General features: G+C 44.4%; 61 protein-coding genes and 1 tRNA gene (1 of these 62 cut by a window edge). 33 read left to right on the forward strand and 29 right to left on the reverse strand.

The window, feature by feature from the left end:
- From AC1DU2_RS05590 to AC1DU2_RS05600, 3 genes are all read right to left on the reverse strand, one after another.
- On the reverse strand, nt 1-1,257 hold the 5' portion of the coding sequence (locus AC1DU2_RS05590) for an alpha/beta hydrolase-fold protein (RefSeq protein WP_477383236.1). Its footprint begins 717 nt before the window's first position; 1,257 of the gene's 1,974 nt are visible here — the first part of the coding sequence; it begins with the start codon at nt 1,255-1,257; the stop codon falls past the left edge of the window.
- A 30-nt stretch (nt 1,258-1,287) separates the two neighbouring features.
- On the reverse strand, nt 1,288-2,562 hold the full coding sequence (locus tag AC1DU2_RS05595) for a family 8 glycosyl hydrolase (RefSeq protein ID WP_477360297.1): 1,275 nt from the start codon (nt 2,560-2,562) through the stop codon (nt 1,288-1,290).
- 68 nt (nt 2,563-2,630) lie between these two features.
- Complete coding sequence (locus AC1DU2_RS05600) at nt 2,631-4,592, reverse strand: family 43 glycosylhydrolase (protein WP_477383238.1); 1,962 nt, start codon at nt 4,590-4,592, stop codon at nt 2,631-2,633.
- A 619-nt stretch (nt 4,593-5,211) separates the two neighbouring features.
- On the opposite strand from AC1DU2_RS05600, the gene AC1DU2_RS05605 reads away from it, so the two are divergent.
- Entirely contained in the window at nt 5,212-9,348 is a 4,137-nt protein-coding gene (locus AC1DU2_RS05605; RefSeq protein ID WP_477383239.1) for a hybrid sensor histidine kinase/response regulator transcription factor, read from the forward strand.
- 204 nt (nt 9,349-9,552) lie between these two features.
- Here AC1DU2_RS05605 and AC1DU2_RS05610 read toward each other — a convergent pair whose 3' ends face one another.
- The 6 genes from AC1DU2_RS05610 to AC1DU2_RS05635 form a co-directional block, all read right to left on the reverse strand.
- On the reverse strand, nt 9,553-10,893 hold the full coding sequence (locus AC1DU2_RS05610; protein WP_477383241.1) for a family 43 glycosylhydrolase: 1,341 nt from the start codon (nt 10,891-10,893) through the stop codon (nt 9,553-9,555).
- A 70-nt stretch (nt 10,894-10,963) separates the two neighbouring features.
- Complete coding sequence (locus AC1DU2_RS05615) at nt 10,964-12,109, reverse strand: alpha/beta hydrolase-fold protein (protein ID WP_477383242.1); 1,146 nt, start codon at nt 12,107-12,109, stop codon at nt 10,964-10,966.
- Between the two features lie 231 nt (nt 12,110-12,340).
- Complete coding sequence (locus AC1DU2_RS05620) at nt 12,341-13,903, reverse strand: glycoside hydrolase family 43 protein (RefSeq protein ID WP_477383243.1); 1,563 nt, start codon at nt 13,901-13,903, stop codon at nt 12,341-12,343.
- 99 nt (nt 13,904-14,002) lie between these two features.
- Nucleotides 14,003-14,173 (reverse strand): hypothetical protein, encoded by a 171-nt coding sequence (locus AC1DU2_RS05625; RefSeq protein WP_477360309.1) that lies wholly within the window; start codon nt 14,171-14,173, stop codon nt 14,003-14,005.
- Between the two features lie 154 nt (nt 14,174-14,327).
- A complete protein-coding gene (locus AC1DU2_RS05630; protein WP_477383244.1) occupies nt 14,328-15,776 on the reverse strand; it encodes a family 43 glycosylhydrolase in 1,449 nt (482 codons plus the stop codon).
- A 51-nt stretch (nt 15,777-15,827) separates the two neighbouring features.
- Nucleotides 15,828-16,559 (reverse strand): hypothetical protein, encoded by a 732-nt coding sequence (locus AC1DU2_RS05635; protein ID WP_477383246.1) that lies wholly within the window; start codon nt 16,557-16,559, stop codon nt 15,828-15,830.
- Nucleotides 16,560-17,356: 797 nt separating this feature from the next.
- Here AC1DU2_RS05635 and AC1DU2_RS05640 point away from each other — a divergent pair.
- Nucleotides 17,357-19,987 (forward strand): glycoside hydrolase family 3 C-terminal domain-containing protein, encoded by a 2,631-nt coding sequence (locus tag AC1DU2_RS05640; protein ID WP_477383247.1) that lies wholly within the window; start codon nt 17,357-17,359, stop codon nt 19,985-19,987.
- 54 nt (nt 19,988-20,041) lie between these two features.
- On the opposite strand, the gene AC1DU2_RS05645 is transcribed toward AC1DU2_RS05640, so the two are convergent.
- Complete coding sequence (locus AC1DU2_RS05645) at nt 20,042-21,568, reverse strand: gluconokinase (protein WP_477383248.1); 1,527 nt, start codon at nt 21,566-21,568, stop codon at nt 20,042-20,044.
- 8 nt (nt 21,569-21,576) lie between these two features.
- Nucleotides 21,577-22,458, reverse strand: coding sequence for a helix-turn-helix transcriptional regulator (locus AC1DU2_RS05650; RefSeq protein ID WP_477360319.1), 882 nt, complete (start codon nt 22,456-22,458; stop codon nt 21,577-21,579).
- 259 nt (nt 22,459-22,717) lie between these two features.
- Here AC1DU2_RS05650 and AC1DU2_RS05655 point away from each other — a divergent pair, with 259 nt between their 5' ends.
- From AC1DU2_RS05655 to AC1DU2_RS05695, 9 genes are all read left to right on the forward strand, one after another.
- On the forward strand, nt 22,718-23,671 hold the full coding sequence (locus AC1DU2_RS05655) for an RraA family protein (RefSeq protein WP_477383249.1): 954 nt from the start codon (nt 22,718-22,720) through the stop codon (nt 23,669-23,671).
- Nucleotides 23,672-23,699: 28 nt separating this feature from the next.
- Nucleotides 23,700-24,983 carry a mandelate racemase/muconate lactonizing enzyme family protein gene (locus tag AC1DU2_RS05660; RefSeq protein ID WP_477360323.1) on the forward strand — a complete coding sequence of 428 codons (1,284 nt, stop codon included), beginning with the start codon at nt 23,700-23,702 and terminating at the stop codon, nt 24,981-24,983.
- A gap of 11 nt (nt 24,984-24,994) precedes the next feature.
- Entirely contained in the window at nt 24,995-26,119 is a 1,125-nt protein-coding gene (locus AC1DU2_RS05665; RefSeq protein WP_477383250.1) for a bile acid:sodium symporter family protein, read from the forward strand.
- A gap of 177 nt (nt 26,120-26,296) precedes the next feature.
- A complete protein-coding gene (locus tag AC1DU2_RS05670) occupies nt 26,297-27,133 on the forward strand; it encodes a fumarylacetoacetate hydrolase family protein (protein ID WP_477383251.1) in 837 nt (278 codons plus the stop codon).
- Nucleotides 27,133-28,734 carry an aldehyde dehydrogenase (NADP(+)) gene (locus tag AC1DU2_RS05675; RefSeq protein WP_477383252.1) on the forward strand — a complete coding sequence of 534 codons (1,602 nt, stop codon included), beginning with the start codon at nt 27,133-27,135 and terminating at the stop codon, nt 28,732-28,734. The genes AC1DU2_RS05670 and AC1DU2_RS05675 overlap by 1 nt, the downstream gene beginning before the upstream one ends.
- A gap of 12 nt (nt 28,735-28,746) precedes the next feature.
- Nucleotides 28,747-30,462, forward strand: coding sequence for an IlvD/Edd family dehydratase (locus AC1DU2_RS05680; RefSeq protein ID WP_477383253.1), 1,716 nt, complete (start codon nt 28,747-28,749; stop codon nt 30,460-30,462).
- A gap of 21 nt (nt 30,463-30,483) precedes the next feature.
- The gene (locus tag AC1DU2_RS05685) at nt 30,484-31,800 is read left to right on the forward strand and encodes a gluconate:H+ symporter (protein ID WP_477383254.1); all 1,317 of its coding nucleotides are present in this window, start codon (nt 30,484-30,486) and stop codon (nt 31,798-31,800) included.
- Between the two features lie 188 nt (nt 31,801-31,988).
- Nucleotides 31,989-35,147, forward strand: coding sequence for a SusC/RagA family TonB-linked outer membrane protein (locus AC1DU2_RS05690; RefSeq protein WP_477383256.1), 3,159 nt, complete (start codon nt 31,989-31,991; stop codon nt 35,145-35,147).
- Between the two features lie 12 nt (nt 35,148-35,159).
- On the forward strand, nt 35,160-36,671 hold the full coding sequence (locus AC1DU2_RS05695; RefSeq protein WP_477383258.1) for a SusD/RagB family nutrient-binding outer membrane lipoprotein: 1,512 nt from the start codon (nt 35,160-35,162) through the stop codon (nt 36,669-36,671).
- A 451-nt stretch (nt 36,672-37,122) separates the two neighbouring features.
- Here the strand turns inward: AC1DU2_RS05695 and AC1DU2_RS05700 are convergent, their stop codons facing one another.
- The 6 genes from AC1DU2_RS05700 to cysC form a co-directional block, all read right to left on the reverse strand.
- Nucleotides 37,123-38,310, reverse strand: coding sequence for an alpha/beta hydrolase-fold protein (locus AC1DU2_RS05700; protein WP_477383260.1), 1,188 nt, complete (start codon nt 38,308-38,310; stop codon nt 37,123-37,125).
- Between the two features lie 62 nt (nt 38,311-38,372).
- Complete coding sequence (locus AC1DU2_RS05705; protein WP_477383262.1) at nt 38,373-39,491, reverse strand: alpha/beta hydrolase-fold protein; 1,119 nt, start codon at nt 39,489-39,491, stop codon at nt 38,373-38,375.
- Between the two features lie 968 nt (nt 39,492-40,459).
- Nucleotides 40,460-41,257, reverse strand: a complete 798-nt coding sequence (locus AC1DU2_RS05710; RefSeq protein WP_477383264.1) for a glycoside hydrolase family 97 C-terminal domain-containing protein — start codon at nt 41,255-41,257, stop codon at nt 40,460-40,462.
- Between the two features lie 51 nt (nt 41,258-41,308).
- Nucleotides 41,309-42,400 carry a glycoside hydrolase family 97 N-terminal domain-containing protein gene (locus tag AC1DU2_RS05715; RefSeq protein WP_477383266.1) on the reverse strand — a complete coding sequence of 364 codons (1,092 nt, stop codon included), beginning with the start codon at nt 42,398-42,400 and terminating at the stop codon, nt 41,309-41,311.
- 59 nt (nt 42,401-42,459) lie between these two features.
- Nucleotides 42,460-44,904, reverse strand: a complete 2,445-nt coding sequence (locus AC1DU2_RS05720) for a glycoside hydrolase family 95 protein (RefSeq protein WP_477383268.1) — start codon at nt 44,902-44,904, stop codon at nt 42,460-42,462.
- Nucleotides 44,905-45,608: 704 nt separating this feature from the next.
- Complete coding sequence (gene cysC, locus AC1DU2_RS05725; RefSeq protein WP_477360345.1) at nt 45,609-46,193, reverse strand: adenylyl-sulfate kinase; 585 nt, start codon at nt 46,191-46,193, stop codon at nt 45,609-45,611.
- Nucleotides 46,194-46,461: 268 nt separating this feature from the next.
- Between cysC and AC1DU2_RS05730 the strand changes: the two genes are divergently transcribed.
- Nucleotides 46,462-47,235: a glycoside hydrolase family 16 protein gene (locus AC1DU2_RS05730; RefSeq protein ID WP_477383270.1), complete on the forward strand. Its 774-nt coding sequence runs from the start codon at nt 46,462-46,464 to the stop codon at nt 47,233-47,235.
- Between the two features lie 51 nt (nt 47,236-47,286).
- On the opposite strand, the gene AC1DU2_RS05735 is transcribed toward AC1DU2_RS05730, so the two are convergent.
- Nucleotides 47,287-51,546, reverse strand: a complete 4,260-nt coding sequence (locus tag AC1DU2_RS05735; protein WP_477383272.1) for a hybrid sensor histidine kinase/response regulator transcription factor — start codon at nt 51,544-51,546, stop codon at nt 47,287-47,289.
- Between the two features lie 243 nt (nt 51,547-51,789).
- Between AC1DU2_RS05735 and AC1DU2_RS05740 the strand changes: the two genes are divergently transcribed.
- From AC1DU2_RS05740 to AC1DU2_RS05765, 6 genes are all read left to right on the forward strand, one after another.
- The gene (locus AC1DU2_RS05740; protein ID WP_477383274.1) at nt 51,790-52,587 is read left to right on the forward strand and encodes a glycoside hydrolase family 16 protein; all 798 of its coding nucleotides are present in this window, start codon (nt 51,790-51,792) and stop codon (nt 52,585-52,587) included.
- Between the two features lie 118 nt (nt 52,588-52,705).
- The gene (locus tag AC1DU2_RS05745; protein WP_477383276.1) at nt 52,706-55,801 is read left to right on the forward strand and encodes a SusC/RagA family TonB-linked outer membrane protein; all 3,096 of its coding nucleotides are present in this window, start codon (nt 52,706-52,708) and stop codon (nt 55,799-55,801) included.
- Nucleotides 55,802-55,821: 20 nt separating this feature from the next.
- A complete protein-coding gene (locus tag AC1DU2_RS05750) occupies nt 55,822-57,390 on the forward strand; it encodes a RagB/SusD family nutrient uptake outer membrane protein (protein ID WP_477360356.1) in 1,569 nt (522 codons plus the stop codon).
- A 54-nt stretch (nt 57,391-57,444) separates the two neighbouring features.
- Nucleotides 57,445-58,866 carry an aryl-sulfate sulfotransferase gene (locus AC1DU2_RS05755; RefSeq protein WP_477360359.1) on the forward strand — a complete coding sequence of 474 codons (1,422 nt, stop codon included), beginning with the start codon at nt 57,445-57,447 and terminating at the stop codon, nt 58,864-58,866.
- Complete coding sequence (gene chrA, locus AC1DU2_RS05760) at nt 58,863-60,095, forward strand: chromate efflux transporter (protein ID WP_477383278.1); 1,233 nt, start codon at nt 58,863-58,865, stop codon at nt 60,093-60,095. The genes AC1DU2_RS05755 and chrA overlap by 4 nt, the downstream gene beginning before the upstream one ends.
- A 2-nt stretch (nt 60,096-60,097) precedes the next feature.
- Nucleotides 60,098-61,117 (forward strand): sulfotransferase family protein, encoded by a 1,020-nt coding sequence (locus tag AC1DU2_RS05765; protein ID WP_477383280.1) that lies wholly within the window; start codon nt 60,098-60,100, stop codon nt 61,115-61,117.
- A gap of 611 nt (nt 61,118-61,728) precedes the next feature.
- Here the strand turns inward: AC1DU2_RS05765 and AC1DU2_RS05770 are convergent.
- Nucleotides 61,729-61,800: transfer RNA gene (locus AC1DU2_RS05770), tRNA-Glu, on the reverse strand.
- Nucleotides 61,801-61,995: 195 nt separating this feature from the next.
- Here AC1DU2_RS05770 and AC1DU2_RS05775 point away from each other — a divergent pair.
- The 6 genes from AC1DU2_RS05775 to AC1DU2_RS05800 are packed head-to-tail and all read left to right on the forward strand — an operon-like array spanning nt 61,996 to nt 68,375.
- Nucleotides 61,996-62,277: a DUF427 domain-containing protein gene (locus AC1DU2_RS05775; RefSeq protein ID WP_477360365.1), complete on the forward strand. Its 282-nt coding sequence runs from the start codon at nt 61,996-61,998 to the stop codon at nt 62,275-62,277.
- A 2-nt stretch (nt 62,278-62,279) separates the two neighbouring features.
- Complete coding sequence (locus AC1DU2_RS05780; protein WP_477383282.1) at nt 62,280-63,665, forward strand: mercuric reductase; 1,386 nt, start codon at nt 62,280-62,282, stop codon at nt 63,663-63,665.
- A 9-nt stretch (nt 63,666-63,674) separates the two neighbouring features.
- On the forward strand, nt 63,675-64,637 hold the full coding sequence (locus tag AC1DU2_RS05785) for an ABC transporter ATP-binding protein (protein ID WP_477383284.1): 963 nt from the start codon (nt 63,675-63,677) through the stop codon (nt 64,635-64,637).
- Nucleotides 64,630-66,201, forward strand: coding sequence for an ABC transporter permease/substrate-binding protein (locus tag AC1DU2_RS05790; RefSeq protein WP_477383286.1), 1,572 nt, complete (start codon nt 64,630-64,632; stop codon nt 66,199-66,201). The genes AC1DU2_RS05785 and AC1DU2_RS05790 overlap by 8 nt, the downstream gene beginning before the upstream one ends.
- A 4-nt stretch (nt 66,202-66,205) precedes the next feature.
- Entirely contained in the window at nt 66,206-67,357 is a 1,152-nt protein-coding gene (gene egtB, locus AC1DU2_RS05795) for an ergothioneine biosynthesis protein EgtB (protein ID WP_477383288.1), read from the forward strand.
- A gap of 19 nt (nt 67,358-67,376) precedes the next feature.
- Nucleotides 67,377-68,375: an L-histidine N(alpha)-methyltransferase gene (locus AC1DU2_RS05800; RefSeq protein WP_477383290.1), complete on the forward strand. Its 999-nt coding sequence runs from the start codon at nt 67,377-67,379 to the stop codon at nt 68,373-68,375.
- 151 nt (nt 68,376-68,526) lie between these two features.
- On the opposite strand, the gene AC1DU2_RS05805 is transcribed toward AC1DU2_RS05800, so the two are convergent.
- Nucleotides 68,527-69,348 carry a phytanoyl-CoA dioxygenase family protein gene (locus tag AC1DU2_RS05805; RefSeq protein WP_477383292.1) on the reverse strand — a complete coding sequence of 274 codons (822 nt, stop codon included), beginning with the start codon at nt 69,346-69,348 and terminating at the stop codon, nt 68,527-68,529.
- Nucleotides 69,349-69,473: 125 nt separating this feature from the next.
- Between AC1DU2_RS05805 and AC1DU2_RS05810 the strand changes: the two genes are divergently transcribed.
- Nucleotides 69,474-70,370 carry an AraC family transcriptional regulator gene (locus AC1DU2_RS05810; protein WP_477383294.1) on the forward strand — a complete coding sequence of 299 codons (897 nt, stop codon included), beginning with the start codon at nt 69,474-69,476 and terminating at the stop codon, nt 70,368-70,370.
- A gap of 2 nt (nt 70,371-70,372) precedes the next feature.
- On the opposite strand, the gene AC1DU2_RS05815 is transcribed toward AC1DU2_RS05810, so the two are convergent.
- The 4 genes from AC1DU2_RS05815 to AC1DU2_RS05830 all read right to left on the reverse strand — a co-directional run bounded on the left by AC1DU2_RS05815 (nt 70,373) and on the right by AC1DU2_RS05830 (nt 72,988).
- Nucleotides 70,373-71,029, reverse strand: a complete 657-nt coding sequence (locus AC1DU2_RS05815) for a response regulator transcription factor (RefSeq protein WP_477360381.1) — start codon at nt 71,027-71,029, stop codon at nt 70,373-70,375.
- Between the two features lie 43 nt (nt 71,030-71,072).
- Nucleotides 71,073-71,747 (reverse strand): sensor histidine kinase, encoded by a 675-nt coding sequence (locus AC1DU2_RS05820; protein ID WP_477360383.1) that lies wholly within the window; start codon nt 71,745-71,747, stop codon nt 71,073-71,075.
- Between the two features lie 83 nt (nt 71,748-71,830).
- A complete protein-coding gene (locus AC1DU2_RS05825; RefSeq protein ID WP_477383295.1) occupies nt 71,831-72,280 on the reverse strand; it encodes a hypothetical protein in 450 nt (149 codons plus the stop codon).
- 201 nt (nt 72,281-72,481) lie between these two features.
- Nucleotides 72,482-72,988, reverse strand: a complete 507-nt coding sequence (locus tag AC1DU2_RS05830; RefSeq protein WP_477383296.1) for a hypothetical protein — start codon at nt 72,986-72,988, stop codon at nt 72,482-72,484.
- 388 nt (nt 72,989-73,376) lie between these two features.
- On the opposite strand from AC1DU2_RS05830, the gene AC1DU2_RS05835 reads away from it, so the two are divergent.
- From AC1DU2_RS05835 to AC1DU2_RS05860, 6 genes are all read left to right on the forward strand, one after another.
- Nucleotides 73,377-74,312: a hypothetical protein gene (locus tag AC1DU2_RS05835; RefSeq protein ID WP_477383297.1), complete on the forward strand. Its 936-nt coding sequence runs from the start codon at nt 73,377-73,379 to the stop codon at nt 74,310-74,312.
- Between the two features lie 298 nt (nt 74,313-74,610).
- Nucleotides 74,611-76,467, forward strand: a complete 1,857-nt coding sequence (locus tag AC1DU2_RS05840) for a transthyretin-like family protein (RefSeq protein ID WP_477383298.1) — start codon at nt 74,611-74,613, stop codon at nt 76,465-76,467.
- A gap of 453 nt (nt 76,468-76,920) precedes the next feature.
- The gene (locus tag AC1DU2_RS05845) at nt 76,921-77,814 is read left to right on the forward strand and encodes an SDR family oxidoreductase (RefSeq protein WP_477383300.1); all 894 of its coding nucleotides are present in this window, start codon (nt 76,921-76,923) and stop codon (nt 77,812-77,814) included.
- Between the two features lie 12 nt (nt 77,815-77,826).
- Nucleotides 77,827-78,756: an NAD(P)H-binding protein gene (locus AC1DU2_RS05850; protein WP_477383301.1), complete on the forward strand. Its 930-nt coding sequence runs from the start codon at nt 77,827-77,829 to the stop codon at nt 78,754-78,756.
- Between the two features lie 12 nt (nt 78,757-78,768).
- Nucleotides 78,769-79,689, forward strand: coding sequence for a helix-turn-helix domain-containing protein (locus tag AC1DU2_RS05855; RefSeq protein ID WP_477383302.1), 921 nt, complete (start codon nt 78,769-78,771; stop codon nt 79,687-79,689).
- A gap of 273 nt (nt 79,690-79,962) precedes the next feature.
- Nucleotides 79,963-80,865, forward strand: coding sequence for an NmrA family NAD(P)-binding protein (locus tag AC1DU2_RS05860; RefSeq protein WP_477383303.1), 903 nt, complete (start codon nt 79,963-79,965; stop codon nt 80,863-80,865).
- Nucleotides 80,866-81,349: 484 nt separating this feature from the next.
- Here the strand turns inward: AC1DU2_RS05860 and AC1DU2_RS05865 are convergent, their stop codons facing one another.
- From AC1DU2_RS05865 to AC1DU2_RS05885, 5 genes are all read right to left on the reverse strand, one after another.
- Nucleotides 81,350-82,615: an FAD-dependent oxidoreductase gene (locus AC1DU2_RS05865; protein ID WP_477383304.1), complete on the reverse strand. Its 1,266-nt coding sequence runs from the start codon at nt 82,613-82,615 to the stop codon at nt 81,350-81,352.
- 10 nt (nt 82,616-82,625) lie between these two features.
- Nucleotides 82,626-83,384, reverse strand: a complete 759-nt coding sequence (locus tag AC1DU2_RS05870; RefSeq protein WP_477383305.1) for a helix-turn-helix domain-containing protein — start codon at nt 83,382-83,384, stop codon at nt 82,626-82,628.
- Nucleotides 83,385-83,907: 523 nt separating this feature from the next.
- Complete coding sequence (locus tag AC1DU2_RS05875) at nt 83,908-84,117, reverse strand: hypothetical protein (protein ID WP_477360406.1); 210 nt, start codon at nt 84,115-84,117, stop codon at nt 83,908-83,910.
- Nucleotides 84,118-84,376: 259 nt separating this feature from the next.
- Nucleotides 84,377-85,141 (reverse strand): LytR/AlgR family response regulator transcription factor, encoded by a 765-nt coding sequence (locus tag AC1DU2_RS05880; RefSeq protein WP_477383306.1) that lies wholly within the window; start codon nt 85,139-85,141, stop codon nt 84,377-84,379.
- On the reverse strand, nt 85,122-86,159 hold the full coding sequence (locus AC1DU2_RS05885) for a sensor histidine kinase (protein ID WP_477383307.1): 1,038 nt from the start codon (nt 86,157-86,159) through the stop codon (nt 85,122-85,124). The genes AC1DU2_RS05880 and AC1DU2_RS05885 overlap by 20 nt, the downstream gene beginning before the upstream one ends.
- A gap of 374 nt (nt 86,160-86,533) precedes the next feature.
- Between AC1DU2_RS05885 and AC1DU2_RS05890 the strand changes: the two genes are divergently transcribed.
- Entirely contained in the window at nt 86,534-86,977 is a 444-nt protein-coding gene (locus AC1DU2_RS05890; protein ID WP_477383308.1) for a DUF2141 domain-containing protein, read from the forward strand.
- A 66-nt stretch (nt 86,978-87,043) separates the two neighbouring features.
- Nucleotides 87,044-87,730: a DUF4397 domain-containing protein gene (locus AC1DU2_RS05895; RefSeq protein ID WP_477383309.1), complete on the forward strand. Its 687-nt coding sequence runs from the start codon at nt 87,044-87,046 to the stop codon at nt 87,728-87,730.
- Nucleotides 87,731-87,876: the final 146 nt, after the last annotated feature.

Below are 87,876 nucleotides of genomic sequence, written 5' to 3' on the forward strand. Positions count from 1 at the left end.
GTTTGAGTAGTAGTTTACCGAACGCACCTCACCATGAGGCACATCTTTGGTAGTATAAAAATCACCCTCCGGATCAGGAATATCAATCCCACTTGCCATTCTTCCCATACCGTAAAAAGTTTGACTTGATGGATCGACCACAGCAACATCGTCAATTATCAAAGAATAATAGTGAAATCCTAATACAATTGGGTCGGTAGTTACTGTCCAATAACCCCCGGTATCTTTAGTCATTGGATACTTTTTCAATAAGTCAATTTGAACACTTTGTGCCTTCGGGGCCTTTACACGAAAAAAAACGGTATTATCCGGAAATATCTGCGGATACTGCACGCCCGGAATATTAGTGGGCGCCGGTACACCTACTTCATTATAAGCATATTGGGGAAACGTTGAGGCATCTACCGGCTTAAAAAGCATTTGTGAAAACATATATAAGCCATTTTTCCAAACCTTAAAGTTATGCACACCCGGCTCGATATAGTAGACATGCGGCACGCTTTTCTCTGCCAGGTAATCGTGAGTTCGTTTGCTAAATGCAATTAGCCCGTCGCTTGATCCGCATGATATCCAAAGCAACTTCAGTTTTCTTTTTGCCTCGTCGGGGTTAGGGACCAGTTCTTCAGGCTTTTTAGTATTGGGGGCCGAGGAAAAGCCACCAACCCATGAAAATACATCAAGGTTTCCCAAGCCAAAATTTAATGATTGCCCGCCGCCCATAGAAAGGCCGGCCACTGCCCTATGGTCCTTATCTGTATATACACGGTATTTACTATCAATAAAGGGTATCAGATCGGTTAACAAATCTTTTTCAAAAACGGCAAAACCTTGTACTTTATCAGGTGCCATGATGTTTCCTGTCGCACGGTCGTCCTTTAAAGCCCTTCCGTTCGGTAACACAACTATCATGGGCACAATTTTGCCTTCGGCATATAGATTATCCAATATAACCTGGGGGCTTCCACCGTTATACCATTCTTTTTCATCGCCACCTATGCCATGTAAAAGATACAACACGGGGTATTTTTTACTTTTAGAATATCCGGGAGGTGTGTAAATAAGCGCGCGGCGGGTATTGCCCACAGTTTTTGATTGATAAGTAATGGTATCAATTTTACCATGCGGAATATCTGCACGAAATACATCGAAGCCCGCCCTTGCCTGGTGAACTATATTTTGTGAAAAAACCGGTATGGTAAATAGCAGAACAGCGTATGCCGCAAACAAAACTTGCCTAATATGTTGTAATATACTCATTGTTAATATTGTTGACAGGTAAATAATTTATCAATTGGTTTGTGGTTGTATAAGCTGGTATTTGCCGCTGAGATGCATCAGGCTGAATAAATACAACAAGCCGTCGTAATATGGATCGAAATATCCATCTGTATAAGGTTCGAGTTTAGCGCTCCAAAGAGGCCGCACGAAATCGAATTTTGTATTATCGGCTATCATGAGCGAGGCTGCGGCAGAGGTGGACACCAATCCCAAAGAATGCCGTAATTTTTTGACTCCTCCTGCCGGAAGAACAAAAGCGGGTGTAGATCCATCTGTGTTAAACTGATCCTCAAAATCATTTATCCCCTTCGATCTTAAAAAGTTTTGAAAGCGTTTTGCATAATCCTGCTGCCACTTTTTGTCTTTCCCAAACCACACATAATCCATCGCGATATTCATTGGTACGCGCCAGGAGTCGAAACGAAAAGCCGACGGCATTCGCCTTCCACCGAGTGACTTGCCATTAAAATCGGTATTATCGGGGTTAAGTGCTGTAACGGGGTCACAAGCCCTGTGTAAAAACACTCTCGCAGTATCTGCACAATCCCGGTAAAATTGTTCATGGCCGTCTTTTGCATAAAGCGCCCATACCTCGTAAAATGCAGGCAGATGATAGGACGGATCTGTCCATCCATACCCGGCGCCTTCGGGCACAAAGGAAATTTGCTTAGCCGCCATGTTTATTAAAGGATGAACATTCGCGGCGCCTTCTTTTTTCCACATGGCATCAAGTATCCGCCTGGCCTCCGCATAATAATTAATGCCTGTACTGTTTCCCCACTTATTGGAGGCAAAAAGCAGGTCGGTTACATAGTATAGTTCTCCATCAGATGCAGAACCCTCTGAGTTATGCTTCATGGTTTGCGGATTAATGCTCCAGGCAAAATATCCCTCGCTTGGCCCGTCCTGGTGTTGAAGATACTTTTTTGACCATCTCCATATGCGGTCGAAGACATCTTTTTTATTAAGCTGCACAGCGATCATCATACCATATGAAAGACCCTCTGTCCTGGCATCGTGGTTTTTCACATCAGACACGTAGGCCATTGAATCGCCTACCTCGAAATAAACCTTGTTGGGGCCTTCAAACACATCATGATAAGCCTTGGCCACCTTTATGTTGATATCACCCTTGCTGTATCCTGCTTCATGAAAAAGATCAGGATAAAAACCAGAAGCAACAGCCCCTTTACCTGGCATTTTTTTGGAAGCTTTGTGGTTTTGGCTATTTGCCAAAGCGGGTAGCAAAGCAATCATTACATACAGTAACACTAATTTTTGCATACTTAAGTCGTAGTTAAATAAAGATTTTGTCTTACTAATTTTCATATTGGTCAATAACTAAAGTCATCCTACTTGCCGGGAAACCTTATGCTTTTAATAAAGATGCTTTGCGGAACGCCTGCTGGATACTGCACAAAAATGTCATGTTGCCCGGTAACATTTTTAAGTTGTTTGCTGAATGTTTTATAACCACCGTTGCCTGTAGCACTTAGCGGTATTGTAGCTATCAATTTACCGGTCCGAAGATCATCAAGCCATATTTGAAGCGTGCCTTTGCGATTTGACGAAGCAAGTACCTGGACTGAAGACGGCGACTGATTTCCAAGTTCCACACCAGATATCATAAACCATCCGCCATACAAGGATGTATTGGTTACTGTTTTCTCCATCCCTTTATTAACAGTTGCTATTCCATAGTAATTACGATAGCCTGCTGCCGGTAAGGATGAGGCCCCGTCCTTGCAAATAAAACAGTCGAAGTCCGCCGGCTTTCCTTCTGCAAATAACCCTACGCTTGTACCTACCCATGAATTATAATTTGGCTGGGTTCCATCAAGTTTAACTGCATTAATTGCCCCGCCTAAAGAAACCCAGGTTTTTCCGTCGCCGCTATAATATCCGGTTAGTTCATGGCCGTTTCTTTCCAGTTTCAGCCAAACTGTGTTTCCGAAGATGTTCGGCGCGCTCCTACTGGCGGTATCCATAGTAAAAACAATTTTCCTTCCGTTATTGTAACCACTGTAAAGCCTCACCACTACTGCCTGGTTTCCGTTAGTAAGGTAAATGCCAGCCTTGGTAGCGTCATTGGTTGCCCGCAGGTCAACTTTGGTAACAGCGGAATAATAGTGGTCTGTTTCTTTTTGAACAAGATGGGTACGGGCAGAATCGGGCGTAAGCCTTATCCAGCCCCTCCGGGCGGTAAGTGAATAAGATGCTGAAGCTTTTTTGGTGAGGAAATGCCAGTTAAGACTCAATACGCTGCCGTCAAAATAATCTGTCTTTACACTTGTCCATGAAATACCTGATGCTGGCAGGTTCGGTTTCGGAACAGGCAAGGTGGTTGGCGCCATGCCCCATGGCCTGTCGCCCTCCCAGGTTACGGGATAAAGAGAGGTTTGGCGCCCGGTACCAGACCAGTCGTCGCCATCGTACTTTTCATAGCTTTGCCCGATGGTCCACCACGTTCCATCGGCTAATTGAACGGGAGCCGAAATGTGGTTAGGGCGGCGAAAACCTGCCTTATCATCGGTAGCCGGCTTAAAAAAGTTACCCAGCCTCTCCCATTTTGTCGAATCGCCTGTCAATGCTCTTCCTCTTAAAACATATTGTCCGCCGGTAACATCGCCAGCCGGGAAGTAGTAATAATAGCCATTACGTTTACACATTACCGGGCCCTCTGCCCAGCTATATTGTAGCCTGGCGTTTACCCAATCGAGATTTATCACATGATCTGTTAATTGGCCATCCCTGTCCAAGGCTTGTAAACGATTAACTTTTTGACCGTTTTTTATGACCATGTAAGGTTTTCCGTCATCATCCACAAAAATGGAGTTGTCATAACCAAGGTTACCTGTTTCGGGGTTAGACTTTACCTGTACAGGAGCAGACCATGGCCCTTTAGGGGAACTTGCCTTACAAAACCACTGCCCGCCGGCCGAAAAGTAGATCCAGTAGGAGCCGTAAAAGTAGGTTATAGCACCCTGCCAGATACCCACTGAAGGCCTATCGGTAACCCAGGCTGCTTTGGGTGATGGCAGCACCCTGCTTATTACCTCCCAATGAACAAGGTCTTTTGAGTGATAAATGGGCAGGTAGGGGTTAAAATGAAAGGAAGAGCCGCAATGATAAAAATCATCTCCTATCTTAAGTAAGGTGGGGTCCGGGTGATCGCCAGGTAATATAGGGTTCACATAGGTGTTAACTGTTTGATAAAACCGAGAGGAATCTGGTATTTTTTCCTGGCCGTTTACCAACAAAACGGAGCGCGTGAAGATGAAGATAAGGCCCGTAAGCCGGATTAATTGGTGCATAATATTTGATAATTCCGATTGTGCCCGGCGCGTTTTAAATTGAAGTGTTGGTTTACAGAATGGTTGTTCATCTGGCGATTTAAGCATTCAACGTTGTGAAACCAACATTTGTTAAATCAACTCTGACCAAAAGTATTTTTAAAACAGAACTTGATGTGCCACAAATGTTGAATTAATCAACACTTTGGTTGAAATAACTACCCTTTTACGACACCTATGCCTTAATCAGGCAAGGCAACAGCAAAACTCTAAATCATTTGACTGCCTAATATTTCATTTCTGCATTGGAAAGTAAATTGTGATACCGAAGGTTTATCAGCAATAAACGGCCGCCTCAAGTTACTACAAATTAAGAGGCTTTACCTCGATGTTTTACGTTACAAATTCAAATATGCAAGTAAATATTGCACCGGGCATTCAGGTTAAAATCGCTATTTTTTTATTTATGCAATCGATTGCTTTTTATTAATTTATAGTTTATATTTACGTTGTGTGATTTTCACCAAACACTTGTTTGAAGTTGCACCGTTATAAACCTCCTATTTTTGAAAATGAAATTATTAGTACATCATCTGCGGATAAAGCGGGATGCTGTACAAATTTTTTAAACAGTACCGGAATGTTAAATTGCCTATTACAACTTAAGCGAGCTGCGGTTACACGATTATTCTTAATTGTATTCACAGTATCAATCCTTATCACTAATCAATGCCAGGGGCAGTCTTTACGATTTACTGTACTTACATCTCACGATGGTTTGCTGTCAAACACGATTAATGCAATCATTAAGGATCGTTATGGTTTTTTGTGGTTTGCAACAGCGGATGGCCTGGACAGATTTGACGGATTAGAACATAAGCCGTATCGTTTTGACCCTGCGGACAAATCGGGCTTTCGCTCCAGGGAGGTTACAAGTATGTACGAGGATGAGGCTGGGCAGTTTTGGGTAGCAACCATGGGAGGCGGGCTATATTACCTTGACCGTTCTCAAGATCAGTTCCGAAATTACAAGGAGAGTTCTGCATCCGGACATCTTGCAAACAGCTACATCAAATCTATCTACGGTGATACGCACGGCCGGCTTTGGATTGGTATGTTAGGAGGCCTGTGCGTGCTTGACCCTAAAACAAACAAAGAGGTATTTTACAAAACCGATGAGCAAAAACCCGGACAGCTACATTCGGGTGTTATATTATCCATCTTTCAGGACAGTCAGCGCCGGATGTGGATAGGGACAGGTAAAGGCCTTTATCTTTATAATGAACCATCAAACAGCTTCATTGCCTTTATGCACAAAAAAGACGACCCCGCAAGTATACCGGGTGAGGCGATAAATACCATAGCCGAATTTCAGCATAAATTATGGATAGGGACTGACAATGGCTTAAGCACCCTATCGGCAGATTTAAAAACCTTTACAAGTTTCAAATACAGCCCTGATGATGATAGTACCCTTAGCGGTAACCTTATATATAGCATTGCTGCGGATGGCCATAAAATTTGGGTAGGTACCGAAGGCGGTTTGGATATCTTAGATCCAATAACCGGAAAGGTAAAACGTTACAATCATGACGATAGGGATAAATACAGCGTAAGCAGTAAATCCATCCGTTGTATTTATAAGGACCCCGATGGAATTTACTGGCTTGGCACTTACCAGGGTGGTGTGGATAAGTATGACAAAAACCTTACTTTATTTAATTCAAAGCAAAACAATGCTTATGATCCTGCCGGGTTAAGCGCGCCATTTGTTTCGTCATTTGCCGAGAATAAGGACGGGGACCTGTTTGTTGGCACAGATGGCGGAGGCTTGAATCTTTTTCATGTCAAGAGCGGCTTGTTCAGTCATATTCCTATTAAATCAAAAACAAGCAGCAACTCGGCCGGGCTTCCTATACTAACCATGATGCTTGACCGCAATCAACAACTCTGGATAGGCACGTTCCAGGATGGTTTGTTCATTTACAATACAAAAACAGGCGCGTACCAACAGTTAAATGCAGGAAATGATAATGCACACATAAACCACAACGAAATTTTTTGCTTAAAGGAAGACAGTAAAGGCCGGGTATGGATAGGGACCAATGGTGGCGGCGTTAATGTATTTGACCCTGGCACAAAAACCTTTTTTAAATATACGTCAACTCCTGCAACTGCCGGCGAACGTAATTTGCCTGTAAATGGTTATATCAGAGCTATTGAAGAGGACCGCGACGGAAACATTTGGATTGGCACCTATGGCAGCGGAATAGCAGTCTTAAATCCCACTACTCAAAAGTTCCGGGTGTATAATAACAAGATTACCGGAATGGCTATTGATCGCACTTTTTCGCTGTTGCAGGACCATAAGGGCAACATGTGGATTGGCACTGCCGGAGATGGGCTATTTTGCTTTAACCTCGACCATAAAAAATTTGTCAATTACTCGGCCCCAAACGAATTGCCAGATGGCGTTGTACATAAACTACTGGAGGACTACAGCGGCAACATATGGTTAAGCACTGATAAGGGAATATGCAGGTTTAACGCAGTATCTAAAAAGTTCACTCATTATTCCACCTACAATGGCCTACAAAACGATGCGTTCATCGACGGATCGGGCCTCCGGACAACCAAGGGCCTGCTTTTCTTTGGCGGGGCCAAGGGCTTTAATTATATTGACCCGCAGCAGGATGTAAAACTTAACAACAATACTCCCCCGGTATTTTTAACCAGCCTTAAAATTAACAATAACGTTGTGTTATCCGGCAGCCACTCACCGCTTAAACAGGATATTTCGGTAGCAACCCAAATTGACCTGGATTATAAAGAAAACTTTTCAATCAGTTATTCTGCCATTAATTACACGCTTCCCCAGCAGAGCAGGTATGCCTATATGCTTAAATCGTTCAATAAAAACTGGAATTATGTAGGTTCGGCTACAACGGCGTATTACACCAATTTAGATCCTGGCGAATACCTCTTTGTAGTGCGGGCTTGCAATAACGATGGGATATGGAATAATTCAGGCGCCCAAATTCGTATTATAATTCATCCACCAATATGGATGACTTGGTACGCCTATTTGTTATACGCCCTGATGGCCTCGGGCTCGTTATTGTTCATCCGTCACAGAGGGATAAAGAAATTAAAAGGAAAACTGGCGCTGGAACAGGAAAGAAGGGAAGCAGAGCGATTGCATGAACTTGATGAGCTTAAAATTAAATTTCTTACTAACCTCAGCCATGAGTTCCGCACACCAATCTCGCTTATCATGGCACCTGCAGATAAGCTGTTGGCAGAACATAAGGATGAACAAACCACAGGCCAATTGGCCGTGATACGGCGCAATGCGCGGCGCTTGTTGAATTTGGTTAACCAGCTTTTAGATTTCCGCAAGTTAGAAGAACAAGAATTAAAGCTTAACCTCACCGAAGGCGAAATATTTTCATTTGTAAGCGATGTTGTAGATTCTTTTCATGACCTGTCAGAATCGCGAAGCATCACCTTTAATTTTAAGACATCCGCCGAAAAGTTGTTCGTTCGATTTGACCACGATAAGGTAGAGCGCATTTTATTTAACCTGCTCTCCAACGCATTTAAATTTACACCACCCGGTGGGGCGGTTTCTGTTGACGTTATTCAGCACCCTACGCCGCACATTGATAAAACTACTTTGGAATTTAAAATAAGTGACACCGGTATCGGCATCAACCCGGACAGGAAACACCTGATATTTAAACGGTTTTACCAGGCAGGAGAAACTAACGCAGCAAACGTAAATCCGGGAAGCGGAATCGGTTTGTCAATTACTAAAGAGTTTGTTGAAATGCACGGCGGCACCATTACTGTTGAAAGCGAATTAGGAAGAGGTTCTGACTTCAGCGTGAGGATCCCTCTTGAAGTTTTTGCTGAGCGGTCAATACAAGTTCAACTTGCTGGTAAAACAGATATTAAGGAAAAAGAGCTCCGTACAAAAAGAAATATTGCGCAGGCAATTACAGACATGCCGTTACTGCTTATCGTGGAAGATAATGATGAGTTTCGCTTTTACATTAAAGACCATTTAATGGCGCAATATAAAATTGTTGAAGCTTCAAATGGTGCAGAGGGCTGGGATAAGGCACTATCATGCCATCCTGATTTGATCATTAGCGATATAACCATGCCATTTATGAATGGCATTACGCTGAGCAGGAAGATAAAAGCCGATAAACGTACCAGTCACATTCCGTTTATAATGCTTACTGCCTGCACGCGCGAAGACGAGCAGTTAAGAGGGCTTGAATCGGGGGCGAATGATTACCTGACCAAACCCTTTAATTTTGAAATTTTGAATGTCAAAATTAAAAATCTGTTACAGCTTAATACCATGCTTAAAAACACCTACAAAAAGCAATTGACGGTCATTCACCCCGATATAGCGGTTGAATCGGGCAGGGAGAAATTTTTAAACAAGGTGATCAATTACATAGATAACAACTTAAAMAACCCGAAATTTTCTGTTGTGGACCTTAGCGAGCATTTGGCAATGAGCCGGGGAGCACTTTACACAAAAATATTTGAGCTTACCGGGCTTCCTCCCGTTGAATTTATCCGCTCATATAAGCTTGACCGTGCTGCAATACTGCTTCTAAAAAGCGATCTGACAGTTACTCAAATAGCCTATGAAGCAGGTTTTGCGACACCGCATTATTTCTCCCGGTCATTTAAAGAAAAGTTTAACATGTTGCCATCCGATTACAGAAAGGCAGAAAATAACAGCGTATTGGTGTAGAACAGAATCCCGTTTATTATTGAAAACATCAACCTATGCCCGTAAAATTCACGCGGCTCTTTTTTGAACGAAAATGCATAAAAAGAGAGCGCAGCTTGGAGATTTTTCGGACATAGGTTGATTTCTAACACAGCGTGTAAACATATTTATCTCAATATGTTTACACGCTGGTAGGTTTATCACGAAACATTCGGTAAGTAGCGTTTAATTGAAGCTTATCCAGTCAACTTCTACATGGCCGCTGCCTTCTGTTTGCACAATAATGTTTTTTACGCCGGCAGGCATCGATATTAAAGCTTTTTTAACAACGCTCCAACTGTTACCCTTTGGTATAATAATTCTTGCTATAACCTTATCCGGATTATCTTCTGTACTTATTGCTAACGTTCCGCCGGTTGCCGAACAGGCGTTTACACTAATGTGTCTTGCTGTTTGTTTACCAAAAAACACACTGTTGTATTTTATCCAAGAGTTGGTTTTATTGAAAATCGCTTTCCAGCCCTTGAATTTGTTTAGCGTATCTATAAATTCCACCTCTACTCCATCCGCGCTTTTAGCACTATACCTATCTACCTGTATTTTTTTTGATGAGGCAGTTACGCCAACGCCACGTAATGTAGGGATGACCTTGCGGATAGTGCCATCTTCATTAAAAAATAAACTATCGGCCTGTACAGCCCGGTTTTTATCAAAGGCCGGCGATAAGTCGTCATTATGATAAAACAAGTACCATTGGTTTTTAAATTCTATGACAGATTGATGATTTGTCCAGCAACCCGAAGCTGATTCGTCCATAAGTACGCCGGCATATTTAAAGGGCCCGAGGGGACTATCTGACATGGCATATTCAAGCCGTTCTGTTTTATCGGCCACATGCGGATAAGTCATGTAGTAAATACCTTTTCGTTCAAATAAATAAGGCCCCTCCTTTAATCCCTTATCAGGGAAACCATCAAGTTTTATCGGCTCTGATGCCAGTTCAAGCATATTAGCTTTGAGTTTTGCGCCGTACAGATTTCCTTGGGCCCAATAAATATATGCCTGTCCGTCCTTATCAATTTGCACATTCGGGTCTATACCATGAACCCCGGCTATGGGCATCGGTTGAGGAACGAAGGGACCGTAAGGTTTATCGGCTATTGCAACACCAATTGAAAAGCCTTTGGCGCCGCCAGGTTTTGCAGGTGCCGGGAAATAAAAATAATATTTACCGGCCCGCTCAATACAATCAGGAGCCCACATGCTATAAGCTGCCGGGTCGGCCCAGGGTACTTTATTTTGGCTCACAATTACGCCGTGATCCGCCCAATCGGTTAGGTTGACTGACGAGAACACATGATAATCCTGCATACAAAACCAGCCAGCCCGGCCATGCCCGGGTGTAGCGGGAATGTCATGCGACGGGTAAAGGTATATCTTGTCATTAAAAACACGTACCGAGGGATCGGCGGTAAACTGGTTTTGTATAAGGGGGTTTTGTGCCATTAAACAATTGAACCATAAGATAGATACCATTAGCGCCGCGCATTTCTTAAAATCCGTCATTATTTATAGTTTGTTATCTTGTTTGTTAAATCGATTTCATTTATTGCCCATTAACTATTTAGCTGTATTATTATTTAAATAAAAGCGGGGCAAAGTTGTAAAGGTTATTCCTCCACACCGGCCATGTATGGCCTCCGGGATATTCATAATATATATGGCGTATGTTGAGTTCATCCAGTTTGGCCAGCATTATTTGACCGTTTTTATAGGCTATATCCTCTGTCCCGCCTTCTGATACCCAAAACAACTTCAAATTACTGTTGATCTTTGCACTGTTTTGTTTCAAATATTCATATTGTGGGTTGGCAATATTATTTTGCATGGGCAAAATCCAACCGGAACTAAACACGCCCAGGTATGAAAATGAATTGGTATTATATATGCCCGTATAAAGTGTATTAATACCCCCCATTGACAAGCCTGCCAATGCACGGTATTCGCTGGAGTTTTTAATCCGATAGTTTTTTTCGATAAAGGGGATAATGCATTGTTTTATTTCTGCCTCGAATGCCTTCAAGCCATCCTCGCCAAATGCGCCAGCCCCCAAATTAGCATCAGGCATTACAACCAACATAGGCCTGGCTCTCCGCTCTGCAATAAGATTATCCATAATCATATTCGTTTTTCCCTGGGTAGCCCAGCCGCGTTCGTCTTCGCCGCCGCCGTGTAAAATGTAAAGAACCGGGTATTTTTCGCTTATGTTGGCGTCATAAGCAGGCGGGGTATAGATATAAACCTGCCGCCAGGATTTGGTAACTGTTGAATAATATCTTTTTATCCTGATATCGCCGTGCGGCACATCTTTCTCTGCATAATAGTCGCCTTTGGCAAAAGGAATTTCTATACCGCTGGCCATCCTGCCCATGCCATAAAAACTTTCGCTTGCAGGATCGGCGGTGGCGATGCCATCTATCAAAAGCGAATAATAATGAAAACCTTCACCTATTGAATCGGTAGTAATACTCCAAAAGCCATCATCCCCCTTCACGAGATCGTATTTTTTTCCCAGCTCTATCTGCACCTTTTGAGCATCAGGGGCCTTTAACCGGAACATTACATGATGGTTGGGCAAAATAAGCGGGTACTGTGCCCCCCTGATATTTGTAGCAGCAGGCACACCTCCTGGAAAGCCTATACCCGGCGCTTTGTTGTCCTGGGATTTGGCCTGCAAGCACGAAAGTAACAAAAGGCAAAAAAGAGGTATTAAGTTTCTCATAGTTTTATATTCAGGATACTACTATCCCGATTAAAGCCTGAGGATAGTGCCACAAGGTAAAGTGATTATCAACTTGAGCGTAACACTGATTATTGCAATTGTAACACTGTTGTTTAAATCGGGCAAATAAAGGGCCTTTCCCCTCTTAAAAATGGATGCGGGTTTTATGTGGTGGCTTTCAAACAGCAAAAATCATCTATTCTGATAAATAACCGGATTAATGCTGGGTACCTATTTATTGCCTAATCGAAAATAATCGAAGTCCGCATATCCGCCGGTAACTTTTGTTGCGTAGTTAAAAAGACCAAACCGGTAACCCATAAAATGCGGAATAGTATATGCCATTTGAAGCGTGGTACCAATGGAAATCCAATTATTTCCGTCGGTACTGTAATAAAAATACGCTTTGTCTGTCCTATCTTTAAAATCACACGCGACCTTTAAATACACCCGGTTTTGGACTAACGGAATAATTGCCAACTCTGCCGGCGAACCGCCCTGCGCATTTACCATAACGATAAACTTTTTTCCGTTTTCGGCTTTTACGCCCACCCATCCAAATTTTTGCTGTAACAATGCAAGGCCGGCACAATCACCATCTTTAAGTCCGGATACATCAATAGCTGTAATGGCCGAACATTCAGGGCCAAACGTGCGCTGCGTAAGCGTATTTCTAGCCGTAATTAAAGTAGTATCAAGCCTCCCTGTAGTTAACCTAAGGTATCCCTTACGCTGACTTAGCGACCATAATTGATTAACGGGATTATGGTTCCATTGCCAAACCAGGGGCAAATCGTGCTCGCCGCGCCTACGGTTAAACTCATCCGATGAGATGATGCCCGGCATGAGCGGTTTATTTGCCGGTAGCGCGACAGTATCGGGTGCCTGATGATTTATACCTAATACAGGCCATCCATCTTCCCATTTTACAGGCACCAGGTAAGGCACCCGGCCTACTGAACCAAAATCGCGGAAAAGATAGGCAAACCACCGGCCGTTTGGTGTATTTACCAAACCACCCTGGGCTACGCCTTTGTCCTGTAATGCCAGGCGGCCCTCATAGGGGCCGGTAATATTATCTGCCCGGTGAATAAGAACACTTCGCATTCCACCACGCGGCCATGAAATGTTGAACAGGTAATATTTCCCCTTGATTTTAAACATCTGCGAGCCTTCTGCCGGCAAACCCAAATTCGGCCCGGCAGCCAGGCTGGCGTTCTCTATCAACACCTGTGGCTTTGTGCCGGGTTTTAGGCCGGAAAGATCATCGTTCAATTGCGCTAACATGATACGCCCACTTCCATAAATCATATAAACTTTACCATCATCATCAAAAAACAAGGAATGATCATGCAGGCTCGGCTTAAATGACAAGGCCTTCCAAGGGCCTTTTTCAATATCATGCGTGGTATAAATATACGTTTTGCCGGTATTGCCCGCAAAGGTAGATACATAGTAAATGCCATTGTGATAGCGCAGGCTGCTTGCCCACGAACCTCGCCCATAGCTACTTTTACCATTGTTTAAGTTTAGGTCATCGGTATCATCCAAAATATCATACGCATAGCTTACAAGTTTCCAGTTAACTAAATCTTTAGATTTCATGATTGGCACCCCGGGGCTCATATGCATAGTAGTACTGCTCATGTAATAAGCATTACCGACCCTGATTATTGAAATATCAGGCACATCCGCGTAAATAATTGGATTATGAGCCGTTTGGGCAAAAGCCGCGCAGGTGGTCAACAAAAAAAAAGCGAACCCCAGAAAATAGTTATTGAAAATTTTGCTCATGGTTGGTTTATGGTGTTATATGCATAAATAGCAAAAAACACGCTTAATTGCTTTACTCACAATTAAGCGCACTTAAATATATTAACACAGCAAGGCAGCTTAGTCTTTAAACAGCAGCGGCGCAAGTTCTTTCAGGCTGCGGCGCCCGGTTAGAAACTCATGGGCAGTATTCTCTGAAATAAAAGGCACGGCGTTGTAGCCTGCTTCTTTTAATGCAGTCGCAGCTTTATTTACTATAAGTAAACACTTTGAATTCATATCTTTCGTCATTTACATTTCAAGATAGTTGTATTTCCAGATTGCCATTCAACAAAATAGTATTAAGCCAACAGCACTAAGTCGTAAGTCTAAAGTTGAATTTTCCTTTTTTGGCTTAGAACTTAAGACTTTGGGCTAAAGACTATCCGGCAATTTATCATTGACATTAGTGAGTCCTGAAATTCCACTTGGAATTATCACTATCCATATCAAATTTGGCGAGTGTAGGCGTGCTGTCTCCAGATGAAACTAAAGCCAATTGCTCTTTCGAATTTGGAACCACTTTTGGCATAATCCGATAAGTTCCATCAGTCAGCTGATCAATTCGCCATAATTGTTCCGGCGCACCGGTAAACGTTGGTACTGTCACAAGCTCAGCTTCGGCTGTTGCTGCTAATGCGCGATCTGTTCCGGCAATTACTATCTGATAATATGGTCCGCCCAGGTATCCCCCTGCACCAGGGACTGGCGAGATTGTCCATTTTTGATGCGGGCGAAACATATAATCACTTATCCGCACACCAATGTTTCCGGCTGGCCAGCCTTTAACTACATCTGCTAACTCCTGCGATGGTACCGGTTTCACGGGTTCATCATTATTCCGGTTAAAACGCATCCCACCCGGCATTCTTATAAAATCAACGCCCAATTCTAAGGCATATCCCCTTCGCTCAGACTCAATCTCATAAGTTCCTTCTTTAAAGTTATCACCTCCCACAGGCCATCCATTTTTCCATAGTAACGGGCGGATACCTAATACGCTACGGCCACTTTGATCCAGATCTGCCTCGTAATGGCAAGACATTTTTTCTACCCCATCGCCAACTACAATGCGTCCAAAATGTCCTGGCCCAATCAGCCTGTCGCCAGCTGCAACTACCATTTTGCCGCCTCCTTTCAACATATCCCTTCCCATATTATCAAGATATGGCCCGGTTACTTTCCTGGAGCGGCCAACAACAATGTTATAAGTTGAGTTTGGGCCATCGCAACACGTACCATGTGTTCCAAGCAAATAGTACCATCCATCACGGTATAACAAATCTGTGGCCTCACAATCAATAGCTATGTTTAATGCTTTATTACCTTCAACACGCTTACCCGTTTTAGGGTCAAGCTCCACCAGGCGTATATACCCAAAATAGGTGCCGTACGATAACCATAACCTTCCATCGGTTGGGTCAAGCAGAAGCCCCGGATCTATCGCGTCATTATCCTCGATACCATCAGACGAAGCAACTTTTACAGGTTCTGAATATTTAAAGTCCGGAGATTTTGGATCAAGCGACTTATTCCACATGGTCAGTATTGTTCCGTTATGACCGCCTGCCAGGCCACCGCCGGTGGCGCCATAAACAATAAGGTAGCGGTCACCAATTTTTAATACATCAGGAGCGGCCCCGCCGCCTGGTCTTACTCCGCCTCCATTCCATGTCCAGCCATCTTCGGATATTAACCCGCCTCCAAATGTTCCGAATGTGTAATACTTTCCATCGCATTCTGCAATGGTAGAGGGGTCATGTATAAATGGTTTGCCAACTTGTGCATTGGCCTGTCCGGTTAATAACAATGAAAACAGGGCTATAGTACTTAATACCTTTACTATTAATTTCATAATAACTCAATTGCTTTACAAATTCGATGTTAGATGGGATGATCAGTTAATTTATTGCAGCGTGATAGTTACATCTTTTATCGGCGCTCCTTTTTCATCCAGCAGCCGAACACAAAAATCACTGAGCCCGGGCCCATTGATCACTGCTCCGCGTATGATATTTTTCCCTTTATTTAGTGTCAGCCGGGCCGAAACACAATCATCCATTACCATGCGCCTGTCCCCATCAAGTATCACTGCTTCTTTTCCATTTATCCACCACATTGATCCTCCGTTTGACCCTGCCGCCAATCTTACATTTTTTATCTCCCGCGGGCTGTTTACTATAGTTACTGCCCAAAATAATACGGCATAGGTCTGTTTCTTTAACCCATAGGCAAGACGAAATAATTTGACGTTGAAATTGGGGCTTTCCAATGCATGCCATAACAATTCCTGTTCGCCGACTTTTACTTTTTCATCATTCTTTGGAATAACCGTAAACTGGTTTGGGAAATAATCGGTTTCAAATTGCGTTTTCAGGTAGTTAACGGTAAAAACAAGATTACTTCGTATGGATTTGCTAATGGGTTCTAATAGTGACCAACGCTGAATAAACCCTTCACTATTCGGGGCTTTTTTTGATACGGTAGCCGGGGTAAAGAATGGCGCGATACTTCGTACGGTATCATTTTCGGTTATAACATCTATCTTGCCTGGAGTTGCAGACTGTCCTTGTGATCTTAATCCTGACAGAATTACAAAGCCCGCCGCCAACAATAGTGCACTGCGTTTTATATTCATGGTAGATACTTTAACTTAAATCAATTTTAGTAAATAATAAATTGTCGAAATACAAATGAGCTTTCGGCCTATTGATGCGTTGCATAGAAATCGTTTGCATATAACATCAATAGCCTGATACCCTCACGCCTCATTGATGATACTTGGGGTTAGCATTAAAATGTTTCTTCAATTTTTAAAAATGGCTTATAAATTATTGCCCCAAAACTATACCTTCAGAAAAGGACATCATCACACTATTCAGCAATAAAAGTCAACTTTTGTCAATAACCGGGCATGAAATATAGGTTATGATCGGTTTTTTATCATTTATTCGGGCATGGCCGTGGTGCCTTTACCTTCTTTGAGTAAAAAAACAGGTGGAAATTGTTAGCCTTCATTAACCGGTTCAAATCCGTTTCCGATTAGTCCTTTTTTTCCTGGGCATTATGTTCGGCAAACAGTTGCATCAAATAATAATGGAGATGATCAAAATGATAACGACTTAGAGTCTGGAGTTTAAAGAGCATTCAAAACAAACTGCCTGGTACTGAAATAGGGTTACAGCAATATCGGGTACCCTTTACAATTCTGTTTGACGAAACACTAAAGCCTCAATACCCGAAACTGCGGCTATGTGAGGCCTGACATCATATACAGGCAAATCAACCAATTGTGTAAAAATCAACGGGGGGCTTTATTAGAAGTTACCCACCGGCAAAACCTATAACTTGCCGCCACCAATTATTAAAAGTGTGTAGTCTGCCATGCATCTTGGCAGGATGGCGTCGCCCTTTTATTAAACCTGATAATTACCCATGGGATATTTAAACAAGAAATGGAGCAAGCCGTTTTTATTGATACTGATTTGCAGCATCTGCGGCAGCGCATCCTATGACTCAAAAGCGCAAAGCAATTCGCTACCGTTTCAAAATCCAAAGCTTGGCGCTGAAGCAAGGGCGTTTGACCTGGTAAAAAGGCTCACCCTCGAAGAAAAGGTTTTGCAGATGCTCAATAAAGCGCCCGCTATTACCAGGTTAAAAATACCGGCATATGACTGGTGGAACGAGAGCCTGCATGGCGTTGCGCGCACAGAGTATAATGTTACCGTTTACCCACAGGCAATTGGCATGGCTGCCGGCTGGGACCCAGCTGCTTTTAAGCTGATGGGTACTTACATTGCCCGGGAAGGGCGCGCTATTTACAATCTATCCATTGCAAATGGCAGTACGGGCATTTACCACGGTCTTACGTATTGGACACCCAACATCAATATTTTCCGCGACCCGCGATGGGGGCGGGGGCAGGAAACTTACGGCGAGGACCCCTTCCTGACCGGCCGGCTTGGAAAAAGCTTTGTAACCGGCCTGCAGGGCACCAACCTGCATTACCTCACGGCTGCGGCATGTGCCAAACATTTTGCGGTACACAGCGGCCCCGAATCATCCAGGCATACGTTTAATACTACAGTTAGCAATTACGACCTTTGGGACACCTACCTGCCCGCTTTTAAAGAACTCATCGTAAATGCAAAAGTTGCAGGCGTAATGTGTGCCTACAACGCGCTTGGAGGACAGCCTTGCTGCGGAAACGATTTACTGATGACGGACATCCTCCGCAACCAATGGAAATTTAAAGGCTATGTTACCTCAGATTGCTGGGCCATTGACGATTTCTTTAAAAACCATAAAACTCATACAGGCCCTGCAAGCGCAGCCGCGGATGCCGTATTCCATGGTACCGACCTGGAATGCGGCACGGATGCTTATAAGGCCCTGGTGCAGGGAGTTAAAGATAAACTGATAGATGAAGAGCAGATAAATGTTTCGGTAAGGCGGTTATTTACTATTCGTTTCCGTTTGGGCCTGTTTGATAAGGATTGCAAATACAACCTGATAGGCAAAGAAGTATTGGAGGCAAAACCACACCAGCAGCTGGCCCTTAAAATGGCCCGGCAGTCCGTCGTATTGTTGAAAAATGAGGGGCAATTGCTTCCCCTAAAAAAAATGTATAAAAAAATTGCGGTGATTGGGCCCAATGCCGATAATGAAATTTCGGTGCTGGGTAATTACAATGGATTCCCTTCGGTAATATCCACTCCGCTTAAGGCAATAAAAGCCAAAGTTGGGGCGGGGACTAAAGTTTACTACGAAAAAGCCACCGGTTATACCGATAACCGTGTAGCTTATCCTATTAACAATGCAGCAGTGCTTACCATTGACGGACATACGGGTTTCAAGGCCGAATATTTCAAAAGCACCAATCTAAGCGGCAAGCCGGTGTACACCAGTTATGAGGAAAGCATAGCGCACAGATGGCCTGAAGGCGGCGATGTGGCTGACGGCGTTAAAGCTAATGGCTTTTCGGCCCGGTGGTCTACGGTTTTCGTTCCGGATAGCACGGGGCTATACAGTTTTAAAATCACCGGGAGAGATGGTTATCGCTTGTTGGTTGATGGCGTACAAAAGGCTGGCGACTGGGGGCAGCACGGATCTACAACTATAGATTTTGTGCAGCAGTACACTGGCGGCAAGCAATATCAAATCGTGCTTGAATTTTACCAGAGCAGTGCCCCCGGCAGGATTGCTGCCATAAAAATGATACCCGGAAGAGTAAAAGAAAATAAGCCCGAAGATATTGCTGCGAGAGTAAGCGATGCTGATATTATTGTGTTTGTAGGCGGCATATCACCGGAACTGGAAGGAGAAGAAATGCCTGTTAGCCAACCCGGTTTCTCGGGTGGAGATCGTACATCAATTGTGCTCCCGGCTATCCAAACCGAAACATTAAAGGCCTTGTATGCTACAGGAAAACCGGTGGTGCTTGTGCTGATGACCGGAAGTGCAATTGCCATGGATTGGGAAAATAAACACGTACCGGCAATTGTGAACGGCTGGTATGGCGGACAGGCCGCAGGTACCGCAATTGCAGATGTGCTTTTTGGTGATTACAATCCATCCGGCAGGCTGCCGGTAACCTTTTATAAAAGCGACAGCGACTTGCCGCCATTTGAAAATTACGCCATGGCCGGCCGCACCTACCGGTATTTTAAAGGCGAGGTAGCTTACCCCTTTGGGTTCGGGCTTAGCTACAGCAAATTTGGCTATAGGTTTGGAAAGCAAAAAATGAAAGTTAGCGCAGGAAAAATAACAGGCATTGTTAATGTTGAAAACCAGGGGGTGAAGGCCGGTGACGAAGTTGTGCAGGTTTATATACAATATCCGGATGGGTTTAATGAAATGTTGCCACTAAAAGAATTAAGGCAATTTAACAGGATCAGCCTCGGCCCGGGTACTTCCAAAAACATCGCAGTGTCTGTACCGATTAACAGCCTCAAAAAATGGAACGAACAGGCCGGGAAATTAACCCTACGCCCCGGGAGATATAGAATATTGATTGGCCCAAATTCAAAAGACAGCTGGCTGCAGGCACAAGTTTACCTGAACTAAGTTAGTTTAACAGCTGGCCGCGCTTTACACCGCAGATGGAGGCCCCCAATCCCATTACTGGCTGTACCGCTGTTGCAGATCGGAGATAATGTCAAATTCATCTGCCACTTTTGTTATCAGGCTTTCAAACACCTTGAAGTATTGCGCGTACACCTGGTGGTTTTCTGCTTTCGGATAGTAGGTTCGATGCATGGTAACCGTTTTAGAGGCTTCTTCCAGCGAAGGATAAATACCCATCTCGGTAGCACTTAACAGGAAGGCTCCTCTGCCTATGCTGTCGCCATGGCTTAGCGTGCTTACGGGCTTGTTAAATATATCTGCAATAATTTGTGTACAAAGTGGTATCGAAGCGAAGTTGCCGTTAATGGAGAGGCCTTCAATATGACGGTGCTTTTCCAGCGTGCGGCCAATACTATACATTTCGAACAAAATCCCCTCAATCGTAGCCCTGATGAAGTGCTTGCGCTCGTGCCGTATATTTACGCCAAAATAGCAGCCCCGTGCGTTGGGGTTCCAAATAGGGGCCCGTTCGCCATGCAAAAAGGGGAGAAAAATCAATCCGCCGGAGCCAACTTCAACCGTTGCCGCTTCCTCTATCAGCGTTTCCATCGATTGGTCAATGTCAAATGCTTTCTGAAAATCGCCGAATTGTTTGGTAAACCAATTGAATATCACGCCGCCGTTGCTGGTTGGTCCACCGGTAATGATGTGCTTTTCGGTGAGCAGGTAGTTGAATATTTGTTGTTTGGGGTCTTCAATTATCCGGTCGCCAATGATGCGGAACGCCCCGCTATCTTCGATGGTTATTGTAGCCATGCCATTGCCCCAAACGCCTGCACCCAGGGTGGCAAGGCAGCCATCGCTTGATCCGATGAGGATTTTCACCGTAGGCAGCAGCTTTAAAACCCTTTGATATTCTTTTTTTAGCGCTACGCCCGAGTAGAAAACAGGGTGCAAAGCGGGTAACTCCTCCGGCGTTATGCCCGCAAAATCCAATGCCGCCACGTCCCAGACCAAATTGTGGATATTCATCAGCCCTGTGGCAGAAGCGATGCTGTAGTCAATTACGCATGCGCCGGTAAGTTGCTGTATAATATAGCTTTTTATCGGCATGAATTTTTTCGCCTGACCAAATTTCACAGGATCATTGTTTTTCATCCAGGCAATTTTTATCAAAGACGACATAGGGTGTATGGGAGTCCCGGTGGCTTTATAAATCTCTTCGCCAAGCGGGCTGGCTTTTAATTCCGCGGCTTCTTTTTTGCCCCTGTTATCTGCCCATGTAATAGCGTTGCCTAAGGGTATGCCATCTTTATCTACCGCCAGCAGGCTATGCATCGATGAGCCGAAGCAGATACAGCTTACGGTGTATTTTTTGGGGTATATTTTCTCTATAAGCAGGTTTTTTAAAATATATAACATCGTAATGAACATCTGCTCCGGGTCTTGTTCGCTATGGTCATTTTGTTCATGAAAAGTGGGGTAATGCCCCTTCGAAGAACTTATTAGATTTCCCGAAAGGTCGAAGGCAAAAACCTTAACTGCGGCTGTGCCCATTTCTATGATGATGATACAGTTCATGATGTATATTATTGATCTGTTGTTTTGTTTTTCCTGAATTCCGTTGGCGTATAGCCGGTTAGTTTCTTAAATGTTGTAGAAAAATGCTGCGACGAATAAAAACCTGTGTTGAGCGCTATATCGGTAACATTTACTTGGTTCCGCTTCAGCAGTTTGGTGGCTTCGGCTATCCTGATGTTGATCAAATAGTTCAGCGGCGAAAACCCGGAATAATTTTTTACTTTCTCGGTAAAAGCGGTGGTTCCCATACCAATCAGTGCGGCCATTTCTTCAACTGTCCATTGGTGGGCAAGGTTCTGCCTTAAAGTTTGTTCAAGTTTCAGGAAGTTTTGCGGGAAGTCGCGCCTGGAATTATTTTGCCTGATGAACTGCCTGCTTATTAAAACAAAAAGCTCGTCAAGCAGCTGGTTTGCACGGGTATAAAAACCCACCTCTTCGTTTTGCAGCTCGGCCTGCAGGTTTTGCATTAACGCATGTGCCTCTTTCAATTTTAAAACATGCTGCTCTTTATTGATCAGCAAGATCTGGTTGACGGATATTTTTTCTTTTTTCGTTAAGCCGCTCCATTTACCCAGCAACAACCTGCCGTTATCTTCGGTAGATATTTTTATCCAGAACAGCGCTCCAATGTTCATTATGCTGCTTTGGCCACCAATGCGCTGGCCAGGCAATACCATGGCAAAATCTCCTGGATACAAAATGTGTTCCAGCGAATCAATTATCCAGGTGAACTTTCCTTCCAGTATATAATACAGGCAAATACAATCGGCAACATTGCTGCTAAACGAGTTGAGTTGGATGGTATTGTTCTTTTTGTGGACAAATTCAAGTATATGCGGAAAGTTCGCAAGCACCTTGGATAAGCCCTGCTGAAGTATCAGTTGATTCATTCAGGATAAATATTTGGTATGCTACTGCGGTTATCATAAACCCCGGCAAATATTGGGGTGCCGTAAACCGGCATCCGTATAAAGCAAGTTTACGCATTATCAAACCAACATTTGTATAAAAACCATCGCTGTTTTTTAATGGTATTTTACGTGTTTTATATTGCCATTCTTTGTATGTAATTATAACCAATCCCCAATTAAACCAGGCTGCTGATATGCGGGTTTGCCCCGCATATCAGTGTGCGCATCAAATTATATTATGAAAAAATGGCGTTTCCTTCTCGGCATTTTAGGCGGTGCGTTATTGCATTGCTGCGCCTGCCTCCAAACAGCATTTGCCCAAAAGATTACCAGGGACGAGTTGATATTCCTTACTCCGGAATGGAAAGGCGAGCGTTTTGCTGATGGCCGCCCCAAAGTGCCTGACGCTATTTTGGCTAGGATAAAAACAGTGAGCATCGAAGAAGCCTGGGCCGTATTGAAGAATGCCGGTTATGCCTACCAGATAGCCGAGAATTGGTTAGTGATAAACCCCGACAGCGTTTTGGTAGGGCGCGCCGTAACGGCAACACTTATGCCCGCGCGGCCCGATGTGTGGAAAGCAATTGATGACCGCGGTAAAGCGCAGGGCAAAAAAGGCCAGAATACATGGCCGGTAGACCTTTTGATTAAAGGCGACGTATATGTGGCCGACCAGTTTGGTGCGCATAAAAACGGGCCAACCATTGGCGATAACGTGGGCAACGCCATATATGCCAAAACAGGGAATGGCATTGTTTACAATGGAGCTGTAAGAGATATCCGCGGATTAAAAGAGATTGGCAGCTTTACGTCATTTGTAGAAAGCTATGACCCATCTTACCATAACCCGCCGGGCGACCTCAATACCATGATTATTGGGATAAACCAGCCCACCCGCATCAAACAGGTTACTGTAATGCCCGGGGATGTGGTACTTGGCGAAAACGGTGTGGTGATATTTATACCGCCCCACCTGGCCGGGAAAGTGGCGACGACATCTGAGATAGTGAGGCTGAGGGACATGTTTGGCCACCTGCGCTTAAAAGAAGGAAAATACACCGCCGGGCAAATAGATGCCCGCTGGAGCGATGATATCGAAAAAGATTTTTCGGCCTGGCTTAACGCCCATATCAACGAACTGCCTGTGCCAAAGGAGCAAATACAGAACATCTTAAAAAACCGTACCTGGTAAAACAACCTATCGTTAGCAATAAAAATTTATGTCAAAAAACCAAAACAGGCGTAGCTTTCTTACCAAGGCTTCGTTATTCGGTGCGGCTGCGCTGGCAGCACCGCTGAGTAAAACATTCGGGCAGGGATTAATAGATGCCCGGGAGCGTACCCCGCAAGCATCGTCTCCCTCAGACCTGAAGATAACCGAAATGAAATGCGCCTATGCCGGAGGCGGGCTATTTGTAAAGATATACACCAACCAGGGCATATGGGGCTCGGGCGAAGGGGTTGATGCCATTGCAGGCACCTATTACCTGGTTAAACGCCTGGAGTTTTTCCTGAAAGGGCGCAGCCCCTTAAACCCCAACAGGATAGCCGAAGAAATACGCAAGGCAAATTTTTTTGGCGGGGCACAGTCGGGGATGTTCGTAGCGGTATTAACGGCTATTGAAGCCGCGCTTTGGGATCTTACAGGCAAGGCTTTGGGTGTACCGGTTTACCAGCTGCTGGGCGGTAAATACCGGGATAAATGCAGGGTTTATTGCGATACCGAATTATACACAGCCACACATCCGGTGCCCCAGGATTATGCCAAAGCTGCCAGTGGTGCAATAAACCGTGGTTACACCGCCGTAAAATTTGACATTGACGACGCACGCGACCCCAATAAGTTCGACCGCTATAACTGGACGGCCAGCAACGCCGAACTGGACAGGATGTTCAATGCCATTGCTGCGGTACGGACAGAAGTTGGCCCGAATATCGATATCTGCGTAGACATGCATGGCCGCTATGACGCCACTACGGGCCGAAGGGTTGCCAAGATGATGGAACCCCTTAATTTGATGTGGCTGGAGGAGCCGGTACCCGCAGATAATATTGATGTGTATAAAACAGTAACCCAGGAAACAACCACGCCTATTTGTGCAGGAGAGAACTTTTACCTGGCGTATGGCTACACCAGGCTGCTCTCAGAAGGAGGAATAGATATCGTAATGCCCGATCTACAGAAGTGCGGCGGCCTTGGCGAGGGGCAGCGCATAGCCAACCTGGCCAATTTGTACTACGTGCCCTTTTCGCCGCATATGGTTGGCTCGTTCCTGGGGGCTATGGCCACCGCGCATGTTTGCGCATCGGTGCCCAATTTTCATATCATGGAGTGGCAAACACTTAGCGATACTGAACCTAAATGGAAGGAGATAGTAACATACGATAAGCCCTTTATTGAAAAAGGCTTCCTGGTTTTATCTGATAAACCTGGCGTAGGGGTAGAGATAAATGAAGAAGGCCTTAAAAAATACGCCGTGCCCGGTGTGCCTTTCTTTGCCTGATGGTTTGGGGTATGAGTACTTTCTACAAAGCAATCCTGGCATTAACTGTAGCCATATTTGCCACGGTTGTACTAACAGTAGTTTGCAGAGGGCCGGCCTATGCCGGCCCATATGTGCTTACATTCTTTTTACTGCTGGCCATTGGTTGCAGGGCCTTTACAAAAACCAAAAGTTTTACTTACACCATTGTAATTTTTGGCGCCGCAACCATGGCCCTTTATTACCCTGGGCCATTTATAAGCTATGGCAGCTTTAAGTATGCCAGGTTAATTATCCCGCTAATCCAGCTCATCATGTTTGGTATGGGCACCTCTATGCACTACAAAGACTTCATAGGCGTATTAAGTGCCCCAAGAGGTATATTGATAGGCGTGGCAAGCCATTTTATAATCATGCCGTTACTGGGCTTTAGCATAGCTACCCTTAGCATAAAGTTTGCTGCTATGCCCCCCGAGGTAGCTGCGGGCATCATACTCATTGGTTGCTGCCCCAACGGTATGGCATCAAACGTAGTATCGTACCTGGCAAAGGCAAACCTGGCGCTTTCTGTTACAATTACCAGCATCTCCACGCTGCTTTCGCCAATCGTAACCCCTTTTTTGATGGATATGCTGGCAGGGCCACTCATCAAAATAAATCCCTTGCTAATGGTTGCGGACATCTTTAAAATGGTAATGATACCTATTGCCCTGGGTTTGCTTTTTTCGGCAATAGCCAAAGGGCGGGTAAACTGGCTTAAAAAACTGATGCCTTTGGTATCAATGGGCGGTATCATCGGCATTATTATAATAATAACGGCCGCCGGCCGCGATAGCTTGCTTAAAGTTGGCCTGCTGCTTGCCGTGCTGGTATTGGTGCACAATATCAGCGGCTACTTGCTTGGCTTCTGGTCGGCAAAATTATTGGGGATGGAAGAACGCGACTGTCGCACCATTGCCATTGAAGTAGGCATGCAGAACGGCGGCATGGCGGCGGGCCTGGCAAAAGGTTTAGGCAAAATAGGCACGCTTGGCCTGGCACCTGTTATTTTCTCTACCCTAATGAATATTACAGGCTCATTATTGGCCTCTTACTGGCATAAAAAACCAACTAAAAGACATGTTGAAGATGTTGATTTAATGAAAGTTAATAATTAGCGTGAAGCTTGCCACCCAAAAGGTTTTTTGTGTAAAATTCATCGCTGTGGTTTTTTAGAAGACAGAACCATTTCAATTAGCATTCTTTGTAACGTAACCAACTGTAACCAAAACGAACGCATTTTTTATTGACCGTAATAATTAATACCGCAGGCAAAGCGGCATAATATAACAGCTATGCATATTTTTAAATCGAACGATAAAGTAATTGTTAAATATCTCGACCAGCTTTACAGTTCGACAGCGTGGACCTGGGACGGTTTTATAAACCGGGAGGGATTGCACGGGAAAGTATTACAGGACATCCTGAATCTGCCCATCCGGCCGGAGCTCTCCACCGATGTTGAACACCCCGGTGCTCCCATTGGCGGCCAGGAGATATGGGCATCGGGCGTAACTTACCTGCGTAGCATGGATGCCCGTATGGAAGAAGCCAAAAACGCAGGTGGCGGCGATTTTTACTCAAGGGTTTACAGTGCCGAGCGCCCCGAGATATTTTTTAAATCTCCCTCCTACCGTGCAGTTGGCACGCAAGGTACCGTGCGCATCCGCAAAGACTCCAAATGGAACGTTCCCGAGCCGGAACTGGTGCTCTTTATTTGCAGTATCGGTACTATTGAGGGATATATGATTGGTAACGATATGTCGTCGAGGGATATTGAGGGCGAAAACCCGCTATACCTGCCACAGGCAAAATCATACAACGGCGCGGCAGCTGTTGGGCCGTGCCTATATGTACCGGCCGAACCTATTCCCGCCGAGACCAAAATCCAAATAGAAATTTTGAGAGGCGGCGCGCAAATTTTTGCTGATGAAGTGCTCATCAGCCGGATGAAACGCACACACCAGGAACTTGCCAAGTACCTTTTTATGGAAATCTCGTTCCCTGTAGGTGCGTACCTCATGACCGGTACCGGCATTGTACCTCCCGATTCTTTTACGCTTAAATACCGCGATGTGGTTAATATCAGCATCAGCAATATTGGCAGGCTCTCAAATATTGTGGGGGAGTAATGATGATGAACATTGAAGGCAGGCAGCTGATTGACGGGCAAAACGTTACCACGGGGACTGATTTTTTTTATGCAGTGGACCGGGCTACAGGTAACAACCTGAGTTTCCGTTTTTTTAATGCCACCGAGGGCGATATTGAAATGGCAGTGGCGGCAGCACAGCGGGCGTTTGTAATAACGCGCAAAAAAACAGGCATTGAAAAAGCGCTTTTTTTAGAGGCCGTTGCGCTGGAGCTGGAGAAAGCCGGCCCGCAAATAGTTGAAATGGCTTGCCTGGAAACGGCACTCACCACCACACGCATAGCGGGCGAATTGCTTCGTACTATCAACCAGGCGCGGCTTTTCGCTAAACTATTAAGGGAAGGCAACTGGGCAGATGCTAAAATAAATACCGGCGATTTGCGGCGCAAGCCTACCCCAAGGCCCGATATGCGGTCGATGCAGCGGCCGATTGGCCCTGTCGCGGTATTTGGTGCAAGTAATTTCCCACTTGCTTTTTCGGCAGCTGGTGGCGACACCGTGAGCGCTATAGCTGCAGGCTGCCCTGTTATATTCAAAGCACACCCCGGCCACCCCGCCACCTGCGAAATAGTGGCCAAGGCTATACTTGCGGCAAGTTTTGCAAACGGCATGCCCACAGGATATTTTTCGCTGCTACAAGGCGATAAGCCGGAGGTAGGCGTAGCGTTAACAAACAGCGCAGGCATTAAAGCAATAGCTTTCACCGGCTCCAGCCGTGTGGGCAGGCTAATATGCGATGCAGCAGCAACCCGCCCCGAGCCCATACCCGTTTTTGCCGAAATGGGGAGCAGTAACCCGGTGTTTATATTGCCGCAAGCTTTGGCAGAGCGACATGAGGCTATTGCCGCCGGTTATATAAATGCGCTAACCCTTGGCGTGGGGCAGTTTTGTACCAACCCAGGTTTGTTAATACATGCATCGACCGCCGGCGAAGATATTTTCTATCAAAGTTTAATAAATAATATAAACGCCACGCCTGATGGCGTAATGTTGACGCCTGCAATAACCGAAGCCTATCAAAAGGGCGTAGCTGGCAGGCGGGCAAATAAAGCGTTGGAGTTGCTGGCCGAAGGCCATTTGCCAAACGATGCACGGCGCCAGGTGCCTGCCATTTTTAAAACAAGCCTGAAAGTATTTCAGGAGCAGCCCCAACTGGAAGAGGAACTATTCGGCCCTTCTGCTATCATCATCACCGCAACCTCTCAGGCCGAAATGGTAAGCCTTGCAGAAGATTTATCCGGTCACCTGACAGCTACTGTGCATGGCACCGAAGATGAATTACCGGTATATAAAACTCTGCTTGACGTGCTGGAAACTAAAGTTGGCCGGCTTATTATAAACGGCTACCCAACCGGCGTAGAAGTTGTAGAGGCTATGGTGCATGGTGGCCCATACCCCGCCACGTCAGATGCCCGCAGCACCTCTGTTGGTACGGGGGCAATTTACCGTTTTACCCGGCCGGTGTGTTATCAGGGAATGCCGCAGGCCTTACTGCCCGATGAATTAAAGGACAGCAATCCGCTGGCCATTTGGCGCTCTGTAAATGGTCATTTTAGCAATGCTTCAATCATAAATATATAAAACAATTAAATAATGTCACAATTCAGAAGTTCGGATTGGTTTGGTAAGTCGGGTAAAATGGGTTTCTTATACCGTAGCTGGATGAAAAACCAGGGGATGCCTTCCGACCTTTTCGACGGGAGGCCGGTAATTGGCATATGCAACACCTGGTCTGAACTTACCCCTTGCAACGCCCACCTGCGCGATTTGGCCGAGTCTGTTAAGCGTGGGGTTTACGAAGCGGGCGGTTTTCCGGTAGAATTCCCCATTATGTCATTAGGCGAAACTTTGTTGAAACCAACTGCTATGCTGTTCAGGAACCTGGCCAGTATGGATGCCGAGGAATCGATACGTGGTAACCCTATCGATGGTGTTGTACTGCTTACCGGTTGCGACAAAACCACCCCATCAACCATGATGGGCGCTGCCAGCGTAGGCTTGCCTACTATCGTGGTGCCCGGCGGGCCGATGCTTAACGGAAAGTTCCGCGGTACCGACATAGGATCGGGCACGGCAGTTTGGAAACTGACCGACGACCTTAAAACCGGCAAAATCACCAACGACGATTACCTGGCGGCAGAAAGTTGCATGTCGCGCAGCGCGGGGCACTGCATGACTATGGGGACGGCTTCTACCATGGCCTGCATGGTGGAAGCTTTGGGTATGTGCTTATCAGAGTCGGCTGCCACCCCCGCTGTCGATTCGCGCAAGAAGGTGCTGGCGCAATTATCTGGCAGGCGCATTGTAGAAATGGTTAAGGAAGGGCTTACGATATCAAAAATCCTCACCCGATCAGCTTTCGAAAACGCTATAAAGGTAAATGCAGCCATAGGCGGTTCAACTAATTTCATTATACACCTTACCGCGATAGCAGGGCGTATCGGCGTAGACTTATGCCTTGATGATTTTGACAGGCTGGGCAGTAAAATTCCGTTGCTCCTTAATTTGATGCCATCGGGCAAATTCCTGATGGAGGATTTTTATTACGCGGGTGGCCTGCCTGTGATTTTGAAAGAGTTGAGCAATGAGTTGGATATGAGCACGCTCACAGTAACCGGTAAATCGCATGCCGAAAATATAATTGATGGCGGCATTTGCTACAACAAAGAGGTTATCGCAAACTACAGCAATCCCATCATACCAGAGGCAGGGATAGCCGTTTTAAAAGGAAACCTGGCCATTAATGGCGCAGTGATAAAACCCTCCGCAGCTACGCCGGCACTGATGCAGCACACCGGCAGGGCGGTGGTTTTTGAAACCATAGAAGATTACCACGCCAGGGTTGATGATCCTGAATTGGATATAGATGAAACCTGTGTAATGGTATTGAAAAGCGTTGGGCCGGTAGGCTATCCAGGTATGCCCGAAGTAGGCAATATGGTGCTGCCAAAAAAGCTTTTAGATAAGGGTGTGACCGATATGGTGAGAGTTTCTGACGGGCGCATGAGCGGTACAGCTTATGGTACTGTTGTGCTGCATGTATCGCCTGAATCGGCCATTGGCGGCACCCTGGCACTTGTGGAAAACGGGGATATGATAAGCCTGGATGTACCGGCACGAAGGATTGACCTGCTGGTAGATGAGGCAGAGCTCGAAAAGCGGAGGCTACTGTGGCATAAGCCTGCCTACCATACCGATCGGGGGTATGTATCAATGTACCAACGTCACGTGCAGCAGGCCGATAAAGGGGCCGACCTCGATTTCCTGGTAGGGAATTCCGGCCCGGTCGTAACGCGCGATTCTCATTAACAACCATTGAGCCGATTAGCAATGATGATATTTGTACCCGTCTTCTGTATACTACTCCTTGCAACGCTCATAACCTGGGCAAAGATTAATGCGTTCCTCGCCTTCCTCATGGTTGCGGTATTGGCAGGCTGCCTGTTCGGTATGCCGTTCGCGGCAGTAATCGCCTCCATAAATAAAGGGCTGGGCGATACTTTAGGATCCGTTGCTATCATCATCGTATTAGGCGCCATGCTGGGCAAACTGGTTGCCGAAAGCGGCGCCGCCCAGCGCATAGCCAATTTTATGCATGCCCTGTTTGGCGCTAAGTATGTTACCTATGCCATGGCACTAACTGGCTTTGTTGTGGGGATCCCTTTATATTACAACGTTGGCTTCATACTACTGTTGCCTATTATTTTCTCGGTTGCATATAGCTATCGCCTGCCCTTGCTATACGTAGGCATGCCTATGCTTACAGCCTTATCGGTAATGCATGGCTTTTTGCCCCCGCATCCGTCGCCCATGACCCTTATCAGCGTTTTTCATGCCGATATCATTAAAACGTTCGGCTACGGGTTGATAATTGCTCTACCTGCTATACTTATAGCCGGGCCAATATTTGCAAACACGCTTAAAAATATCGGGCCTGGTGGGTTGAGTTTTGCTAACGCCCCTGCCATGTTGCCTGATGAAGAATTACCCGGAATTGTTAACAGTATCCTGTCGTCGCTTTTGCCGGTAATGCTTATTTGCCTGGCCTATTTGCTGCGAGTGCTTTTGGGGCAGGCGCCGTTTATTAAAACAATATCGCAATGGCTGGGCGAACCAGTGTTTGCCATGTTATTAACCATCATCATTGCCACTTATACGCTTGGGCTAAGTAAAGGGAAACCCATTGCGCAAATTATGGGGGCCTACGGCAGCGCAGTAAAAGAAATAGCCATGGTACTGCTCATTATAGGCAGTGCCGGGGCACTAAAGCAAGTTTTTGTTGATAGCCGGTTAAACGATGCGCTTGCCCTTATGCTGGTGCACACGGCCATGCCGCCTTTATTGCTTGCCTGGCTGGCAACCGCCTGTTTACGGCTTTGCCTTGGTTCGGCCACCGTGGCGGGCGTAACGGCAGCAGGGGTTTTATTCCCCATTACCCAGCATGCTGGTATCAATACCAATTTGCTGGTGTTGTCCATCGGCGCCGGCAGCCTGTTCGGTTCGCATGTAAACGATACTGCCTTCTGGCTCTGCAAAGAATACTTTGGGTTATCGGTAAAAGAAACCTTGCGTTCATGGACAGTTATGGAAAGCCTGGTATCGGTAATTGGCCTTGCCGGCGTGTTATTGTTGAATCGATTTTCGTAAAATTAAATGGCTAACAAATGAATAGAATTAATTAAAAACCATAAACCCCTGCTTAAATTATGAAGAGAGAAATACTATAAATCAGAAAAAGGGCAGCAATCCGCCGCCCAAAAGCCAGCCGTTTCACGATCGCCAATTTTGTGAAGCGATTTAAATACAGGATATACCAATTAAACCAACCTAAAATTATGAAAAAAAAGATTCAGGCATCCGGTATGATGCTGTCCGTTTTGATAAGTGTTGTTTCGACACTCATTTTTACGATGGACGTAAAAGCGGGGGGAACCGGTAATCCCCGCTTGTTTAAAGAGATAAGCGTCCAAACCGTAACGGGTAAAGTGCTCGACGAAAAAGGAGCACCGCTTGTGGGCGTTAGCGTAAGCGAAAAAGGCACCACTACAGGCGTAATGACGGATGCCAATGGTAATTACCGCATACAAGCATCTGGCGACAATGCGGTATTGTTTTTCAGCTATATCGGCTATATCTCCAAAACCGAGCCATTGAACGGCCGAAGCGTTATCAACATTTCACTGGAACCGAAGCCGAATGCCCTTAACGAGATTATCGTAACAGCCCTGGGTATCAAGCGCGAATCGAAGAAACTGGGTTACGCCGCAGAAAATGTGCGCGTGGGCGAGATAACCACCAACCGTAGTACAAACTTTGTAAATTCGCTTGAAGGCAAGGTGGCCGGCCTTGATATTTCACCGCCGGCAAGCGGCCCGGGCGGAAGTACAAAAATCAGGCTGCGCGGGCAATCGGCTTTCCAGGGCGATAATGCACCACTGATTGTACTAAATGGCTTGCCTTTATCGCAAAGCCCATCAAGCACCAACGGTTACACGCAATCAGTAGATTTGGGCGATAATATGCAACAGATCAACCCTGACGATATCGAATCGATGACGGTATTAAAGGGAGCCACCGCTGCGGCGCTTTATGGTTCGCGGGCCAGCAATGGCGCAATCATCATTACCACCAAAAGCGGCAATAAAAATGCAGGTATCGGTATCGAGTTTACCTCCAACTTTACCCAGAACCAGGCGCTCGATTTTACCGACTTTCAGTACGAATACGGGCAAGGCGAAAATAACGTACGTCCTAAAACACAAGGCCAGGCCCAAAGCTCGGGAGCATGGAGCTTTGGGGAGAAATTCGATGACGCACTTACCTACCAGTTTGATGGCGTGCAACGCCCCTATGCGCCGGAAAAAGACCGCATAAGTAAATTCTTCAGGCTCGCCAATGCATGGACCAACACCATCGCATTTTCGGGCGGTAACGACAAAGGGAGCTTCAGGTTCGCATATTCTAACCAGGACGCGCAAGGTATCGTACCTAACAACGATTACCACAAAAAGATATTCAACCTTGGGCTGAATTATAATTTCACCCCAAAATTATCGGCGCAGGTTTACGTGAATTACGACCACGAGAATAACAACAACCCACCCATAATCGGAATCCAGGGTTCATCGGTCACTAACTATATGTACCGTTATTCTAACTCGGTTGGTTTGGATGTTTTGAAAGCAGCTGCGGTTGATGCCAATGGTAACGAAACGCCCACATCGCGTTTCACTACGCTTACCAACCCATACTGGATAATGGCCAAACAGTTTACCAAACAAACCCGGGACCACCTTTTGGGCACGGCAACGCTGCGCTACCAGTTTTTTGATTGGCTTTACCTTCAGGGTCGTGTAAACATGGAGTACAGCACGTCGTTCTTCGAACAAAATGCCCCTACCGGTACGTTGGCAAATGCTGCGGCACCATCCGGCCTTTACAATGGCAGTTATAACTCAAACGACAATTCTTACCGCGCACTAAACGCCGACTTCCTGCTGGGAGGCGGCCACAAATGGGGCGACTTTTCTTTTGACGCCACCGTGGGCGGGAATACTTTCCCTTCTTCTTCCAAGGGCTATAACGTAACTGCAACAAACTTTTACGTAAGAGATTTTTATACCTTGGGTAATGGAGTAACCAACACATCAACCTACGGTATTTCTAAATCAACCGTAAACTCGCTTTATGGTACTGCCGAGTTTGGCTATAAGTCTTATCTCTTTGTGAACGTAACCGGCCGAAACGACTGGTTTTCGGTATTAAGCCCAGACCATAACCACTATTTCTATCCTTCTGTAAGCGGTAGCTTCGTTTTTTCTGAAATGTTTAAAACGCTGCCTTCATGGTTGTCGTTCGGTAAGTTAAGGGCTACTTATGCCAATGTGGGCAGCGCCAATGGTATCGGTCCGTACAGCAACTCGCTTACATATGCACTTTCCCAAAATGCTTTCAACGGCATTCCGCTTGGCAGTATCAATAATACCACTACGCCAAATCAGGATATCAAGCCTTACAGCGTAAAGGAAAAAGAAATAGGCCTTGAATTGCGCATGTTCAACAGCCGCGTTAACCTTGATGTAGCCGCTTATGATAAACACACCACAAATCAAATTTTAAGCGTGGCTATTTCCAACGCATCGGGCTATACAGGCACCATAGTAAACCTTGGCGAATTGCAAAATCGGGGTTTAGAGTTCCAACTAGAGTTAATTCCTATCAAACAGAACAACTTTACCTGGCGTTCGGCCTTTAATACGGCCTTTAATACCTCTAAAGTATTGGCGCTGGCAAACGGTCAAAATCAACTAACGTTGGGTACCGGGGAGTTCTTCGGCTCTATTGTGGATCAGGTTGGCCTTCCGCTGAACCAGATACAAGGCGCAACTTACCGCCGGGACGCCAACGGTAACATTATCCTTTCTGGCGGGAAGCCAATAGCGAGTACTTCTCAAAAGCTTTTTGGCAGTGCGTTGCCCAAAACCACCGGCGGTTGGGTAAATACTTTTACTTATAAGAAGTTTACACTGATGGCCCACATCGATTATAAATTCGGCGGGAAAATCCTGTCAAGTTCTAACCTGAATTTCCTGCGGGAAGGCTTATCGAAGGAATCGTTGATAGGCAGGGAAGGCGGTGTGAAGTTTGATGGGGTGAACGCGGATGGTTCGCCAAATACTACCGCAGTAAACGCCGAAGATTTTTATGCCAACTATCGTTCGCAGGGTATCCTGGACCCGTTTATTTATAAATCAGATTTCATCAAATTGAGGAACGTGTCGTTAAGCTACGATTTTTCTAAGATGGTGAAAACCAAATTTATCAAAGGCCTCGTAGTTTCTGCTGTATGCCATAACGTGCTTATCATCAAAAAGTACCTGGCAAACCTTGATCCGGAAGCGATATCATCAAGTGGCGATATCCTTACCGGTTACGAGCAAAGCTCAACACCTACCACAAGGACCTACGGATTCAACCTTAACGTCAAATTTTAAAAGCGTACCATCATGAAGAAGTATATAAAAATCATATTATCCGCCGCTTGCCTGTGTACTGCAGTAAGTTGCGATAAGGGGTTCAAAGAGTTGAACGTTAACCCCAACAACCCAACCAGCCTCGACCCTACGTTTTTGTTTTCCAACGCAGAGGTATTAACCTATTCCTCACTTATGGAAACGGAAGCAACCGTGGTTCAGCAATTTATCGACCCTTTCGGAGGCGTTACATCGGCGTTCAACTTTAACGTATTGAACCAAACCTATACCGTGCTACGCTGGAATAATGCTTACCCAAACAGCATAAAACTGCTTGAGCAGGTATTGTTTGCTACAAAAGGCGATGCATCGAAAGCTAATTTGTATAACCAGGCCAGGATATGGCGTGCTTACAATTATATGATGCTGGTAGATACCTATGGCGATGTGCCATATGGGCAGGCAGGGCAAGCGTACCTAAATACTGTATTTTTACCTAAATACGATAAGCAGCAAGATATTTATGCCGACCTGGTTAACGAAATAACTACAGCCACCGCAGCCCTGGATCCTGCAAAGGACGTAGTAAAGGGTGACGTGTTTTATGGCGGGAACATTCCACAATGGAAACGCCTGGGTTATTCCTTGTTGTTGCGTATCGGCATGCGCTATTCTAAGACCGACGCCGCGAAAGCAAAAACCATCGTACAGGCGGCCTTTACCGGCGGTGTTATGCAATCGAACGCCGATAACTGTTACCTTAAGTATAACAACACTTACCCAAACCCGGTTACTCAGCAAATTCAGCAGTTAACCAATACCTATTATCTTGCCGAGCCTTTCGTTACGCAGATGAAATCAACCGGCGATCCAAGGCTGAAATATATATCGGCTGTTTACGCAGATCCTGGAAAAGCCTTATCGCTGGCACCCGATACAGCATCAGCTAACCAATTTGGCATGCCAATAGGGTATGATAGCGGCACGCTGCCATCAGCACCCGGTTTTCGCGGCGGTAGTGGGTCTGGTTTTAAATATTCGCAGGTTAATTACAGCGTATTCGGCAAAATAACCGCGCCGCAGTTTTTTATTACTTATGCGCAAACGCAATTACTATTGGCCGAGGCAGCCTTTAAAGGCTACATTTCGGGCACCACAAGCACGTTTTATAACAATGGAGTTAAAGCTGCTATGGATCAGTTTGCCGCTTATGATGCTGCTGCAGTAATACCCGGCAGCACCGAAGATGCTTACCTGAATAACCCACTGAATGCATATTCTGATGCAAACGCTCTACGGCTCATCAATACCCAATATTGGATAAACTCGTTCGGTAATGGTGCAGAAGCATGGGCCAATTTCAGGCGGAGCGGATTCCCGGCACTGGCTCCAAATAGTTACCCCGGCAAGCAAATAAAAGGCAGTTTTGTGCGCAGGTACACTTATCCGCAAACGGAGTCGGCCATAAATGCCAATAACTATAGGGCTGCTGTAGCCAGCATAGGTGCAGATGACTTGGATACTCCTGTGTTTTGGGATAAATAGATACTTGTACCCCTTGATTATTGTTCTTTCTACGCCCTGGAGCCTGCTGGCTCCGGGGCTTTTTTATTCTCAACTAAATTGCCGGCAAAACAAGATAATAAAACGCGGCCGCCTGTATAGTCTGGTGCAGCAGTATCCCCGCAGAAAAGAGAGAAGCATAAGGCTATATTTTACGCGTTATATGAGGGGCGGTTTCGCAGGCCTACATGGATAGGCGAACATACTCGGAAGAGTTAATGTAAGAATGCAACCAATGTGTGGCGATATTACACAAAAGAGGCTGTCTCATAAGTATTAGAACAGCCTCTTTTTGTTTAATTTATTAGGGTAGGTGACGGAGAACGTTTTCATATAGGCTATTTTCGCGGCTTCCGTTTTATTTATGATACAGCCTCTTGGCGGCTGCAAAGCAAATTAACCTTTGAGCAGCAATCCCAAAAGATGCCACCCCTTAGTTTTTAAAAAGCAGTGATGCATAGCCCTTAAGGCTACGGCGCCAGGTTTGCCATTCATGCGCTGTTCCAGGCGATTCATATTGCAAATACTTGATACCCTGTTTATCCAACATAGTTCGGAACGCGCCAATAGACCCCGGGAAAGGGTTGGGCTCCTTTGAACCCCAGCTCAGCCACAACACTTTAAGCTGCTTATTTATTGCCGAGCCGTCTTTAAACTTCCCATCCAGGAAAGTGTTGGGGTCAAGAACTTCTGCGCTTGGATAGTTTGGCGTACCGCTAAACCCTCCTATGGCCGAGAACTTATCCAGGTTGTTCATGATAATACGCATGGTTTGGTTTGCGCCCATAGATAGGCCGGCTATCGCCCTGTGCTCGCGGTTGGCAATCGTTCGGAATTTTGTGTCGATCATCGGGATAATTTCATTGATCATTACCTCTTCAAATATCGAAACAGGGCGGCCATTATTATCAACCGTGCCTTTTACAGGTTTATTTGCATATCCATTATCCATCACAACAATCATCGGTACTGCCTTTTTATCGGCAATCAGATTATCCAGTATCAGGTTTGCTTTTCCCTGAGTGGCCCAGCCGGTTTCATCTTCAAAACTTCCATGCTGCAGGTACAAGACCGGGTAACGGGTTTTAGTATTTTGGTTATAACCGGCTGGTGTATATACAAAACAGCGTCTCCATGTATTGGTTAGTTTGGAGAAGTAAATGTTTTCACTAACAAGCCCGTGCGGTAGGTATTTTAATGCATAAAAATCGCCGTCGCTTGCGGGAATTTCAATGCCGCTTCCCAGCCGGCCGGAACCGTAAAAGTAAAGGCTCCCCGGATCCGGAACCGAAGCACCGTCGATATTAAGCTGGTAATAATGAAAACCCTCATCCTGAGGGAGCGATTCGCCCGACCAAACGCCTTTATCATCCTTAACCAAATCGTACTTTTTACCGCCTAAATCTAACTGTACTTTTGTTGCCTGCGGGGCAGAAATGCTTGCCCGTACCCTGGCCTGGCTATTTACCTGCGGGTATTGCTTGCCCGGTTGGTTGCAGGTTGCTGGTTTAAAATCTTCAACAAGCACAGCTTTGCCTGCTTGCGCCCTACCGATGCTGCCGCGAAAGGCGGCAGCTATTAGTAGGATGGCTATTTTATAGTATAAAGGAACTTTTTTCACGTTTTTGATTTTTGTGACATTGCTGCCTTAATTTAAGTACCTTATAATAAGGCCATAGTTAATTAGTTAAATAGCATCGGTGCTAGTTCGTGCAAGCTTCGGCGCCAGGTCAAAAACTCATGTGCGGTATTTTCAGAAATAAAAGAAACTGCGTTATAGCCGGCATCTTTTAGCGCATCAGCTGCTTTTTTTACGCCGGTTGCGTTTTCCTTGCTGCCACAGCTAATGAAAATAAGTTTAGGCTTAGTTTTGCCGGCCATTTCGGTGGGCGAATAAACGCCACCGCTAAGCAACGCGTAGTAATCAAAAAAATCGGGTTTGTTTAGCGTAATGGTATGCGTTTCCATGCCTCCCATTGATAAGCCCGCCATGGCCCTGTGTGCCTTATCGGCAACTGTGCGAAAATTCGCATCTACAAACGGTATCAGCTCATCAGTCAGCACCGTTTGAAATGGATCTATCTTAAAGTTTCTCATCCCGCCGAATTTTATCTCGTTGGTCATGCCGTAGGTCATTACAATAATGAAGGGTTTTGTCTTTCCTTCAGCAATCAGGTTGTCCATAATTAAGTTAGCGTGCCCCTGATTGCTCCAGGCGGTTTCGTCTTCTCCCCAGCCATGCTGCAGGTATAGCACGGGGTAGCGCTTAGATTTATCTTTTCCGTAATCGGGAGGGGTGTAAACAAAAGCCCTGCGCGAGGTGCCGGTGCTTTTAGATGGGAAAAGTATTTGCTGCACATTGCCGTGAGGTACATCCTTAAGCGCGTAAAAATCCTTGTCGTGTGCAGGAATCTCTATACCGCTTTCCCAACGTGTAGAGCCATAAAAATTTAATGCGCCCGGATCATTGAAAACGCCGCCATCAACGGTAAGGTGATAATAGTGAAAGCCCTCGTCCATCGGCCCTTCGGTGGTACCGGTGAAAAAGCCATCCGCCCCTTTGGTAAGCCTGGTTCCACCGCGGCCGCCAAGGCCAAGGCTAACCTTTACGCTATCGGCTTGTGGAGCCGTTATGCGGAATCGGGCATAACCTTGCGAATTTACCTGCGGGTATTCTTGCCCTGGTTGATTAACGGCAGATGGTTTAAAGTCGTCCAGTACTACAGGTTGATTAGTTTGGGCATTGCAAATGCCCGTTGCCAATGTGGCGACTAAAATGATAGCTAAACATTTCAAGTTCATGGTTTGATAATTAAGTTTATAAATTGGTGCCTGGGTGGTTTTTACCGTAAGATTACAGTAATCAATTTTACCAATTAATTGTATAAATAACAATCAATTATTGATTTTTTTCAGGACGGTAAGCATATTGTTACGTACGCAGGAAATTTGCCCCGGATCTTCCATTCTTAGTACTTAAATCGTTTCATTTTATTGTACAATGCATTCGGCTATGTCAAATACATTGTACAATATTTAATTATGAAAATGATTTTAATGGCTATAATTGATTAAAATACCTCTTTTATTGTCATGAGTGTAAGCAATGTGTGTATCGACTTCTTGTTCATCTTCATTTTTGTAGAGCAATATTTTATAATATCTCCAACAATCGATTGTTAATTTAAAAATCCATTTAAATTTTAAGTGTATAAAAAACATTTAATAAATCAAAAAAGGCCAATTATAATAAAGCTATGCACCACTTTAATCTTATGTATATTTTATTTGCGCCCCAATTAAGTAGCGCAAAATCTTAAATCAACGCTTAATTTAACCAGCCCCCTACGTAGCTGTTAGCAAGCGGCCGTATGGGCTGATGACCGAAGAAATCAACCATTCTCACGACGGCGGCTTATAGGGGAGTTGATCAGGAACCAGGTATTAAGGATAATCCAAATACCCTGAGGCCTGGAGCCTTGTGCAGGAAGGCGAGACCAAGGCATCAGTGCAATTGGTTGCAGCAGGCCCTCTTTATTGTTCGACCAGCATCTCCAGTGCCAAAAAACCTATAACGCAGTCGTATATTTCTAAAATGGATATTATATCAGGTACCGGGCGAAGCTGATTGAACCTGTAATTCTTAAGTAAAAAGGAGGTGCCGGCCGGCTTAAGTTCACCGGCACCTCTTTTTTATATCGTTTTTTAACTTTCTCTTAAGTTTTAGCGTGCAGTGATGCAACGCGCGGCTAAGCTATTAATTTCAAGCCTTACAATGCAGGTTTCATAACCGCTGCAAAACCACCTCTGCGTAACATTTTTACATCAATGGAAGTTGTTTTATCTACCAATAAATGCTGGGTATAAAACTCTTTATCGTGTACGCCGTCGGTAATTAATGTTAACCTATATTTTACGTTATCGGCTAAAAAGTCGAGCTTTACGCTTTTCTTTTTTTCTCGCAATTCGGCGTTTATGCCGGCTATGTACCATTCATTGCCTTTGCGGCGGGCCAGCATTACGTCTTTACCCGGATACCCGTCTAATAACTTAGTGTCGTCCCAGGAAGTAGGCAGCTCGCGCAAAAATGTCTTTGGAGCATCGGGCAAGGCATAGTAACCTTCCGGCCGGTCGGCAAGGTGTTGCAATGCCGATTCAAACAATACACTTAGCGCCAGTTCATGCCCGTAAGAGGTTACGTGGGGATATTGGGAGTTTGTAAATGTAACGGGGGTATAATCCATCGAACCCACTACATTACGGGTAAAGGGTAGTATAGCGTTGTGTTCGGGTGCAGCCATAGTAAAATCAGGGGTATTGTTGTACCATTCTGCTCCGCGTACAGCTTCATAGGTCATCAGGTTGGGATAAGTTCGTGCCCATCCGCGCGGAACCAGGCAGCCATGAAAATAAACCATCATCTGGAATTGGGCGGCATCATTCAAAATATCCAGATAATACGCTATCATATTTTGCTTTTCGCTTTCAAAGAAATCTATTTTAACGCCGACTACACCTAGTTTTTTAAGTTTTGTGAATTCTACAACTCGGCTTTCATGCGTCAGCATGCGATCTTTTGGGGTAGAGGGTACATAAGTATGGTTACCCCCCGAATTATACTACATGAGCGGTTTTATACCTTTTGCATGTATATAATTTAGCGCGTCTTCCAAATTTCCGCCATTGCCCATTCCGTCCCATTCCCAATCTAATAAAGTGTATGGCCAGTTCATATCTGCGGCCAGGTCTGCAAAACGCGTTACTATTTTGTAATCCTTTGTACCATGGTTGCTTGACCAATAATTCCATGATACCGGCCCGGGTTTTATCCAATCGGTGTTCTTTATTACCGACGGGGCAGATAGATCATCTATTAGCGTTGATGCAACTATATCCTGCAATGTCCCCATGATTACTACACGCCAGGGCGATTTCCAGGGGGAATTAATGGTTGGTTCTGACGTGCCTGTCCCGCGGCCATCACGTGGGTCGGGAAATGTAAGTTTGTATTTTGTTGCATCAAGGGTGTTGCTCAATTTGGTTCCGCAATAGTTACGGTCGAGGTCGGCTTCGTGCAGTAAAAACCAACACGCCTTATTTTTTGTATTAAACAAGGCGGGGTAACTCCATTCCTGCTGTTGCACCTTATCATCACTCATAGGAGTGTAATACCCTTCGTTAGCGGCATTCCATTTTTCCATCCAGCGGCTGGTTTCCTTTGAGATTGTGAAGGCGGTTAATTCATCCTTTATGGTAACAGTATCTTGCCCATCCGGAAATTCATAGCGGAAGGCAACACCGTCATTATAGGCCCGTATAATGAGGTTTATTTTTGCCTTATTAGGATTTCGGAACGATGCAATTATTTCGTTGGCGGTATTGTTCCTTACTGACCGTTTTCCGTGCACCGACGTGTAATGTTCGTTTATTAATAATGGCCTGCTTGATTTAAGAAAAGTTAACTCTTTAGAAAACGCCTGGTCGGCCCGAACTAGCCCTAAGTCTATTCTCGATATGGATTCTGTAGTTACTGCATCTTCGGTATATAATACTTTCAAATACCATTCGCCGGCATTGCCGTTTTGCTGATTGAACAGTTCAATGGTTGTTTTTTTATTTGGTGATTGAAGCGTAAGCTTCTGGGCGTATAAGGCCTCTTTGAAAAAAGCCATGATAAGAACCCCAATGATAATGGTTTTAAGGAATTTCATTTTATATATGGATGTAAAAGGAGATTGTAAGCAGAAAAAACTTGTTGCATTTTACCCGATTATTTTACTATGAGCGTATAGGTTTTCCCTTTTTCTGTGTTAACGTCGTAAAGCGAGCTTTGGGCCAAAATAATGCTGAGATCTTTGTCCGAACGTTTGATTATAGGCTCGGGTATGGTTGTTATACAGTAAAATGGATTTGGATTTTTGCCACTCGCTTTTTTAAGCAAACTGCCTGTTGTCGTTTGATTCAGCCGCAGGCGCAAGTTTCCGCCAACCTTTGAATGAACAACCAGGCGCGTTATTTTACTTTGGGCCCAGTCCATATCCACCACGAAACCGCCCCTGGCAACCAAACCTTTTACGCTGCCTTTTTTCCATGCATCAGGCAATGCGGGCAACAGGTAAATAAAGCCATCATGGCTCTGAAGCAACATTTCGGCGATGCCCGACGTGCATCCGAAGTTACCGTCTATCTGGAAGGGAGGGTGTGCGTCAAACAGGTTGGGGTAGGTACCTCCCCCCCTGCCTGTAACCGGCGCAATTTGGTCTGTTATTAATTTGTAGGCGTGATTTCCGTCAAACAACCGCGCCCACAAATTTATTTTCCACGCCATGGACCAGCCTGTAGATACATCGCCACGATACAGCATGGAGTTTTTTGACGCAGCGAATAGCTGCGGATTACGGAACGGTGAAATCTGGTTTCCCGGAAACAGGCCGTACAGATGCGATACATGGCGATGATTATCGGTAGGCGAATCTAAATCTTCCAGCCACTCCTGTAGTTGCCCATGTTGGCCAACTTGCATGGGCGGCAGCCTCTTTTTGTAATTTAATATGCTATCGCGAAAAGCATTATCAACTTTTAGATCAGCTGCGGCGTTTGCAACTAATGTAAATAAGCCATAAACCAGTTGGTTATCCATAGTGGCACCAGCGGTTACCGATACTTGCGTTTTGCCGTTGATATATTCGTGCTCCGGTGAAACGGATGGCGACACCACCAGCCAGTTATGCTCTTTATCTTCCTGCAAAACGTCAAAAAAATACCTGGCAGCGTCCTTCATTACCGGGTAGTATTTTTTCAGGAATTCTTTGTCGCCGGTATACAGGTAATGCTCCCAAAGGTGCTGGCAAAGCCAGGCGTTACTGGTTGGCCACAGTCCCCAGAACGCTCCGTCGACCACGCCTGTTATTCGCCATATATCCGTATTATGATGCAGGGCCCAGCCACGCGCACCGTACATAATCCGTGCAGTTTCTTTGCCCGTAACAGCCAAATCCTTAACCATATTAAACAGCGGCGTGCTTAACTCTGGTAATTGGGTAACCTCGCTTGGCCAATAGTTCATCTCGGTGTTTATATTAACAGTGTACTTACTGTCCCAGGCACCTTTCAAATCCCCGTTCCAGATACCCTGCAGGTTGGCAGGTTGTGAGCCCGGTTGAGACGATGATATAAGCAGGTACCGGCCGAATTGAAAGTAAAGTTCAGCTAATTGGGGGTCGTTTCCTTGTGCAAAATTCTTTATACGGATATCAGTTGTAGCGTTCGCCGCAGGAGTAGTGCCAATGTTCAATTTTACGCGGGTATAATATTTTCGGTAAAATGCGGTATGCTTTACCAGCAACGCTGTATAATTGTTTTTGTAAGCTTTATTTAAGATTGCCCGCGCCCGCGCTAACGGGTCGGCGCTAATATCATGGTAGTTGACGAAGTTAGTGGCTATCGATAAGTAGATGACAGCAGTATCGGCATTGGTTACCTTAATGCCCGAAGTATCGGCAGTAATGGAGCCGGCGACAGATTTCACTCTTGTAATTACATTGAACTTAACCCTGCCCGTTTGATTTTCGTGATCGCTGCCCATGCCGGTAAGCGTAAGGTCGCCGTTAACAACTTCTTTGCTTTTGCCTAACGGACTTTGAAAGGCGATGTTGCAGGTAATCATTTTAGGTTTGTCGGCAGTTAGCCTAACCACTAAAACGTTATCGGTAAACGAAGTGAAATATTCGCGCTTGTACTTTACGCCGTTGTAGGTGTATGCTACCGAAGCAGTGGCGTTTTCGATGTTCAGTTCGCGTTTATACTCAGCTGGATTTTGATGCCCGGGAAAATTGATATACAAATTGCCTGCCAATTGGTAAGGCATTCCGCTGTTGCCTTTTGGCCCCAGTTGATTATTCGCAGCCAATTGCGCGTCCACGTATTTTTTTTGTGCCAGCAATGTGCGCACTTCATCAATGTGAGGTCTCGCTGCCGAATCGACATTATTGTTAGGGCCTCCGGCCCAAATTGTCGATTCGTTTAGCTGCAGGCGTTCAAGCTGCGCATCGCCAAACACCATGGCTCCTATATACCCATTACCAATTGGCAATGCCTCGTTCCAGTTGGCGGCAGGTTTGTTATACCATAAAATGTTTTTGCGTTGTGCAAAAACTGTAGCGCTGCAGCATAGCAATATATACACTGTAGCAAGTTTTAGATAGTTGCTTATCATTTAGGTATTGGTTAAAATATCAGGTATGGCTTGTCATTTCCGGTTCCAATAGTTTGCAGTTGAATTTTAAACTTACCCGCATAGCAAGCCGGTTAGTGGATTGAATAATTTTAAGCAGTAAATAATTTCGCAATTAAAACTGACTTTAGGTTGTTTAATCTCACTAAGTTAACCGTTCCGGAGTAAAGCTGGTTGCCCAATTTGCATGCCTTGACATTTATGTTAAAAACATGTCAAATACTGTTATCGGGACGCTGGTGTATTATGGAATTTTATCATTGTAAACAATTACCTAATAAACAAGGTGGGCCATTGCCAATAAGAAACGCACCGGATCATATGCCTGCTTTAAGCTAAAGGCTTGCTCGGCAAAATTTGTTTGCTTGCTAATCGCCATAACGCCCATTAAGGTGGCAGTTCAAATTTTAATGGCAATATACCCCTATACAATCCCCAATACACAAAATGGACATATGGTATTGCCGCAGAAATTAAATCCGATCTTATTTACAGCGTTACAAAACCCGAGATTGAAATATTTTCGCCGGCAGAAGGAAAATTGAACGGGGCTGCCGTTATTATTTGCCCTGGGGCAGCTACAAAGTATTGGCTTATCAGGCGGAGGGCTTTAGGCCCTTTGTTTTGAAGCCCGAAGGGGGATAATTATTAGAATCGCAGGACTTAAGGTTCAGAACTTAAGGATTTTACAGGTCATGTTTAACAATCGTGCCGATAACTTCATCATAAAGTTGTAGCATACTTTGTTGCGGATTTGCCTGCGATGTTTTTAAAATAAGGTTTGGATTTGTTGGCGGGCAGAAGGCCGCCGATATACCCGTAAACCGTTTGATCTTATTTTGTCGCGCCAGCTTATAAAGTCCCTTTACATCCCTGTCTTCGCAAACGGTAATAGGACAATCTACAAAAACTTCAAAATAGTTGGTTTTAACTATATCACGCACGGTTTGCTGGTGATTGTGCAACGGTGTTATCAGCGAGCATATGGTAACCACATTGTTTTGCGCCAGTAGTTGGGCAATACCGGCAACGCGGCGCACATTTTCCAGCCTATCTTCGGGGGTAAAGCCAAGATCTTTGCAAATGGTTTCGCGCATGGTATCACCGTCAAGTACAATAGAAAAAATGCCGTTATCGGCCAGTTCGTTTTTTAGCAATTGGGCTATGGTACTTTTGCCAGCGCCCGATAAACCCATCAACCAGATCACCATCCCGTTTTGGTATGTTAATGGTGATGCCGATAAAACTGATTCCAGTTTGCTGAATAACATATCTGTGGTATTTAAATTTCAAATCTTTTTTGCTCTTAAACAAATATAACCCATGCCAGGAACGCTTTATAGCGTCAGAATTAATTACGGACGCTATTACTCAAAATGCGGACTATAGGAAATTAATGGTTTATCCTGCCCTATACTTTTGGATTGTAATCAACTGGTTAACTGCGATTTATTTTTTATGTACTATAGTGGACCGCCAGGTTGATGTTTATAACGGGAATTTTTTATCAAAATCATATCAACTAAAACACCAAAAATCATGAAAAAAATCATTCACCTGCTGGCCATTGGCCTGATGCTGGCCTCCTGCAGAAAAGACTTCAGCAAGCCGCAATCTACGGTAGCCACAACTACCGACGACAAGCTTAAAACAACCAGCACTTTATCCTTTAGCGGCTATACCTGGACAATTAAAGATTCCGGCACCGGCACGGCCGGTCCTGGCCCTAACCGCTGGAAAGGCGCCAACGCTTTTGTAGATGCCAATGGCTACCTTCACTTAAAGCTAACTAAAAACGCCACATCCGGCGTATGGGAATGTGCCGAGGTAACCAGTACTGCTAACTTTGGTTATGGCACCTATCAGTGGCAGGTAGAAGGGCCGGTAAGTTCGCTTGATAAATACATCGTGCTTGGCTTTTTCAACTACTCGGGTATTGACGGGTACGATGAAATGGATATTGAGTATGCCAAATGGGGTGTCGCTAACAACCCCTTTGTAGGGTATACTGTTTATCCGGCGCAAGGCGCTAGCGGTAACTTCCATAATGCTACATCATTCACCACATCGGGTACTTACACCACCAACAGATTCAAGCGCACAGCTACATCGGTGGTATTTAAGGCCATTAATGGGTTTTATGACGATGATACCAACCTGGCTTACACCACTACCTGCACATCGCCAGCCTATTCCATCAGTACTTTAAGTATGCCAATACATATGAATTTATGGCTGTTCCAGGGCCACGCTCCGGCAAGCAATAACACGGTCGAAATTATTGTACATAGCTTTAAGTTCACAGCGTTATAAGTAAGTATTTGCCTAAATAACAAAGGCCTGGTTGTAAAATCCGGGCCTTTGTTATTCGGTAATATTGTGAAACTGATTAGCCTGTACTGGCCGTTTCATTTTGTTGATGTACTCTTTAGGCGGGATGCCAAATTGCTTAATGAATGATTTGGAAAAGTAGGAGGGCGTATTAAACCCAACCTCGTACGATATCTGGTTGATATTGTACTGGCCCTCTAACAATAGCTGCAATCCCTTTTTTACCCTGATACTCCTGATAAAATCATGCACACCCTGGCCGGTAAGCATTTTAAATTTGGCATAAAGCACCGTACGACTCATATTTGTTATTTCGCCAATGCGGCGGTTGTCCAACTCGGTATCGGCAAGGTTGGTTTCAATGTAGGCTATCACCTTATCTAAAAACTCCTTATCCGTTTTGTTGTAAGTAGCCTCGTCCGGGTAAACTTCATCAGAACTGGCGAATTTTGACCGCATACGGATCTGTGTCATGATGAGGTTATAAATCACCTGGAACAAAATAGGCTGGCTCAGCGGCTTCATCAAATAAGCATCAGCCCCCGCCTCGTAGCCCGACAGCTGGCTTTCAACGTTGGTTTGGCTGGTAAGTAGTATAATGGGAATATGGCTGGTGAGTTCGTTCTTTTTTAAAGCCTTGCACAGGTCGAGCCCGCTCATAACGGGCATGATCATGTCTGATATGATGAGGTCGGGTTGCGAACGGATGGCTGTTTTAATACCTTCCTCGCCATTTTCCTCCTCCAAAATATCAAAAGCAGGATCGAGCATCAACCTTAAATAAGCTCTTATTTCCTTGTTATCATCAACAAATAAAATGCGTTTACCTTTAATTTTGGCCACCTTGCTATCGGCAAACACATCCTGGAAGTAGTTTTCGGGCGTACCCGATGCTGCTCCATCCTTTACCGGCAGCGCGGGCGAAAGAGCCGGGTTACCCTTTGGCAGCCGGATAATAAATGTTGATCCCTCGTTTACCAAACTGTTTATAGTGATCGATCCGCCATTCGCCTCCACAAATTCCTTGGTGATCATGAGCCCCAAACCTGTTCCTTTTTCTCCTGCCGAGCCGACGGAGAGGATCTGTTTTTCAATACTGAAAATGTTTTCTATCTGCTCCTCCGTCATCCCCACGCCGGTATCATGAAAAATCATCTTGATCTCGTTGTCCAGTTCTTCGGCCTCTATCCATATTTGGCCGTAAGCCGGGGTAAACTTAATACAGTTGCTCAATATGTTACGGATAACCGTATCTATCATGTCCTTATCGGCATAAATAATGTGCGCGGTATCAATATCCATCTTAAAATAGATGTTTTTGTTGCGCATTTGCTGGTCCATTAGCTGCTCATTTTTTATCACCAGGTCATAAAGGCTTAAATGAGCCGGGAAACTGGTAAGGGTTTGATTTTGGGTACGGGCCCATTCCAGCAGGTTCACCAGCAGATCCAGCACCGAACTGGCGCTGGTGTTAATGTGGGTAATGTACTTGGATAACGCCGTTTTATTTAACGTTGGCAGTTGCTTTTTCAGGTTTTCGGATATGCCGGATATGGCCGCGATAGGGTTGCGCAGGTCATGCGCCAGGATGGAGAAGAACCTGTCTTTGGTTTTATTGGATACTTCCAGTTCGTTAATCGTTTTTTCCAGTTCCTGGTTTTGGTCAACAATTTGTTGTTGCTGGTTAAGGATCTGGTCGCTTTTATGCAGCACCTCTTTGGTGTATTCTTCCAGTTTTACGTTTTGCCGTTTTAACTCCAGCGTGCGTTTCTCCACCTCAGCAGCCAGGATCTTGTTACGCATGCGGATGGATGCTACCCGCCGGTAAAATATAAATACGATAGTGCCGGCCGCGGCTATAACAACAGCGGCATAAAACCACCAGGTTTTCCAAAATGGTGGGGTAACAATAATGGTAAGGGCGGCTATTTTGTTGGAATATACCCCCCCGTTATTCAGCCCTTTTATTTTAAGGGTATACGTTGCCGGATCGAGGTTGGTATAAGTAACGTTGTTTTTAAGGCCAAGGCTATGCCATTGTTTGTCAAAACCCTCTAAAATATAGCTGTATTGCTTTTTCTCCTTGTTTACATAGTTAAGCGATGCAAAATCGATGGTGATAACCGATTGCTTGTAGCTAAGCGTGATCTCGTTTTCGTAAGCAATGCTAACTTTTAAAGGCGAGTCGTTGTTTTTATCCTGTGCAACGGGTACCTCTTTGTTAAAGATCTGAAAATCTGTAAACAGCAAGGGAGGGTCGAATGCTATGCTGCTGATATGGTCGGGATAAAATTCGTTAAACCCGTTTACGCCACCGAGATAGATCTGCCCGGTTTTACTTAAAAAATGGGCCTGTTTAAACTCGTTAGATTGCAGGCCATCGGCAATGGTGTAGTTTTTAAATAAACCGGTTTTCAGGTTTAACCTGCTTAACCCACGGGTAGTGGCTATCCAAAGGTTATGGTTATGGTCGCCGGTAATGCTGGTTATTAAATTACTTGGCAGGCCGTTGGTGGTATAATATTTTTGGATGCTGTTGTTTTTCCTGTTCAGTTTGTTAAGTCCGTCGTTGGTGCCTATCCACAGGTTGTGATCTTCATCCTCAAAAACAGATGATGCACTGTTATTGCTCAGGCTATTATTAATACCCTGATTTTTATAAATGGCGAACTTGCCTGTTACAGGATCCAAAATATCGAAGCCGCCACCATCGGTACAAACCAGAATGTGCCCTTCCTGATCCTGATTGATAGACAGTATATTATTATTGCTGATGCTTTGCGCATCGGCATCGTTGTGTACATAATGTTTAAATGTATCGGATTGATAGTTGTATATATCCAGACCGCCGCCATAGTTACCAACCCAAATGCGTTTTTGGCTGTCGGTAAAAACATAAAAAGCATAATTGGTATTTAAGCTGGCTGGGGTTGAAGCTTCGTGCTTGTAGGTTTTAAACTGTTTTGATGCGGGGTTGTAAACACTTACACCGCCGCCCCAGGTGCCCGCCCAAATAAAACCGCGGGCATCTTCGGTTACCGATATCACATAATCGTTAGAAAGGCCGCTATTGCCTGCGGTCCAATTCGTAAAACTTCCGTTTTTACGGTCGAACAGGTTAAGGCCGCCGCCATCGGTCCCTATCCAAAGGTTGCCCTTGCTGTCTTCATAAAAACTGTTCACCGTGTTATGGCTTAAGCTATTTTTGCTTGGCTCGTGTTTATAATAGGCAAAATTATCGGCATCGCGTTTTATCAGGTTAATGCCCCCGTTTGATGTGCCTATCCAAATATTGCCTTTTAAATCCTTTAATATGGCGTTGATGGTATTGCTGCTTATACTGGTGGCATTGTTATCGGTATGGGTGTACTGGATAAATTTTTCAGTTGCAGGGTCAAAAATATTAAGGCCACCATTTTCGGTACCTATCCATAAATTATTACGGCTATCCTGCCCCATGGCAAGCAGGGCGTTGCTGCTTATGGTACTGCTGCCCCCGGTGTTGTAAACCTTAAATTTGCCCGTTGCCCTGTCAAGCTTATTAAGGCCGCCGTTGTATGTGCCCACCCAAATAATATGCTTATCATCCTCAAAAATAAATTTAATGTTATCGTCAGATACAGAAGTGGCATCGCCTGCCTGGTGAATGAGCCGCCTAAAGGTGCCCGATTTTTTATCAAGCATATTGAGGCCGCTGGTGGTGCCTACCCATATGTTTTTGCGGCTATCTTCAAAAATGGCCGATATGCTGTTGCCCGTAAGCGTTTTGCTATCGCCTGGCCTGTTGCTGTAGTGTTTAAATATATTGGTTTTGCGGTTTAACACGTCAAGGCCCTGATCGGCGGTGCCTATCCATATCTCATCATTGCTGTCGCGGCAAATGGCCTCTATAAAATTGCTGCTGATGCTGTTGCCCTGGTTAGCCTTTTGCTGGTAGCGGGTAAATTTGTCAAGCCGGGGATCGTACAAATTAAGGCCGCCTTCCCAGGTGGCTATCCAAAGGTTGCCGTCCTTATCGTCGGTAATGGCTTTGATATCATTTGAGCCGAGGCTGTTTTGATTGCCGGGATTTTTTTTGAAAACGATGAACTTATAACCATCATACCGGTTAAGCCCATCCTTGGTGCCAAACCACATAAAACCCTTATCGTCCTGGAAAATGCAACGTACCGTGCTTTGCGACAGGCCCTCATTAATGCCTATCTGTTCCGACTTTAAATCCTGCTTTTGGGCCGATGCAGCCGTGGCGCAACAAATGAATATCAGCAGTAAATTAAAGTACCGGGTTATCATATTACAAGTTAGGATTTTAGCGCAACATGTGTATGCTATTTTCAATTTAATATAAATGGCTAAACATTTAATTATAAATTATATTTAAATTTAGTGTTAATGTTGCATTTTTCTAAAAATTTAAATTGTTTTTTTGAAATACAGTCAATTTGGGACTACAGTGTATAAATTCAGGACTATAGGAATGAACCGGGTTGCCGCGGAAACTAATTTTATGGAATCAATAAATAATGTTTCCGTTATATGAATTTAAAACTACTTTTTTTTACAACAATTGCTTGTTTACTGCTTTATATCCCCGCGCAATGCCAGGTGTTTTTTGACGATTTTAAGTCGTCGTACATTGATAGCGCTGTATGGTATAAGCACGATACCAAATGGGGCGAAAATCCTAAAAAGGGCACGCACGGCGGCGTAGTGCCGGCAAACTTATACGCACGTAAAGGCAACCTTATAGTGCGCGCCCTTGGCGATAATTACAAAGGCTATATACAAGGCCATGGCCAAAATACCAAAGTGGGCGGTGCTATGCGTACCGTTAAAATGTACGCTTCCGGATCGTACGAGGTGAGGGCGAAGATTTGCCCGCAGGTGGGGGCGTTATCTGCCTTCTGGAGTTTTTATTACGAGAACGACAACTACAACCACGAAATTGATTTTGAGTTTCCAGGCCATAATCAGCCTCCCAATAATCCCGATAGCACCAATTTAAACTGGGGATTAATGACCAACTGGACGGGTGTTGCCGAAACGCAATACAAAACCACCGATGCTTATTTTGGCAATCAAACCGATGGGCAGTACCATTTATATCGTTACGAATGGCATACCGGCGGCAACGGCCAAACCCCCAGGGTTGAGTATTACTACGATAATAAACTGTTGCACACCGCCTATGAGCACGTACCCTTTCACGCGGCCAACTTTACGGTAGGCATCTGGTTTCCTAACTGGATAGGGAAGGCCAATTTTGATACCGACTATATGTATATAGACTGGGTTAAAATAACCCCCTTTAATGAACCTAATGATGTTAAATAAATTTAATACCCCCGCAATTTGATAACAAAACCCTGTACCAAACAAAGCGGCGGATAAGCCGCGCCAATAAATGCCCAAACAATTTCTCTCTGATAAATGAACTATTAAACTATTACACATGCAAAAATTTACCCAACAAATTAAACTGGCATACAAGGTGCTTATGTGCGTTTTGCTTATAACTGCCGGTATCACATCCCATGCTTTGGCATCGGGCCTTACTGCTGAAAATACAATTCAGAAAGTTTTGGTATCCGGTGTGGTTAAAGCCCAAAACGGCGACCTGATGCCCGGCGTATACGTACAGGAAAAAGGCACCACTAACGGTACCATAACCGATGTGAACGGCAAATACCAGATAACCGTTGACGATAAAGCTACCCTAACCTTTAAAATGCTTGGTTTTGTAACTGCCGAGGTACCGGTAGCCGGCAAAACCAGTATCAACGTTGATTTGGTTACCGACCAAAAAGCGCTGAACGAAGTAATGGTGGTTGGTTATGGCAGCAAAAACAAAAGCACCTTTGCAGGTTCGGCTGTAACGCTTAGTGCCGAGGATTTAAACAAAGCATCATTATCTGTTGCCAACCTTTTACAGGGTAGAGCGGCAGGTGTGCAGGTGCAGCAAAACAACGGTACGCCGGGTGCATCATTATCTGTACGGATACGGGGTACAAACTCCATTAATGCCGATAGCGAGCCGCTTTATGTTATTGATGGCTTCCCTACCAATAACGGGGTAGGTTTTAGTATCAACCCCGAGGACATCGCTTCTATATCAATCTTAAAAGATGCGGCTTCAACATCAATATATGGTGCACGTGGTGCCAATGGCGTTGTGTTAATAAGCACCAAAAGCGGCCGAAACAAAAAGAGCAACGTTAGCTTGGTAAGTACTTTAGGTTACCAAAAAGTGGTAGATAGGTTTGACCTGGCCGGGCCGTATGATTTTGCCGTGCGCCTGAACGCTTTATACGTAGCGCAAGGTACAACAGCGCCGTATAAACAAACCAGGCTTGATTCATTAAAGGCAGGCTTAATTGGTACCGATTGGCAAAGTCAGTTGTTCCGCACTGCGCGGGTTCAAAACCATACCATCGCGTTTTCTGGCGGTACCGATAAAACATCGGTTTACTCCAGCTTTGATTACCTCGATCAGCAAGGCGTGGTTATCGATTCGCGCTACCGCAGGGTAGGCGGCAGGGTGAATATCGATCATGCCGTAACCGATAAGTTTAAAATGACCGCCAGGGTATTTGGCAACTATGGCGTTCAAAACGATTTGCCATTGGCGCCATCATCTATCAACGGTTTTATTAAGCAGGTTATCAGGGCAAACCCGGCATCAACGTTCGATTCGGGCGTGAGCGCTGTGTTGGATGCGCAAAACCCGCTTCACTTTATAGCAGCTACCGATAGGCAAAACTCGGTGTTCCGTACAAACGGATACTTCTCTTTAAAATATGAGCCGATTAAAAACCTAATATTTCAGTCGGATCTGGGTGCCGATATTAACCAGAGCAAGGTGCTTTATTTTGCTCCTTCAACCGTTCCTGCCGGTGTGGCATCAAAAGGATTGGCAACCATTACCGACATAACCGAAAGTGACCTGATCTTTAACCCAACTGTTAACTACAGCATCCGCAAAAGCGGCAACAACATAAAATTGTTATTAGGTTATAACCAGCAGCAATACATATACAAAGAAAACGGCACCACAGCAACCAACTTTAGCAGCGACGATTTAGGGTACAATAATTTAGGTATCGCCCAAACTTTTTCGGCCTACTCTGGCAAAAGCCAGATAAAACGCCGCAGCTGGTTTGGTCGTATTGATTATGATTATCAAAACAAATACATTTTTACCGGTACCTACCGTATTGACGGTTCGTCGGTATTTGGCGATAACAATAAATTAGGCTACTTCCCATCGGCAGCATTGGCCTGGAGGTATAACGAAGAAACCCTTATTAAAGACCTTAACATCTTTTCATCAGGTAAGGCACGTGTAAGCTACGGTATTACCGGTAACGACAGGATCTCGTCCGGTTTATCGCTGGCTACCTTTGCCGGTAACAACACTACCAAATATACTTTTGATGGTGTATCAACAGTGAGCGGTATTGCCGTTACCAAACTATCAAACCCCGATTTAAAATGGGAGCAAACAGGCGCGCTTGACGTAGGCGTGGACTTTGGCTTTTTTGGCGACAGGATTATCCTGGAGGCCGATTACTACAACAAGCAAACCCGCGATTTGCTGCTTGACAGGAGCATAGCCCCATCCACCGGTTTTACAAGCCAATACGGCAACGCCGGTAAGGTAGAGAACAAAGGTTTGGAGTTTTCATTACAAACGGTAAACGTAACCTCAAAAAGCTTTAAATGGAGTAGCACGCTAACGTTTGCCTATAACAAAAACAAGGTAAAATCATTAGGTTCAAACAACTCCGATATTTATGTGGGCAGCATTAAGCCCGATGGAGCGGCTGATTTCGAGACACCATTCATCATTAGGGTAGGGCAGCCAATAGGCGCTATTTACGGCTATGTTTACCAGGGTATTATCCAGGCCGGCGACCCGATTTTAAAAACCACGCAACCCAACTCGGTTGCAGGCGAACCTAAATATGCCGATTTAAATGGCGACGGGATTGTAAACGCGCTTGACCGTAAGGTATTAGGCACAGGCGTTCCAAAAATGTTCTTCGGTTTCACCAACAACATCACTTTTAAAAGCTTCCAACTTGATATTGTTACGCAGGGGCAAGCAGGGGGCAAATTGCTTAACGTGCAAAAAGAGGATATGCTGAACCCGCTGGGCCAGGGCAATACCTTGCAAGAGGTAATCACCAATACATGGTCGCCAACCAATACAAGCGGTACCGTGCCGGTAAACGGTTTTTATGGTACGCCGCATGGTGGCTGGGTTAACTCCAGGTTTGTGGAGAGTTCAAATTATATCCGCATTAAAAACATTACGCTGGGCTACAACTTTCCGCCTGCTTTGCTAAAAAGTATCGGTATAGCGCAGTTGAATATTTATTTGAACGCGCAAAACCTGTTCACTTTTACCAAATACACCGGGCTTGACCCCGAAGTTGGTAACCTGATTGATAACGCGCAGCAAAACCAAAATGCCGGCCGCGGTATAGATTTTAATGCCTACCCGGTTAATAAAATGTATCTGGTTGGTTTACGTGTCACTTTATAACTAATTTTAAAAGATAAGAGATGAAAAATATATTCAAAATATTTACCGTGACCTGCATTTTGGGTGCATTGGTAATTATATCATGTAAAAAAGGACTGAAGGACGAAACCTTTTCGGTATACGATGCCAGCAAGTTAACCAACCCCGAAAACGGTAACCAGGCTGTTGTTGGCGCTTACGCGGCGCTTAAGGATAATGGCGGTTACGGTTACTACGCCGGCTTTTTATATTGGTTGTATGAATACCCGGTTGATGTGGTAACCACCACCATTACCTCAAGACAAGGCGTGCAGCTGGATCAGCTTACTTACGATGCTTCAAACTCGGTTATCAACGATGTTTGGGTAAGTATATTTAAAATGATATCGCGCACTAATGAAGCCGAAGAATTGATAAACGGTATCGATTACGCTTCAAAGGGGTCGACAGATAAAATAAAGCTGCAAAATTTAGGCGAAGTACGTTTTTTACGTGCCCTGGCTTATTATGATGCTACTTCGCTATGGGGCGATGTGCCGTTGATCCTGAAATCATCATCGCACTTTACCGCCGAAGATCAAAACCCTAAACTGGCCAAACAAGCCGATGTGGAAGCAGCCATGATAACCGATTTGGAATACGCCGCTGCAAACCTGCCCGACTCCTATGCAGGCAATGAAGTCGCCCGCGCTACCAACGGTGCTGCCAAAGCTTTGCTTACCCGCTTATACATGCGCCAGGGACAATGGCAAAAAGCGGCCGATATGGCCACTCAGGTAATGGGCAAAGGTTATGACCTGCGCACCAAGGCCGAAGGTGGTTTGGCATCGATGTTTAATACCGATAACCGCAGCGATAACGAATTTATATTTGTGTTGAAATCATCGAACGAGGCAGGTGCCTATGGTATTAATTCAAACAGCTTTGGTATCAACTCAACCCCATGGGATTTAAACAGGGGATACGGTAATTTCCCGTTGCATTTGGAGTTTTACGCGCAATTTGACAAAACCGACGACCGCCGTAACACCCTGCTAACTGGCAGCTACAAAACGCTGTACGGCCAGATTGTAGATGTACCTAAAGAATACGGTGGTCTTGGTGGCTCGGCACCCGATACTATTTTGGCCAAATATGTTTACAATTTAAAATATCCGGCAGTAAACAACTATAACTACGCGGGCTTTAACAACGTTACCATTTTACGTTATGCCGATGTGTTGATGATGCGTGCTGAAGCATTGAATGAGCTTAACGGCCCGAATGCTGAAAGCATCAATTTAATTAACCAGGTACGTAACCGCAGCAGCCTGGGTAGTCTGTATGTAGCCAGCTACACCAAAGAAACCCTGCGTAATGCCATATTTGACGAGCGCAACAAGGAGTTTTTTATGGAAGGCCGTCGTAGGGAAGATTTGATCCGTTGGGGTAAAAGCGCTTCAAATGGTGCTACGCCGCTGTTGAAATTTAAACAAAAGGTAGTTCCTTTGTTAAGGGACCAAACTACTTATTCGGATGCGGTTAACTACCAGTTTTATCCTTATCCGCAAAACGAGATCCAGAGCAACACCTCGTTAACGCCGGCTATTAACGCGGGGCGTGTAAAATAATATCATCATGCAGTGGCCCGTACCCTGGGGGTCACTGCATTTTTAAACTAATAAATGCATAAAATTTACAAAATTGTACTTGGTTGTGTAGCGGCACTTATTTTGCTGACGTTTTTTTTGTTAAAGAACGATACTATCAGCAGCTACATATACCCCGTAAAAATTAAAGATATTCAGCTGATAAACCTGCCCGATAACAGGCTTAGGCTAAAAGTAAGGGTAACGGCCAACAAAAAATGTTCGATGTATTTAAAGTACTGGACACGCGGCAGCAAGGATACCCTGTACTCCGATTTAAGCACCGATAGCGTAACTCATACGCTTAACGTAATGTGCACCATTGCCAAAACCGATTATACTTTTGTGGTAATGGCCGGCAATGGCGTTGATACCACCAGTAGCCGCCCACATAATTTTTCGACCAAATCTATTTACCAGGCTACGCCATATTTTGATATGCAAAGCGTTGATACCGCTATTGAAAAAGATATGAAGCGAAAATACTTTTTAACGCAGATATTGACGCAGCCCGGTTCAATGGTGATCATTAACTACAAAGGCGATATTGTTTGGTACCAGCCCTTTAAAAAGGGCGTAAAAGTTACCAACTGGACACCTCACCATACCATTTTAGCTATTGTAGGCGCCGAAAAGATCCCCTCATCGGGCGGTGATGAATTGGTGGAGACCAACCTGGCCGGTAAAGAAGTTTTACACTGGAAGGTAGGCAAGGGGGAAATGGACAAAATGATCCACCACGAGGTGCGATATGACGACAGTAGCAATATTTACGCGCTTACTTTTGATAAACGTGTTTGGGATTTAACCAAAGCAGGCGGTGCCCTTAAGGATACGGTGCATGCGGATGGTATTGTGGTTTATAGCAAAAGAGGGCATAAGCTATGGGAATGGTCGGTACTTGACCATCTCGATCCTCTGAAAGATCCCTTGATACTGAAGCATAAAAAGGATTGGGTGCACGCCAATTCTTTGTTTAAGGATGAAGATGGTAATTTTATCATATCATACCGCGACCTGAACCAGGTTTGGAAGGTTGAATACAAAACAGGTAAAGTGCTCTGGAAATTTGGCGAAGGCGGAGATTTCCCTTTGCAAAAAAATGAATACTTTGCATCGCAGCATGCCGTACACCGCAAGGCCGATGGCGAACTCATGTTGCTGGATAACGGGACCAAAACAGGTATTACCCGGGCCATGTCATTTATAATGGACGAGGCCAAAAAGACAGTTAAATCAACTTTGATAGTACCCTTGCCGCATGATTATTATTCGACCGCAAAAGGCGACACGCACATGATGCTGGGTGATAAAATCCTGTTTTGCTTAACAGATCCCCGTGCATTCCTGGTAACAGATAAAGCCGGCAAAATACTTTGGGAGATAAAAGTAGGTGGCGACCCTTACCGGCTGGAAGAAGCCCCTGGGTTTTTAATGCCCAAACCCCTGATGAAATGAAAAACTTGGCGGAAATAAATATAGAAAAGAAAAACACCATAGTAGTTAATCTGCGTTACCTGTTTTTAACTTTTTTTAAAATAGGCATGGTCTCTTTTGGTGGCCACATGGCTTTGATATCCGTTATTCAGCGCGAAATGGTGGATAAGGATAAAACCGTTGATGCCGATGTAATAATTGATGGCATCAGCATAGCCAGCCTACTGCCCGGGCCTGTGGCTGTAAATGTGGTTGCTTATGTTGGGCATCACCTGCAAGGCAAAAAGGGTGCGGCTATAAGTATGCTGGGCATTTTGTTTCCTGCCTGCACCTTAATGTTTGTAATATCCTGGTGTTATTTCAATTTCGCGTATAAAATTCACCTGGCCTATATTATGCTGTACGCTGCCGGCGCGGTGAGTGCCATTATATTATCAACAGGGGCAAACATCTACAAAAAAGAGATCCACGGTAAGGTCATTAAAACAGCCATCTGTTTGGTGGCAGCGATAATAACAGTATTTGCCAAAGGTTATTTTGTGACATTGGGTTTAATGACCACCGGGGGGATATTAGGCTATTTTTTAAATCCGGATAACAAAAGTAAATTAATCGTTGTTGATGGCGCATCGCCAGCGGGCGGTTTTAACCTAAGCTGGTTAAACAGGGGCTTGCTTGCCGTTTTAGGGATAATTGAGATAGGCTTTTTTACCAACGTGGCGACCTTACTCAATAACATTTATTTAAAGCTTGTGGTCGTTTTCGCCGGCATTAGCTTATCGTTGTTTGGTGGTGGGTATGTGATTGTACCGATAATGCAATCGTTAATTGTAGGCGATTTAAAATGGCTCAGCAACCAGCAGTTTGTTGATAGCATCACCTTTAGCCAGGTAACGCCGGGGCCTATTTTAATAAGCGCTTTGTTTGTGGGCTACAAACTTGCCGGTTTTTTGGGCGGACTTATAGCCATAGCCGCCATATTTGTACCATCGGCAACTTTGATGCTTATTGTATCTAATATATTTAAGCGCAATAAGCAGCACCACACCATGCAGTGTATCCTGGCGGGTATTAAGCCTGTTGTTGTAGGGATGATCATTGCATCGGCAATAATTTTATTGCGGTCGCTGGCGTTGGATAAGGCAATTATAGCGGTCACTATAGTGGCATTTGTTTTAAGTTTCAGGTTTAAGGTAAGCCCGGTTTATTTAATATTGGGCACCATATTTTTAGGTTTTATATTTAGTTGAGCATGAAGGCAGCAGGAATACAAATTATAGGCACACAAAGGTCTGGATCGAATTTATTGAGGGTGATATTGGACCAGTCGCCCGAGATGGCGTCGCCGCATCCGCCGCATATATTGGTGACCTTTGTGCCCTTGTTGAATATCTACGGGCCGCTTGATATCGATAGCAACTACAGAAAACTGGTTGATGACGTTGTGGAATATGTAAATGTAAACCCCGTGCCCTGGGAAGGCGTAGTGCTTAATGCCGATGAAATTTACGGGCAATTGGAAACTAACTCCCTGTTTGAACTGAATAGGCTCATTTATGAAAAGGCCGCCGAAAGTAAACAAGCCAAATATTGGTGCTGTAAAAGCATGAACAACGTATACTTTGCCGATGACCTGGAAGCCCAAAAAGATAAACTGAAATATATTTACCTGTACCGAGATGGAAGGGATGTGGCCCTGTCGTTCCAGAAGGCGGTTGTTGGTGATAAGCATATTTACCACATAGCCAAACAATGGAAAAAGGACCAGGACGCCTGCCTTGCCCTTGCTAAACAGGTACCTGCCGACAGGTTTTTCTCCCTCAATTACGAAAACCTGATCAGTAAACCCGAGGAAACAGTACGCAAGCTATGCGCCTTTTTAGATATTGCTTACACCGATAGCATGCTGCAATATTATACCTCCAACGCCTCTAAAATAACCGCAGAATCCGGCGAAATGTGGAGCAACCTGAACAAACCAATCATGACCAATAACTCCAACAAGTTTTTAAAAGAATTTAAGCCCGATGAACTGGAAATATTTGAATTGGTGGCCGGCGATACTTTGACAGCGCTTGGTTATAAACTATATGCGCCGGAATTGAAGGCCGAACTCCTTTCGCGTCGATTATTGGAGGAATACACTATAGCAAACGGCGAAAAGAAAAAAGAAGTGGTAAAGAACACACGCCCGTCTGATCTTGATAAAAGATCGGCACAGGAAACTATGATAAAACGAATCAAAGAAAATAGCGGGCTTAAGTCTCTTTGAGAAATGTACCCAATCCATAAATTGCATTGAGGGCCTCAATAAAAAGGGGATTATAAAATAAACTGTCATAAGAGGAGAGGCGTTCCTCGCTCTTAAGCAATTCAAATATAACACCAGGTTTCACGACATCAGTTATCGCTTGCCTGTCATGATGTTTGAAATTGCAACGTCACTCATTATAATTTTAGCTCACAAGCTAATTGAAATTGGCATAACTTTCAAAGCTTTCAATTTTATCGGAATGTTGTTTTATTCAAGCTTTAAGGCTTACTTGCGTAAAATATATCGTTATATCCTTCTCCAGGCTTCTCTATAACGACTTCGCCTCAACTCGCTTTTTTGTGAGTTGTTAACTGTCTATGAAATAAACTAAGAATTTTACCCTTTTTGATCATGGGTAAGTTGATTGATCAAATCGCATTTGTCAACATTAAAATCAATCTTTTTAAGTGTTCGGTTGTTCGATGGCTTATTTTGATGATGATATTATTAACGTAAAATATCATCGTTTCGGCGTCATTTAGTGTCATTCAGCTTCAAATAAATTTTACCTATTGCGCGCCCCATTAAGCAAAAAACGCCGATCTCTTATATGAAATCAGCGTTTTTAGTAGCCCGTAGGGGAATCGAACCCCTGTTTCTAGAATGAAAATCTAACGTCCTAACCCCTAGACGAACGGGCCTTTTTTTATTTTTATTTCCCTTATTTTGGGAATGCAAAGATATAGCTTAATTGATAAATTAAAAATAAATTTTAAACTTTTTTTATTTGGTGCTGATTATGAATGCTATATATTTAATTAACAAACAAAATAAGTCAATTGCATTGTAAATCTGCACGGGTTAAGGCTATCTTTATCGTAAAATCTATTCATATTATGAAAGCCACCTGGAACGACCAGGTCATTGCCGAAAGCAATGACACTATTGTTGTCGAAAATAATCATTATTTCCCTATTGAAAGTGTAAAAGGCGAATACCTGGAAACTACCGATACACATACAACCTGCCCTTGGAAAGGCCTTGCATCTTATTACACACTCAACGTTGATGGGAAAAAAAATCAGGACGCCGCATGGTATTATCCGCAGCCAAAAGATGCCGCGGCAAACATTACCAACTATGTAGCGTTTTGGAAAGGTGTTAAAGTAACTCCATAAGGATGAAAAAGTTTGATGCCATTGTTATAGGTGCCGGCCAGGCGGGGGCTCCGCTTGCCAAAAAGCTGGCACTGGCCGGATTAAAAACGGTGATTATTGAAAAACGTTTTTATGGTGGCACCTGTGTTAACGATGGCTGTACCCCAACCAAAACCTGGGTGGCATCGGCTAAGGCAGCTTATATGGCCGGCAAAAGCGCCGATTTGGGTGTACCGGTAAAGAAATTTGCCGTAAACATGCCCCGCATAAAAAAGCGCAAAGACGATATTGTAATGCAATCGCGCATTGGAGGGCAGCATGCGGCCGAGAAGACAAAAGGGCTTGATGTTGTTTTTGGCGAGGCAACATTTACCGGCGATAAAACCATTTCGGTGAAACTTAAAAATGGCAAAAAGCAAAACATCCAGGCCGATCAGATATTTTTAAATGTAGGCGCCAGACCGTTTATTCCCGAAATTGAAGGGTTGGCCGAAATCAAATATCTTACGTCAACAACCATCCTTGACCTGGATTATGTGCCGGAGCATTTATTGGTGCTTGGTGGTAATTATATCGGCCTGGAGTTTGGCCAGATGTTTCGCCGGTTTGGCAGCATGGTTACCATTTTAGAGAAATCAGGCAGAATAGTTTCGCGCGAGGACGAAGACGTATCTGCCGAAATGCAAAAGATACTGGAGGCCGAAAAGATTAATGTAATCACCAATGCGCATGCTACAAAATTTAAGCAGAAAACCGGCGGTAAAATAACCGTTACTGTAACCAGCAATGGAGAAGAAAAAAAGATAAGATGCAGCCACGTATTGGTAGCAGTTGGCCGTACACCGCAAACTGAAACGCTTGGATTGGATAAGGCTGGGGTAGAAACGGATGAAAAAGGCAACATCAAAGTAAACAGCAAACTGGAAACAAATGTACAAGGCATTTACGCCCTTGGCGATGTAAAAGGCGGGCCTGCTTTTACGCACATTTCGTATAACGATTATACCATAGTTTATCGCAACCTTATCGAAAAGCAAAACCTGAGCATTACCGACAGGTTGGTGCCTTATTGTATGTTTACCGATCCGCAACTTGGGCGGGTAGGGATTGACGAGGCTGAAGCCAGGAAACAAGGATTGACCTATAAAGTAGCCAAACTGCCTATGGCACATGTGGCCCGCGCCATTGAAACCGGCGATACCCGTGGTTTTATGAAGGCTATAGTTGATGTTGAAACCAGGAAGATATTAGGGGCAACGGTTTTAGGGCCCGAAGGCGGCGAAATTATGACCGTGCTGCAAATGGCTATGGAGGGTGGAATTACCTACGACACGATTCGCTATTTTATTTTTGCCCACCCCTTATATGCAGAATCATTAAATAACTTATTCCTGGGACTTGAAGATTAGTTTTACCGCATGATTAAAGTTGACGGCATAAGCAAACAGTTTGGGAAGGTTAAAGCCGTTGATGACATCTCGTTTGAGGTGCAGCCCGGGGAAAATTTGATTTTGCTGGGTACCAGCGGCTGCGGGAAAACTACAACGCTTAAAATGATTAACCGGTTAATTGATCCTACCGGCGGCAGCATATACATTAACAATCAAAATATATTTGAGCAGCAGCCCGAAGTTTTAAGGCGCGGCATTGGCTACGTGCTGCAAAACAACGGCTTGTTTCCGCACTATACCGTGGCCGAAAATATTGCCATAGTGCCGCAGCTACTAAAATGGGATAAGAAGAAAACGGAAAACAGGACTGTAGAATTGATGGAGAAATTACACCTGGACAAACGTTATCTGCATGTTTATCCCAACGAGTTAAGTGGTGGCCAGCAACAGCGTGTGGGGCTGGCCAGGGCCCTGGTGTCAGACCCTCCGGTTTTGCTGATGGATGAGCCCTTTGGCGCGTTGGATAATGTTACCCGGTCAACCATTCATAAAGAATTTAAAGCCCTAGATGAATTGAAGCGTAAAACCATCATTATGGTTACCCACGATGTGCAGGAGGCTTTTGAACTTGGCGACACGATTTGCCTGATGGATAAAGGCAAAATTGTTCAATCGGGCACACCTGCCGAGTTACTATTTAGCCCGGCAAATGAATTTGTAGAGAGTTTTCTGAAAGATCAACGCCTGCAGCTGGAGTTCAGGGCCGTGCGTTTAAGTAATATTTGGGATTTGCTACCCAGTTCGCACAAAAAGGCAGATGGTTTGTCATTAGCCGCTAATATTGATGTGTGGTCGGCGCTCGAGGGGTTTAAGTTTAATGATCACGAAACCATCAGCATAATTAACGATACCGGCGAGCGTAAACATGTAGGCTTCGACCAGTTGATGGCAGGCTTCTATCAGTATAAAAACAACCAGGGTCATGAATGAGCATCAGCAAACCTTATTTGAGTTTATGAGCCAGCAGGCCGATAAGCTTACTGCGCAAACGCTGCAGCACATTGGGCTAACTTTCATCTCGCTTTTTATTGCCGTAATTATTGGTTTGCCGTTGGGTATTTTCATTACCCGTAAAATAAAATTATCCGGCCCTGTGCTGGGCATAGCGGGGATTTTGCAAACCATTCCCAGCATCGCCCTGTTGGGGTTCATGATTCCTGTGCTGGGTATTGGCGCCAAACCTGCTATTGTAGCCTTGTTGCTTTACGCGCTGCTGCCAATCATTCGTAATACCTATACGGGTATTACCGGGGTTGATGCCTCTGTAAAGGAGGCCGCTGTAGCCATGGGAATGAATAAGTGGCAGATTTTGTTTAAAGTGGAGTTACCTCTTGCCATGCCCGTTATTTTGGCCGGAATCCGCACCGCTACGGTGATAAATGTAGGCGTGGCAACATTGGCTTCATATATTGCCGCGGGTGGCTTAGGCGAGTTTATTTTCGGCGGCATTTCGCTCAACAATACCAATATGATATTAGCGGGCGCTATACCGGCAGCCTTGCTGGCCATCGTATTTGATTTCCTGCTGTCGCGGCTGCAGAAACTCAATTTTAAAAAAATAAAGAAAAGCACTTACGCATTGCCGGTTTTGCTGGCGGTGCTATCATCGTTGTATTTTATTCCATCGGCTTACGGCGGTAGGCTTACAGCGGGTTTTACGCCCGAGTTTATGGGCAGGCAGGATGGCAACCTGGGGCTTCAAAGTAAATACGGCTTAAAAATCCACACCGTGGTTATCAGCGATGCGGTGATGTACAAGGCGGCGTTTGAAAAACAATTGGATGTAATTAGCGGCTACTCTACCGATGGCCGGTTAAAGGCTTATGACCTGGTAGTTTTAGATGATGATAAAAATATTTTTCCTCCGTATTATGCTGCCCCCATTGTGCGCGATGAATCCCTGAAAAAATATCCTGACCTGGAAAAGACATTAAACCTGCTTTCGGGCAAAATAAATGATTCCATTATGACGGAATTAAACTACCGTACCGACTATCTTCACCAAAGCCCAGAAAGGGTTGCGAAGGATTTTCTGGAAGCGAATAAACTATATAAAACATCCCGCGAGGGAGCCGCCGGCATCATTCGTATAGGTTCAAAAATATTTGGCGAGCAATATATCCTGGCCAACATGTACAGCATGCTGATAAAGGGTTATACCAATTATGATGTGGCTACCAAAACCGGCCTGGGGGGTACAAAAATTTGTTTTGATGCCTTAACTAATGACCAGATAGACTTTTACCCGGAATACACAGGTACGGGCTTACTGGCCATTTTGCAGGCATCACCAAAAACGGTTGCCGAAGTATCAAAAAGTAAGGATAGCACTTATGATTATGTGCAGCAGGAGTTTGAAAAACGATACCAGGTAAAATGGCTCAAGCCTATTGGCTTTAATAATGCCTACGCATTAATGATGCGCAGGCAGCAAGCAAAAGGGTTAAATATTAAAACAATTTCAAACCTTAAACGATATTTGAATAGGAAGTAATTAGATGGATTTAGCTGATTGTTATAAAAAAGTCAGGCTGCGAACGGAGCAAATTTGCAGCCCGCTGCAAACTGAAGATTACGTGGTGCAGCCTGTGGTTGATGTTAGTCCGCCTAAATGGCATATCGGGCACGTTACCTGGTTTTTTGAAACCTTTATCCTGAAGCCGTATTTCATGGGCTACCAGGAATTTAACCCAAACTACAATTACGTTTTCAATAGCTACTATGAAACGGTAGGCAACCGCGTTATTCGTACCGACAGGGGTAATTTAAGCCGCCCTACAGTTGCCGATATTTACCGGTACCGGGCATACGTAGATGAAGCCATGGCCAAATTTCTGTGCCAGGAACCATCCGCAGAAGTGAAGGAATTGCTCATTCTGGGCTTTAATCACGAGGAACAGCACCAGGAACTTTTATTAACAGATATTAAATACATTTTAGGGCATAACCCGCTATTTCCGGCTTATGACGATGGCTATATATCACCAAAAATCGCCGCGGCTGAAAACACAGATTTCATTAAGATAGATGAAGGGGTTTATGAGATAGGCTACAATAGTGAAGGCTTTTGTTTTGACAATGAGCTAAACCGGCATAAGGTTTATTTAAATGCATACGAAATTAGCCCCAATTTGGTAACTAATGCCGAATACCTGGATTTTATTGGCAGCGGCGGATATCACGATTTTCGCCACTGGCATGCCGAGGGTTGGGATTGGGTGAATACCCATAAGGTTGAAGCTCCGCTTTACTGGCACCTGATTGACGACGAATGGCACAATTATACTTACCATGGCTTACAACCGCTTAGCTTAACGGGCCCGGTTTGTCATATCAGCTATTTTGAAGCGTATGCTTACGCCTCGTGGAAAGGACTAAGGCTGCCTACTGAATTTGAGTGGGAGGCCGCTGCAACAAATTTCAGCTGGGGCAAAAGTTGGGAATGGACAGAAAGCGCATACCTCCCCTATCCAGGATTTGCAAAGGCGCCGGGGGCAATCGGCGAGTATAACGGCAAGTTTATGGTAAACCAAAAAGTATTGCGTGGCGCATCAGAAGCAACATCGCCGGGCCACAGCAGGATAACTTACCGCAATTTTTTTCAAACACATTTACGTTGGCAGTTTACCGGCATCAGGCTTGCAAGGTAACCGCACAAAACAGGAAGATATGGACTCAACCTTTGCACAAACAAATTTAACGGCGGCATCAAACCCAAAAACAAATTCGTTTTATAATGATGTTATAACCGGCTTGCGCGGAACACCCAAGCGTTTAAATTCAAAGTATTTTTATGATGCCAATGGCGATAAGCTTTTTCAGGAACTGATGAACTGCGAAGAGTATTATCCAACCAATTGCGAGATGGAAATATTTTCGGAAAAGACAGACGAGATTACCAGCGCCCTTATTGCCGATGGTGATGCTTTTGACCTGATTGAACTGGGCGCCGGCGACGCCACGAAATCAACCTACCTGCTGAAAGATTTGCTGGATAAAAAGGCAGAGTTTACTTACCTGCCTATTGATATATCGGATAATGTAATCTCGTACCTCAATATTACTTTGCCTGTTACTTTACCCGGCTTGAATATTACCGGTCTTAATGGGGAGTATTTTGATATGCTTAAAAAAGCAGCTTCCATATCGTCAAGACGAAAAGTGGTGCTTTTTTTAGGGTCGAACATTGGCAATATGCCCGTGCCCGAAGCTATTGAGTTTTGCAGGGAATTACGCAATCACCTTTCTGAAGGGGATATGGTACTGATTGGGATGGACCTTAAAAAAGATCCTAAAGTGGTACTGGCCGCTTATAATGATAAAGATGGCATCACCAAAAGATTTAACCTTAACCTGCTGGAACGTATTAACCGCGAATTAGAGGGCAATTTTGATGTTGCCAAATTCGATCATTATCCAACCTACGATCCGGATTCAGGCGCCTGCAAAAGCTACCTTATAAGCCTGGAAGATCAACTGGTAACCATCGGCGGTAAAGAAACAATCTCTTTTCAAAAAGATGAATACATCTATATGGAGATTTCTCAGAAATTCACCATCATGCAAACAGATCAGATTGCTATTAACGCAGGCTTTGTGCCCTTGACCCAATTTTTTGACGGTAAAAAGTGGTTTGTGGATGCTATTTGGGTGGCAAATACCATATAAACACGATTTACAGGATTAGGCAGGATTCTGATTGTTCAATTGGTCTGAATCAAGATTCGTCGGATTTATCAGATTATAAATGATTCTTTCTGCAAATCAAATCTGATAAATCTGCTTAATCCGAGTTCAGAAAAAAATCCTGTAAATCGTGTCAAAGTAATTTTGGGTTCAGTTCAGAATCTATCAGTTCGCCAATGGGTTTGCCCATAAGCCATTTGTGATGATCGTTTTTTTGCCACTCGTTTTTATAAGGTGTAATACGGGCACCATCGGCAATGTAAATTACGGTCATTACCTCGCGCATTTTACCGGAGTTGTTGCCTGGCGCATTGTGGATGGTAAAACCGCGGTGCCAGGTGGCATCGCCGGCTTTCATGGTTTGAGCCCTGCTAATCGGGAAGCCTTTCTCCTTTACATAATCATCAAATGCCGATTCCGACTCGTCAGATATTTCATGGTTAAATACTGCACCGTTAGTATAAGAGTTTGATGCAAAGGTAAGCATGCCCATATCTACATCAATATCAACCAGTGGCATCCACATGGTTACCGTGTTGTTGGTATCTATAGGCCAGTAATATTGGTCCTGGTGCCATGGGGTGGGCCCTCCGCCGGCTTCTTTAAACAGGGCCTGATCATGGTATAACCGTACATTTTCAACCCCCATCAGCTCGGCGGCAATTTTGGCCATCCGTTTGGCAAAAACAAAGCGTTTTACGTTGGCATCTACCTGCCATAGGTTCATAATCTGTAAAAATGCTTTGCCGTAGGTATCCCGGTCTTCCAGTTTGCGTTTTTCGGTATTGTATCGCTCAACAGCGTCAACAATAACCGGTTGGTAAGCTGCTGTTTCTTCTTTTGAGAGTATATTTTGAATTAAGGTATGCCCCTTTTCACGGAACTCCAGAATGCTCTCTTCCGGTAATTTTATAAAATCATCCAGCGCTAACAGATCAGAAACCTTTGTATTCATATTTTTTTTAGTTTATATTCAAAGTAAGTTTAACTTTAGCTGACAAAAAATGAAATGAATGGTGTAATTATGGATTATTTTATCCATAAGCTAACTTTTTAATAAATTCTACGTTAAAATATGCAATGATAAAAGCCTCGTTCGAAGTTCTTCAGCCCTCCATTAGTCAATCGTTCCTTGTCAAAAAATTTGATAAGCTGGCATTTGACGCGCCGTACCATTTTCATCCTGAATATGAGTTAACTTGTATTTTAAAAGGAAGCGGCAAACGGTATGTGGGCAGTCATATGGAAGATTTTGTAACCGGCGATCTGGTGTTGCTTGGCCCCAATTTGCCCCACTGCTGGAAACTGGATATAACCACTGTGTTGCCCGAGGATGCAAGCGCCATTGTGATTCAGTTTAATGACGCGTTTTTGGGCGACGACTTTTTTAACAAATTTGAATTACTGCACATTAAAAAGCTTTTTCAGAAAAGCGGTTGCGGGATATCATTCCATTCAGAAACGCAGCAGGATGTAAAGCAAATGCTGCAAAGCCTGGTTGAAGAAAAAAGCAATTTCAGGGTATTGATAGGCTTGCTAGAGATATTGCAGCGCCTGGCATCATCTGACGAATATATTTTGCTTGATCAGCACCGCATTATAGCCGAGCGCTCAACAGCCGAGCAGGAACGCATTAATCCCGTATTTGCTTACCTGGTAGAAAATTTCAGGAAACAGGTATCATTAGATGCCGCAGCAAGTATTGCGAACATGACCACCAATGCTTTTTGCAAGTACTTTAAAAAAGTAACCCGCAAAACGTTTATGGAAACTATAATTGAGTACCGGCTTAATTACGCCATACAGCAATTGGTACAAACCGATAAGCCGATATCAGAAATATCCTACGAGAGCGGTTTTGGCGATGTATCCCATTTTTATAAAATGTTTAAGGCCAAAATGAATTTAAGCCCGCTTAATTATCGTAAAAGGTTTATGCGTAACCTTGCCAGCAGCGCCAAAAAACTATCGGCCTAAAATCAGGTTACATTAATTATACCGCGTTTTATTGCGTATATAACCAGGCCCACCAGGTTTTTTGATCCCGTTTTTTCAAATAAACGCGCCCGGTAACCTTCAACAGTACGTACACTCAGAAAAATTTTATCGGCTATCTCCTGGTTTGAGTATTCCTGGCAAACCAATTTCAGTACTTCAACCTCGCGTTCGTTTAAGTCGGCTTTGTTTGCGGCAATACTTTCGGAGTGATCGTTGCCTACCAGCTGCTTAATAAGGGTGATGGACAGGTGTTCGTTAAAATAGAAACCTTTGTTATGCACCGTTGATACAGCCTCGATAATTTCTTCCGGTTCGGCATTTTTTAGCAGGTAGCCAGATGCCCCGGCTTTCATCATATCAACAATATACTTGTCTTCGTTAAACATCGATAGCGCAAGTATTTTGATGGTTTTATGATGCTGATGTACCAAAGCCGCCGTTTGGATACCGTCCATTTCGGGCATTTTAATATCCATTAAAAGCACATCGGGAGTTTGGGTTGTTAATAAACCCATCAATTCTTTACCGTTTGAAGCTTCAAGTATTAAGTCAAAATCTTCACAATCTTCAAGGGTGGCTTTTAAACCGTTCCTGAAAATTTTATGATCATCTACTATACCTAATTTAATTGTACCCATTGATTAACAAATAGTTGGCTAAAGATAGATTAAAGATACAAAACTAAACTATTTTTAATTTAATAGTGGTAAGGCTGCCACTTAATGGCTTGCTATAAATGTTAATTTCGCCGTTGATGAGCTGTACCCGGCTCTCGAGGTTTTTAATACCAAAGCCTCTTTTTACTTCGGGAAGGTTAAAACCAACGCCATTGTCTTTAAATTCCATCACCATAAAATTGCCTTCGCGGTTAATGGAAAGGTGGATAACCGATGCATCGGAGTGTTTAATAGCGTTGCCAAAAAGCTCCTGTGCTATGCGGTAAAGCGTAAGCTCAATCTCTTGCGGAAACCGCTGATCGGGCATGTTTTTGCTAAACTTTACCTTGATGTGGGTAGTTTGCTCCACCTTGCTTGCCAGGGCTTCAACAGCCACCAGCAGGCCATAATCGGTAAGTACAGGTGGCAAAACGTTGTGAATAATATTGCGTATCTCCTGTATGCATTCGTCGGTAAGCCTGCGGGTATCAGCCAGTAATGGCTGGGTGGTATCGGTGGTACAGTTTTTATCCAGCCGGTGCAGGTTAAGCTTTATAGCCGATAACACCTGGCCTACGCTATCGTGTAAATCTTCGGCCAGGCGTTTTCGTTCGCTTTCCTGTGTTTCAAAAACTGCAGCCATCAGGTCGCTTTGGCGCGCGTCATGCAAGGCCCGCAATTCAACCTGGTTTTTGATCATTTTACGCTGGTAAATAATCACGAAAAAAAATAAGCAGGTGATTAATACAACCACCACTAATGTACCGATAATTAATACCGGGATCAGGTTGTTTTCCGGGGCTGGCAAAGTAATCCTACTGTAAATAATATGTTTGCAATTATGTTGGTTAAACTGTTTATCATATAATAATTGTGCTGATCTTCGGCAGGTATGTGGGTAAGTAGCATAAACAAAAATATGTTTACAGATGAATAAAACAGCACGCCTGCATTTATCCAAAAGAGGCTTTGCTTCTCAATGTCGATATATTTTAATGGATTCAATAATTTATAAAAATAAATTATTGAAAAGATAATCAACATTAAACTCAATGATGTTATAGATAGCGACGGATAAATAAATAGGTTTTGTGCATCATATAATGTAATAAGTATTGAAACGGTACTCAATATTACAACGGTTTTCTTTAAGGCGCGTTCTACATAGATATTGTAATACATCAGCCCCAAAAGCACAACACTAACTACTACAAATCCATATAATACTGGCATTGTATTTCTTACCTTCCATTGATATAATGAAATCCACATACCCGCATCAACCAAAAAATTGATCAAAAGATATAAAGACGCTATTTTTAGGGTCTTATTCAATTGCCGATAGGAATACAACGCGACTAACACAGGTGCAAAACCTGATATCACTGAAATATTGGCGAACCATGTATCTAAAGGCATATCAAAATAAGCTATTTACGACTTTGAAGATCCACTAAGTGCACTGCCTTGAGGGCAGCCAGAAGAACCGGGGCACGGCACAGACATATCGCCAACTGTATATGTCGACGCTGTTGCTGCAAGTTTCAATGTTTTCAACTCGGCGTGTCCATTTGGTGTTGATATCTTACCGGTTTTTGCATCTGGTAACTGATCTTCACCATCGGCAGATACTCCTACTATTACAAAATGTTTTTGACCTTTAACATTAGCAAAAACGGATAAAATAAAATTACTTACTGATACCCAGAACTTTTGCCATCCGCTAAGTTTTTCATCATTAGCATAGTAGATGCGTATGCCCATACAACCATCCTGTTGCAGGATATGGTTAAGGATTTTGTTACCGAAAAATTGTGAAACGGTATCATTAGGATGTCTGTGCCTGTGATTTCGTGTCCATTGAGCTGCAAGTTCAAGATCGATGGCGGCGCCTTCATCGCCGGTAATTGGGTTGGTGTCTCTTGTTGGTTTGGTTTCCATTGTTGATTTAGTATAGAGGGTTAGGAATTAGTTTGGCTAAAACTAAGATTAATAAGTTGTTATTTCAACAGGGCCACGGGTTTTGGCGGTTGTCTCGTTATTTGACATGTTTTTGTAAGCTATTCATTTACAGCCAATAGCGAATTTATCTGTTTTTTACACCGGGTGGATATTACGTATTTCTACGCAGCAAAAACTGTAGTACTACGTGGGCATGATATGAACTTATGATAAAATTGAAATGGCAGCCAGGGGATTGGCGTTTAACAAATATTAACAACTTTATTACGGGATAAATATATTTATTATAATAAATATATTTTATATTGCATTTGTATTAATACATCAATAAGTAATTAATCAAATCTTAAACCATAAACCAATTAACATGAAAACAGAAATGTTGAGTACCGTACTTGACCCTACCACTGTAGGCGAATTCATTACCGAAAACCTTTACCAGGAACTTGCTCAAAACTTTAGGGCTAAATTTCCATCAGAAACCCGTTTTGTAAACCTGTCTAAATCGGCCGTTGAAACTGTTCTTAGTGACAGCAACGTATCGGGCATTAAATTCATGAACGGCCTTACCGATGTAAATGACCCATCATCAAGGATTCTGGTGCTCATACCGGCCAATTACACCATGAACAACAGCCTGCCAAATGCAGTTATTAAAAAGGATGGCTTTATCACCAATACAGGCGAGGTGATTTCATTAGAAAAAACCTGGCAAGTGCTTTTTAACCACGTGCTTAACCTTAAGAAGCTGGATGCGGGCATGCATTACACAAAAATTAACCGCGGATCGTTTTTAGGCAGGAAATTATTGACGGCTCTTGCTGAAGAGGCAGTTAATGATAACTTAATCTATACTTTTGGATACAATATCGAGATGAATTATCCTTATAAAGCGCTGATTTATCCAGAAACTAATGCATTCTATATAGGTGATCAATCTTATCCTTGCCCTGGTTCATCAGGCTGTCCAACAACAGGAAAAGACCCTTGCGCCCTTACCCGTATTGCAACCAACTTTGCCGGCAAAGAAGCTGACGGCCAGCTAAATGTGCTGAGGGGTTTCAGGGATAAAATATTACAGGAAAAATTCAACGGCGCCGAGATTGAAAAGTATTATACGATATCTGCATCCCTGCTTGAGGCTATTGATAAAGAACAAAACAAGGCCGTTATATTTAAAGAGATTTATGACAAGTATATTCAAACATCAATAGCTTCCATAAACAATAACGATGAGGCAACTGCTTACAGCCTTTTCCAGGAGGCAATGCAACATTTGACGGACACCTATTTATATCAATAAGGAGTTTCCAGGTCGAAAAAAGCGCCTTCTCCTACGGAAAAGACGCTTTTTTCGTTTATTGAATTATCCTGTTTTAAATATCATCCCCCTCCGCGTATTTCTACGCAGCAAAAACTGTAGTAGTACGTTTTCAATCGCGTACAATCATAGGGCATAAAACAGTAGTAGCAACGTTGATAGGGGCTTTTTTTAGTGAAACCTTTGACATAACAAAACAGCAGGGCTGTAAAAAGTTATGGAGCGTGCCGAAAATCCAATCAAAGAGTAGGCGGGAAGAAAAATCTAAAAACAAAAACCTATGAGCTTTACTATTAAAGGCAACCTACGCGGTTTGCTATGTTCTGATTGCGAGCTGCCGGTATCGGGCAACTCGGTAAAGGTTTACAAAACCTTTGATAGGGCCAACGAAACCCGCCTGGCCGTAGCCGATGCCAAACAAACGTTTCACCAGGTTACCGATGCAGAACTGAAAGAAAAAGAAAAACTGTTTATAGCCGAAGCCAAACTGCAGGATAACGGCGATTTTGTGATTGAGATAGGCGACAAAAGCGGCTACGATGGCGGTACGCTTGATGTTGACTGGTATTGCGGCAATACCCCTATAAAAATTGGGCCACACCACGCTAAAGACCTTTCACTCCAATTTCATATCACTACCCTGCAACCGGCTTTCAAGCAAACCGAAAGCGGGCAGGTTGCTTTTTTTGAATACAGGATAGACCCTAAATGGTTTTGCCGCATCCTTACCCTGTTAGACATCTGGGTAGTTTGCGGAATAGTAACCGACTGCGAAACTAAAAAGCCAATATCGGGTGTTAAAGTATTTGCTTACGACGTGGACCTGATACAGGACGATACCTTGGGTAATGCCTATACAGATAGCAATGGCAAATTTACCATTGTATATCCGGGCGCCAATTTCAGGCAAACGCTGCTTTCGCCGTTTTTAAATGTAGAGTGGCCAGCCGGCCCGGACTATTATTTCAGGGTGGAATCTTCGTCGGGCGCGGTTTTATTGCAGGAAGACCGTACCCGCGGCCGCCAAACCGACAGGCACAACGCCCATAATTGTTTCTGCGTAAAACTTTGCATAAAAGATGGCGGCATTTATACCAGCGATGTGCCTTGGTTTACATCAGTAGGGGAATTTAATATCACATCAGATATTGATGCATCAGGCAAAACACTTTTTGCTAAAGCAGGCGTTACCGGCGCGGTGGGCGGTGTTGGTTATGGTTTCTTTGGTATTGTAAACCTCAAAGGTTACGCTACCAAAAAAGTACCCACAGCGCCATCAAGCGCGCTTTATTACCGCTTTAGGTATTCATTGGATAATGTAAACTTTAACGCGGTAACCAGCGCCCAAATGGATAGCAAGCTTAAAGTGGCTACCCGGCAAATTACCTGGAACGGTGCTGTAGCTTTCCAGGATGTAATTGTTGATACCATTTTGCCGGCATCACCACAGGATAGCATCCCTGCCGATAATTATCCTAACCCCATACTGCCGCATATCATAAACCCCGATGCCAATGGCTGGATAAGGGTTGACCAGCCTGCAATGGATAATGGCTTTTATGGTCCGCTTGTGCGCTTAAACACCAACTCCATCATTGGCGGAGGGAGTGCAAGCGCCGGTTTAAACCCGGGTGATGCTGTAGGTATGGCCGATCAAAAAAACGGCAAAATCTTATACCTGCAATTTCAAACTACAGACGACCCGGCCAACGCCGCATCGCCCAACCTGAAAACACAATCAATCATCGGAAAAATTTATGTAAACAACTGGGACGAGGTTAACCTGATTAAGCTGGAAGAGTTATACAGTAACGGGTTAAGCGGATGCTCGCCGGTTAAAACAACAGCCCATATTGATTATACTATTGATCATGAGTTATTAGCCAGCTGGGGTATCAGTGTATGGTCAAACGCCACAGGTTATGTTAGCGGTTTCCCATCCGGCAATGCCCCAAGAGGTGCGGCCTCGCAAATTGTGCTCAACAATCCACCTGCTGCATCATCAATTGTGATAAACCCGTTGTTTGAAAACTGGCCATCATGTGCATACATGCTTAAGTTAACCACTTATCGCAAACTGACTACCGGAGACGACAACGATCACGGAAAAGATAATCCCGTACTTTTTTGCAGATAGTAAGGTATTAAAGAATTGCCAAAGGGTATCGCTTAACCGGGATACCCTTTTTGTATTAAAACAACCTTAGGATATAAGAAAATTCATACACCAGGAACACGATAGCCAGCACGGTGTGAAATACTTTGTTATCCACTTTTATGGCCACCTTGCATAACTCAAAATGGATAGCGTTGCGGATAGGGCCTCCCACGGTATACCGGCTGTAGCAGGCCTGGCCTTTTATGTATATCTAACGGATAACAAAGCAGACAAGGATTTTTATAGTTGTCATTCCAATCCAAATACTTTTTTATTCTCCCTCAATAATTCTCCCTGATCGCCCGTTTGTACAATGTTTGCACAAACATCCACAACCCCGGGGTAATCGTTTTGGCTAAATCAAAAGCAGATTCGGCTAAATCCGTTGTGCCCTTGCAACCGACATTTGTTTCATCAAAAATTGCTAAACTTATGAAAGTATTTGTTACAGGGGCCACGGGCTTCGTCGGTTCTGCCATTGTACAGGAATTATTAGGTGCTGGTCACCAGGTTTTGGGCCTTGCCCGTTCGGAGGCTGCTGCAAGTAAACTGTCGGCGGCAGGAGCCACGGTGCATCACGGCGACCTGGAGGACCTGGATAGTTTGCGGAGCGGCGCAACAGCCGCGGACGGCGTTATCCACGCGGGTTTTATCCACGATTTTAGCAGATTTAAAGAAGTATGCGAAGTAGACCGGCTGGCTATCGGGGCCATTGGCGAGGCGCTTGCAGGATCTGAAAAACCGTTCATCATAACATCGGGCACCGCCCTGGTTAGTCCGGGCAGGCTGGCTACCGAGGATATCATACAGCAACCAAATCCCGCGTTTCCCCGGGCTTCGGAAGCAGCAGCAGATGGCGCCGCTGCGCTGGGTGTAAAAACTTCAATAATCCGTTTGTCTCCATCCGTACATGGTGATGGCGATCTTCATGGCTTTGTCCCTATACTCATCAACATTGCCCGCCAAAAAGGTGTTTCTGCCTATGTAGGTGATGGCCTTAACCGCTGGAACGCGGTGCACCGGTTGGATGCCGTTCGTTTGTACCGGCTGGCTTTAGAAAATGGCGGCAAAGGCAGCCGGTTTCATGCTGCTGCCGAAGAAGGGGTTACATTTAAGGCCATCGCCGAAGCTATCTCAAAGCAACTTAATATTCCGGCCGTGTCTGTATCTCCTGAAGAGGCTGTTGAATATTTCGGCTGGTTTGCAGGCTTTGCCGCTATTGATTGCCCGGCTTCAAGCAAACTTACACAGGACAGTTTGAACTGGCACCCGACACAACCTACATTACTTGCCGACCTGGAACAGGGCGTATACACCAATATATAAACCGAAATCATTATGAAAATTGTTGTTACCGGTTCATTAGGAAACATAGGTAAACCATTAACTCAAATATTAGTTGGCCAGGGGCACGCCGTAACTGTGGTAAGCAGCAACCCAAAAAAACAGCAGGACATTGAAGCTTTAGGCGCAAAAGCGGCTATTGGCTCTATTGCCGATGTTGAATTCCTGGCCCGGAATTTTACAGGGGCTGATGCTGTATACGGCATGATACCACTAAGTTTTACCGAACCAGACCTGGGTAGCTATTTACGCCGTATGGCACAAAATTACACACTGGCCCTGCAACGGGCCCCAATTAAGCGGCTGGTAGTCATGAGCGGCTGGGCGGCTGATTTGATACAAGCAGAAAATGTTGAAGATGTTTTTGATGCGCTCACCGGTGTTTCCATCACCGTTATGCGGCCGGCCTCTTTTTACACCAACTTCTATCAATCGATGGACCTTATCCGGGGCAAAGGGCTCATGGGCAAATTCCTTACCTTGTGTTACTCTGGTTTGTGGGCTTTGCTAACCGGTAAAACCGGCCTGCTGATGGGGAACTACGGCGGGGATGACCGAACGGTTTTTGTATCTCCCCTTGATATTGCCGATGCGGTGGCAGAAGAGCTACTGCTGCATCCCGAAAAGAAAACCATCCGCTACGTAGGCAGCGAGGAAATGACTTGTAACGAAGCCGCTCAAATCATCGGTACGGCGATAGGCAAACCCTGGCTTAAATGGGTATTGCTCACAGACAAGCAAATGCTGCAAGGGCTGAAGATGGCCCGGTTACCGCAAAAGCTGGCCGAAACGCTGGTAGAAATGCAGGCCGCAATGCATAGCGGCAAAACCTTACAAAATTTCCACCGTAGCCAGCCCAGGATGGGTAAAGTTAAACTGGCCGACTTTGCCAAAGAATTTGCCGCGGTGTATAACAAAAAATAGGTATATTGACATATGAGCAGCAATCAGCCTTTACGGTTCAAAACCATCACCGAATATCACCGGGCTGCGGGGCTACCCAAGCCAGAACACCCGCTAATCAGCCTGGTTTGGATGGATACCGTTACCCCGCCCATCACCGAAGGATCGTTCAGCCTCATCTTCGATTTTTACTCTATTTCGATGAAAAGGGTACACAATGCTAAATTCAAGTACGGCCAGCAGGCGAGTGATTTTGACGAAGGTGTATTGTTTTTTATGGCACCCGGCCAGGTTTTTGGTATTGAACTTGAAAAGAGCACGATGCATAGGCCCGAGGGCTGGATGATACTGATACACCCGGATTTTTTATGGAACACAACGCTGGCAAAAACCATCAGGCAGTACGAGTTTTTCAGCTATTCTGTATTTGAGGCCCTGTACCTTTCTGATAAGGAAGAAAACATGCTTACAGGCATTGTACAAAACATTGAGCAGGAGTATCATGCCAATATCGACCGGTTTAGCCAAAATGTGATCATTGCGCAGCTGGAACTTTTGCTTACCTATGCAGAACGCTTTTACCAACGCCAGTTTATCACCCGCAAGATTGCCAGCCACGAGATACTAACGCGTTTAGAAGACCTGCTTTCTGCCTATTTCAACAGCGGCAGCCTTGCTAAACAAGGCTTACCCGGGGTGGCCTATATTGCCGAAAATTTAAATATTTCGCCCGGTTATCTCAGCGGGTTGCTAAAGTCGCTTACGGGCCAAAGCACACAGCAACATCTTCACGACAAACTAATTGAACTCGCTAAGGAGAAGCTATCAACCACCAGCCTGTCTGTCAGCGAAATTGCTTACGAACTGGGTTTTGAGCACCTGCAATCTTTCAGCAAATTATTCAAAACAAAAACTAATTTATCGCCGCTGGAGTTTCGCCACTCTTTCAATTAAAACAATCGATGTTTTGGCAGATAGCGGGTCGATGTTACCAATCCTTGTTAATTTCTATTCAATACTGTTTTCCTACTAAATAAGTTACCTCATCTCCATGTACCCGGTTTCCGCCGGGCGGCCATGACTTGCACGTTTAAAGGGAGTTTAAATATTTTAAAGAATGCATATTGAATTTGTTGTGAACTATAGTTTTGGATACAACAAACGAAGATATGGTTAAATCTATCCGGCGGGCGATAGCAACCTTTGTAGTGTTAAATACACAACATTATGAAAATTATCATTACAGGTTCTTTAGGGAACATTAGCAAACCGTTGACAGAAAAATTAGTACAAAGCGGGCACCAGGTAACCGTCATCAGCACCAGGCCGGAAAGACAGGCCGAGATTGAAAATATCGGCGCGAAAGCAGCAATCGGGTCTATGGAAGACGTTGATTTTTTAACGACCACTTTCGCGGCGGCGGATGCCGTATACTGTATGGAATCACTTGCGCCAAACGCTTTTTTTGATAAAAATTTGGATGTAACAGCCGCCATTATCCAAATATGCAAAAATTACCAAAAGGCTATCCAGCAATCAGGCGTTAAGAAGGTTATTCATTTAAGCAGTATTGGGGCGCATACCGATAAGGGCGTTGGTCTTTTGGGGTTCCATTATAAAGCAGAACAGATTTTTAACGAATTGGCCAATGACGTGAGCATTAAGTTTATGCGCCCGGTTGGTTTTTATTATAACATGCTGGCATTTATACCTACCATAAAGGCCCAGGGCACAATTGTAAGTAATTACGGAGGCGATAACAAAGAGCCATGGGTTTCGCCGCTGGATATTGCCAGTGTTATTGCCGAAGAATTTGACAAGCCATTTGCAGGCCGTACCGTTCGTTATATTGCCAGCGATGAGGTGACTCCGAATGAGGTAGCAAAAGTTTTAGGTCAGGCGGTGGGTAAGCCTGATCTGCAATGGACAGCAATCCCGGATGAGGCGTTTTTAAACAGACTCGTAAGCTTCGGCATGAACCCGCAGACGGCCAGGGGTTTCGCCGAGATGAATGCCGCGCGACTGAATGGTGTGCTCTATGAGGATTATTATAAACACCGCCCGGAGTTAAGCCCGCATAAGCTGAACGACTATGCCAAAGAGTTTGCAGCAATTTACCATCAGCAATAGTATTTGCTCCCTGCAGCAACCCACTGTGTGTACACATCTTTTGGGTCTTATCAATTAATAAAACCAGTTGTCATTTCGAACGAACTGGGGCGGGCATTGAGCGTTGGCGTGAGGAGAAATCCTATACGTCATGCTTGCAAACTTGCGTGGTGCGATGCAAATCGTATAAGATTTTTCGCTACGCTCAAGAGATAGTTTCTCTTTCGCTCTCCCGCACAACCCCACGTATGCTCTATCGAAATGACAATTTTCTTTACTTAGAGAGATGTGTACACACAGTGGCTGCAGCAACATGCCAGCCCGTTCAATATGTTAGGCTGGCAAAAAAACGACATCGATGGGTATTTGATTTTGCCTTTATCTTTTTTAAGGAAGAGGATTGGATAGTCAGGTGGTAATACCCCAAATTAAACCTATTAAATGAAGTAATAATTGCTGAGAACAGCTTTATTACTTCATTTTTTGCTTAAAGCCCGGGAGCACTTCATCGGAATATTTTTTGGACAGGAGACAGGCCAATCGCTTTGCGGATGGCAGGCACCACCAGCACTTTCATAAGGTAATTACCGATGAATAACCCTTGCTTGAGTTTGTTTTTACCAAACATCGCCAGCATGTGTTTTAAAGCATTGGGTTGATGCATCCATTCGGTGTTGAATAAGGTATCCTGCCCAATTCTGCCAAACCGGGCGAACATTTGCTTTTCATAATGGGCGATAGCCTGCCGGGTATCACTGAATTTGGCATCAGTAAGTGCTTCGCTCAGTTGCAGCGCATCCAGCATGGCCATATTAACGCCTTCACCTGCAAAGGGCGGCATCCAGTGGGCCGCATCGCCCAGTAGCGTAATGTTGGGTTTGGCGTCCCATTTTTGGTCAAGTGGCATACAGTATTGGGGCCTGGGGATGAACAGTGTGTCGGCACTTTCAAACAGTTCCCACCAAACCGGGCTCCATTCTGCAAACTCCTTTTTAAACCAGGCCAATACCTGCTGGTTATCATTAAAGTTGATGCCGCTTTCCTTCGCCCAAAACTCATTGGATTTAAAGCTGACGCCAAAACCAAAACTTCCGTCGCCTTTTGAACTAACTATTAGCGTTTTTTGGTTTCCGTAGGCAAATATTTTTCCGCCCTTTAACAACTGATGAATTACAGGGGCTGTTTTTGCAGCATCTTTGAGGGCTCCTTCCAACATGGTGATACCGGTCCAGTAGGGTTTAATGCTTGTAACAAATGGCCTTATTTTGCTGTTCGCACCATCCGCGCCAATAACCAAATCGGCCATGATGGTGTTGCCGTTTTGAAAAACCAGCTTCCAGGTGTCCTGTATTTGTTCAATGGATACAATGTGGCTGTCCCAAACAACGGTGCCTGGCAATAACGAATTCAATAAAATCTGCCTAAGTGGCCCCCTGTCAATTTCGGGACGGTAATTTTTATCGCCAAATTTTTCGGTACTTATTTCGGCGTGCTGATCTGAGTAAATTGCCAACTGGCTGTCTGTTACGCGCACAAGTTCGGCTCCGGGGCGATAGTGGGTTTTAAATTCATTCATCAAGCCTGCTTTAGTTAAAGCGGCCAGACCCGACTCAGCATGCAGGTCAAGCGCGCCGCCCTGCAGCCTTACTGCGCCATTGATGTCCCGTTCATAAACTTTTACGTTTGCACCTTTGAGTTGCAGAAGCCGTGCAAGTGTTAAGCCGCCCGGGCCTCCGCCAATAATCGCGATGTTTTTGTGTTGAATGTTCATGTAGGCAAAACTACCCCTTAGGCAAAGCCGATAATAGTATAAATCGGTCGTTTTGATTTTTGGCTAACTCTTTTGGCACCACGCCTGAAAACCTTTTTATCTCTTTAATAAAATGTGTTTGATCGGCAAAATTCTGCTCCGGGAAAAGTTTACCGTCCCTGATTTGCTGCAGGGATGCCCTGAACCGGAAAATATTGCAATATGCTTTTAAAGAAATGCCAAACTGCTCATTAAAATAACGGTTGATTTGCCTGCTGCTCCAACCTACGCTGCCGGCTAGTTCCTGAACAGTTAGCGACCCATTGGAAGCATAAATCAGGCGAAACAATTTCTGCTTGCGGTTGTCGATGCCGCTTTTAACAAGGCCGAGCATCGTTGCCGAAATTTTTTGACAGAAGGTTTCAAAGTTCCCCAGGTCATCAGCGGTGATGTTCCAAAACCCTGGCGGTAAGCGCCGCCCTTCATTTAATACAGAAGCCATTTTAATATCCAGCAGGTACTCAATAGCCAATAGTTTAAAACTGACGGCAAACATCACCATATGGGCGGGAATTGAGGCCTGATCGGGCTGGGTATCGAGGCCCCGCAGCGTGGCATGAAAAGGCTGGTTGGCGGCAACAGAAAATATAATATCAAACCGCCCGTCGGGCAGCACAACAATCTCCCTGGCGTTAGCCGACTCATTCCGGATCATCCAGAAGCTTTCCACAAAGTCGGCAAGTCCGGTAGCAGGCTGGGTGGTTTTTAATTCGAAACCCTCTTTTACCATTAATTTATCGGCATTGTTAAGTATTGTTCAACTCAGGAAAAACGCATCTAATTGGGTTAACATAACTTAACACATTTCAGGCAATTTATTTACAAACTACTGATAATCAATATTTTATATTTAATCATGGTTAACACTAAACTTGTCGTTCAATTTAGGCGCATCCAAACACGTGTGCCTGTTGTTGGCCAATACAAGTCCCTTAAGTAGTCGGATCATTTAACCAGGATCAGCCAATAAAACAAGGCGTTGTTTGATGCTTATATCTTCCCAACACCATAGGTTCATTCCATTAGCTATTTAGATGCGTTTATCCTGTGCGTTCAACTATACCAATCTAACGCTAATTAAAGGGAAATCGAAAATATTTTCAGAGATTAAATTTTTTGTTCGATTGTGTTAATCAAACTGGCATAAATGGCTTGTGAGCGTGTATGGATCAAAGCATTCGGGATTCATTTACATTATGGGTTGTGATTCGACGGTCCGGCAGCTTAAAGCGGGTTGGCGACTCAACAGGCTATTATTCTAATATATGACACTCAAAGCCAAGGTCGGCCAGTAACTGAATGATATTTGAGGTACAAAATTTTTCACCTTTCACCCTCAGTATGCTATCGCAATCATCCAGGTCAAAGTTTATTTCGGCAAAAGGCAAATAATGTTGCAGTACTACAACCAGTGCAGTTGCGTGCGCCGGGTTTTTAACATTAGTTTTAAAAATTTCAAACATGGCCGTTTTCTTGCGACGAAGCGATTAACATTAATTTTCGTTATGAATTGGCTGGTTATATTTAAAGTAGCTATTAACCGCGCACCCATAGTCATCAAATTTGCATTATACACGCAGGGTTTAATAACAAAACGTAGCCGAAACGGGCAAATTAAAGCCGGAAACGGAATAAGACGGAAACGGAATAAGACGGAGCAAAAAAAGTTGAAATAAGTGTCGAAAGTTTCATTGGAAAACTATAGCTGGCTATCAATACATATTAGCCTTTTGCAAGCCAGCTCAAAAATTGCGGTGCCTTGCCTTTGCTGACAATAACCTTTTCGGCAAATGGCACGTTGAGGTTTATAGAAAGTTTTCGCGAAAAAAAATTAGATACATCTTTTATAGCCTTCCGGCAAACCAGGTATTGCCTGTTTGCCCTGAAGAAGTAATTGCCGGAGATACGCTCCAACTCATCAAGGTTTTTATTGGGATAAAACGTTTTTCCCGAAAACGTAAGCAGGTGGGTAATTTCGTTGGCCAGGTAAAACATGGCTATATCGTCCAGGCTAACCGGGATGATCTTATCCCGGTGATAAACAAGCACCGAAGCTGCCTTCTCCTTTTCTTTTCGCGCCAGCATCTGTATCAGGGCTTCATACTGTGGTGTTTGGTCTGTGGAGAACAGCTCTTTTAACCGCCTGTATTTTTGAAGGGCATCGTTCAGCGTTTTACTGGTGAATGGCTTCAGGATGTAATCTATCCCATTCGCCTTAAAAGCATCTAAGGCGTACTCGTCATAAGCAGTACAAAAAACTACGGGCACGGCTACCAATCCGGCAACAAAAATTTCAAAACTAAGCCCATCCCCCAATTGGATATCGCTAAAAATCAAGTCTGGCGCATCGGCTGTTTTAAAATATGCAAGGCCCTCTTTTACCGACTTGATTTGTACAATATCCACAGGCTCATCCATCAGTTTCCTGATGTTCAGCTCCAGGTCATCGGCAACCAGGCCTTCATCTTCAATGATTACGATGTTCATTTTTTAACAATTTTATAGATACCGAAAACGAGTTCTGTTCTTCATTAATGATAATATCATCCCCCGACCATATATGGTATCTTTCGGCCAGGTTGGCCAGGCCATAATTGGTTGATGCAACTTTAATGTTTTTTACCTGCCGGTTATTACTGATAACCAGCCAGTCATCATGTTGGCTAATGGTTACACAAAGTGGATCTTCACGGGTAAAATTATTGTGTTTAATGGCATTTTCCAACAACGGCTGCAGCGAAAACGACGGCAGGTAGTATGCTTTTAAAGTTTCTTCGGGCAGCGTTATTGAGCAATTGAGGGCGGTACCAAACCTTATCCGCTGCATTTCCAGGTAATCCAATAAAAGGCTCACTTCATCTTCCAGTTTGGATACGTTTGATGTATGATGAAATATGGATGCCCTTAAAAAGTTGGCCATGTGCACAATATAGGTATCGGCAGTTTGCACATCCTTATGATATAACGCTTTCAATGTATTTAACGCATTGAACAAAAAATGAGGTTGTATCTGTTGTTTTAGCAGCAGGTTGGTAGCTTCGGCATTGGCTGCCTTTAGCCTGGAGAGCTCCAGCTCGCTGTATAGTTTATGCTCGTATAACAAAACCGAATCGTGCAAAATCATAATCATGGTATTAATTACGATACCGGAGCCAACAAAGGCAAAAAACAAACCAATATCCCAAAAGGACCATTTTTTATGGGCTACATAAGCAAATACGGGCCATAGCGCAAGGTAAATAAATACACTTGCAGGGTAAGTTAACAAGCGGCGGTATATCGTAAATTTTTTTGACCGCACCTGAAACCGCGGCAGTAAAAGGAGCATCAAACCTACATCGGCATAACCAACCACTAAAATTCCCGACATGGTTAACAATGTATAGGGCAACACCGGCTCGGTAGAACCACTGCGGGAAATGATAAGATAAAAGATAACGCCGATAATTACCGATAGTAACCAGCTTAAGCGATTTAAACGTTTTACGGGCAAACTCTCCTGCATATAAAACAAATGTAGCTAATAGATTATACGTATGCATTTATCATGTACCGAAGCGGGCAAAACCAACGCCCAACCGCCCGGGCGACAGGCTAAAAAGGCAATTGAACAGGCCGGAGACTTCAATTTAAGCTGCCTCTCCGGCCACTCCAAAATTAGCAGCTATCAAAAGCACCGGCACGCAGATTTTCTTAATCAATTCAAAGCACTGTATTTCGTCAATGAGGCGGCCAGTTGCATAAAGGCACGTTTCATTCAAATTCATGAGCATAACCTTCGGGTGCAATTATGCCCGTTTCGCTATGTTTTTGATAACCCGCTATAGGCAGTGCCAATACCTTCGCCTTCAAATAATGTTAAAATTAAATTTTACAACTATGAAAAAAACCACTGTATTATGCCTTAACATGCTTGCAGGCTTGCTGTTTATCTTCCTGGCTTCTTATACACAAGTGCGGGAAACACCGGTAAAGGTTACCGGGATCAGGTCCCAGAAAGGCAAAATCATTCTTAATGTTTTTAAGGATAACGAAAGCTACGACAATGAACAGCCTTACAAAAAATTCACATTCGATAAAAAGCCGCTCAATAACGGCACGCTCACGGTAATGTTAGGGCTTGAACCTGGCACTTATGGTATAACCCTCATCGACGACGAAAACGGGAACGGCAAAATCGACAAGAATTTGATAAGAATGCCCAAAGAAGGCTTCGGCTTCTCCAACTTCTTTATGGAAAAGCTCAAAAAGCCGGCATTCGACGACTTTAAAGTCGATTTAAAAGCTACGGCCAAAGTTGACATAAAAGTAAAATATATGTAAGCCCCGGCCGGATAAACGAAATCACAGAAACTATCATTCTACATGAAAAAAGCATTAAAAATCAACATGAAAACTTCAGCAATTTATAAGAAAGTGTTAACGGGCATAGCCCTGCTTACAGCCGCGATATCCTTTTCGTCATGCGAAAAAAACACTATCGACCCCTCGGGGCAATTCAACATCAAAGTAGTTAATGCGGCATCTACCTCGGGGCCGCAGAGTTTTACTATTGCCAACTCGGTATTGGTAAGCGGCGGACTTAAATACACCAACGCTTCGCCCTACATCACCACAGCCTCCGGAAAAAGGCTGGTTATGGAATTTAAAGATGAAGGATCAAGCAATGTTTACGCATCCGGCGAGCTTTATACCACTAACGGCGTAAGCTTTACGGTATATATGGCGGGCAAAGGCTCATCGGCCAGGGTTAAATCTTTTGAAGATGACCTGGCCGCGCCTAACAACGGCAAGGTAAAAATTAAGTTTATCCATTTAAGCGATAACGCGCCATCGGATATCAATATCAAAGATGCGTCGGGCGATGACCTGGTAACCAATATCAGCAGGAACATTGCAAGCGGTTACAAATATGTTGATCCGGGAACATTATCGGTGCAACTATATGGAACCGCCTCCAGAAAAAACATTGGCAACTTTAGTATCGCAGAGCTACAGGCCGGTAAAATATATTCCCTCTATTTCAGCGATGCAAGCGATGGCGGCCTTAGTATAAATAAGGTGCTGCACAATTAACCCATTCAATTACCTAAGTAAAGAGGCCGTATCATAAATCAAATGATGCGGTCTTTTTATTTTACGGCGGATAAATCGATTTCAAGTAGTTTTTTGATGTTGATTTCGAACTAACGAATATTCTTGATTAAGAACGAGTGAAAAGA

It is taken from the genome of Mucilaginibacter sp. P4_C11 (assembly GCF_056402115.1).

Bases quoted from the DNA above. Each gene is read 5' to 3' on its own strand.
- AC1DU2_RS05595 (WP_477360297.1), bottom strand. From the start codon at position 2,562: ATGCAAAAATTAGTGTTACTGTATGTAATGATTGCTTTGCTACCCGCT.
- AC1DU2_RS05600 (WP_477383238.1), bottom strand. From the start codon at position 4,592: ATGCACCAATTAATCCGGCTTACGGGCCTTATCTTCATCTTCACGCGC.
- AC1DU2_RS05610 (WP_477383241.1), bottom strand. From the start codon at position 10,893: ATGACGGATTTTAAGAAATGCGCGGCGCTAATGGTATCTATCTTATGG.
- AC1DU2_RS05615 (WP_477383242.1), bottom strand. From the start codon at position 12,109: ATGAGAAACTTAATACCTCTTTTTTGCCTTTTGTTACTTTCGTGCTTG.
- AC1DU2_RS05620 (WP_477383243.1), bottom strand. From the start codon at position 13,903: ATGAGCAAAATTTTCAATAACTATTTTCTGGGGTTCGCTTTTTTTTTG.
- AC1DU2_RS05625 (WP_477360309.1), bottom strand. From the start codon at position 14,173: ATGACGAAAGATATGAATTCAAAGTGTTTACTTATAGTAAATAAAGCT.
- AC1DU2_RS05630 (WP_477383244.1), bottom strand. From the start codon at position 15,776: ATGAAATTAATAGTAAAGGTATTAAGTACTATAGCCCTGTTTTCATTG.
- AC1DU2_RS05635 (WP_477383246.1), bottom strand. From the start codon at position 16,559: ATGAATATAAAACGCAGTGCACTATTGTTGGCGGCGGGCTTTGTAATT.
- AC1DU2_RS05640 (WP_477383247.1), top strand. From the start codon at position 17,357: ATGGGATATTTAAACAAGAAATGGAGCAAGCCGTTTTTATTGATACTG.
- AC1DU2_RS05645 (WP_477383248.1), bottom strand. From the start codon at position 21,568: ATGAACTGTATCATCATCATAGAAATGGGCACAGCCGCAGTTAAGGTT.
- AC1DU2_RS05650 (WP_477360319.1), bottom strand. From the start codon at position 22,458: ATGAATCAACTGATACTTCAGCAGGGCTTATCCAAGGTGCTTGCGAAC.
- AC1DU2_RS05655 (WP_477383249.1), top strand. From the start codon at position 22,718: ATGAAAAAATGGCGTTTCCTTCTCGGCATTTTAGGCGGTGCGTTATTG.
- AC1DU2_RS05660 (WP_477360323.1), top strand. From the start codon at position 23,700: ATGTCAAAAAACCAAAACAGGCGTAGCTTTCTTACCAAGGCTTCGTTA.
- AC1DU2_RS05665 (WP_477383250.1), top strand. From the start codon at position 24,995: ATGAGTACTTTCTACAAAGCAATCCTGGCATTAACTGTAGCCATATTT.
- AC1DU2_RS05670 (WP_477383251.1), top strand. From the start codon at position 26,297: ATGCATATTTTTAAATCGAACGATAAAGTAATTGTTAAATATCTCGAC.
- AC1DU2_RS05675 (WP_477383252.1), top strand. From the start codon at position 27,133: ATGATGATGAACATTGAAGGCAGGCAGCTGATTGACGGGCAAAACGTT.
- AC1DU2_RS05680 (WP_477383253.1), top strand. From the start codon at position 28,747: ATGTCACAATTCAGAAGTTCGGATTGGTTTGGTAAGTCGGGTAAAATG.
- AC1DU2_RS05685 (WP_477383254.1), top strand. From the start codon at position 30,484: ATGATGATATTTGTACCCGTCTTCTGTATACTACTCCTTGCAACGCTC.
- AC1DU2_RS05690 (WP_477383256.1), top strand. From the start codon at position 31,989: ATGAAAAAAAAGATTCAGGCATCCGGTATGATGCTGTCCGTTTTGATA.
- AC1DU2_RS05695 (WP_477383258.1), top strand. From the start codon at position 35,160: ATGAAGAAGTATATAAAAATCATATTATCCGCCGCTTGCCTGTGTACT.
- AC1DU2_RS05705 (WP_477383262.1), bottom strand. From the start codon at position 39,491: ATGAACTTGAAATGTTTAGCTATCATTTTAGTCGCCACATTGGCAACG.
- AC1DU2_RS05710 (WP_477383264.1), bottom strand. From the start codon at position 41,257: ATGCTGACGCATGAAAGCCGAGTTGTAGAATTCACAAAACTTAAAAAA.
- AC1DU2_RS05715 (WP_477383266.1), bottom strand. From the start codon at position 42,400: ATGAAATTCCTTAAAACCATTATCATTGGGGTTCTTATCATGGCTTTT.
- AC1DU2_RS05720 (WP_477383268.1), bottom strand. From the start codon at position 44,904: ATGATAAGCAACTATCTAAAACTTGCTACAGTGTATATATTGCTATGC.
- cysC (WP_477360345.1), bottom strand. From the start codon at position 46,193: ATGTTATTCAGCAAACTGGAATCAGTTTTATCGGCATCACCATTAACA.
- AC1DU2_RS05730 (WP_477383270.1), top strand. From the start codon at position 46,462: ATGAAAAAAATCATTCACCTGCTGGCCATTGGCCTGATGCTGGCCTCC.
- AC1DU2_RS05735 (WP_477383272.1), bottom strand. From the start codon at position 51,546: ATGATAACCCGGTACTTTAATTTACTGCTGATATTCATTTGTTGCGCC.
- AC1DU2_RS05740 (WP_477383274.1), top strand. From the start codon at position 51,790: ATGAATTTAAAACTACTTTTTTTTACAACAATTGCTTGTTTACTGCTT.
- AC1DU2_RS05745 (WP_477383276.1), top strand. From the start codon at position 52,706: ATGCAAAAATTTACCCAACAAATTAAACTGGCATACAAGGTGCTTATG.
- AC1DU2_RS05750 (WP_477360356.1), top strand. From the start codon at position 55,822: ATGAAAAATATATTCAAAATATTTACCGTGACCTGCATTTTGGGTGCA.
- AC1DU2_RS05755 (WP_477360359.1), top strand. From the start codon at position 57,445: ATGCATAAAATTTACAAAATTGTACTTGGTTGTGTAGCGGCACTTATT.
- chrA (WP_477383278.1), top strand. From the start codon at position 58,863: ATGAAAAACTTGGCGGAAATAAATATAGAAAAGAAAAACACCATAGTA.
- AC1DU2_RS05765 (WP_477383280.1), top strand. From the start codon at position 60,098: ATGAAGGCAGCAGGAATACAAATTATAGGCACACAAAGGTCTGGATCG.
- AC1DU2_RS05775 (WP_477360365.1), top strand. From the start codon at position 61,996: ATGAAAGCCACCTGGAACGACCAGGTCATTGCCGAAAGCAATGACACT.
- AC1DU2_RS05780 (WP_477383282.1), top strand. From the start codon at position 62,280: ATGAAAAAGTTTGATGCCATTGTTATAGGTGCCGGCCAGGCGGGGGCT.
- AC1DU2_RS05785 (WP_477383284.1), top strand. From the start codon at position 63,675: ATGATTAAAGTTGACGGCATAAGCAAACAGTTTGGGAAGGTTAAAGCC.
- AC1DU2_RS05790 (WP_477383286.1), top strand. From the start codon at position 64,630: ATGAATGAGCATCAGCAAACCTTATTTGAGTTTATGAGCCAGCAGGCC.
- egtB (WP_477383288.1), top strand. From the start codon at position 66,206: ATGGATTTAGCTGATTGTTATAAAAAAGTCAGGCTGCGAACGGAGCAA.
- AC1DU2_RS05800 (WP_477383290.1), top strand. From the start codon at position 67,377: ATGGACTCAACCTTTGCACAAACAAATTTAACGGCGGCATCAAACCCA.
- AC1DU2_RS05805 (WP_477383292.1), bottom strand. From the start codon at position 69,348: ATGAATACAAAGGTTTCTGATCTGTTAGCGCTGGATGATTTTATAAAA.
- AC1DU2_RS05810 (WP_477383294.1), top strand. From the start codon at position 69,474: ATGATAAAAGCCTCGTTCGAAGTTCTTCAGCCCTCCATTAGTCAATCG.
- AC1DU2_RS05815 (WP_477360381.1), bottom strand. From the start codon at position 71,029: ATGGGTACAATTAAATTAGGTATAGTAGATGATCATAAAATTTTCAGG.
- AC1DU2_RS05820 (WP_477360383.1), bottom strand. From the start codon at position 71,747: ATGATCAAAAACCAGGTTGAATTGCGGGCCTTGCATGACGCGCGCCAA.
- AC1DU2_RS05825 (WP_477383295.1), bottom strand. From the start codon at position 72,280: ATGCCAGTATTATATGGATTTGTAGTAGTTAGTGTTGTGCTTTTGGGG.
- AC1DU2_RS05830 (WP_477383296.1), bottom strand. From the start codon at position 72,988: ATGGAAACCAAACCAACAAGAGACACCAACCCAATTACCGGCGATGAA.
- AC1DU2_RS05835 (WP_477383297.1), top strand. From the start codon at position 73,377: ATGAAAACAGAAATGTTGAGTACCGTACTTGACCCTACCACTGTAGGC.
- AC1DU2_RS05840 (WP_477383298.1), top strand. From the start codon at position 74,611: ATGAGCTTTACTATTAAAGGCAACCTACGCGGTTTGCTATGTTCTGAT.
- AC1DU2_RS05845 (WP_477383300.1), top strand. From the start codon at position 76,921: ATGAAAGTATTTGTTACAGGGGCCACGGGCTTCGTCGGTTCTGCCATT.
- AC1DU2_RS05850 (WP_477383301.1), top strand. From the start codon at position 77,827: ATGAAAATTGTTGTTACCGGTTCATTAGGAAACATAGGTAAACCATTA.
- AC1DU2_RS05855 (WP_477383302.1), top strand. From the start codon at position 78,769: ATGAGCAGCAATCAGCCTTTACGGTTCAAAACCATCACCGAATATCAC.
- AC1DU2_RS05860 (WP_477383303.1), top strand. From the start codon at position 79,963: ATGAAAATTATCATTACAGGTTCTTTAGGGAACATTAGCAAACCGTTG.
- AC1DU2_RS05865 (WP_477383304.1), bottom strand. From the start codon at position 82,615: ATGAACATTCAACACAAAAACATCGCGATTATTGGCGGAGGCCCGGGC.
- AC1DU2_RS05870 (WP_477383305.1), bottom strand. From the start codon at position 83,384: ATGGTAAAAGAGGGTTTCGAATTAAAAACCACCCAGCCTGCTACCGGA.
- AC1DU2_RS05875 (WP_477360406.1), bottom strand. From the start codon at position 84,117: ATGTTTGAAATTTTTAAAACTAATGTTAAAAACCCGGCGCACGCAACT.
- AC1DU2_RS05880 (WP_477383306.1), bottom strand. From the start codon at position 85,141: ATGAACATCGTAATCATTGAAGATGAAGGCCTGGTTGCCGATGACCTG.
- AC1DU2_RS05885 (WP_477383307.1), bottom strand. From the start codon at position 86,159: ATGCAGGAGAGTTTGCCCGTAAAACGTTTAAATCGCTTAAGCTGGTTA.
- AC1DU2_RS05890 (WP_477383308.1), top strand. From the start codon at position 86,534: ATGAAAAAAACCACTGTATTATGCCTTAACATGCTTGCAGGCTTGCTG.
- AC1DU2_RS05895 (WP_477383309.1), top strand. From the start codon at position 87,044: ATGAAAACTTCAGCAATTTATAAGAAAGTGTTAACGGGCATAGCCCTG.